Genomic DNA, 111,491 nt, shown 5'->3' on the forward strand with positions numbered 1-111,491 from the left:
CGCCGCGGGCTGGAGGCGGAGGGCTTCGCCGTCGACGTCGCAGCAACCGGCCCGGACGGGCTCTGGCTGGCGCGCGAGCAGCAGTATGCCGTCATCCTGCTCGACATCATGCTTCCCGGCATGAGCGGCTATCGGGTGTGCGAGACGCTGCGGGCGGAGCAGAACTGGACCCCGGTGCTGATGCTCACCGCCAAGGACGGCGAGTGGGACCAGGTCGAGGCCCTCGACACCGGCGCCGACGACTACCTGAGCAAGCCGTTCAGCTTCGCCGTGCTCGTCGCACGGGTGCGCGCGCTGATCCGCCGCGGCGCGGTGGACAGGCCGCGCGTGCTCGAGGCGGGCGACGTGCGCCTGGACCCCTCGACGCGGCAGGTCTGGCGGGGCGAGGCGGCCGTCTCCCTGACGGCGCGCGAGTTCGCCGTGCTGGAGCTGTTGATGCAGCGACCTGGCGACGTGTTCTCGAAGAAGCAGATCCTCGAGGGCGTCTGGGACTTCGACTTCGACGGCGACCCGAACATCGTCGAGGTGTACGTGCGGCACCTGCGCAACAAGCTCGACCGCCCGTTCGGCCGCGACGGCATCCAGACCCTGCGCGGGGCCGGCTACCGCATGGCAGTCGACGGTGGCTGAGCGGCGGGCCCGCGCACTCTCGCTCCGTGCGCGCATCACGCTCGGGGCCGCCCTGGCCGTGGCCGCCGGGCTGGTGCTCGGCGCGCTCGGCTTCTACTTCGCACTCAGCGCCTCGCTCACCGAGAACCTCCGGGCCGCCGCCCTGCAGGACGCCACCGCGATCGCGGCGCAGATCGACGCCCTCGGCCTCACCGACGACGACAACAGCGGCCGCGGCGGCGGCGATGACGACGACGCGCAGAACGCGCCAGAGCACCTCGATGCGCTGTTGGACTTCGGCGACGATCGTTTCGTGCAGATCTTCGCGGATGACGGCAGTCTGCTGGCATCCGAACCCGACTCGATCCCGGCCGATGTGCAGTTCGTCAGCGCACAGGCCGAGGCCGACGAGCACGTGCGGGTCGTCGCGGGGCGCAGCACCGCGCAGCTCTCGGAGACGCTGGCGACCGTCGGGCTGCTGCTCGCGGTCAGCGTGCCGCTGCTCGTCGCGCTGGTGGCGCTGGTGACCTGGCTCGTCGTGGGTCGGGCCCTCGCGCCGGTGGAACGCATGCGACGGGAGCTGGACGCCGTGACGGCCGCCGACCTCGGCCGCCGGGTCGACGAGCCGCCGGGCAACGACGAGATCGGCCGGCTCGCACACACCATGAACGGCATGCTCGACCGGCTGGAGGCCGCCCAGCGGGCGCAGCGCCGGTTCATCTCGGACGCCTCGCATGAGTTGAAGTCGCCGCTGGCGTCGCTCCGCCAGTATGCGGAGGTGGCGCGCGCCCACCCGGAGCGCATCGGTCAGGCCGAGCTCAGCGACGCCGTGCTCGACGAGGGCGGCCGGCTGGAGCACCTGGTGCAGGGCATGCTCGTGCTGGCCCGCACCGACGAGGGCGCGCTGCCGCTCACGCTCGGCGAGGTCGACCTGGACGATGTCGTGCTCGCCGAGGCGAAGCGCCTGCGCGAGCTCGGCCGGGTCACTGTCGACACTCGCCGAGTCGGGCCGGCGCGCCTGCGCGGGGATGCGGGGCTGCTGCGCCAGCTCGTGCGCAACCTCGCCGACAACGCCGCCCGGCACGCCCGCGGCGCCGTCGCGTTCGAGCTGGGCGAGGCGCCGCGCGGGCCGGCGGGTGCCGGTGCCGGGACCGGTGCCGGTGCTGCCGGGCCCGGCGTGCTGCTGGTCGTGCGCGATGACGGGGACGGCATCGCCCCGGCCGACCGCGAGCGGGTGTTCGAGCGGTTCCTGCGACTGGATGACGCGCGCAGCCGGGCCGGCGGCGGCAGCGGGTTGGGCCTGGCGATCGTCGCCGAGATCGTGCGCGCACACGGCGGCACCGTGGCGGTGCGCGGCGCGGAGCCGGAAGGTGCCGGGCGGGGCGCCGTCGGGACGGGCGCGGTCTTCGAGGTGTGGCTGCCGCAGCGCGCCTGAACGCACGTTCAGCCGACTTCAGCCTGGCTTCAGCACCCCGGGCGCACTCTGGACCCACACCTCGCGACGAGGACAGTGTGAATGTCAGGAGTCAGACCATGAAGAAGCGCATTGCCATCATCAGCACGCTGGGAGCGGCCGGTGTCCTCGCCCTGGGCGGGGCCGGAATCGCCATCGCTGCCGCCTCGTCCGGCGAGCCGGGCTCCTCGTTCGGAGCCGTCGTGGCGGCATCCGACGGCGGCAGCAGCGCCACGCCGTCGCCGGTGCCGAGCACGAGCGGCACGCCGTTCCTGGACGACGACGGGGACGGGGACGACCACGGTGGGCACGGAGACCACGACGGCGACGACCGGGACGACCACAGCGGCCGCGGCCACGACGGTGACCACCAGGACGACGATGCCCTCGTCTCCGATGCCGACCGGGCCGCGGCCAGCGCGGCCGCCCTCGCCGCCACCGGCGGCGGGACCGTCACCGATGTCGACGCCGACGACGACAGCACCCACGCCTGGGAGGTCGACGTCCGCCTCGACTCCGGCGCTGACCTCGAGGTGAAGCTCGACGCCAGCTTCACCGTGCTCAGCGTGCAGAACGACTAGCCGAGCGCCGGCTCGTGCCCCGATCCCTCGGTGGGGGCCGGGGCGCGTTCCACGCTGTGGTGCCGCCGCTCGGTGGCGAGCTCCTGCAGGTCTTCGAGCTGCAGCAGCTGCATCCGGGCGTGCCGCTCCTCGTCGTAGTTCTCGCCGAGGTCGACGGGCTCGTTCTGCGCGGCCAGGGTCGACACCACAACGTTGCCGACCTCGTCCCAGGCGGCCTTCTTGGCAGCCTCGACGACGCCGTCGACGTACTCGCGGTTCTCGCGCAGCTCGGTCAGGCGCTGCGCCAGACCCGAATAGGTCTCCTCGCGCAGCAGCAGGTTCTGCACGTCGCTGCGGCGGTAGTCGTGGTGCCCGCTGGCGAGGCCGGAGGTGCTCTTGGCCGCCAGCCGCGCCGCCCTGATCCGCTGCGCCTGCTCGCTGGCCTCCTCGGCGAGCTTCGCGAGGTTCTCCCGCACGACCTCGGCGTAACGCTCGGCGTCGAAGTCCCGGTCGCCGCGGAGGGCCCCGATGATCACCTGGTTCTTGGTCTCCATGCGGGTGGCGTACTCGGCCAGCAGCACGCCCTCGTCCACGGCGCGCTCACGGGTGATGCGTCGGGGCGCGGGCAGCTTGCTGGCGTCGAACTTCGCCATCTTTCTGCGCTTGCGCCGGAACCACATATTTCTCCTCAACGGATGCCGCGGCATCCCGCGGCCGTCAGCGGCCGCTCCCATGCTCAACAGTATCCGAGCGGCACAGGGCCCTCGGCCGGTTCGGCGGTTCGAGCGGTTCGAGCGGCGGACGCACATTGGCTCCCGGGCTTCCGGGGCTGTGTCGCGTGCGAGGTCTCGATACGCTCGTTCCTCGCTACTCGACCAGCGGGGGTGCCGCGGCATCCGGCCCGTCGCGGCCCCCGATCTGTCTCGCGGCCCTCGACATACCACGTGCCGCGAGACACACCGCGGGCCCCGAGAGGCATGCGCGCGCGGATGCCGGGGCCGGCCGATCACGCTGGCTCCCGGGCTTCGGGGGCTGCGCTGCTCCTCCGTCGCGGCGCGGCCCCCTCCAGCCGACGCGGGGAGGGGCCCGCGGCGGCGGCGGAGGCTACTCGCCGGCCTCGACCAGGTTGATGAAGGCGCTCAGCTCGGCCAGCCCGCTCGGCGTCACCGGCAGGTACTCGATCAGCTCCGGCGAGTAGAGCAGGTACGCCGCCCACTTCGCGCGGGAGATCGCCACGTTCAGGCGGTTCTTCATGATCAGGAAGCCCATGCCGCGGGGCACGTCCTCCGCCGAGGATGCCGCGAGCGACACGATCGCGATGGCCGCCTCCTGCCCCTGGAACTTGTCCACCGTGCCCACCCGCACGTCGCCGAGGCCCGCCGCGACGAGCGCCGCGTGCACGACCTGCAGTTGCGCGTTGTACGGGGTGACCACGATCACGTCGCGCGGCTCGAGCGGCCGCGACATCCGCTCGCCGTCTGCGGCCGGCGCCGCCTCGCTCCACGCGGCGCCGAGCGCCCCGCGCACCAGCTCGACGACGGCCGCCGCCTCCTCGACCGACTCGGTCGAGTTGCCGCTGTGCGCGACGGGCACCGAGCGCAGCCCCGGCGCGATGCCGTCGAGCAGCCGCTCGCCCGCCACCGGGTGTGCGCGCAGGGCGCCCTCGTAGCTGAGCGCCGAGACCGGCGCGGTGACGGCCGGGTGCATGCGCCGGCTCTCGGCCAGGAAGAAGCCGAACGCCGGCGGCAGCACGTCGTGCCCGGCGCTGACCCAGCCGAGCGCGGACTGGTCCACCGGCTCCGGGTGGGTGCCCTGGCTGACCTGCGGCAGCTGCTGTGGGTCGCCGAGCAGCAGCAGGTTCGTGGCGGCGACGCTGGCCGCGATCGTGGAGGCGAGCGAGAACTGCCCGGCCTCGTCAATCACGAGCAGGTCGAGCGAGCGCCGGGTGAAGCGGGCCGGGTTGGCGAAGTCCCAGGCGGTGCCGCCGATGACGAAGCCGGATGCCGCGTGGTCCAGCGCGAACAGCAGGTGCCCGTTCTTCTCCAGCTCGGTGTAGCCGGGCACGCGCGCGCCGGGTTCGGTGCCGCTCTTCGGCACCTTGCCGACCAGCGCCCGGTCGAGCCCGGCCCGGACGACGCCCTCGAGGAGGTTCTCGACGACGGCGTGCGACTGCGCGACGACGCCGATCTTGTAGCCGTGTTTCTCGACCAGCTCGGTGATCAGGTGCGCGCCGAGGTAGGTCTTGCCGGTGCCGGGCGGGCCCTGCACGGCGAGTGCCTGGTGGTCCAGCGCCAGCGTGGCGGCGATCACTCGCTCGAGCGCGGGTCCGGATGCCGGTTTCTCCCCCGAATGCCCTGCACCAGCCGCGCGTGGCGCCACCCGGCGCAGCAGGTCGACGACGGCGTCCCGCGGCCAGCCGGAGGAATCGGTGTCGCCGGCGCGGCCGGCATCCACGATGCCCTGCGCCCAGCCGGCGATCGCGTCCTTCTGCGCACCGGCGGGCGGCGGCGAGCTGGGGGTGAGCGCCACCGGCACGCGGTCGTAGGGCTCGGCATCCCGCGGCAGTGTCTCCAGCACGAGCACGCCGCCGTCGTCGTCGACGTCGAGCACCTGCACGCTCTTCGCGGCCCGCGCCCACGGGTTCGCCCGCTCGTCCGGCCAGGGCGCCGGGCTGTCGTAGAGCAGGAACGGCCCGGCCTGGTCGCCCTTCTTGATGGAGCTGCCGGGCGCGACGGCGCCGCGGATCCGCAGCCAGCGCCGGTCCACGCGCTGCTTGCCCTCGCGGTGCCAGTCACGTTCGACGGTGGCCGTCTCGACCACCATCACGTCGCGGGTGTCGGCCCAGTCGGCTATCGGGTTCTCCAGCCGGGCGAAGTGCTCCCACCAGAAGCTCTTCTGCTCGCGCTGGTGGTAGTCGAGTGCGGCGGCGGCGAACGCGGCCGCCGTCTGGTCGGCGCCGCGGGCCAGGTCGAGCGGGTCGCCGGCGCGCGCCAGCAGGGCCTCGCGGAGCGGCGACGGCGCAAGCTCGATCACGGCGTCGCGGTCGGCGTTGGCGGCGGCCGGCGTGATGCCGTGCTCGCGGGCCAGGCCGAGCAGCCAGTCGCGCAGCTCGAGCGTGGAGCGGCAGTCGTACTCGTTGTAGCTGGCGATCTCGTCGAGCTTCTGCGCCCCGGCCTCCGCGTCACCGGCATCCAGCAGCGCCATTGCCGTCGCGTACTCGGTGATCGAGTCGGCGGCATTGGTGACGCCGGCCTGATCGCGCTCCTCATCACCCATGTAGAGCGGCTCGAGCTTCTTGATCGAGTAGGAGCGGCTGCCGACGCGCAGCGCCGCCCGCACGATCGGGTACAGGTCGACGAGCACGTTGTCGCGCAGCAGCTGGTCGACCTCCTGCTCGCCGACGCCGTGCCGGGCGGCGAGGCTGAGCAGGTGGGTGCGCTCGTAGGCGGCGTAATGGTAGATGTGCATGCCCGGGTGGGCGGCCCGGCGCTCGGCGACGTAGGCGAGGAAGTCGATCAGCGCCTGGCGTTCCTCGGAGTGGTTGTGCGCCCAGAACGCCACGAAGCGGTGGTCGGGTTCGATCAGGCCGAACAGGTAGTCCAGCCCCCAGCGCGCGGGGGCGCCGTCGCCGCCACCCTGCTCGCTGTAGAGCGGGTCGCCCTCGAAGTCGAAGAAGATGTCGCCCGCATCCGGCACCGGCAGGGCCTCCAGGGCGGATGCCGCCACCACCTCGAACGGCGGAACACCCTGCGCGCCGGCGCCCGCCGCGGCCATCGCCTGCAGCTGCAGCCGGGCCTGCGCGCAGAGACCGGCCAGGGCGGCGTCGCCGATGCCGTCGATGCCGCGCCGCACGCCGTCGTCGGCAGGCGAGGGCTCGCCGAAGGCCGCCAGCTCGTCGATCGTGCGGATGCCGGCCGCCCGCAGTTTCAGCCGCTGGCTGCCGCGCAGGCCCGCCACGAGGAACACGTCGCGGTGCGCCTGGATCTCGGCCTCGCAGCTCTCGCACTGCCCGCAGGCGGCGTAGCGCTCGTCGCCCCACGCGACGATGCCGGTGTCGGCCCGCCGCTCGGCGATGATCCGCAACAGGTGGGCCCGGCGCCGCCGGTACACCGGCAGGATGTCGACGACCCGGTGCTCGCTGACGCTGCCGTCGCCGAGCAGCAACTGCACGGTGTCGGCGACGGGCACGCCGATCTTCTCGAGCTGTTCGACGTAGGCGGCCAGCTGCAGCAGCGCCGTCACCTTGGCCGAGCGGGCCAGCTTCGTGTCCTGCACGAGGTAGCGGCCGTCACTCTGGCGCACGATGAAGTCGGCGAAACCGATGAAGTCGCCGTCGAAGAAGGCGGCCTGGAAGACGACGGCGGCCCCGGAGGCGAAGGCCTCCGCGGTGGCGGCGAGCGCGGCATCCCGGGCCACGGCGTCGAAGGCGCTCGGCCGGTCGATCTCGATCACCCCGGTGCCGACGCCCGCGAAGGCACCGAACTGGGCGCGGTAGCGCTCCAGCACCGCTTCCTCGTGCGCATCGCCGAGCCTCCCGGCACGCTCCAGCATCGCATCGGCCTTCTGCGCGACCCGGTCGGCGCGGCCGAGCCGGGCGTCCAGGGCGCGGAGGAAGGCGAACTCGCACTTCGACGCCGTCGCCAGGTCGGAGGCGCTCGTCACCACGACGTCGTCAAGCAGAAACACCCAGACCTCCTCGCGCGTGGCCACTCGGCTCCGCTCCCTCCGAGGCTAGCCGCTGGCACCGACACGGCCGGACGGCGCGGCAGGAAGGGCCGGCCCGCCGCCAGGGCCTGGGCGTTCCCGAAGCGGCTAGTGCCCGAGCGCCTTGTCGATGCTCATCACGAGGATGACGCGGTCGGCGCTGTCGGCCGGCGGCTGCTGGGCGGCGTTGCCGTAGCGCTGCCCAAGGCGCACGTAGAAGGCGCCGCTCGGGTCGTCGATCACCGCGCTCAGGTGCCCGCGCAGCTCCACGTAGGTGTGCGGGTCGGCCGGGTCGATCACGGCCAGGCTCATCGACGGGTTGTGCTTGAGGTTGCGGAACTTGCCGCGCTTGTTCGTGTGCGTGAAGTGGATCTCGTCGCCGACGCGCTCGAACCACATCGGGTTCACCTGCACCGTGTTGTCCGGGCGGATCGTGCCGAGAGCGGCGTAGATCGGCTGTTCGAGCAGGTACTCCAGGTTCGCGGGAATCACAGTCATACTGCAGTGAACCACGGATGCCGGCATCCGCACGCCAGGCGGGCCCCGTGCCCGACCCTTGCCCTGAGCCGGGCCAGCCCGTATTCTTCGAGACGTTGGGCCGACCGTCGGAGGGGCGGGCGCCGCGTTCCCGCTGAGCGGAGCGGCAGGGCCCACGACACAGCCATCAAGGGGGATCCGCCGTGCAGCTCACCGCATCGTCGAAGCGTGCCGCGCTCTGTCTGGGCGTTGCCACGCTCGGCGTTCTCGGCCTGAGCGGGTGCGCCGGCGAGCCGGCCGCTCCCCCGGCCACCGTCTTCGTGACGGTGGCGCCAACCCCGCCGCCGACGCCCACCGCCACGCCGGAGCCCGAGGCGCCTCGGACGGAGCAGCCGGTCGACTCCGCCCCGCCGATCGTCGTGGAGATCGAGCCGAACGCCCCGGCGGCCCCCGTTGTGCCCGGACCAGCCGTGGACCTCGGGCTGGTCGACGGCGCGATGGGCCCGATCACGGCGGCCGGCGACGGCGCGCTCCTGACCTACACGGTCGTCAGCGGCGACGTCTTCTTCGACATCGCGCAGCGCTTCGACCTGCCGCAGCAGCAGCTGCTCAAGATGAACCCGTCGATCCCGTCGCTCGGCACCGAGATCTACATCGGCCAGGTCATCAACCTCGACTGGACCACCACCCGCTAGACCCCCACGCTGCGGAGGCGGCCCGGGTCCGGATGCGGCGGCGCGTCAGCCACGCCCCGGCGAGCAGCAGCATGCTGCCGAGCAGCAGCCACGGCGCGGAGTCGACGCCCGTCGATGCCAGGGCGCCGTCCGAGGTGCCGGCCGGGACGGCCGGCGGAACGACCGGGGGCGCGACCGACGGAACGACCGGCGGCACGACCGGTGGCATAACAGGCGGCACGACCGGCGGCACGACCGGGGTTGTGACCGGGGGTGTGACTGGCGGCGTGACCGGAGGTGTGACCGGCGGGACGACGGGCGGCTCCGCGACGGTGAAACGCACGATTGTGACAGCGCCCGTGGTCTGGCCGACGAAGGCCAGCAGGTATGTCCCCGGCGCCAAGCTCGGCAGCACCAGCCCGGCGCGGTTGATCGCACCGTCGGTCACCGGCAGCGTGCCGAGCGGCGTCTGCGGGTCATAGAGGAACACGTCCACGAAGCTGTCCGTCGCCTCGCCCCACGGCAACGGGGCGGTGTCCGCACCGCCACCTGGCAGCACCGGCCACCCGTTGTCTCCGGCCTCCCCCAACAAGTCGTCACCGTCGATCGCGGGCGCGGGGCCCTGCGGCAGCCGGGCGTTCACGAGCAGCGCGACCGCGGTCGAACTCGACGCGGCGAACCCCGTGTCGGCCGGCGTGAACGCGGCGCGCAGGCTGTGCGACCCGGCACCCAGCGCGCTCGTCGTCACCGAGAAGGTACCAGCGGCCAGGCGGAAGATCCCACCGGAGAGAGTGCCCCGCCCGAGAGAGGTGTCGCCGTCGAACAGCTCAATGCTGCCGCGCGCGGTGGCCGGGGTGACGGATGCCGTCACGGTCACGCTCGTGCCGGCGGCGACGGCCGCGGCATCCGGCAGCACCGACAGCGAGACGCTGGTGTGCGCCGCCCAGCGCGCGTGCAGGGTGGTCGGCGCGACGACCGCGTCGGCGAAGTCCCACGCGCTGCCGCCGCTGGGCGCGGTGAACCACCCGAGGAAGTCGTGCCCGGCCCACTCGGGATCCTGGGGGCGCAGCACGAGCGCACCATGGTCGAGCGTCTGCGCCGCAACATCGCTGCCGCCGGCGCTCTCGAAATCAACCGGGTAGCTGTTGATGCTCCAGTGCGCGGTCAGGTCCACGGGCCCGGTGACCAGCGTGCCGAAGCTCCACGCCGTGTCCGCGCCGGCCGCAAACCATCCGCCGAAGGTGTAGCCGGCACGCACCGGCTCGGCCGGCTCCACGATCGCCGTGCCGTGATGTGCGGAGCGGGTCTCGATGGCGCTGCCGTCACCCCGGTCCAGCGTCACCGCGTAGCTGTTGAGCGTCCAGTGCGCGGTCAGGTCCACGGGCCCGGTGACCAGCGTGCCGAAGCTCCACGCCGTGTCCGCGCCGGCCGCGAACCAGCCGCCGAAGGTGTAGCCCGCACGCACCGGCGCGGTCGGCTCCGCGATCGCCGTGCCGTGCGTCGCCGAACCAGAGTCGACAGCGCTGCCGTCACCGCGATCAAGGGTCACCGCGTAGCTGTTCGCCGTCCACCGTGCGGTGAGCGTGACCGGGCCCGTGACCGCGGTGCCGAAGTTCCAGGCCGTGTCGGAGCCCGCCGCGAACCACCCGTCGAATCGGTGTCCGCTGCGCAGTGGCGCATCGGGCTCCGCAATCCTCGTGCCGTGAGCGGCCGACGAGACGACGGCCGGACTGCCGGCGCCCCGGTCCATGGTCACCTGGTAGGTGTTCAGTGACCACCGGGCTGTGAGGGCCACGGGGCCGGTGATCGGCGTACTGAACTCCCACGCGGTGTCTTCGCCCGCCGCGAACCACCCGAGGAAGCCGTGCCCGGTGCGCGTCGGCGTCGCGGGCGCGGTGGCCCGTGTGCCACCATCGACCCGCTGTGTCTCGATGGGGCTGCCGTCACCTCGATCGAAGGAGACCGTGTGTTGTTCCACCGCATTCCACTGCGCGAACCAGGTGCCCGACGCGGTGGCGAGCGCTGTCGAAGCCTCAAGCCGCACGCCGGAGCCGGTGGCGGCCGACATCCAGCCGAGGAAGGCGTGACCGTCGCGCGTCGGCGCAGCTGGCACGCCCAGCAGGGCGTCGGCGAGCGTGGGTGCGTAGACCCGGACAGGGGCCGGGGTGGGCGTGCCGCCCTGCGCGTCGAAGCTGAGCGGGTAGTTGTTTCCCGTGACGGTGCCGCTGAGGGCGCCGAGAATCGTTCCGGCGTTGGCCAGAGACGCCCCAGTGGGGACGGTCAGCCTGCTGCCGCCCGCAACCACGAGAACACCCGCGTTCGTCAGCGAGCCGGTCAGCGAGTCGCCCGCGTATCGGATCGCCTGGGAATCGTCGTAGCCGGTCGCCCCGCCACTGACGGTCACCCGCGCGGCCGACCCGATCGTGATGGTGGCCGGCAGCCCCTGGGTGCACACTCCGGTGTCCCAGTTGTACCCCCCGGCGGTTCCGAGCCCTGGCGAGCATCCGCCCCGCCCCTGTGCGGTGACGATGCCGCCGTCGATCGTGATGACTGGTCCGGGCGCCGGCGCCGTGTCGGCCCCGAAGCCGGCCCAGCCGCTGCCGATTCCGGCGGAAGTATTGTCGGCTCCAGTCGCTCGCACGGTGCCACCGCGGATCGTCACCGGCGGCGTTGGTGATCCAACGCCGCCGCCGATGCCCGCGCCACCGGTCGTGCCCCCATAGGCTGTCACGTCGCCGTCGATGATGGTGATCGAGCCGTCCGGGCTCGCAGCGCCGATGTTTCCGGCACCGATGCCGCTGGCGCGCAGGCCGCCGAACGCGACGACGGTGCCGCCGGTGATCGTGATGACTCCGAGCGTTCCGCCCGGTCGGCCACCGATTCCCGCAGCTCCCCCTCCGCCGCGGGCATCCAGTATTCCCGGTCCCTCGATGGTCAGCGCGGCCCCCGCCGGCACCCCGATTCCGGGTTGGCCGTCCGTCGAGTATCTATCCCCTGCCCCTTCCACGGTGAGCACGTGCCCGCCGAGGTTGAGCGTGAGCGAGACGCCAACCGGTGCCACGAGCGCCGCGCCGCCCTGGGTGATGTCACCGCCGAGTCGCACCACGCCACCGGCGGCGAACGCCGCCTCCAGCTCTGCGAAGGTCGTGGGGTCCGCAGCGGCCGAGGCGGAGTCCACGGGGCCAGCGACCACACCGGCCAGCGCGAGCGCGGACACAAGCGTCGCGCTGAGCACACCGCGCAGAGCCCGGTGTGCGATTCTGCGCGCCCCGCTCGGGGTTGCTGGGCGGGCAGGCAGAGCGGCGGCGGCGGGGCCACGAGAATCCGACATCCTCCCACGCTGCCAGCCCAACCGGGCCGGGACTATGGGCCTAGGTCGCCACTTGGCTGTGGCGCGTCATCTCGCCCGGATGCCGCGGCTCAGACGAACCTGACCGCGGCCTGCAGCCGGGTGCGCACCTCGAACAGCTCGGTTCCGCCGATGCGGGCGGCCCCGGGCAGCCCGTCGCGCAGCACGCCGGGCAGGCGGGACTGCGTCACGAGCGCCGTCACGGCGCCGCGCGACTTGCCGAGGATCTCCAGCGAGCTGGGCGCCGCGTCATCCGGGACGACGATCAACAGCCCGGTGAACTTCACCTTGGCCGCCTTCGAGACCGACTTCGCCCGCACCGCCAGATCGTGCATGGGCTGTTCACCGTTCAACGCCTCGCCAATCAGCTCGCCGCGCTTGATGCGCACCTCGCCGCCCCAGTCCTCGCTCTGCAGGGCGAAGAGACCGGTCGGGCCGAGCACGACGTGGTCGAGCTTCGGCGGCAGGGCGGGGCCGGCGGCGCTCGTGGCGATGTCGTGCCAGACCGAGAAGCCGATGCCGAGGGTTGCCACCTGGCGCGCGGTCACCTCTTCGGCGAGCGCGTTGGCCAGCAGATGGCGGATGTCGCGGGGCGCCGAGCGCACCAGCGCCGGGTCGTACGGGTCGCTCAGGGTGCGACCGCGGCCGACCCACTCGCGCATGAGCACGAGGTAGCGCTCCCGGCTCCAGCCGCCGGGGTGCCCGTGCGAGCGGGCCGTCGGCCGGGAGTCGCGGCGAGGGCCGGCGGCCTGCGCCGTCCAGGTGTGGCTCGGGGTGGACCCGGCGCCCGGGCCGCCCCGGTCGTAGCGGGCGCGCGCCTCACTGGTGCCGACCAGCACCCAGGCGCGCTGCACGGCGTCGAAGCGCACCGGGTCGCCCCCGGTGTCCGGGTGGGTGGCCCGCAGCATCCGCCGGTAGGCCTTGCGCAGCTCCTCCTCGTTGACGTTCGAGGCGACGCCCAAAACTTCGTAGGGTGACGCGGAGAGGGGGCTGTCCTGCATGGATCACTTTCGGGCGAGATCAGAATGGTCACACTGAGACTAGCGGCCTCCGCCGAGAGCACGATCAGCGGGCGTCGAAGCCGCTTGCGCGCCCGCCCGGTGCGGCCTACCGTGGCGACAGACGGGCATACGCCGCGAGCAATCGCGCTGCGCCCGTGCTGCTCTCACCGAAGGAGGCAGACATGTCCCCACTCCTCATCATCATCGTGGTGATCGCCGTGCTCATGCTTTTCGCCGGCAGCCTCATCGACGCGATCGGCTGGATGTTCTGGCTCGGGGTCGTGCTCCTCGTGGCCGTGTGGCTCGACTGGCTGCTGCGTGCCCGGGCCGCGCGACGCGACAACCACCGCTGAGCCGAGCACAGGGGGCGGGCGGATGCCGCGGCTCAGGCCTCGGGCGGCAGCAGGATGCCGTCATCCAGCAGCCGGCGCGCGCCGCCCAGCAGCTCGGCGCGCAGCTCGGCCTCGTCCACCTCGAGCAGCTGGGCGAGGGCGCCGGCGATCGCCCCGACGCTGAGGCTGCCGTCCGAAGCGCCGACGAGGGCCGCCAGCGCTGTTCCCGGCGAGATGGTGCGGGCGAAGCCGCCGCCCTGGCGCAGCAGCAGCTCGCTCGGGTCTTCGTTGCCCGGCCAGTAGTGGCGCTCCTCGGTCACGTCGCCGGAGACGGTGAGGCACGCCTCGGCGAACTCAGCGTCGCTCTGGGCGGCGTGCCAGTCGTGGGCGGCGAGGCAGTTGCCGAGGTGCACTCCGAGGCCCCACTCGTTGTCGCCGAGCGGGGTGTGCAGGCGCTCGAGGCGGGCCAGCGTCGGGGTTTCGTCGGACAGGCGCAGCAGCACGTAGCCGAAGCCGACCTGGGTCACGCCGCGGCCGGCGAAGTCGTCGAGCCACGCGCCGAACAGCTGGTCGAACTCGGGGGTGCCGGAGCGGGTGCCGCCGTCGCGGATCCAGGTCTCCGCGTACCGGGTCGCCGACTGCACCTCGCGCTCCACGATCCAGTAGTCCAGCGCGGGCTCCAGCCAGCCCTGCAACCGGTCGAAGGCATCCGGGACCGCCGCCGTGTACTCCCAGTTGCCGAGCATCTGCAGCACGCCGCCCGGGGCGAGGTGCGCCGCGGCATCCCGCATCACCGTCTCGACGAGGGCGTCGCCGACCATGCCGCCGTCGCGGTACTCGTAGCTCGGCACGCCGTCGACCCGCGGCGTGATGACGAACGGCGGGTTGCTGATGATGTGGTCGAACCGCTCGCCGGCGACGGGCTCGAACAGGCTGCCCAGCCGGAACTCGACCCCGTCGATCTCGTTGAGCGCGGCGTTGAACGCGGCCAGCTCGAGGGCGCGCTGCGAAATGTCGGTGGCGACGACGCGGCCGGCGTGCCGGGCGGCGTGCATGGCCTGGATGCCGCAGCCGGTGCCGAGGTCGAGCGCCGAGTCGACGGCGTTCTGCAGCATCAGAGCCGAGAGCGTGCGGGAGGCCCCGCCGACGCCGAGCACGTGGTCCTCGCCGAGGGGGCCGCCGCGGGCGAGCTCGCCGAGGTCGGAGGTGATCCACCAGGAGGCGTGGCCGCGGCTGTCGGTGAACTCGTAGGGGCGCAGCTCGAGCAGGGCGCGCAGCGAGCGTTCCGGGGCGATGAGCACAGCGGATGCCGGCCAGAGCAGGCCGAGCGCGATGGCGCCGTCCGCGCCGAGCTGCGGCAGCGCCGCCTGCACCTCGCTCTCCGGCACGCTGCCGCCGAGCAGGAACAGCTCGGCGAGTGTGGCGAGGGTGCTCGGCTCCCCGTTCCGGGCGCGGAGCGCGGCGAGCGCGCGCAGCGCGGGGAGGCGTTCGTTGCGACGGAGCGCGTCGGCGGCATCCGGGCCCCACAGCCCGTCGAGGGCGGCCTGCGTAAAGTGTGCCGCCGACAGGTCGGCCCGGAGCCGAGCGATCGCGGGGAGGTCCAGTCGGACGGCTGGGCCCGCGGCGGGTGCGGAGTCGGCGGGCGGGTTCAGTTCAACGGCCATGCCTCAATTCAACTGCATGCGCGCTGCACCGGCACACCGGGCACCGGTCAGGCCGACGCGCCGACGAGGTAGTCCCGCAGCACCGCGGCGTGGTTCACGAGCGGGTCGCGCGCCCCGTAGACGAGGGTGAGCGTCGGGTTCGCCGTGGCCAGGCGGCGCAGCTCGGCGACGGCGGCGACCGCCGCCGGCGCGCTCTCGAGCTCCGCCCGGTAGCGGGCAGCGAACTCGTCCAGCCTGGCCGGGTCGTGCCCCCACCAGGTGCGCAGGGCGGGGCTCGGCGCGGCATCCTTCAGCCAGAGGTCGAGGGCGGCGCGCTCCCGGCTCACCCCGCGCGGCCAGAGCCGATCCACCAGCACCCGGAACCCGTCGCCGGGCTCGGCATCCGCGTAGGCGCGCTTGATCTGAACAGCCATAGTTCATGCTCGCAGCTTGCGGGCGGAAAGCAAGACGCGCCGGGATTTCGCAGTCGGCATCCGGATTCGTCTGCTGGAATGTGTGCATCGTGAGGGTGCGCGTTGCGGAGGGCATCCTGATGAACAAAGGATTGGTGTGAACACACGCACGGCCGAGTACCCGCGGCCTCATCACTTCCTGCTCCACCTGAGCGACACCCACCTGCTCGCCGCCGACGGCAAGCTCTACGACCGGGTCGACAGCACCGCCCTGCTGCGGCGGCTCTTCGACGAGGTCGAAGCGTCGGGCGGGCGGCCGGAGGCGATCGTCTTCACCGGCGACCTCGCCGACAAGGGCCAGCCGGACGCCTACCGGCGACTGCGCGAGATCGTCGAACCGGTCGCCGCGCGGCTCGGCGCCCGCGTCATCTGGGTGATGGGCAACCACGACGACCGCGGGGCGTTCCGCCGCGAGCTGCTCGGCGAGGACCCGTCGACGATGCCGGTCGACGCCGTGCATGACCTGAACGGGCTGCGGCTGATCACCCTCGACTCCACCGTGCCCGGCCACCACTTCGGCGCGGTCACCACCGCCCAGCTGGACTGGCTCGCCCGGGAGCTGGCCATGCCGGCGCCGCACGGCACCATCCTGGCGATGCACCACCCGCCGATCCCGAGCGTGCTCGACCTCGCCGTCGCGGTCGAGCTGCGCGAGCAGGCCCCACTGGCCGCGGTGCTCCGCGGCAGCGATGTGCGCAGCATCATCGCCGGGCACCTGCACTACTCCTCGACGGCGACCTTCGCCGGGATCCCGGTGTCTGTGGCGTCCGCCACGTGCTACACCCAAGACCTCAACGTGCCGGTCGGCGGCACCCGCGGGCGCGACGGCGCTCAGGCGTACAACCTCGTGCATGTCTACCCCGAGACCGTGCTGCACTCGGTGGTGCCGGTCGGCGTCTCCGCGCCGCTCAGTGCCGCACCGCTGAGTTACGTCGACGCGGCTGAGACGGCGCGCCTGCTGGCGGCCGACGGCATCCGCATCGCCCCGTCGACGGTGCCCGGGCCGCCGACGAGACCGACCACCGTCCTGGCCTAGGGCGGGCGCGCGGTCAGGGCTGGGCGGATGCCGCGCCGGCCTCGGCGTCCGTGTCGGCCGGGCGCTCCGCGTCCCGCTCCCATGGCGCGGGAAACGGGAAGTACTTCTCCAGAAACTCGGTCACGGCGGCCGTGCGTGTCTCGTTGGAGATCTCGGGCTTGCTGCCGTCGTTCAGGCAGAACATGTCCTGGTCGCGGCGTTTGACGAGTTTGTCCATAGCGGGCAGCGCCGAGCGCAGCGTCGTCTCGATGTACTTGACCCGCGCGAGGGTCTGGGTGACGGCGTGCCCCGTCATCAGCGCGTAGTAGTGGTAGAACGAGTTCGTCACGGAGATGTCGGTGGCCGAGCGGAACTGGCTGGCCGCGGTGCGGGCGAAGTCCTCGGCGAATTCCCGCTCCATGGTCTCGAGCACATCGGTGCGCAGTGGCGCGGCACAGTGCTCGAGGTGGCGGGTCGTCACCTTGCCGAAGCGCTGCTTGAGCAGCCGGCGGTTCACACGGGCTGCGTTCTCGAACCCGCTGCGGCTCGGGTTGCTCTCGCCGAGCCCGATCCGGGTGCCGGCCTCGACGAACTTCGTCACGCCGCCGGGCGAGAAGAACAGCTCAGGGCTGAGCGGGCGCCCGAAGAACATGTCGTCGTTGGAGTAGAGGAAGTGCTTCGCGATGCCCGGGATGTGGTGCAGTTGCGACTCGACCGCGTGCGAGTTGTGGGTGGGCAGGGCGTCCGGGTTCTGGAAGAACTCCTCGCTGCGCACCACGGTGACCCGCGGGTGCTCGCCGAGCCAGGCCGGCACCGGGGAGTCGGTGGCGATGAAGATGCGGCGCACCCACGGGGCGAAGAGGTAGACGCTGCGCAGGGCGTACTTCAGCTCGTCGATCTGCCGGAAGCGCGCGTCGGAGTCGTCGCCGTCACCGACGACGTAGCCGGCCATGCGCGCCGCCCGCGCCCGCTGGAACGCGGCGTCGCTGCCGTCCACCCAGGAGAAGACCATGTCGATGTCGAAGCTGACATCGCTGGCCAGCTCGGCGAACATGTGCTCGAGGGTGCGCCAGCGGCGCCCGTAGAGCTCGACGGTGTCTTCGACCGCCTCATGCCGGGGCATGCGCGCGCGCATCAGGGCGTTCTCGCGCGGCGCGACGATCTCGTCGTCGCCGAAGCGCCAGAGCTCCAGCTGGAAAGCGGTCTCCGGCCCGTACCGCAGACGGCCAATCGGTTCGACGCGGGGGCGGTAGAGGCGGAAGACCGCGGCCTTGCGCGCCGGGGACAGCACACCGTCGGCGAGCAGCACGGAGGGTTTGCCCGGCCGGTCGAGCGTCGCGGAGTAGAAGGGCTCGTCGCGAAACGCCTCGGCGAGCGCACGGCTCAGCGCCCTGCGCTGGCGGCGGTCCACGGCGATCACCGGCCGGTCGTTGTCGCCGCGCACGAGCAGGAAGTCGATCCCGGCGTCGATGAGCGCCGCCCGCACCGCGAGGAGGTCGTCGACCATCGACTCCTGCGGCGTGAAATGCCCGGAGGTGAGGGTGTACTCGCCGCGGCGCAGCACGAGGTCGGTGCGGGCGAAGCGCGGCGGCGTGCCACCCCCGAGGGGCACGGTCGGCTCAGTCTGACGGCGCAGGACCGGTTCGGGTTCTGCGCTCAGAAAGCCGTGCCGTTCACGTTCGGGGGCGAGGGCCCTGGCGTCGTCGCTGCGGGCGAAGGCCGCCGGCTTGCTCTGGTCGCCCAGCGGGTGGAGTGTTTCGGTGTCACGCGGGCGGTCTGTCATCGAAGCGGCCCCTCTGCACATCGGCCAGAGCATGCGCGCCTCTGCCACGCGGCGCGTGCGGCGACCCAAGATGGCTGATCACAGACTAGCCTGCGGGCCCACAGGGCTCGCCGATGCGCGCATCCGGCGGCTACCGGCTCCAGCCAATCTCGGGCACGTGCTGCGCCGAGTAGCGCGGGTGCGGGATGACGGTGAGCGGCTCGGTCGGCGGCCCGAAGTCGGGAAGCGGCGGCACGGCGGGTTCCGGCTTGGCCTCGGCGCGCAGGCGTGCAGTGCGTGCGGGCCGTGCTGCGGCGGCATCCGCCCGACGGCGGGCGACGCGATGCTCGATGGCGGCGCCGCGCTCGTTCAGTGCGCGGACAATGGACTCGAACTCGTCGTACATGTGGGGGCTCCAGAGGGGGAAGATGGCTACCGACACACACTCCTCCCCCTGGCATCCGCACAGATCAGGGCAGCACCCCGAGCGCGCTGCGGGAGAGCACTGAAGCCCGCCTGCGTGCAGCAACGGCTCCGCGAACCGCGCTCAGGCGTGCAGCAGTCGCAGCCGCCGCTCAGCCTCCGGCTCCAGCGCCGCCCGGGTGTGCTCGCCGAGCCCGAGGCCCGTTGCGCGCTCCAGGTCGGCCCGCGTGTCGACGTCGGCGCGCACGGTGGACTCCGGGCCGAGCGCCAGCGCCTCGTGCCCCGCCTGCACGTGGCGGGCGAACGAACCGCTGCCGAAGGCGGGCTCCAGCCGGGCGCCGGGGCGCGCGGTCAGGAGCGTGGTGCCGGTGCCGTCGTGGTCGGCGACGACCGCCTGCTGGTGCCGGCCGGCGGCGACGAGGGCGCCCGCCAGCTCGGTGGGGCGGAGGGCCGGCAGGTCGCCGAGCATCACGGCGAGGCCGCGGCCGCCGTGCTCGCCCCTGGCGGCGCGGAGACCGAGCCGGATCGAGGGGTTCAGGCCCTGCACGGCTCCCTGCCGCACGATGCGCAGGGTCGTGTCTTCCGGGCGCACGAGCGGCCGCAGCGCCGCCTCCAGCGTGTCGTCATCGGTGACCACGAGCACCGAGGAGACGCCTCCGGTGCGGGATGCCGCGACGATGGTGTCCAGGGCGATGGCCCTGGCCAGCTCCGGCGTGCCGTCGGCGAGTCGGCTCTTGGCGGTGTCCGAGCGGCGCACCGGGATGACCAGCGACCAGTGCAGCGCACCGAGGTCACGTTCGAGACCCATGGCTCCTCCTCCGCGACGGCAGCTCGTCCACAACAGCTTCTGGTTCCACGGTAGCGGCAATATCGTCGGCCCGGCCCGGGCGGCCGCCACGAACAGAGGCACCCGCGAGATCGTGGGTGCCTCTGTGCGCGCCGGCGTTGTGCGCCGGAACGCGGCCGCTACGGCGTCGCCGGCGCCTCGGGTTCTCCGAGGCTCAGCATCAGCCGGTTGGCCCAGCTGAAGAACGCGGATCCGTGGATGACGTCCGCGATCTCGAGCGGGTCGAGTCCCTGTGCGCGCAGCTCGGCGATGTGTCCGGCGGTCAGCGCGACCGGGGTGCTGGCGAGGGCGACGGAGGCGTCGACGATGGCCCGCCAGCGCGGGTCGAGCGCGGCTTCCGTGCCCTCGTCGAGCAGGCGCTGCACGTCGTCGCTGCGCTTGGAGTGATGGCTCGCGAAGCGCGAGTGCACGCTGGCGCAGAAGATGCAGCCGTTGTGCCTGCTCGTGGCCGTGGCGGCGAGCTCGCGCTCGGCCCGCGGCAGGCCCTCCTTGGTGTTGTAGAAGATGTCCTTGTCGGTGCGGGTACGGGCGCCGAGGATCTCAGGGTCGCGGGCCAGCAGCGCGAAGTAGGGCGACTTGGCGCGCGAGGCGTCGACGAGGCCCGTCCAGTGCCGCTCCTCGAACTCGGATTCCGGCAGCGGTTCCAGCCACGGCACCCAGCCGAGCTCGGCCTGTGTGAAGGCGACGGGGCGGTCGAGGTCCGCGTGTTCGATCACGGCCTCGGGCGCGACGGCTGCGGGTGTGGACGAGGTGGTCATGACAGGAGCTCCAATCCGGCGACAACGCGAATCTGAAAGGTGAGGAAGGCGACGAGCTGGGAGAGCGTGACGATGTCACTCGTGCTCCACCCGGCGTCGAGCAGCGCCTGCAGCGCGGCGGGGCTGGCCTCGCGCGGGCGGAAGACGAGCAGGTGGGCGTGGTCGAGGGCTGCGGACAGGCGCACGCCGAGCACGTCCCGACGCTCGGGGGCGACGCGGTAGCGGAGCCCCTCGCTGTCCTCGACGCTCAGCGGGCCGGCCGGGTAGGCGCCGTAGGGGCCGCTGGTGCGGGCCGCGGCGATCTCGGTGGCGACGGCCTGCGGCAGCGCGCGCGCCGACTCGTCGGCGACCGGGGCGGCGGCCGCGCTGAGCAGCTGCTCGGCGTAGTACCGCTCCGTCGGGGCCGAGGCGTGCAGCCCCGCGACGAAGGCGGCGACCGCGAGGCGCTCGACGGCGCTCACCGTGCCGGGGTGCTCAGGGGTGAACAGCGCGTCATAGCTGGCCTGCGCATTGGCGCGGGTGACGGGGCGGCGGGCGCGCAGCTCGTCGATGGCCGAACCCGGGGTGACCCCGAGCAGCTCATCAATCACGTCGGGCGGGGTGATGGTGGTCATGCGTGTGCTCCTGTTCTGGTGTGTGCGGCGGATTCGCCAGCGAGTGATTCGAGCGAACGGTGCCCGATGCCGAGCGCGGGCGCGACCTGGGTGGCGATGAGCTCGATCGAGCGCAGCACCAGCTCGTGCGGCGGGTCGACGGAGTGCACCTGGAAGACGACGTCGCTGACGCGGTCGAGGCTGCGGTCGGCCGCGAGCGATTCGATCACGTCGTCGACGGTGCCGATGTGCGTGTCGAGGCCGGCGATCAGATCTTCGAGGGAGTCGCCCTCGATCTGCTGGCCGCCGGCGCGGAAGCCGGCTGCCGCCCGCCGCAGGTTCGGCTCGGCGATGCGCAGCGCCTCTGCGCGGTCGTCGGCGACGAAGAGCGTGCGGGAGGCCATGATGCGCGGCGTCGCCCCGGCCGGGAGGGCCTCGTAGTAGGCGTCGACGATGGGGCGTTGGATGTCGTCCAGGCTCGCGCGGGGAGACCCGGGCGGCCGCGGCTGGGTGCGGGAGAGCATCAGGCCGTCCCCCGCTGCGGCGGCCCGGCTGCCGCCGGCCACCGAGAACGTCGCCTGCCAGAGTTTGCCGCCGAGCTGCGGTGCCGCCGGGTAGAGCCGGTTCTCACGGCCGGCGGCGAAAGCCGCGGCGAGCGCTGCGGCATCCGCCGAGGCGCCCGCCCCGAGCGGGAGGCCGGCGAAGGCGTCGCGCAGCACGGCGAGGTGGTCGGCGAAGATCGCGCCGCGGTCCTCGCTGCGCTTGCCGAAGGCGGCGAAGGAGGAGGCGGTGCCGCCCGACCCGACACCGAGTTCGAGCCGCCCGCCGGCGAGCAGGTCGAGCACGGCCGCATCCTCGGCGACCCGCACCGGGTCCTCCAGCGGCAGCGTCACGATGCCGGTGCCGAGCCGGATCGTCGAGGTCTGCGCGGCCACATGGGAGAGGAACACGAGCGGCGCGGGAAGTCCGCCCTCGCTGGCGCTGAAGTGGTGTTGGGCGACCCAGGCCGAGTCGAAGCCGAACCGCTCGGCGGTGCGGATCTGCTCGGTCGCGAGTCGGTAGCGCTCCCCCGGTGTCGCCTCGTCGAGCAGGCGGGTGAAGAATCCGAGGCCGCGTCGGGCCGGCGGTGCTGAAGCGATGTCGCTCATGCTGAGAACTCCTTGACTGATGGCACTGCTGCGAGCAGTTGTTGGGTGTATTCGTGTTGTGGGTTGCCGAAGATCTGGGTGGCGCTGCCGGTCTCGACGGCCCGGCCGCGGCTCATCACCGACACCGTGTCCGAGATCTGCCTGACGACGGCGAGGTCGTGCGAGATGAAGAGGTAGCTGAGGCCGAGCTCGGCCTGCAGGCTCTCCAGCAGCCGCAGGATCTGCGCCTGCACCGTGACGTCGAGGGCGGAGACGGCCTCGTCGAGCACGAGGATCTCTGGGTTCACCGCGAGCGCCCTGGCGATGGCGACCCGCTGGCGCTGGCCGCCGCTCAGCTCCCGGGCCCTCCGGCCGAGCACGGTGCTCGGCAGGGCGACGAGGTCGATGAGCTCGGCCGCCCGGATGCCGCGGCCGCGGCGGTCGGCCAGCCCGAAGTTGCGCAGCGGCTCTGCGACGATCTGCTCGATGCTCTGCCGCGGGTCGAGCGAGCCGAACGGGTTCTGGTAGACGAGCTGGATGCGCCGGCGCAGCTGCCTGCGCCGCTCTCCGCGGAACTTCGCGACGTGCTCGCCGTCGATGATGATGCATCCGGATGTCGGCTCGGCCAGCCCCACGACGGCGCGGGCGGTCGTGGTCTTGCCCGATCCGGACTCCCCCACGATGGCGTGCGTCGTGCCGCGGCGCAGCCGGAACGAGACGCCGTCGACGGCGCGGAAGGCCTGGGCGCCGCGCCCGAACTCGGTCACGAGGTCTTCAACCTCGACGGCGTAGTCCACCTCGGGCGCCGCCGAGGCGTCGCGCAGGAACAGCGGGGCCTGCTGGGGGCGCGGTGTGGCGCGCGCCGGGGCGAGGTGGAAGGAGGGGGCGTCGGCGAAGAGGCGCTTGGTGTACTCGCTCTCTGGCTGGGCGATCACCGCGCGGGTCTCGCCCTGCTCCTGGATGCGGCCGTGCTGCAGCACGACGATGCGCTCTGCGCGCTCGGCGGCGACGCCGAGGTCGTGGGTGACGAAGAGGATCGCGGTGCCGAACTCGGCGCGGAGCTCGTCGAGCAGGTCGAGGATCGTCTTCTGCACGGTGACGTCGAGGGCGCTCGTCGCCTCGTCGGCGATGATCAGCTCCGGCTGCAGCGCGATCGCGATGGCGATGAGCACGCGCTGCCGCATTCCGCCGGAGAGCTCGTGCGGGTACTGCGCGGCCCGGCGCTCCGGCTCGGGCAGGCCCACCCGGGTGAGCAGCTCCAGCACGCGGGCGCGCTGAGCGGCCTTGTCACCGCGCTTGTGGATCTGCAGCACCTCGGCGATCTGGGCCCCGATCGTGCGCACCGGGTTGAGCGAGCTGGACGGGTCCTGCGGGATCAGGCCGATGCGGGCGCCGCGCACGCTCTCCAGCCGCTTCTCGCTCCAGTCGGCGATGTCGACGCCGTTCAACACGATGCGGCCGCTGTCGCGGTGGGCGTTCTCGGCGAGGAGGCCGATGACGGCCTGGGCGGTCGTGGTCTTGCCTGAGCCCGATTCGCCGACGAGGGCGACGACCTCGCCCGGCCGCACGGTGAAGCTGACGTCGTGCACGACCCGGCTCAGGCCGACGGCGGTGCGGTACGAGACGTTGAGCCCCTCGACGGCGAGAACGGGGACCTCCGCTGCGCTCCGGTCGCTCGGTCCAGCGTGGGTTTCCGCGATCGCTGCGGCATCCTGCTGCGTCATTTCTTCTTCTCCCCACGAAGCGAGTGGCTGATGCGGTTGGCGGCGAGCACGACGACCACGACGACGAGGCCGGGGAAGGTCGTGAGCCACCACGAGGTGGCGATGTAGTTGCGGCCGTCGGCGACGAGCAGCCCCCACTCCGGCGTGGGCGGCGGTGCGCCGTAGCCGAGGAAGCCGAGGGTGGAGATCGCGAGGATGGCGACGCCGAACTGCAGGGCGGCCAACGAGACGACCGCGCCGAGCGAGTTCGGCAGCACGTGCCGCCAGAGCACGGCCAGGAAGCGCCCGCCGCTGCCGAACGCGGCCTCGACGTAGTCGCTGCGGCGCACCCGCACCACCTCGCTGCGGGAGAGCCGGGCGAAGGCCGCGACGCTGCCGATTCCGACGGCGATGGCGGCGTTGATGGTGCCGAAGCCGAGCAGGATGATGATGCTCAGGGCGAGGAGCAGGCCGGGGATGGAGAGCAGCACGTCGACGATGCGCATGAGGATCGCGTCGAGCACCCCGCCGGTGGAGCCGGCGATCACGCCGATGGCCGTGCCGAGCACCAGCCCGACGCCGACCGCGACGAGCGCGCCGGTGAGCGATTGGATCGCGCCGTAGATCACGCGCGCCAAGAGGTCGCGGCCGAGCTGGTCGGTGCCGAAGAGGTGCGCGAGGCTCGGCGCCTGCAGCTTGTCGGCCGGGACGCCGACGAGCGGGTCGTGGCCGGTGAACAGCCAGGGCGCGATCGCCCAGGCCAGCACGAGGCCGAGCACCAGCCAGGCCAGCAGCAGGCTGGGGCGGATGGCGCGGAGGCGGCGCCACACCCCGTTGGTCGAGTAGGCCGCCTGCGGCCGTATCGAGACCTCGTGGGCGGATGCCGGGGCCGCAGTGTCGGCCAGCGAGGTCTCGATACGCTCGTTCCTCGGTACTCGACCAACGTGGGCGGCTGTCTGCTCGGTGTCGATGCTCATGCTGCTGCCCCTTCCAGGACGGGCGTGGCCGCGGGGGCCGTGCGGGCGGTGCCGCGCGAGAGGCGGCGCAGCCGCGGGTCGAGCACCGGGTAGAGCAGGTCAACGGCGAGGTTGGTGAGCACGAAGGCCAGGGCGGAGAGCACGACGATCGCCTGCAACACCGGGGTGTCCTGCGCCGAGACGGCCTGCTCGGTGAGGCGGCCGATGCCGGTGCGGCCGAACACCGTCTCGGTCACGACCGCCCCGCCGATCAGCTCGCCGAGGAGCACGCCGGCGATCGTCACGGTGGGGAGGATCGCGTTCTTGGCGACGTTGTTCCAGAGCACCCGGCGCCGACTGGCGCCCTTGGCCCGCACGACGCTGACGAACGGGGCCAGCTCGACCTCGTCGATCGAGCGCACCAGGATCTGGGCGAGCGGGGCGCTGATCGGCACCGCCAGCGTGAGCACCGGCAGGATCAGCCCCTGCACGGGGTCGGCCCCGATCACCGGCACCAGTTTGAGCTGGAAGGAGAACACCTGGATCAGCACGATGCCGAGCCAGAACACGGGAACGGAGACGAAGAGGCCGGGCAGGCTGCGGAGGAAGCCGCGCAACCAGGCGAAGCGGGTGAGGGAGGAGAGGAAGGCGAGGCTCACGGCGATGAGCACGGCCAGCAGGAACGCCGACAGCGCGAGCGTGATGGTCTGCGGTGCGGCCTCGGCCAGCATCTGCGTGACCGGCGTGCCGTTCTGGATCGAGTAGCCGAAGTCGCCGGCGAGGAACCCGCTGAGGGTGTGCCAGAACTGCTGCGGCAGCGGGATGTCGACGCCGTAGCTCTCGCGCAGGGCGGCGATCTGCTCGGCCGAGAGCCCGAGCTCCGGGTTCTCGAACTTGATCATGAGCGCGTCGCCGGGCAGCGCCTGCAGCAGCACGAAGGTGGCGGCGAAGGCCACGAACAGCACCACGGCGGCCTGGCCGATGCGGGCGAGCACGTGCTTCATGGGGTGCCTTCCTGGTGAGTGGTGTGAGGAGGGTGTGGGTGGAGGGGGAGGTTCCGGATGCCGCGGCCCGCGGCATCCGGAACCCGAGGTGCTACTTGTTCAGCCAGACGTCGTAGAAGATCGGACGCCCGACGGACTCGAACTCGACGCCCTCGACATAGTCGGCCGCGCCGTAGACCTGCGGCTCCTCGAACAGCGGGATCACGTAGGCCTGCTCGGCCAGGTAGTCCTGCACGGCCGCGTCGGCCTCGAGCCGCTTGGCGGGGTCCGGCTCGCTCGCGACGGCCTCGAGCAGTGCGTCGAGGGTGGTGTCGTTGGAGAGCAGCACGTTGCGGTTCTTCGTGTGGAACTGGCTCTTGATCACGTCGGGATCGGCGCGGCCGACCATCGAGTGGTAGAGCGGCGTCTTCAGCGGGTCCTTGATGTCCTCGGCGTAGCTGCCGGCGTCGGCGGCCTTGACGTTGAGTTCGACGCCGATCGCCTTGAGCTGCTGGCTGACCAGTTCGAGCGTCTGCTTGGACAGCGGCTGCGGCTTGGCCTCGTAGACGTCGAGGGAGAGGCGCGTGCCGTCCTTCTCGCGGATGCCGTCGGCGCCCACGCTCCAGCCGGCCTTATCGAGCAGGGTGGCGGCCTTCTTCGGGTCGAAGGTCAGGTGCTCCGACTCGTCCTTGTAGCCCAGCGCGGTGGAGCTGAGCGAGGACGTGGCGACAGGGTAGTTCGCGGTGAAGAGCGTGTCGACGACCTCCTGCGCGTTGACGCCGGCCACGAGCGCCTGACGCACCTTGATGTCGCTGAGCAGCGGGTTCGTGAAACGGAGGCTGAGCGAGTTGTTCACGCCGCGGGTCTGCGGAGCGTACAGCTCGAAGCCGGCGGACTCGACCGCGGCCTCGTCAAAGGCCTGCACGTAGCGGATGTAGTCGGCCTGTCCAGAGGTGAGCCCGCCGATGCGCACGCTGTCCTCCGGCGTGACGATCAGGTGGATGGCGTCGAGGTAGGCACGGCCCTGGTGCTTGAGCGACGGCGGAGCCCAGTCGTAGTCCTCGCGCGCCGTGAAGGTGAGCTCGGTGCCGAGCTTCTCCTCGCTGACCACGAACGGCCCGGCGCCGATGATGGCCGCCGCGTTGCCCGCGCCGAACTTCTCCAGCGGCAGGTCGAGCGTGGCCGGCGAGAGGAGGCCGGAGTTGATCGTGGACGTCGCCTGCAGGAACCCGGGGGCGGGGGCGGAGAAGTGGAACTTCACGGTGGCGGCATCGACGACCTCGCTGCTGGCGTAGTTGTTGATCGCCTCGGAGATGGTGAGGGCGAGCTCCTTGTCGCCGAGGCCGTAGACGTCGAAGTTCTTCGCGACGGCGGCGGCGTCGACGGGGGTGCCGTCGGAGAAGGTCACGCCGTCACGCAGGGTGAAGGTGTACTCGGTGGCGTCGGCGTTCACCTCCCAGGAGTCGGCGATCCACGGCTCGATCTCAAGCGATTCCGGGTTCTGGTAGGTCAGTCGCGCCGCGATGTTGTTGACGACGCCGCCGTTCGGGTAGAACCCGGCCTGCGGCGGGTAGAGGTTCGTGAAGGCCTGGTGCTCGAGGTAGGTGAGCGTGCCGCCGGTGACGGGCGCCGCGGGGTCGGCGTTGCCGCCTGCTTCCGGGGCCGCCGTTCCGGCGCAAGCGGCCAGCAGGGCTGCGGTTGCGAGTGCGGCGGTCGCCGCGGCAAGCGTGCGGGTGATTCGTGACATCCGTGAAGCCTTTCGCTGTGGTGGGTGTGCGTGGGTGAGTTGATGTTGTCAACTCACCGGCGCGAGCGCGAGCGATTGTGTCGCCGTGCGTTACACCGCGTCACCTGCGGTAATTTGCTTGTGCTCCGGGGGTTCTCCTGCCTACGTGCGCGCAGAGCGCGTGATCCGACACGCCGTGAAACTCCGCGGGCCGGCCAGGGAATACCACGGCCCTCCGTGCGCGTTGCCCTGTATGGCCCCGCATCGGGCGGGCTCATCGAAGGGCTCCATGACGCGCGACGCTTTCCCTGCTGCACCCGGCGACTCAGAGAGCCTCGAGCCGAAGGGCCTCGAGCCGGATGCCGGCGGGCAGCCGTGGCTGAGCGAGGCCGAGCGGCGCGCGCTCCGCAAGCGCACCCCCGACTCCGCGATCGTCTTCGCCCTCGCCTTCACCGGCATCGTGGTCTCGTTCATGATGACGCTGGTCACGCCGCTGCTGCCCGAGCTCCCGCACCTCCTGCATGTGTCCACCCCCGACGCGATGTGGGTCGTCACCGCCACCCTGCTCTCTGCCGCGATCATCACCCCGATCGGCGGCAGCCTGGGCGACCTCTACGGCAAGCGCCGCATCCTGCTCATCCTGCTCGCCGCCGTCGTGCTCGGCTCGGTGATCGCCGCGTTCTCGTCCACCCTCATCCCGCTCGTCATCGGCCGGGTGCTGCAGGGGGCCGGGCTCGGAGCGATCCCACTCGGTATCAGCATCCTGCGCGATGTGCTGCACCGCGACCGGCTCGGCAAGGCGGTCGCCCTGGTGAGCGCCACCCTCGGCATCGGCGGCGCCGTCGGCCTGCCGGTCTCCGCCGTCATCGCGCAGTACCTGGACTGGCACATGCTGTTCTGGCTGTCCGGCGTGCTCGCCGCGGCGGGCTTCGTGCTGGTCTACACCCTCGTGCCGGTCAGCACGCTGCGCACCGGCGGCCGCTTCGACGCCCCGGGCGCGATCGGCCTGGCCCTCGCCCTCTCCGGCATCCTGCTGGCCGTCACCAAGGGCAACGAGTGGGGCTGGCTGAGCCCGCTCACGCTCGGCTTCGGCACCGCCGGTGTGGCGATCCTGGCGGTCTGGGTGCTCTACCAGCTGCGCACGCGGCATCCGCTGATCGACATCCGCGTCGCGACCCGGCGCACCGTGCTCCTGACCAACCTGACCTCGGTGATGGTCGGCTTCGCGTTCTTCTCCAGCGCCGTCGCGTTGCCGATGCTGCTCGAGACGCCGACCGGCACCGGTGTCGGCCTCGGCCAGTCGATGCTGGTGGCCAGCCTCTGCCTGATGCCGAGCGGCCTGGTGATGTGGGCGATGTCCGGCACCGCGGCCCGGCTGACGGCCGCGCGCGGGGCCCGGGTCAGCCTGCTGCTCGGCATCACCATCATCGCCGTCGCCTACGCGCTGGCCCTGCTGTTGATGACCGAGGTGTGGCACACGCTGCTGGTGGCGACGGCCGTCGGCTTCGGCGTCGGCTTCGCCTACGCGGCGATGCCGACGCTCATCATGGGAGCCGTGCCCTCTTCGGAGACGGCCGCCTCGAACGGCCTCAACTCGGTGATGCGCACCCTCGGATCGACCGCGGCGAGCGCCGTGATCGGGCTGGTGCTCGCGACGAACCTCGTCACGGTGGGCGATCTGACCACGCCCAGCACCCTGGGCTTCCAGTTGAGCTTCGCCATCTCGGCCGCCGCGGGCGTGCTCGGCATCGTGCTGACGCTGTTCATCCCTCGACGCCAGGCGCAGTACGGGGCGGCCGCGCTGCCCGAGTAGGCCGGCGCCTGCCTACAGTGGAAGACATGGACAGCGGACAGATGGATCTCGGCAGCACGCTTCAGCTCAACGACGGCGCACGCATCCCCCGGCTCGGGGTGGGCACATACAAGGTTCCGGATGCCGACACCCCCGCCGTGGTGGAGGCCGCGCTGGCCGCCGGCTACCGGCACATCGACACCGCCGCGCTGTACGGCAACGAGGTCGGCGTCGGCCGCGGCATCCGCTCGGCCCTGCACGGCCAGCCGGGGCTGGAGCGCGCCGACCTCTTCGTCACCACCAAGGTGTGGAACACCGAGCACGGCTTCGACAGCACGCTGCGCGCCTTCGACGCCAGCCTGGACGCCCTCGGCCTGGACCACGTCGAGCTGTACCTCATCCACTGGCCGGCCCCGGCGCAGAATCTCTACGTCGAGACCTGGCGCGCGCTGGTGCGGCTGCGGGAGGAGGGCCGGGCCCGCTCGATCGGGGTCTCAAACTTCCACCGCCAGCACCTCGAGCGCATCATCGACGATAGCGGGGTGGTGCCGGCGGTGAACCAGATCGAGCTGCAGCCGTGGCTCGCGCAGGCGGAGCTGCGCGCCCTGCACGCCGAGCTCGGCATCGTGACCGAGGCGTGGTCGCCGCTGGCCAGGGGCCGCGCGGTCACCGATCCGGTGCTGGCCGAGATCGGGCTGCGGCACGGCAAGAGCGCCGCCCAGGTGACCATCCGCTGGCAGCTGCAGCTCGGCAACGTGGTGATCCCGAAGTCTCTGAGCGCCGCCCGGCTGCGGGCCAACGCCGATGTCTTCGACTTCGAGCTGGATGCCGCGGAGGTCGCCGCGATCGCGGCGCTCGACTCCGGCGAGCGCTCGGGCAGCGACCCCGAGCTGGTCGACTAGGAACGGCCGACCGGCCCGGGCTCGCTGCCGCCTGCCGGCGAGACGTTGGCTATTTGCTGGCTAGTTGCTGGCTACCAGCGCGGGTGGATCGCGGCGCGCAGGCGGTTGTCGTAGAGCGCGCGCACGCCGGCGAAGAACTCGTCGCCGAGCGGCGGCAGCGAGCCGGCCGCGGCGTTGGCGACGGCCTGCTGCGGCGAGCGGGCACCGGGGATGACGCTGCTGACGCCGGGCTGCTGGGCGACCCAGGCCAGGGCCACCTCGGCCACGGGAACGCCGGGCGCTGCCGCCTCGGCGAGGGCGGCGAACTCCTGCGCCGCCGCCAGGCCCGTCTCGTAGTCCACACCGGAGAAGGTCTCGCCCACGTCGAATTGGCTGCCGTCCCGGTTGAAGTTGCGGTGGTCGTCGGCCGCGAAGCGGGTCTCCGCGGTGTATTTGCCGGTGAGCAGCCCGGAGGCCAGCGGCACCCGGGCGATGATGCCGACGCCGGCATCCGCCGCGGCCCTGAGCACCTCGTCTAGGGGCTTCAGCCGGAACGCGTTCAGGATGATCTGGATCGTGGCGACGTTCGGGCGGGCGATGGCGGCCAGGGCCTGCGCGCTCTCCTCGACACTCAGGCCGTAGGCGGTGATCGCGCCCTCGGCGACGAGGGTGTCGAGCGCGTCGTAGACCTCGTCGCTCGTGACGACGCTCGTCGGCGGGCAGTGCAGCTGCACCAGGTCGAGGGTGTCGACGCCGAGGTTCTGGCGCGAGCGGTCGGTCCACTCGCGGAAGTTGGCGAGCACGTAGTTCTCGCGCAGTTGCTCGGCCCGGCGACCCATCTTGGTCGCGACGGTGATGTCGTGGCCGGGGCGCTCGCGCAGGAATGCGCCGATCACGCTCTCGCTGCGGCCGTCGCCGTAGACGTCGGCCGTGTCGAAGAAGGTGACGCCGGCCTCGACGGATGCCGCGAGCACCGCTGTCGCATCCTCGACGCTGACGTCCCCCCAGTCGGCACCCAGCTGCCAGGTTCCGAGTCCGATCACTGACACCGTGCGGCCGGTGCGGCCAAGCGTACGTTGCTCCATGGCCCCATCCTAGGGCGAGAGCTCCGGGGGCAAGTTGGGCTCGACGCCGGCCGGCAGGTCGGCGTTCAGCACTCCGGCGACGACCCGCGCGAGGCGCCGGCGGATGATGTGCGCGTTCGCCTCCACCCGGTGCATGGTGACCCCGCGCATCCGCCCGACGATCTCCAGACCGCCGCGCGGGATGAACTGGTCAAGCGCCCCGTAGACGACGTCGATCGGGGCGGCGACGCGGGACAGGTCCGAGATCACCGTCTGGTTCTCGATGCAGTTCTGCATCGACTTCACGAACGGCTCCCACTGGTCCTCGCGCAGCTCGAAGACGCCCTTGATCGGCAGCAGCTTCGCGATGATGCGCGCGTTGGCGAGCGTGAACTCCTTGTTCGTGCGCAGGTAGTCGTAGGCGCGCAGGTAGAGGTCGTTCTCGAGCTTCGCGCGCTTGTCGCCGAGGTTGGTCGGCGGCAGGTAGACCGGGGGCGAGATGAGCACGAGATGTGCAACGAGCTGCGGGTGCTCCGCGGCGAAGCGGGCGCTGATCAGCGAGCCGAGCGAGTGGCCCACGATGATGAGCGGGCCGCGCAGCGACTGCGCCTTGATCGTCGCGTGCAGCGCCGCCACGTGCTCGTCGAGCGTGTACTCGGCGCCCTCCGGCGCCGGCGAGCGGCCGAAGCCGAGGATGTCGATCGAGACACAGCGGAAGTTCGGCTCGAGCAGCGGCACCAGGTGCAGGAAGGTGACGGACGACGAGGCGATGCCGTGCACGAGCACGACCGTCGGGCCCTCCCCGACGTCGGAGGCGATGTGCAGCACGGGCGTCGCCGGGCGGCGCCGGCGCCCGAGGCCGCCGAGTCGTGCGCGGAGCGTCGACATCCAGGTCATGTGCTCATTATGTCTGCCGCGGGTGACGGCGGGAGTGCTGGCGCGGATGCCGGCGCGTTCCGTCGCCGTGACCAAGCCGTGACTGAGCCGAGACACGAACGTGATCGGAGCGGCCTCGGCGGCCCGTTTGGCTCGCTTAGGGTGGGGGAATGAAGCGCGCCCTGACCATCCCCGCCCTGGCTCTCGCGGCCCTGTTGCTGGTCGGGTGTTCCGCCGGGATGGGCGAGGGCGCGTCATCCGGCAGCAGCGTCGTGATGCGCGATGCGGGCCCGGAGATGGCCCCCTTCTCGTTGGAGGGCGGTACCGCGGACGGCGCGGTGGGTGCCCCGAGCGCGGTCGCGGACCGCTCCGTCATCACGACCGGCAACGTCTCGATCACGGCCGCCGACCCGATCGGGGCCGCCGACGGCGCGATCAAGCTCGTGGCCGGCGCGGGAGGCCGCGTCGACAGTCGCAGCGAGCAGCCGGCCACCGAGACGCAGCGGGCCAGCGCCAGCCTCACCATCCGCGTGCCGGCGGATCAGCTCGACGTCGTGCTCGACAAGATCAAGCAGCTCGGCACCGTCAACTCGGTGTCGCTGAACGCCTCCGATGTCACGCAGCAGAAGCAGGACGTCGAGGCGCGCATCACCGCGCTGCAGACCTCCGTCGACCGCCTGCTGGAGCTGATGAGCACATCGGCGACCACGGCCGACCTGATCGCGATCGAGTCTGCGCTCTCCAGCCGGCAGGCCGAGCTCGACTCGCTCACCATGCAGCTCGACTACCTGGACGACCAGATCGACTACTCCACGCTCTACGTGGACTTCGCGTCGGAGGGCACCGTCAACCCCGGCAACCCCGACAACTTCTGGAGCGGCCTCCTCGCCGGCTGGAACAGCCTCGTCGCCTTCCTCGGCGGCTTCGTCGTCGTGCTCGGCGTCGCCCTGCCCTGGCTGGTGCTCCTCGCCGTGATCGGAGCCGTCGTGTGGGCGATCGTTGCCTCCGTGCGCCGCCGGCGCCACCCCGCCCCTGCCGCCGCGGGCGCCCCCGGCACCGCCCCCGTGCCCGAAGAGGACGTGCAGCAGTAGCGCTCCCCCGTCGGCGTTCTCCCGTTGTCTCTCCCCCGTCGGCTCGAGGGAGCGCTAGCGACCGAAGCCACCACCCACGCGCGCCAGCTGCGCCAGTTGGTCGGCCACAGCGCCACATAAGCAGGCGCGGACCCCACCGAAGTGGCGCAGTGACCGAAGCCCGCACCCCGCACGGTTGCGACGGGCTCAGCTCGAGGGAGCCCGCCAGGCGCGAGGGCCCGGGCATAGGCTGGAGCTGTGACCGCCGCAGAGAACAGCACGAGCCCCCGCACCGTCCTGAGCGATGAACTGCTCGAGCGCATCCACGGGCGCGCAGAGGGCTACGACCGCGACAACGCCTTCTTCACCGAGGACTTCGACGAGCTGGTCGCCGCCGGCTACCTGCGCGCGCTCGTGCCGACGCGCTTCGGCGGGCTCGGCCTGAGCCTGCAGGACGTCGCCCGCGAACAGGTTCGGTTGGGCGCCGCCGCCCCCGCCACCGCCCTCGCCGTGAACATGCACCTGGTCTGGACGGGCGTCGCCAAGGCCCTGCACGAGCGCGGCGACGACGCGCTCGACTTCCTGTTGGAGGAGGCCGGCCGCGGCGAGCACGGGTCTGGCGAAATCTTCGGCTTCGGCATCAGCGAGGCCGGCAACGACCTCATGCTGTTCGGCTCCCGCAGCGTCGCCGCGCCGCAGCCCGACGGTGGCTACCGCTTCACCGGCACCAAGGTCTTCACCAGCCTCTCCCCCGCGTACACGCGCCTCGGCACCATGGGCCTCGACACCGAGTCGGCCGACGCCCCGAAGATCGTCTACGGCTTCGTCGACCGCGACGACCCGGGCCTCAGCCGCAAGGACGACTGGAACACGCTCGGCATGCGCGCCAGCCAGAGCCAGACCACCGTGCTCGACGCCGCTTACGCCCGCCCCGAGCGCGTCGTGCGGCGCCTCGACCCCGGCCCCAACGCCGACCCGCTGATCTTCGCGATCTTCGCCAACTTCGAGATCCTGCTCGCCGCCGTCTACACGGGCGTCGGCAAGCGCGCGCTCGAGCTCGCCGTGGCATCCGCGCACCGCCGCACCTCGATGAAGAATGACGGACGCAGCCTCGCCCAGGACCCCGACATCCGCTGGCGCATCGCGGATGCCGCCATCGCCCAGGACGCGATCTACCCGCAGCTGGATGCCATCGCGGCCGCCGTCGACGGGCAGGCCGACCTCGGCGCCCAGTGGTTCCCGCAGCTGGTCGGCATCAAGGTGCGCGCCACCGAGACGGCCAGGGAGGTCGTCGACCAGGCGATCCGGGTCTCCGGCGGCGGCAGCTACTTCGCCGGCAACGAGCTCGGCCGGCTCTACCGCGACGTGCTCGCCGGCATCTTCCACCCCTCCGACGCGGAATCCGCCCACAACACGGTCGCCACCGCCTGGCTGGGCCCGCTCGAGAGCTAGGGCGTATTCGCGCCGCGCGCGCCACATCGCTCCGGGCGGATCTACACTTGCACCGTGGGTGTACGCATAGAAAAAGTGGAGCTGCCGGGGATCGGCGTCCGACACGACTTGGTGACCGAGAGCAGCCGGCGGGTCAGCGTCATCTCCTACCGCGACGGGCACCGCGACCTGGCGCTGTTCGACGTCTCCGACCCGGATGCCTGCCGCGACAGCATCCCGCTGACGGATGACGAGGCGGCCGCCCTGGCCGACGTGCTCGGCACCTCGGTCATGCTCAGCCGGCTGACCAGCCTGAGCGACGCCACCGTGGGCCTGTTCACCGAGCAGCTCGAGCTGCCCACCGACTCCCCCTACCTCAACCGCCCGCTTGGCGACACCAAGACCCGCACCCGCACCCGGGTGTCGATCGTCGCCATCGTGCGTGACAAAGAACTTCTGCCCTCGCCCACCCCCGACGAGGTCTTGCGCCCCGGCGACGTGATCGTCGCAGTCGGCACCCGCGGTGGCCTGGACGCGCTCAGCCGCCTGATCTCCAACGGACCCGACTAAGGGCTGCTGCTGTGCATGAGAACACGCTGATCCTCATCGAGGTTGGCGCGCTGCTCCTCGGCATGAGCCTGCTCGGTCGGCTGGCGCTGCGTGTGGGCATCTCGCCGATCCCGCTCTACCTGATCGCCGGGCTCGCCTTCGGCAACGGCGGCCTGCTCGCGCTGGAGGCCAGCACCGAGTTCTTCGAGATCGGCTCGGAGATCGGCGTCATCCTGCTGCTCGCCCTGCTCGGGCTGGAGTACACGGCATCCGAGCTCTTCACCAACCTCAAACACTCCCGCATGGCCGGTCTGCTCGACGCCGTGCTGAACGCGCTGCCCGGCGCCGCCTTCGCCCTGCTCCTCGGCTGGGGCCCGGCCGCCGCCGTCGCCCTCGCCGGGATCACCTGGGTCTCCTCCTCCGGCGTCATCGCCAAGGTGCTGCGCGACCTCGGACGCCTCGCCAACCGCGAGACGCCCGTCGTGCTCGCCGTCCTCGTGATCGAGGACCTGGCCATGGCCTTCTACCTGCCCGTGCTCTCCGCCCTCGTCATCGGCGTCAGCCTGATGCAGGGCGCCGTCACGGTGGCGATCGCCGTCGCCGTCGTCTGCCTCATCCTCTACATCGCCCTGCGGCACGGGCACATCGTCTCGCGCATCTTCACCCCCGAGCACGCCGAACCGCTGCTGCTCGGCGTGCTCGGCCTCACCATGCTCGTCGCCGGCCTCGCCGCCCAGGTGAACGTGTCGGCGGCCGTCGGCGCCTTCCTCGTCGGCATCGCGCTCTCCGGCCAGGTCGCGCACAACGCCAGCCAGGTGCTCACCCCGCTGCGCGACCTGTTCGCGGCCGTGTTCTTCGTGTTCTTCGGCCTGGCGACGGATGCCACCAAGCTGCCGGTCGTGATCCTGCCCGCCCTGATCCTCGCCGCCTTGACCATGGCCACCAAGGTGCTGACCGGCTACCTCGCCGCCCGGCGCGCCGGTGTTGCGGTGCCCGGCCGGTGGCGAGCCGGCCTCGCGCTTACCCCGCGCGGCGAGTTCTCCATCGTCATCGCCGGCCTCGCCGTGAGCGCCGGCATCGAGCCGGAGCTCGCCCCGCTGGCGACCGCCTACGTGCTGATCACCGTCATCGCCGGGCCCTTCCTCATGCGCATTCCGGACACCCGCTGGTTCAAGCAGGCGACACGCCCCCGTGGGGAGCCGCAGGCGCGTCCGATCGCCGGCGCGTAGTCGCGTAATCTGCGAGTATGTCCGTTCCCACACGCACCTCTGGCCTGTCCGCCACCGACGCGGCCGAGTACACCCGCGGGGTGTTAGACATTGCGATGCGTCTGGCTGAGGTCATGTTCGGCAACGGCGCCGGAGCGGAGGACGTCGTCTCGGCCCTGTTGGCGATCACCCGCGCCTACGGGGTGCGCAACGTCGACGCGGATGTCACCTACTCAGTGATCGAGGTGACCTACGAGAACCCGGCAACGCACGAGACCATCACCCGCACCCGCAATGTGCGCTATCGCACGCTCGACTACCACACGCTCTCCCGGGCGTCCGCGTTGATCGGCGAGCTGGTCGAGCGTCCCATCGAGGTCGCCGATGCCCGTCGTGAGATCGCACGCATCGTCAGCGCTCCCGGCCTCTACCCCAAGATGTTGCGCCGCTTCGGCTGGAGCCTGGTCGGCGCCGGCGCCGCCTTCCTGATCGGCGGCAACTGGGTGGTGGCCGTCGCCGCCCTGCTCGCCACGATGCTCATCGACTACCTCACTACCGCGCTGGCGAACCGGCGCGTGCCGATCTTCTTCCAGACCCTCGTCGGCGGCGCCATCGGGCCGCTCGTGGCCGCGCTCGTGCACCTGATCGATCCGTCGTCGAATTCCTCCCTCGTCGTCGTCGCCACCATCATCATGCTGCTGGCCGGGGTCACGACGTTCGGAGCCGTGCACGACGCCCTCTCCGGGTTCTACGTCACCGGCACCGCCCGCTTCGTGGAGGCCACGATCATTACCGGCGGCCTCGTCGCCGGCGTCGCGGCGTCCTCGCTCACCTTGGCCCGCTTCGGCCTGGTGCTGGAGATCAACCCGGCGAGCTCGCCGACCCTCGGCACGCTGCCCGTGCAGCTGGCGTCATCCGTGCTCATCGTGATCGGCTTCGCCTTCGCGGTGCAGGTGCCCAAGCGCGCCCTCTGGGCGGCCTGCCTGCTGGGCGCGGCGGCCGAGTTGTTCTACGTGCTGGCCATTGGGGCAGAGACCGGCTCCGTGTTCGGCTCGGCGCTGGCCGCCATCGGCGTCGGCCTGCTCGCCGCCGCCGTCTCGCGCCTGGTGCGGGTGCCGCCGCTGGTGATCGTGGTCACCGCGCTGGTGCCGCTCGTGCCCGGGCTGCTGCTGTTCTCGGGCCTGCTGCAGCTCTCGGAGGGCTCGATGGACGGCCTGCTCTCGATGCTGGCCGCGGCGGCCGTCGCCGTCGCCCTGGCCGCCGGCGCCATCCTCGGCCAGTACCTGGTGCAGGCCGTCTGGGGCCCGGCCCGCGCCCTGCCGCGCCGCTTCGTCGGACCGTTGATGGCCCTGCCGGTGAAGCTGAACCGCACCGCCCGCACCCGCACCAAGAAGTTCTAGGCCGCGCAGCCTGAGCGCCACCTTCACGTCGGCTGCGAAACATTGCCGCCGGGCTTGTGGCCCCCAATCGGGGGTGGCAGACTGCGGGCATGGCAATGAAATCGCTTGGTGCGTTCAGCGGCTTCGCGGTGCGAGACGTCGCAGCCGCGCGCAGCTTCTACGCGGACACGCTCGGCCTGCCGGTCGCTGACGACCGCGGCGGGCTGCGTCTGGATTTGCCCGGCGATTCCGGCAGCGTCTTCGTCTACGAGAAGGCCGACCACGAGCCGGCCGTCTTCACGATCCTCAACTTCGCCGTCGGCGACATCGACACCGCGGTCGACGACCTCGAAGCCTCCGGCGTCTCCATGCTGCACTACGACGGGTTCCAGCAAGACGAGCGCGGCGTGGCCAGAGATCCACAGGGCCCCGCCATCGCCTGGTTCACCGACCCGTCCGGAAACATCCTCGCCGTGCTCCAACCGGACTAGCGAGGATGGCGCGGCCCCGGCCGCGCCTGGGTCGCCGGGTGCACACCCTTCGGGTGGATGTGTACCCGGTTTTCTCATGTGTGGGGCCGGGCGGGCGTCGGCGCGCCAGAATGGGGAGATGACACTTCCCCGGCCTGAGCACACCGACGACGACGCGCTGACCGACTCCTTGAGCGGCTCGGACACGATCGTGAGCTACCCGCGCGGCGACACCGCGAACACCGGCGTGGTGCTGCACGTCGCCGAACTGGCCCCGGATGCCGCGGGCACGCCCCGCTGGGCGGTGCTGCTGGACACGAGCAGCTGCCACCCCGTCGACGCCGGCTGGCCCGACCAGGGCGCCGACCGCGCGGTGCTCCAACTCGCCGGCGGCGAGCGCCCGATCGTCGACTGCGTCGTCGCCGCCACCGACGGCACCGCATTGCACCTCGGCAGCGACATCCCGGTGCGGAAGGGCACCCCGGGCTGGGCGTTCCTCGTCGCCCACATCGTCGACGACGCGAGCGGCATCGCCGAAGGCGACCGCGTCGAGCTCGTCGTTGACGCCGACTACCGGAGGGCCCTCTCGCTCGGGCACAGCGGATGCCACCTCGCCGCCCTCGCGCTGAACCGCGCCCTGGCCGGCCGCTGGTCCAAGGAGACCCGCACCGACGGGCTCGGCCAGCCCGACTTCGACGCCTCCGCCATCGACAGCTCCCGCATCGGCGAGTTCGGCTCGGTCGACACGTACCGCCTGAACAAGTCGCTCCGCCGCAAGGGTTTCGACACCGAGGGTCTGACCGGAGAGCTGCCGGCGCTCGAGGCGGCCATCAATGCCACCCTGGCCGAGTGGGTGGCCGGCGACGCCCCGATCCGCATCGACGCGGACGGGCCCCGGCTCACCGACCGGCGCTCCTGGGTGTGCGAACTGCCGGAGGGCACCGTGAGCATCCCCTGCGGCGGCACCCACGCGCACTCCCTGGCCGAACTCGGCGAGACCCGGGTGGCGCTCAGCCTCGACGAGGCAGACGGCACGCCCGTGCTCACCATGACAACCGCCGTCGGCGGGCGCTGAGAACGCGGCACGCGATGAGCACCAGGGCCAGCGTTCCCGTGAACGTCCCCGAGCCGCCGCTCGGCCACATCCCGGGTGCGCTGAGCGCGGCCGCCGCCCAGCCGCAGCGCATCTCGACCGGCTCGCTACCGGACCCCGGCCTGGTGCGCCGGCTGCTCGACGAGGCGCACCGCCGCTTCGCCCCCGTGCAGGACGGCGCCGTCGCCAACTACATCCCCGCGCTGGCCGCCGCCGACCCCGACCGCTTCGGGCTGGCCATCGTCAGTGCGACGGGCGAGCGCTATGCGGTCGGCGATGCGCGGCATCCGTTCACGATTCAGAGCGTGTCGAAGCCGTTCGTGTTCGCCCTGGTCGCCAACGCGCTCGGCCACGAAGAGGTCAAGCAGCTGCTCGGCGTGAACAACTCCGGGCTGCCGTTCGACTCGGTCATCGCCGTGGAGCTGAACCCGGGCCGCACCGCGAACCCGATGGTCAATGCCGGGGCCATCGCCACGACCAGCCTGGTGCCGGGGGCGGATGCCGCCGCGAAGTGGGAGTTCGTGCGGGCCGGCCTCTCCCGCTTCGCCGGCCGCGAGCTGGCGATGGACGATGAGGTGTACGAGTCGGAGTCGCGCACCAACGACCGCAACGAGGGCATCGCGCGGCTGCTGAAGGGCTACGGCCGGATCTACAGCGACCCGCTGGAGGCCACCGATGTGTACACGCGGCAGTGCTCGCTGCTGGTGACCACCGAGGATCTCGCCGTGATGAGCGCGACGCTCGCAGACGGCGGCGTCAACCCGATCACCCGGGAGCGAGTCATCGACGCCGACTCCTGCAAGCGCACCCTCGCCGTGCTGGCGACGGCCGGCATGTACGAGCGCAGCGGCGAGTGGCTCTACGAAGTCGGCCTGCCCGCCAAGAGCGGGGTCGGCGGCGGCATCATCACGGTAATCCCCGGCAAGGGCGGCCTGGCCAGCTATTCCCCGCTGCTGGATGACGCGGGCAACAGCGTGCGCGGCACGCTGGCGACCGCGTTCCTCTCGACGACGCTCGGCCTGAACGTGTTCGCGTCGGCCCCGCTGCCGTTCCCGGAGCCCACCCCCTAGCTGTACTGCCCAGCAAGGTTGGTTAACCGGCTGATGGGTGGTTTGCTCCCGATGGCCGTGTGGGGCCTGTGGTGATTGTATTCGTGGAGCCAGGCCGGGAGGGCGTTCCGGCGGGCTGACTCGGACGCGTAGAACCGTGAGAATGCCCAGCCGTCGGCGAGGGTGCGGTGGAAGCGTTCGATCTTCCCGTTGGTCTGTGGCCGGTAGGGGCGGGTCTTCTTGGGTGTGATGTTCAACTCGGTGCAGGTGTCGCGCCAGAGGTGGGACTTGTAGGCAGAGCCGTTGTCGGAGAGGACCCGTTCGACCGTGATGCCTCGGGCGGCGAACCAGGACACGGCCCGGCGGAGCACACCCACGGCGGTGACCGCTTGCTCGTCGTCGTGGATCTCGGCGTAGGCGACGCGGGAGTGGTCGTCGATGACGGTGTGCACGAACGCCGTCCCGACCAGCGGCTGCCGGCGCTTGCTCCGGCCCGCGCCAACGGTCGCGGCCCGGTTCTTGCCGCCCTGCTGCTTGCCCAGGTAACGCCAGCCGCCGCCATCGGGGATGTTGCCGAGCTTCTTCACGTCGACGTGGATCATCGCCCCCGGCTTGTCGTGCTCGTAGCGCCGCACGACTTCCCCGGTGCGCTTGTCGACGTGACTCAACCGGTTCAGCCGGCACCGGGTCAACACGGCGTGCACGGTCGACGCGGGCATGCCCACTTTCGCGCCGATCGCGACCGGCCCCAAACGCTTCTTCCACCGCAGATGCACGATCTTCCGCACCAGCCGCTGCGGGGTCCTGTTCGGGTTCCGGTGCGGCCGGGAGGAGCGGTCCTGCATGCCGTCCTCACCCATCGCCGCGTAACGTTCAGCCCACCGCTTGGCGGTCGGCCAGGAGCAGTTGAACTGTCTCGCGGCCTGCGAGATCGGCCAACGGTCGTCCACGATCAGGCGCGCCATGCGCAGCCTTTGGCGTGGAGTCAGCGCAGCGTTAGCGTGGGACATGAGGGCCTCCTGGTCTCGCAGAACTGGTTTCTAAGCAGCTCCACTCTGCAGCAGGAGGTCCTCACTCATTCCCGAAGGACTACAGCGAGTCGTCACACCGATTCAACCAACGTCCCTGGGCAGTACACCTAGCCCGCGCTTCCCCTCCCCGTCTCCCTTCCCCTCCCGTTGGCTCGAGGGAGCGCCAGCGACCGAAGCCAACACCGCGAAACCGGCGCCTTCCGGTCCCCCGCTGGTCGAGTAGCGAGGAACGAGCGTATCGAGACCTCGTGCACGGCCCGGTATCCGGTTGTGTCAGGGTCTCGATACGGCCCTAGCGGGCCTACTCGACCAGCGGAGAAGGGGGCGTGCTCCCTCCCGTTGGCTCGAGGGAGCGCCAGCGACCGAAGCCAACACCGTCGGGACCGCGGTATCCGCGGATCCGCTCAGGGCTTCGGGCGCTGCGCTGCTCCTTCGTCGCGGCGCGGCGCCCTCTAGCCGACGTGGGGAGAGGCGCGGCGCCCTCTAGCCGCCGTGGGGAGAAGCGGGCGGGGCGTCCTCCCGTTGGCTCGAGGGAGCGCCAGCGACCGAAGCCAACACCGTGCCGGCCTGCGGCGCCGCCAGCCGCAGCCGGGCGTTCACGGCCTGCACGGCCGCCTCGTCCAGCTTCACGACGCGGCGGTCGTAGCTGAGCACCCCGTTCGTCTCGTCCTCCACATCGCTGAGCTGCGTGTAGACGGTCGCCGCCAGCCCCTCCTCCAGCGCCGGGATCAGCTCGCGCTCGTGCAGCCTGACGAAGGCGGCTGTCAGCGCCGCGGCGTCTCTGAAGCGCTTGTAGCCGAACTCGCGCGCACTGGCGCTGTGCCCGGGCAGCCGTTGGCTGTAGCCGCCGTACTCGGAGACAACGACGGCCCGCGCGGCCGTCTCTGGCTGCCGCCGCGGCATCCGGAACCGGCGGAAGTACACGTGCAGGCTGGTCAGGTCGCCGCCGCCCTGGTCGTGCCAGCCGCTGGCGTGGTCGATGCTGCGGCTGGGGTCGAGGGCGCGCAGCTCGGCCGCCGCCGCGAGCGCGTCGAACTGACCCCAGCCCTCGTTGAACGGCACCCAGACGGCGATGCTCGTGACCGAGCGCAGCAGCTCGACGGTGCCGCGCATCTCCTCCCGCCAGTGCGCGCGGCCGGGGGCATCCGTGCGGGCGAAGGCGGCGTAGCGGTTGTCGCGCAGCCGCAGCGGGGTGAGCACCGGCGCGGTGATGACCCACGGCTTGTAGCGGCCGCCGCCGTTCACCATGTCCTGCCAGACCAGCATGCCGAGGCGGTCGCAGTGGTAATACCAGCGCAGCGGCTCGATCTTGATGTGCTTGCGCAGCATGGTGAAGCCGAGGCGCTTGGCGGTGCGGATGTCGTGCACCATCGCCGCGTCGTCCGGCGGCGTGTACAGGCCATCGGGCCAGTAGCCCTGGTCCAGCAACCCGGCCTGGAAGTACGGCTGGCCGTTCAGCAGCAGCCGGGGCTGCCCGGAGGCGTCCGGCCCGACTCCGAAACTGCGCATGCCGAAGTAGCTGAGCACGGTGTCGGAGCCGAGGATCACCTCCACGTCGTAGAGGAACGGGTCTTCCGGCGACCAGAGCCGGGCGCCGGCCAGCTCGATGCGCGCCGGGGTGCCGGGCGCGGTGCGGGCGATCGCGAGGATCGCGTCGCCGTCGCGGACCGTGATGAAGGCGGCGGGCGGGGAGCCGGCGGCATCCGGCGCCATCATCGCGCGCACCGTGATCTCGACCGCGTCCAGGCTCGGCAGCGGCAGGATCTCCACGGCGGCGACCGCGACGGCCGGCACCAGTTCGAGCCAGACGGTCTGCCAGATGCCGGACTGCGCTGTGTACCAGATGCCGCCGCGGCGGAGCTTCTGCTTGCCGCGGGAGAACGCGCCGGTATCGCTCGGGTCGCTCACCCGCACCCGCAGCACGTTCGGGCCGGGGCGGACGACGTCGGTCACGTCCAGCTGGAACGGCAGGTAGCCGCCGGAGTGCGTGCCGACCTCGATGCCGTTCAGCCACACAGTGCAGTCCTGGTCGACGGCGCCGAAGTGCAGCAGCAGCCGGGCGCCGCCGTGCGGGCCGAGCTCGTCCGGCAGCTCGAAGTCGCGGCGGTAGTGCAGCCACTGCCCCGGCTGCAGCTGGCGCTCGACGCCGGAGAGGGCCGACTCGGGCGAGAACGGCACGATGATCTCCCCGTCGAGACGGGACGGCACGCCCTCGGTCGCGGTGATCGCGTAGCCCCAGCGCCCGTTCAGGCTGTGGAAGCTGTCGCGCACCAGCTGCGGCCGGGGGTATTCGGGCAGCGGGTTGTCGGGGTCCAGCGCCTCCCCCCACGGTGTCAGCAGCCGGCCGAGGGCGCGCGTGCGGCTCATCGCGCCCGCCCTCGCTCGAACTCCGGCTCCCGCGATCGCGTCCGCTCACGGCGCTGCAGCGCGAGTGCCGGCACCAGCACGAACAGGGTGACGATGGCGGCGGCGACGAAGATGCCGCCGGTCGGCACCTGCTTGGCCACGCCGAGCTCCTCGTACGTCTCGCCGGCCCCGCTGATGACGGCGGCCCCGATGAACGGGCCGATCAGCATCGGCACCAGGATGGCGAAGATCATCCGGAGCCCCTGCACGGAGCCGACCCGGTCCACGGGCGAGAAGTTGCGCACCGAGGCGCCGATCGCGGCGACCATGAGCATGAAGCCGCTCATCATGAACAGCCCGGCGACGATGACGAAGACGGTGTCGCGCGCGAGCGACATCAGCACGAGGCCGAGCACGTAGATCGCGGCGATCGGCAGGATCGAGCGCACCGTGCCGACCCGGTCGATCACCCGGCCGCCGAGCACGCTGACGACGGCGGCGCCGAGCAGCACGACGCCGAGCACGAGCGCGTACTCCTGGATCCGCAGGGTGCGCTGGATGTAGATGATCAGGTAGGGCAGGAACACCTGGGTGGAGATGCCGAACACGGCCCACGCGGCGAGGGCCAGGTAGAGCCGGGGGTTGGCCCGCACCACGGAGGGCCGCAGCCCGTGCGCGATCGAGCGGAACACCCGGTCGCTCTGCCTGGCCGGGTTCGGAACGTCCCGGATCAGGAACCAGGCCAGCACGCCGACGAGCATCGTGGCGACGCCGATGATGCCGAAGAACTCGCGCCACTGTCCGGCCCGGGTGAAGCCGTCCAGGGCGCCGAAGACGATCAGCATGCTGAGCAGCGGCAGCGCGGCGAGCACCGACTCCACCTTGGCCCGGTTGCCCACGCTGGTCACATCGGTGACCCAGGCGTTGAAGGCGGCGTCGTTGGCGCTGGAGCCGATGAAGCTCATGACGCAGTCGAGCAGGATGACGATGAGCACGGTCAGGGCCACGGCGTCGATCACGGGCACCAGCCGTCCGATGCCGTCGACAGAGACGAAGCCGAATGCGGCCGTCGAGAGCCCCCAGAGCAGGTAGCCGGCCACGATGAACAGGCGGCGCTTGCCGATCCTGTCGCTGATCGCCCCGACCAGCAGGGTGGCGAGGGTGGCGGCGATGGCGCTGGCCGCGACCATCGCCGCGAGCACGTTCGGGTCGTCGGTGATGGTGTCGTAGACGAACACGTTGAGGTACATGTTCTCGAGCGTCCAGGCGATCTGGCCGACCAGGCCCACGATGACGACGGCGAACCAGCGCCGGGCCCCGAGCGAGGCGGGCAGCGCGCGCACCGGCGCGGGGGCGACCTCAGACAGGGTCGTGTCGTCGGGGGTGGTCATCAGTGCGGGCTCCCATCGCGATCATCGTTGATCGCCCAGAACGGCGCCGGTCAGCCCCGGCGCTTGGAGCACTACTCTAGCGACCCGGCGCGCTCAGACCTCGCTGCTGCCCGGCGGAGGCAACTCGACGAGGGCGGGGACGGGGTCGGCGGCATCCGCCTGTGGCCAGAATGTGCGCAGCAGCGAGTCGGGCAGCTCGATCGTGCCGGCCCGGCGCGGGTCGATGTAGCGGTCGGTGTTCGTGCCGAGCGCCTTGACGTCGTCGTGCAGCCGCTCCATCGTGACGTCCAGCCGGCTCGCGGTGGCCGCGGCATCGCGCAGCTCGGCGAGCAGGCTCTCGGGAACGTCGCCGTCGTACTTGTAGTAGATCTTGTGCTCGAGGCTCGCCCAGAAATCCATCGCGATGGTGCGGATCTGCACCTCGACCTTGACCGGGTGCACCCGCTCGGAGAGGAAGACGGGCACCTCGACGAGCATGTGCAGGCTCTGGTAGCCGTTCTCCTTGGGCGCGGCGATGTAGTCGCGCACCTGCAGCACCGTGATGTCGTCCTGGGCGGCGATCATCTCGAAGACCCGGTAGGCGTCGGAGATGAAGCTGCAGGTGACGCGCACGCCGGCGATGTCGTGCACCTCGGCGGCAATCTGCTCGATCGTCGGCTCCAGGCCCTTGCGCACCGCCTTGGCCAGAATGCTCTCCGGGCTCTTCAGCCGCGAGCTGACGTGCTCGATCGGGCTGTAGTCGTTGCGGTGGCTGAACTCCTCGCGCAGGATGTTCAGCTTCGTCATGATCTCGTCGATCCCGAACTTGTACTCGAGCATCATGCCCTCGAACTGATGCCGAACGCGGTTGAGCTCCTCGAGTTCGGGGCTGAGCTGCACGGGGTCCTGGTGTCCTGACATGATGCTGCGATCCTCGCAGAGCCAGCTGGCCGCGCGCTTGGAGTACACCCCGGATTTCGGATGCCGCGCGCGCCGCGCTTGCGTCGCCTTTCTCCGGTGCTCAGTCCAGGCCGAACTCGCCCAGGTAGACCCAGCGGCCGCCCTCGCGCACGAATCTGCTGCTCTCGTGCTGGGAGCCACGGCCATCGGGGCCGCGGTAGTAGGCGATGAACTCGACGGCGCCCTCGGCGTCGAGCAGGCCGCCGCCGCTCGTGCCCTCGATGTCGAGGCGGTACCAGCGCAGATAGTCGTCGAGTTCGAGTGCGGCCGGGCGGGTGCTCGTGTGCCAGCTGCGCAACAGGTAGTCGGCGTCACCGACGGCGAAGGCCGAGAAGCGGGAGCGCATCAGGGCCTCGGCGGTCGCGGCATCCGCCTGCCCGCGGTGCAGCCGGCCGCAGCAGGCCCCATAGGTCTCGCCGCTCAGGCAGGGGCAGCGGTCGGCGTCGTCGATCGGCCCGGCGCTCATTCGGGCAGCCCGGTCGCGACGGCGTCGCCGAGCCAGGACTCGGCCACCCAGTCGGGCCCGTCGCTGTTCAGCACGACGACCCCGGTGTTGGTCAGCACCCGTTGGGAGACGAAGGCGGCGTCGAGGTTGCGCACCGAGTAGCCGGCCCAGGAGCGCAGCATCGCGCCGTGGCTGACCAGGGCGGCGCTCTCGACCCCGGATGCCGCGATCTCCGCGATCACCTCGTCGAAGCGCCCGAACGCCTCGTGGCCGTTCTCCCCGCCGCGAATCCGGGCGTCGAGCTCGCCCGCGGCCCAGGCCATGCAGGTCTCGATGTACTCCATCACGGAGCGCCGGTCGGTGAGCATCTCCAGCTCTCCGGCGGTGATCTCGCGGAGCCCGTCGCGCACGCCCAGCTCGACGGAGCGCAGGCGCGCCAGCGGCGCGGCTGTCTGCTGGGCCCGCAGCTGCGAGGAGGCGTAGACGGCGGCGATCGGCTCGGCGCCCAGCAGCTCCCCGATCGCGCTCGCCTGCTGCATCCCGAGCTCGGTCAGGGCGGGCCCCGGCACCGCGGTGTCCAGCGCGCCGATCACATTCGAGGGGGTCTGGCCGTGGCGGATCAGAAAGAGGCGCATGGCCTCGACTCTACGCGGCACGGCTGGCAGGCCCGGCGGGCACCGCGGCGCAGACCCCCCGATCAGGTTACTTCCCGTCAAATATTGGACTCTGTGCACGAAACGGGCGATAGGTTCGTAGTTCCGTGCTCTCCCTCGGCGCCGGCCGTCGGGGCAGCCGGCTTCCCGCCCTTCAAGCAACGAGGACACCATGACTGACACCCGCACATCCCTCGACCAGCCCCGCCAGGACGAGGGCTACTTCGGGCCCGACAGTGTCAGCTGGCGCCTCTTCGCCGACCCCTCCTCGAAGCTGGGCGGCGTCGCCGCCATCCTGCTGCAGGCTCTGAACCCGCACATGATGCGCCTGTTCGACGCCGTCAGCGTGATGGACGCCGACCCACAGGGCCGGTCAGAGCGCACCGCCCGCTACATCGACACCACCATCTTCGGCGACAAGGCGCACGCGGATGCCGCAGGCCTCTCGGTGCAGCGCATGCACGCGCACGCCCAGTGGACCGACCCGGTCACGGGCGAGACGCTGCGCGCCGACACCATGGAGTGGCTGGTCTGGACCCACAACACGGTGACGTGGGGCGTGCTGCGCGGCGCCGACGCCTTCGGGCCGGAGCTGAGCGTGGCCGAGCAGGACGCCTTCGTGAAGGAACAGCACATCGCCGCGCGCTTGGCCGGCATCGACCCGGACACCATCGCCTCCACCCGCGCCGAGCTCGACGCCTACATCGAGGAGCAGAAGACCTGGATGTCGCTCTGCCTGCCGGCCGCCGAGCTCTCCCGGGCGCTGCGCAAGCCGAGCTTCCGCGGCAACCCGATCAACGTCTGGACCGGCATCGTCATCCAGGACGGCATCCTCTCGCTGCTGCCCGACTGGGCGCTGCTCCTGTACGGCGTCGCCGGCCGCCCGATGAATCTGAAGAGCGCCGCCCGCACCAGCAAGGGCATGCTCGCCGCCGCACGGCGCAACACCAGCTACGAAGATGTCATCACCGGGTTCACGACCCGGGTCGACACGCACCCGTACCGCAAGGTGCGCACCCGCGCCTAGCCCGCAGCAGCCGGCCCTCACCACACCCCACCAGCACCAGCACCAGCACCAGCATCCGCACCCGCACCCGCATCAGAGAAGTGACAATGCCCTCCGCCACCACCGACCCCCTCGGTTTCCGCTCCCTCCTGACGGGGCTGCCGCTGGCGGCCTGGCGCCAACTGCGCTTCGGCGGTTGGCGGATGCTGCTGCTCTACGGCATCCTGCAGGGCATCGTCGCGCTGATCTGCGCGCCGATCCTGCGCTGGCTGTTCGGCGAGGCACTGGCGGCGGCCGGCCTGCACTCCGTCGACATGGCGACCATCGGCGGCCTGTTCGGCACGCCCCTCTCGCTCGGCCTGCTCGCGGCGATCCTCGCCTTCGCGCTCTGCGTCGTCTCCCTGCAGCTGATGGTGCTGGTCCTCTCCACCCGGCGGGTGCGCCTGGGCGAGGCCATCACGGTCCGCACGGTGGCCGGCGACACCGCGCGGGTGCTGAAGAAGCTGTTCAGGCCCGGCTCGCTGGCCCTGCTCTGGTACCTGTTCCTGGTGCTGCCGCTGGCTCAGTTCGGCTTCCTCTCCGTGCTCACCCATGCGATCGCTATCCCCTCCTTCGTGAGCGGCGAGCTGGTCAAGACGGTGCCGGGCATGATCGGCTACCTCGCCTTCCTCGTCGTCGCCGGCATCATCAACGTGCGCCTGGCGCTCACCATCCCGCTGTTCGCGCTCGGCAACGTCGGCGGCCTCCGTGCGATGCGGGTGAGCTGGCGGATGACGAAGCGGCCGGACCTGCCGCTGCAACTGGCCTTCCTGCTGGTGCTCGTCACCTCCGGGGTCGCCTTCGCCGGCCTCGTCGCGCTCAGCATGCTGCCGACGGCGCTCACCGACCTGGTGGCAGCGGACCTCTCCCCCGGTGTAGCCGCGGTCAGCCTGGCGCTGGCCCAGTTGGGCGGGCTGCTGCTGGTCGGGGCGTCGGTGGTCGGCTTCGCGGCTGTGCTGGTCGAGCTGCTCGCCCGTGCCCGCGGCCTGTTGCCCGCCGACGTCGAGCTGCTCGACCTCGGCAGCGTGCCGGCATCCGCGCTCGAGAAGAAGGGCTCGCCCGGGCGACGCCGGGCCGGCCTGGCCGCGCTCGGCTCGCTGCTGGTGGCCACCGTCGTGCTCAGCATGGTGAACGTCCCCATCATGACCGCGATGAGCCTGCATCCGCAGACGCTGGTGCTCGGCCACCGCGGGTTCAGCGGCGGCGGTGTCGAGAACACGATCTCGGGCCTGGACGCGGCCCGCGCTGCCAGGGCGGACCTCGTCGAGATGGACGTGATGCAGACCGCGGACGGAGGACTGGTCGCCATGCACGACGCCAACCTCTCCCGCCTGGCCGGCATGTCGGTGACCGTCGCCGAGCTCACCCTGGACGAGATCACCCAGATCACCGTGAGCGATCTGCAGGGCAACAGCGACACGATCCCGTCGTTCCGCGACTACGCCCTGCACGCCCAGCAGATCGGCATGCCGCTGCTGGTGGAGATCAAGCTGCACGGGCAGGAGAAGCCCGGCTTCGTGGAGGATGTCGTCGCCGAGCTGGAGTCGATCGACGCCCTCGAGGCCAACATCTACCACTCGCTCAGCAAGCCGAGCATCGAGCAGTTGAAGCGGCTGCGCCCCGGCCTCTACACCGGGTACACCATGGCATTCGCCGGGGTCGCGGCGCCCGACACCATCGCCGACTTCATCGTCGTCGAGGAGTGGTCGTACAACACCGAGCTGCGCGACTCGGCGACGGCGGCCGGCCTCGGCATGTACGTCTGGACGGTCAACGACGAGCTGCGGCAGCGGCAGATGCTCCGCGACGGCGTGCACGGCATCATCACCGACGCCCCCGACCTGGCCGTCGGCTCGCGCGACGGGATGCACCGCGAGAGCGGGCTGGCCGCGACGCTGTTCGACGCGCTGATGCGCTTCGTCGTGGTGGTGTAGCGCTGGATCAGGCGGCTTTCGGCGTGATGTTCACCATCCAGTCGACGCCGTAGCGGTCGGTGCACATGCCGAAGGCGGCGCCCCACGGCGACGTCTCCAGCGGCACCGTCATGCTGCCGCCGTCGACGAGCTTCTCCCAGTAGCCGCGCAGCACGGCCTCGTCGTCTCCGCTCAGTGAGATCGACGTGCCGTTCTTGAACTGCTCCGTCTGCATGTGCTTGGGGGTGTCGGACCCCATCAGCACGATGCCGTGATCTCCGTCGATCTGACCGTGCATGATCTTGTCGGCCTCATCCGGTTCGGCATTGTTCGGCATCTCGCCAAAGGTGGTGAGCGTGAGGGTGCCGCCGAACACCGAGTGGTAGTACTCCATCGCCTCGCGGGCGATATCGATGAAGCTGAGGTACGGGTTGAGCACAACGGACATGATCGGCCTTTCGTCGGGGTCCCCGAGCCGATTATCGCCCTGCCGCGCGCGGCGCGCTAGTGCCGCCGTTCAGAGTGCGGATGCCGCGCGCAGGCGTCCCGGCAGGAAGGGCAGCAGCGGCGGCGTGTAGACGAGCGCGGCCGGCGGGGTCTCGGCGAAGACGTGCACGGCCGTGCCGTAACGCCACAACCGGTTGAAGACGAAGACCTGCAGAACGGCGGATGCCCCCACGCGCTCGCCCGCGCTCGGCAGCTGCCAGGTGCCGACGCCCCACTGCGCCGGCTGGCCGCGCCCGGCGATGACGACGGTCGGCTTCGAGCGCCAGCTGAACAGCGGGCGCTTCAGCGTGAGCTGGAGGCGGTGGGCGGGTTCTGCGGGCATCGCCCCAGCCTAGGGCGCTCGGCCCCTGCCCCATCGCCTACGCTTGAACATCATGGTCAGCAGACGAGAAGCAGCGATCCGCCTCGACATCCCGTTCGAGATGGCGACGCGCAACGGCATCCCCTCGCGCCTCAGCGAGGAAGAGCTCGCCGAGATCGACGCGAACCCGCCCGCCTGGCTGGCGCAGTCCCGGGCCAACCGCACCGGCAAGAAGCCGGTCTGGGTCGAGCTGACGTGCGTCATCTGCGGTTTCAGCGAGCAGGCCCGCCCGAAGAAGTGGTGGCCGGAGTTCACCTACCTGAGCTGCGACGACCACGACATGCACGAGCTGCCCGAGCCCGCCGCGGGCCTCAGCCGCAGCGAGGTCTACGGCGTCGGCAGCCGCTTCATCGGCATCGTCGACGAGCGCCCCTAGCCCTCCCCGCCGCGCGGCAGGCCGGCGACCTCATCGATCGGGGCCCGCCGCACAGTGCGGCGGCCCGGATCTGTGCAGAAGCCCCCGCTCGACGTGCGAGCGGGGGCGTCTGCCGCGGCTAGTTCGCGCGGGAGCGGAAGCTCCGCAGACGCAGGCTGTTGCCGACCACGAACACGCTGGAGAACGCCATCGCGGCCCCGGCGAGCATCGGGTTGAGCAGGCCGAGCGCGGCCAGCGGGATCGCGGCCACGTTGTAGGCGAAGGCCCAGAACAGGTTCACCTTGATCGTGCCGAGCGTGCGGCGCGACAGCCGGATCGCGTCGGCCGCGCTGCGCAGGTCGCCGCGCACCAGGGTGAGGTCGGCGGCTTCGATCGCGGCATCCGTGCCCGTGCCCATCGCCAGGCCGAGGTCGGCCTGGGCGAGCGCTGCGGCGTCGTTCACGCCGTCGCCGACCATCGCCACCACGCGGCCCTCGGCCTGCAGCTGGGCGATCACGTCGACCTTGCCCTGCGGCAGCACCTCCGCGATGACCCGCTCGATTCCGACCACCGCGGCGATCTGCCGGGCGACGGCGTCGTTGTCTCCGGTCAGGAGGATGGGGGTGAGCCCCAGCCGCGTGAACTCGGCGATCGCCTCCGCGCTCGTCGGTTTGACGGCGTCCGCCACCATGAGGACTCCCCGCGCCGCCCCGTCCCAGGCGACGACGACGGCGGTCTGCCCGCGCTGCTCGGCGGCGGCCTTCGCGTCCGCGAGCTCCGCGCCCAGCGGGATCGCCCACTCGGCCAGCAGCGAGTCGCGGCCGACGAGCACGAGGTGCCCGTCGACGACGCCCTGCACGCCCTTGCCCTCGATGTTCGCGAAGGACTCCACGGCGGGCAGCGCGCCGGCCCGCTGTGTCGCACCGGCGGCGATGGCCTGGGCGATGGGGTGCTCCGAGGCGTCTTCGACGGCTCCGGCCAGACGCAGCAACTCCTCCTCGCGCGTGCCGTCGGCGACGGTCACCGCGAGCAGGGTCATCTTGCCGGTGGTGACGGTGCCCGTCTTGTCGAGCACGATGGTGTCGACGGTACGGGTCGATTCCAGCACCTCCGGGCCCTTGATCAGGATGCCGAGCTGGGCGCCGCGTCCGGTGCCGACGAGCAGCGCCGTCGGGGTGGCCAGGCCCAGCGCGCACGGGCAGGCGATGATGAGCACGGCCACGGCGGCCGTGAACGCGGCGGCGGCCGGGTAGCCGGCGCCGAGCCAGGCACCGAGCGTCGCCACGGCGATGCCGATGACGATCGGCACGAAGATGCCGGAGACGCGGTCAGCCAGGCGCTGCACCTCGGCCTTGCCCGACTGGGCGTCCTCGACGAGCTTCGCCATCTGCGCCAGCTGCGTGTCCGCACCGATGCGGGTGGCCCGGATGACGAGCCGGCCGCCGGCGTTGACGGTGGCGCCGACGACGCTGTCGCCGGGGGCGACCTCGACGGGCACCGACTCGCCGGTGAGCATGGAGGCGTCGATGGCGGAGCTGCCGTCGACGATCACGCCGTCGGTGGCGATCTTCTCGCCGGGGCGCACCACGAACTCGTCGCCGACGGCGAGGTCCTCGATCGCGATCTTCGACTCGACGCCGCCGCGCAGCACCGAGACCTCCTTCGCACCGAGCTCGAGCAGGGCGCGCATGGCGGCGCCGGCCTGGCGCTTGGAGCGCTTCTCGAAGTAGCGCCCGGCGAGCACGAACATCGTCACGCCGGCTGCCACCTCGAGGTAGATGTTGGCGGCGCCGTCGCTCGGCCCGACGGTGAGCTCGAAGGCGTGCGTCATGCCCGGCTCGCCGGCCGTGCCGAGGAACAGCGCGTAGACCGACCAGAGCAGCGCCGACAGGGTGCCGATCGAGATGAGGGTGTCCATGGTGGCCGCGCCGTGGCGCAGGTTCACCCAGGCGGCCTTGTGGAACGGCCAGGCCGCCCAGACGACGACGGGCGCGGCCAGCACGAGTGAGGCCCACTGCCAGTAGGTGAACTGCAGCGCCGGCACCATCGCGAGCAGGATCACCGGCACCGACAGCACGATGCTGCCGATGAGTCGCTGGCGGAGGCCGCGCAGCTCGGTGTCCTGGCCGGACTCGCCCTCGCCGGCGCCGCCCCGCACGGCGGCCTTCGCTGCTTTCACGGGCACCGCCGCCGTGTACCCGGTCTTCTCGACCTCGGCGATCAGCGCGGCGACGTCGAAGCCCTGCGGCGCGCTCACGCGGGCCTTCTCCGTGGCGTAGTTGACGCTCGCCGAGACGCCGTCCAGCTTGTTCAGCTTCTTCTCGATGCGCATGGCGCAGGAGGCGCAGGTCATGCCGCCGATCTCGAGCTCGACGCTCTCACTCAGTTGCACCGGCTGCTGTTCGGCGGTTGTCATGATGCCCTCCCGGATGCCGCAGGCTGCCCGATGCCCGCGCTGTGTGTCATGGTCGGCTGCTCGGTCGGGGCGCCGGCGCCCGCCGGGGCGAGCAGCTGGGCGGCGAGGAAGCTCGCGAAGAACAGGGCGACGAGCCCGGCCACATAGAGGCCGATCTTCAGCGGGGCGGTCATGCCTTCACCCGCGCGGCCGTGTAGCCGGCCTCCTCGACGGCGGCGAGGACGGCCGCGTCGTCGAGCGGCACGCTCGAGCGGACGAGGAGTCGGCCGGTGGCGGCGGAGACATCAATGGCCTCGACGTCGCTCAGCTGGTCCAACTCGCTCGCAATCGCGCGCTCACAGTGTGAGCAGGTCATTCCGGTTACCTGGTACTCGGTGTTCACTCTTCTGCACTCCTTTCGGGATACCCCCTAGGGGTATTCTCACCGACAAGGAACATCATACCCCGCACGGGTATTCCCGCGCGGCGCGAACGCCTAGCCGAGCGGCTTCCACCCCGTCGGGGTGGTGATGAGCACCCGCTTGCTCTCGGCCGCGCGGTCCTCGGCGAGCTCGACGAGCGCCTGGCCGACGTTGGCGAACGGCAGCGTGGGCAGCCCGGGCACCGAGCCGACCTTGCCGAGAGGCTTGACGGCCGCGGCGGTCAGCGGCGGCGCCTCCTTGAGGTTCACCGGGTAGGCGATGGTGTAGGTGATGCCGGATGCCGGCAGCGCGCGCTCCGCGAGCGCCTTGTCCTCGAACAGCGGCGCCGTGCCCAACCGATAGACGAGCCGGGCCAGGCCGGAGGCCTGCGCCAGCGTGTCCCCGGCGCCGAACGCCGACACCAGCACGAAGCGCGGCACGCCGGCCTGCTTCACGGCCGCGGTCATGCGCGGCAGCACGCGCTGCATGAAGTCGATCGGCTTGCGGGAGCCCATGCGGAAGGCCGGGCCGACGGCGCTGATCACGGCATCCGCGCCCGCGAATGCCTCGACCATCGCTGCCTCGTCCTCGACGCTGCCGACGACGACGCGCACGCCGAGCAGCGGCGGCACGGATTCTGGGCGGCGCGCGAATGCGACCACCTCATGGCCGGCTGCGACCGCCGCCAGCAGGGTGTGGCGGCCGATGTTTCCGGCGGCTCCGAGTACGACGATCTTCATATGGTGCTCTCCTTCTGGGATGATTCTGGTCAGTGGCCGACGGCGGCTGCGCCGGTGACGGCGGCGAGCGCCTGCAGGCAGAGGCGCGTGACGGCGTCGCGGTCGACGCCGCCAGCAGTGGAGGATGCGGCGGCGACCTGCTCGACGAAGCCGAGCCAGCCACCGATCGCGAGGCGCGCGAGCGGGGTGTCGTCAACCCCGAGGAACTCGACCACCCGCTCGAGCTGCACGGCGTGGTTGCTCGCGGCAATCTCGTGCACGACGGCCGGCGCGGAGGCGCGCGGTACGTAGAGCTCGCGCAGGCCGCCGCCGCTGGCCGCGAAGTGGTCGAGGTAGGCCCCGAGCGCGCGCTCCAGGTTCTCGCGCGGCGAGAGTACGGGGTCGGGGGCCGTCGCCGCCAGCAGCACCTCGGCCTCCCGCCGCAGCACGGCGTCCAGCAGCGCGTCCTTGCCCGGGAAGTAGTGGTAGACGAGCGCCCGGGTGACCCCGGCCTGCTCGGCGATGTCGCGCACGGACACGGCCTCGAAGCCGTCCCGACCGAAGTGCCGGGCGGCCACGCGCAGGATCTGCTCCCGCCGGCCGTCCGGGGTCAACCGCGCGGCATCCGCCTTGTTTGACATGTGTCAAACCTAAAACACTGTTTGACAGCCGTCAAATTGAGCGCGGATGCCGTGCGGCGCTACGGCCGCAGCGACGGCAGGGGCCCTCCCCCGCGGGCGTCGGCCCACAGGTCGACCCCGGCGTCGCCGGCGAAGCCGTCGATCTCGGCGAGCTCCTCCGCGCTGAAGTCGAGCCGGTCCAGCGCCGCGACGTTCTCCTCCAGTTGGGCGACCCGGCTGGCTCCGATGACGAGGCTCGTCACCCGCTCGTCGCGCAGCGCCCAGGCCAACGCCATCTGCGCGAGCGTCTGGCCCCGGCGCCGGGCGATGGCGTCCAGACCGCGGATCCGCGCGAGCGTCGGCTCGGCGAGCATGCCGGCGCCGATCGATCCGTCAGAGGAGGCACGGGAGCCCTCCGGTACCCCGCCGAGGTACTTGCCGGTGAGCAGGCCCTGGGCCAGCGCGGTGAACCCGATCACGCCGAAGCCCTCCTCGGCGGCGACGTCGAGCAGCCCCTCGGTCTCGACCCAGCGGTTCAGCATCGAGTAGGAGGGCTGGTGGATCAGCAGCGGGGTGCCGAGCTCGCGCAGCAGCTCGGCGAGCGCGCGGCTGGCATCCGCCCCATAGGAGGAGATGCCGACGTAGAGGGCCTTGCCAGAGCGCACGGCCCGGTCGAGCGCCGCCGCGGTCTCCTCGAGCGGCGTGCCCGGGTCGGGGCGGTGCGAGTAGAAGATGTCGACGTAGTCGACGCCGAGGCGGCCGAGCGACTGGTCGAGCGAGGAGAGCAGGTGCTTGCGGCTCGCCCCGACCCCGTACGGGCCGGGCCACATGTCCCAGCCGGCCTTGGTCGAGATGACGAGCTCGTCGCGGTGCGGGGCGAGGTCGCTGGCCAGCAGCCGGCCGAAGGCGGTCTCGGCCGCGCCGTAGGGCGGGCCGTAGTTGTTGGCGAGGTCGAAGTGGGTCATGCCGAGGTCGAAGGCGCGGCGCACGATGGCCCGCTGCGCGTCGAACGAGCGGTCCTCGCCGAAATTCTGCCAGAGGCCGAGCGAGAGCACGGGCAGCTTCAGCCCCGAGCGCCCGGTGCGGCGGTAGGTCATGCGGTCGTAGCGGTCTGCAGCGGCGAGGTACGGCATGCCTCCATGCTAGCCACCGCCCGCCGCAGCCCCTCGGATGCCGCGGCCCGACGTCACCGACCGCGCACCCGGTTCGGTAACGTTGAACCTCCACTGCAGCAGCGGCAGCACAGAAACGAGACAGCATGAGCACTCCCATTCGCATCGGCATCGCCGGCTACGGCAACCTGGGGCGCGGCGTCGAATCCGCCATCGCCCAGAACGCCGACCTCGAGCTGGTGGGCGTGTTCAGCCGCCGCGACCCGGCCACCGTGCAGACCCTCCGGCCGGAGACGGCCGTCTTCGCCCAGGACGAGCTGCCCGCCCGCACCGCCGACATCGACGTGCTGATCCTCTGCGGCGGCTCGAAGAACGACCTGCCTGAGCAGTCCCCCGAGCTGGCCGCCCTGTTCAACATCGTCGACAGCTTCGACACGCACGCCCGCATCCCGGAGCACTTCGCGGCGGTCGACGCCCCCGCCCGCGCCGCCGGCAAGACCGCGCTCATCTCGTCCGGCTGGGACCCGGGCATGTTCTCGATCAACCGGGTCTACGGCGAGGCGCTGCTGCCCGACGGCGACACCTACACGTTCTGGGGCCGCGGCCTGAGCCAGGGCCACTCCGACGCGATCCGCCGGGTGCCCGGCGTCGCCGGCGGCGTGCAGTACACGATCCCGAACGAGCAGGCCGTCGCCGCCGTGCGGAGCGGCGCCCGGCCCACCCTCAACACCCGCGAGAAGCACACCCGCGACTGCTTCGTGGTCCTGGCCGAGGGGGCGGATGCCGCGGCGGTGCGCGACGCGATCGTGACGATGCCGAACTACTTCGCCGAGTACGACACCACAGTCACCTTCATCAGCGCGGAGGAGCTCGCGCGCGACCACGCCGCGATGCCGCACGGCGGCTTCGTCATCCGCAGCGGCAACACCGGCGCGGGCAACTCGCAGGTGATCGAGTACAGCCTGAGCCTCGACAGCAACCCTGAGTTCACGGCGAGCGTGCTCGTCGCCTCGGCGCGTGCCGTGCACCGGCTGAACCAGCTCGGACAGGTCGGCGCCCACACCGTGTTCGACGTGGCCCCCGGTCTGTTCTCGCCGAAGTCGGCCGCCGAGCTGCGCGCCGAGCTGCTCTAGCCCCTTCGCGGCCCTCGTTGTGTCTCGCGGCCCCGGGCATACCGGGGGCCGCGAGACATTTCGAGGGCCGCGAGCGGTTTCGGCAGGCTCAGCCAGTGGGCACACTGTCCGTATGAGTTCAGCAGAGAAGCCAGCGGAGAAGTACGACGTCAAGCGCGCCCTGAAAGCGCTGTACGCGCCGAGAGCCCGCGACTTCTCGCGCATCGTCGTTCCGCCGCTGCAGTACCTGGCGGTCGACGGGCACGGCGACCCGAACACCGCTCCCGCCTACGCCGAGTCGATCGAGGCGCTGTACGGGGTCGCGTACACGCTGAAGTTCGCGAGCAAGAAGGCACTCGGCCGCGACTTCGTCGTGGCCCCGCTCGAGGGTCTGTGGCGCGCGGCGGATGCCACGGCGTTCACCCGCCGCGACAAGGCGGCGTGGGAGTGGACCATGCTGATTCATCAGCCCGACTGGGTCACCGCCGAGATGGTCGAGGCGGCGCGCTCCGAGGTGCTCGCGAAGAAGGGCCTCGCGGCGGCCGGTGCGCTGCGCCTGCTGCGGCTGGACGAGGGCGAGAGCGTCCAGATCCTGCACCTCGGCTCCTACGACGACGAGGCGCCCACCCTGGCGCGGCTGCACGACGAGTATCTGCCCGCGCACGGACTGGCCTTCAACGGCGACCACCACGAGATCTACCTGAGCGATGCCCGCCGCACGGAACCCGCCAAGCTGAAGACGATCCTGCGGCAGCCGGTTCGCCCGAACGCAGCAGAGTAACCCGGAAACGAAAAAGAGGCCGGCATCCGAAGATGCCGGCCTCGCGCGTGGACCCTAGGAGATTCGAACTCCTGACCTCCTCGATGCGAACGAGGCGCGCTACCAACTGCGCCAAGGGCCCGTGCGGTTTCCTACGATACCACCGCTCGGCACCCAGAAATGACACCGCCCGCCCGAGACGCGCCGGAGTGGCTCAATTGGTGATGGTCGGCTCCCCGCCGGAATCGTGCTCGCCGACGAAACGGTACGGCACCGGCTCCTCGGTCTCGTGCCCGAGCCGCCAGGTGCGGGTGATCTTGCCCTCCGGCTCGTCGTATTCCGTCACGATCTCCGGCTGGTAGGAGCCGTTCACGTACTCCAACTCCAGCTCGTCGCCATGGCCGATCATGCCCGGGCCGAACAACACGGCGGTGTAGGTCGTCTTCTCGCTCATCGCTCACCTCACATCACGGTTCCGGATGCCGCAGGCCGCCGCATCCGACTGACTCCAGACCATACGCCCCTCGGCCCACCCACGGCGAGGGTTCAGCGAACAATCGACCGTGCAGCGGGCGGCGCGGACTGTGCGGCGGGGTGTCAGCCGGCGGCGCGACGGCGGCGCAGCACCGCGTCGAGATCGCCCATGCCGGGCGCCGCGTCGTTGACCATGCCCATCGCGGCGAAACGGCTGGGGATGGCGGGAGCCGAGGGCGCAGCCGGTGCGGCCGGGCGGGCGAGGGCGGTGACCGTGGCGGCGGGTGCGGCCGTCTCGGCGTCGAGTGCCGCGGCCTTCTCGAGCAGGGCGGCGCGGGCGGCGGCGCGGCGCAGCTCGGCGGCCGCATCGACGGAGGCCCGGGCGGCCGCGGCGACGGATCCGCGCTCAAGGTAGGCGGGCTTCGGCAACGGTCGCGGGGTCCAGCTCTGCGGCGCGGAGGCGCGCGGGGCGAACTCGACGGGGGTGAAGCGGGCGGGCGCGGCCGGCGCAGCGGGCGTGGCGCGGGCGATCTTCGCGGCGACGCGGCCGGCCTTGGCCAGCGAGCCCAGCGTGAAGAAGGCGGCGACGCCGACGACGAGCCCACCGCTGAGCAGCATCGCGGGCCCGCCGACGGCGGCCACGATGGCGCCGGCGATCACGGCGACGAGCGAGGCCAGCAGGGCCAGCGCGGTGATGCCGCGCGCCCGGCGCAGGGTGCGCAGCCGAGCGCGGGCGATGAGAACGGGGTTGGCGGCGACGCGGGCGGCCTCTGCCCGCACCTTCTCGATGCGCAGGGCATCCTCGGCGCGGCGGGTCGTCGCGGCGGCGGCGGCCTCGGCCTTGACCAGCTCGCGGGCGGCGTTCTCACGCTCCCGCAGAATCTTGGATTGGGTGACGGCCGCCCTGGCGGTCGCCTCGACGGCGATCTGCTGCGGCGCCTCGGCGGTCTCGGCCAGCGCGCGCAGCGTCTGCTGCAGCCGCACGGCGTTGCGTTCGCTCGTCAGATACTGGCGGCGGTGCAGCCAGGTGGGCAGCAGGTAGGCAAGCCAGAGCACGGCGGCCGCGGCCACCAATACTCCCCCACCCAGCGCATCTGCACCCATAGTCTCTAAATTAGGGGGAATGGTGCATACCGCGCGACTAGCGTGGGGCGTGTCTTCAGGTTTTTCCCAGATTGCCCCCGTTCTGGGTGTTCGCCGGCCCCGTTCAGCTGCGCGCGCGGGGCAGCGGTTGAGCGGCACGCCGGGCATCCGCCTCCGGAATCGCCGCGGCATCCATCGGGACGAGCCCGTTCTTCCAGCGCTCCAGCACGCCCCAGCGCAGCTCCTCGCGCACGAGCGCGAAACAGAAGTGGTCGCGCCAGTCGCCGTCGATGTGGATGTAGCGCCGCCGCAGGCCCTCGTAGCGGAAGCCGAGTTTCTGCACCACCCGCAGGCTCGGGCCGTTCTCTGGCCGGATGCAGATCTCCATGCGGTGCAGGCCGAGCTGGCCGAAGCAGTAGTCGGTCGCCAGCGCGACCGCCATCGGCGTGATCCCCCGGCCGGCGAAAGACTCCGCCACCCAGTAGCCGAGCGTGGCAGAGCCGAGCGAGCCATAGCTGATCGAGGAGACGTTCAGCTGCCCGGCGAGCTGCCCATCGCATTCGATGACGAAGGGCAGGCCGTGGCCGCCCCGGGCATGCGCCAAGAGATTGCGGATGCCGGAGCGCATGTCGAAGGAGCCGACACCGCCCGGGCTGGTGGCCTCCCACTTGCTCAGCCAGCTGCGGTTGTCGAGCAGCAACTTCTCGAGTGCGCGCGCGTCACGCAGGCGGATCGGGCGCAGGGTGACTGCGCCCTCCCGCAGCGTGGGCAGCACCATTGGCTCAGGCCAGGTCGCCGACGAACTGCTTGAGCCAGACGCGCAACTCCGGGCCGAGGTCGTCGCGGTCGACGGCGAGCTGGACGATGGCCTTGATGTAGTCGAGGCGGTCGCCCGTGTCGTAGCGGCGGCCGCGGAACACGACGCCGTAGACGCCGCCGGTGTTCTCGGCATCCGCGGCCATCACCTCGAGGGCGTCGGTCAGCTGGATCTCGCCGCCCTTGCCGGGGGGCGTGTTCTCGAGCACCTCGAAGATCTCGGGCTTCAGCACGTAGCGGCCGATGATCGCGTAGTTCGACGGCGCTTCCTCGGCGCTCGGCTTCTCGACGAGGCCGGTGATGCGCACGACATCCGGGTTCTCGGTGAGCTCGATCGCCGCGGCACCGTACATGTGGATGTTCTCGGGCTCGACCTCGAGCAGGGCGACGATGGTGGCGTTGCGTGCCACCTGCTCGTCGAGCATGCGCTCGAGCAGCACATCACGGGCATCGATGATGTCATCGCCGAGCAGCACGGCGAACGGGGCGTTGCCGACGTGCATCTTGGCCCGCAGGACGGCGTGGCCGAGGCCGAGCGGGTCGCCCTGGCGCACGTAGTGCATGTCGGCCAGCTCGGTGGACTCCATCACCTTGGCCAGCCGGGTGGTGTCACCCTTCTTCTCGAGCGTCGCCTCGAGCTCGGTCATCCGGTCGAAGTGGTTCTCGAGCGCGTTCTTGTTGCGCCCCGTGATCATCAGAACGTCGTGCAGGCCCGCGTTCACGGCCTCCTCGACGACGTACTGGATGGCGGGCTTGTCGACGACGGGGAGCATCTCCTTCGGCATCGCCTTGGTCGCCGGCAGGAACCTGGTCCCCATTCCTGCGGCGGGGATGACGGCTTTCGTTGCGCGAACACTCATACCGGCAAGCGTACCCACTCCCCCACACGAGCGCGCGACCGCCCTCCGTTCAGGGGGCGGCGTGTCCCGTCTGGGCGTTCCTCCAGCCCGGTGCAGGCGCAGCGCCTAAGATGGGGCCATGTCCCCCGATCCCACGTTGGCCAAGCGCGCACTGCGCGCGGAGCTCCGCGAGCGGCGCCAGAACCTCTCGCAGCGCGAGCGCGACATTGCAACGGCCGGGCTGACCGCGAACCTCGAGGCCATCACCACCGACCTCTCCGCCCGGTCCATCTCCTGCTTCCTCTCCACTCCGATGGAGCCGAACACGCGCCCGTTCATCAACTGGGCCGAAGCGCAGGGCATCCGCGTGCTGTTCCCCATCTCGCGCGACGACGGCCTGCTCGATTGGACGGTCGGCGAGGAGAGCGTCGAGACCGAGGGCCTCTTCGGCATGCCGGAGGCTGTGGGTGAGCTGCTCGGGCCGATCGCGATCAACGATGTCGACCTGATCATCGTGCCGGCGGCATCCGTCGACAAGTCCGGCATGCGCATGGGCTGGGGACGCGGTTATTTCGACAAGACGCTCGGCTCGATGGAGAATTGTCCTCCGGTGTATGCGGTCATCTTCGACAGCGAGTTCGTTGACGAGGTGCCGCGCGAGCTGCACGACCAACCGGTCAACGGCGTCGTCACCCCCACCCGCATCGTCAGTTTCTAATCCTCTGCCGCACACGCGGCGCCACCCCGCATCCACACAGCACGGAGACTCAGTGCCCACCTATTCCTACCGTTGCACCGAGTGCGACAACGCCTTTGACATCCACCAGGCTTTCACCGACGACTCGCTGACGGTGTGCGAGGTGTGCAGCGGCAAGCTGCGCAAGGTGTTCAACAGCATCGGCGTCACCTTCAACGGCAGCGGCTTCTACCGCACAGACTCGCGTTCCGGCGGCAGCTCGCTGCCCGCGGCGCCTTCTTCGACGAACGCCGGCACGTCCGCACCGGCGGCGGCCGCGCCCTCGGCTAGCGTTTCCAGTGGGCCATCGGCGCCGAAGAGCGCCGCGCCCTCCAACTAAGCCTCGGCCACCGAAAAGGGGATCGGAACACATGCTCAAGGGATTCCGCGAATTCATCATGCGCGGCAACGTCATCGACCTGGCGGTTGCCGTGGTCATCGGCGCGGCGTTCACCGGCGTCGTCAACTCGATCGTCGCCAACCTGTTCACGCCGCTGATCGGGGCAATCTTCGACGCGGAGAGCCTCGATGAGGCGATGATCCTCCCGTTGCCCGGCGGCGGCGGCCTGAAGTTCGGTGCCGTTCTGGGCTCGATCATCACCTTCCTGATCGTTGCGGCTGTCGTCTACTTCGTCTTCGTGCTCCCCATCAACAAGATGAAGGAGATGCAGGAGGCCAAGCGCAAGGCGGGCGTCGAAGACGCCGCCGACGTTGCCGCCCCCGTCACCGAGCTTGACCTGCTCACCGAGATCCGCGACGCGCTCGTGGCCAGCGAGGACAAGCAGCTCCGCTAGCTCTCGCCACACGTACACGCGCGCCGACCGCCTTCTGGTGGTCGGCGCGCGTGCGTGTGCGGGCTACCAGTGCGGCGGTTTGTCGGCGCGCAGCCGGGCGTCGTTGGGGCCGGCTGCCGAGGGGCCGGATGCCGCGGCACCCGTGCCCGGCGCATCGAAGACGGTGTCGGCGTGCAGGATCGGCGACTCCGGGCTCGCGTCGGTTCCGGCCACGGGCGTCAACCGGGAGCGGCGGCTGGTTCCCGGAACCTTCTCCACCCACTGCCGGGGGCCGGCGTTCTTGTCATTCATCGCTTCCAGCCTACGCGCCCGCCGGACGGGGGTTCCGACAGGCTCGACCGGCGGGCCCACCCAGCGTGCGGGGCTAGCGGGCGGGCGTGAAGCCCAGCACGGCCGCGACGCGGGCCGCGACGGCGTCCGGGTCGCTGAACAGCTCGAAGCTGTGCACGCGCAGGTAGTGCCAGCCGAGCCGGCGCAGAACCTCGGGCTTCAGTCGCAGCGACTCGCGCAGGCTGGACGTGCCGATGGCGCCATCCGTCTCCACGACGAGCGCGCGCCCCTCGTGCGAGGCAGCCAGCGCCAGCTTGCCGCGGTGCCCCAGCTCGACCCGGATGCCCATCTTCTGCAGGCGCGCGGCGAGGTCCAGCAGCATCGGCTCGCTGTCGTCGGGCAGGTGCACCTCCGCCTCGCGGGCCTCCGTCTGGCTGAGCACCTGCGAGAGGGCGAGGATGCCGTGGCGCTGCCTGTCCTCGTCGATGTCCTCCGGGCGGAAGCAGGAGACGATGTCCATGGCGCGGCGGGCGCGGGTCATGCCGACGGCCAGCAGGCGGTCGCCGCCCGGCTCGCCGAGGGCCCCGAAGTTGGAGAGCAGGCGCCCGTGCGGGGTGCGGCCGTAGCCGATCGAGAAGATGACCCGGTCGCGGCTCTGCGCCACCGACTGCTCGAGGGTGAGCACGGTGAACGGCTCGGCACGGTCGCCGAGGATGAAGTCGCTGAGGTCGGTGCGCTTGGCAAAGGCGGCGAGCACCGACTGGTGCACCCGCACCGCGTGCCGGTTGCTGGCGGTGATCACCATGAGCGATTCCCGTGGCCGGTTCATGGCGTGGTCGAGCACCAGGGCGACGACCTCGGCGACCTCGGCGTCCACGCTCTCCACGGCGCCGGTGTCGGCATCCGGCATGCCGTGGCCGCCGCTGACGTAGTGCAGCGCCAGGCTGCCGTGCCCGAGGAAGCTGCCCGCCCAGGGCAGCGAGTCGATGCGGCCGCCGTAGAAGCGGCGGTTCACCAGCTCGGCGAGGTCCTCGCCGCCGGCGCGGTAGCTGCGGGTGAGGGTCAGCGTGGGCAGCAGCTCGCCGAGCCGGGCCAGCGCAGAGTCGGCGTGCAGCGCGTCGACGGCACTGCGGTTCTCCGGCGTCTGCTCCTCGGCTTGCACGGCCGGGGTCTGGTCGGCCAGCGCGGCCTCGCTGATGGCCGTCGCGAACGGCGCCGGCGACTGCGTCACCGGGTCGCCGAAGGCCACCAGCTGCTTGCCGCGGCGGATCGCGCCGAGGTTCTCGGCGAAGGTCGTCGCGCCGGCATCCACCAGCATCACGGTGTCGAAGGCGATGCGGTCGGTGATCTCGGCGACCTCGTAGGGCGAGGCGAGCCAGACCGGTGCCAGCACGCGGGAGAGGTGCGGTGCCGCGTCGTGCAGCGAGGCGGGCGTCGTGCGCTCGGTGCGCAGCAGCTGGCGCAGCGCGTCGGCCTCCTCCGGCCAGTCGACGACGCCGATCTTCCACGTCTCGGCCAGCAGCCAGGCCAGCTGGGCGCCGGACGCCCCGGCGTGCGCCTCGTCGACCAGGCGGAAGTCGGCCTCCAGCCTGTCCAGCACGTGCGTGTTCGCGTTCAGCAGCGCCTTGTCGTTGCCGAGCATCGACTCGAGCACGGACTGCCACCAGGCCAGCTCCAGCTCGGCGGCGACGGCGGCCTCCGGAACGTGGCGCTGGGAGAGGTCCATCAGCAGCGGGTCGAGGGCGAGCTCGCGCAGCTGCCCGAGGATCGCGGTGCGCTCCTGCAGGTTGGCGAGCACCTCGGACTCGGCGGCGAGCCCGCTGAGCGCGCTGGTCAGCTCGCCGATGGGGCGCGAGGCCAGCTGCCTGGCCGTGCCGGTCACGCCGAGGGGCGCGTCGAGCTTGGCCAGGTCCTCCGCCACCCGGGTGTACGCCACGTGCACATCGGCGATGCCGACGGGCACCTCGGGCGTCGACCCGGCGACCACGTAGCGCTGCCACAGCGTGCGCTGCTGCTGGATGCGCTTGAGCGAGTCGTTCATGTCTGTCACGTGCACGCCGGGGCGCAGGTACTCCTGGGCGAGCTTCTTCAGCCGGCGCCGGTTGGCGCCGGACATCTCTGGCGACTCCCGGCGGGGGGACGTCGCTGCGATGACCTCGCCGAGCGGGCGGTCGAACACGGCGGGCTGGAACTTGTCCAGGCTCTCGCGCATGTCGAGCAGCAGGCGCAGGTAGATGCCGAGCTCCGCCACCGACTCGAACGGGCGCAGCCGGGTCTGCGAGATGAGCGCGTTGGCGCGCTCCATCAGGCGGGGCAGCTCGACGCGGTCCAGCTGCTTGGCCAGCTCGTGCGTGGCCGTGGCCTCCACCGTCGAGCTGAACGAGGCGCCGTACCAGGGCGAGTCGCCCGGGCCGTAGCGGAACTCGCCGAGGGCGGCGGCCTTGATCAGGGCGTCGGCGGCCGCGGTACGGTCGTGTGCGAGCGCCTCCAGCGACACCCGGTCGAGGCGGGCGGTCGTCGACGGGGATGTCGGCAGCAGGGCGAGCCTGGCCAGCTCGCCGAGGGCGTCGAGCACCGAGACGCCGAGCGTCGGGTCCTTGCGGGTGAGTGCCCCGCGGTAGTCGAGCAGCACCTTGCGGAGGCGCACCAGGGCGTCGTCGACCTCGCCGACGCTCGGCTGGGCGGCCTTCTCGTTGCGGCCGATCGACTGGATGACGTCGCGGCGCAGCGTGCGGCGGGTGACGGCCAGGCCGTTCAGCCCGACCTGGCCGAGCCGGTGCGTGATGCCGTCCAGGGTGGAGCGGCGGGCGCTCACGACGAGCACGCGTTTGTGCTGGCCGACGAGCGCGCCGAGGGCGTTGACGATGGTCTGCGTTCCACCGGTGCCCGGCAGCGTCTTGACCACGAGCGAGTTGCCCGCCGCGATCTGGGCGACGACGTTCTCCTGCTCGGCGTCCGCGTCCAGCAGCAGGGTGTCCGTGGCCGGCGGGCGGGCGTCCTGGCTGGGCGGCTGCACCGGGGTGTAGGCGGCCTCGATGCCCTGGCGTGCGGCCGGGTTGCCCGCGATCGCGTCGATGACGGGGTGGTCGAGCACGGCGGCATCCGCCGACATGGTGCTGCCCACCTCGACGAAGGAGGACACGACGAGGCGCGGCATGACGTTGAACCAGGGCAGGTGCGAGGTGAGGCCGCGGAGCCTGTCGATCACGGGCTGCGGCTTGAAGGCGCCGTTGCTGAGGGCCAGCGCGACGAAGGCGTCGGCGTCGAGCGAGATCTGGAACTGCTCCTGCAGGGCGCGGGCCAGCGCCGGGTTCAGGTAGGGGGCCCCGGTGAGCTTCAGCTCGTAGTCGCGGCCGTAGCGGCGGATCGCGAGCGGGCGCAGCAGCACGGGGGCGAGGTACTCCTGGTCGCCGTAGCGCCACTGGGCGAGGCCGATGGCCAGGTGCACCGATTCGAGGCCGCGCATCGAGCGCAGCTCGATGCCGCGCTGGGTGATCACGCCGGCGGCGAGGCGGGCGTTGCGCAGGGCCAGCTCGTCGCGGATCAGGCTGGAGAGCATGGTGGTCTTGCCGGTGATGAACTGTGGCAGCCCGCCGGGGTGGGTTACGCTCAGCTCGATGCGGGTGCGGGTGTTGTCGTCGAAGTGCAGCAGCGGCGAGCGCCCGCCGAGGGCGGCCAGCTCGGTGCGCCAGCGTTCCCAGTCGTTCTCGGCGATGTTGCCGGCGACGAGGCTCGGATCTCCCAGGCTCACCGTGTGCGGCGACGCTGTGCGGGCAGGGCCGGGCGCGCTCCCGCCCTCCGTGCCGTCCAGCTCGGACAGGAAGTCTTCTTCGTCGTCGTTCTTCTTATCTACTCGCCACACACCGACACCCTATTTCCCGCGGGTGGCAAAGCCGTGCACGTGAGCGGAGTTTCGCTCAAAGACGTCTCCCGGTGAGCGTTCTCCCAGACTGCCCCTATACCCTTGGGGTATCCGAAGAGAAGGAGTTCAGTGAGCGAGAACACACCCGTCACCGTGATCGTCGGCGGCGTCGCCGGCGGCATGTCGGCCGCCACCAGACTGCGACGCCTCGACGAAGAGCGACAGATCATCGTCGTCGAGCGCGGCGAGCACGTCTCGTTCGCGAACTGCGGCCTGCCGTACCACGTCTCCGGCACCATCGCCTCGCGCGGCTCCCTGCTGCTGCAGACCCCGGCCGCGCTGGCCCAGCGCTTCCGCCTCGACGTGCGCGTGCAGACGGAGGCCGTCGCCATCGACCGCGCCGCCCGCACCATCACGCTGCGCGACGTCGCCACCGGCACGGAGACCAGCCAGCGCTTCGACACCCTCGTGCTCTCCCCCGGCGCGACCCCGAACACCCCGGCCGCTCTCGCCGGCGACGCCCGCGTGCACACGCTGCGCGACGTGGCGGACCTGGACCGCATCATGGAGAGCCTCGCCGCCACGGTCGAGGACGCCCCGCTGCAGAACGCCGTCGTGCTCGGCGGCGGCTACATCGGCGTCGAGCTGGCCGAGAACCTGGTCGCCCGCGGGCTGTCCGTCACGATCGTGCAGCGCGGGCCGCAGCTCCTCTCGCCGCTGGACGCCGAGATGGCCGCGCCCTTCGCCGACCACGTGCTCGAGTCCGGTGTGGCCCTGCGCCTCGGCGTCGAGGTCACCGGCGGCGACGCCGAGTCGCTGACCCTCAGCGACGGCAGCGTGCTGCCCGCCGACCTCGTGTTCTCCGCCATCGGCGTGCGCCCGGCGAGCGGCCTCGCCGCGGAGTCCGGCCTCGCACTCGGCCCACACGGCGGGATCCTGGTCGACGAGCTGCACCGCACCTCCGACCCGGCCATCTTCGCCGTCGGCGATGTGGCCGAGAAGACGGATGCCGCCACCGGCGAGCCCCGCCTGCTGCCACTCGCCGGCCTCGCCAACCGGCACGGCCGCGCCGTCGCCGACACCATCGCCGGCACGGCCACCCCGTCGCCGCGCGCGCTCGGCACCGCCATCGTCGGCTTCCGCGGGCTGACCGCCGCCAGCACCGGCTGGAACGAGCGTGAGCTGCGCGCCCAGGGCCGCTCGGTCCGGGTCATGCACAGCCACCCGCTCTCCCACGCCGGCTACTACCCCGGCGCCCAGATGCTCTCGATCAAGCTGATCGTCGACCCGGCCAGCGACCGCATCCTCGGCGCGCAGGCGGTGGGCCGCGACGGCGTCGACAAGCGCATCGACGTGATCGCGACCGCCATGAGCGCCGGCCTGAGCGCATCCGCCCTGGCCGACCTCGAGCTCGCCTACGCCCCGCAGTACGGCTCGGCCAAGGACCCGGTCAACCTGCTCGGCTACCTGAACCGCAACCGCGCGGCAGGCACCGACGCCACCCTGCAGTGGCACGAGCTGGAGGCGGCGCTGGACTCCGGCGCGTTCCTGCTCGACGTGCGGGCGCCCGGCCAGCTGGCCGAGGGCCTGATCCCCGGCGCCACCCACATCCCGGTGGAGCAGCTGCGCGAGCGCCACCACGAGCTCCCGGCCGGCCGCATCGTCGTGCACTGCCGGGTCGGCCAGGGCGCGCACACCGCCGCCCGGCTGCTGCGCAACCTCGGCCACGACGTCGTCAACCTCGACGGCGGCTACCTCACCTGGCGCGACGCCCAGCGCTCCCACGCGATCCGCGACAACTCCCCCGTTTCCACCCCGACCCCAGAAGGTGCCACACGATGATCGAAATCCAGCCGACCGAACTCGCCGCCATCGACGGCGCCATCATCCTCGACGTGCGCGAGGACCACGAGTTCGCCGAGGTGCGCGCGGCCACCGCCGTGAGCATCCCCATGAGCCAGTTCGTCGAGCGCTTCGACGAGGTGCCGGCCGACGAGACGCTCTACGTGATCTGCGCGGCGGGCGGGCGCAGCGCCCAGGTCGCACAGTACCTGGAGCAGCGCGGCTACGAGGCCGTCAACGTCGCAGGCGGAACCGGCGCCTGGGTCGCCGCAGGCCTGCCCACCCTGACCGGGGCCCCGGCATGATCGAGACGCCCGACGACGCCCAGCGTCGCATCCTCAACCGCCTGAAGCGGGCCCGCGGCCAGCTGAACGCCGTGATCGACTCGGTCGAGCAGGGCGCGGACTGCCGCACCGTCGTCAGCCAGCTCTCCGCCGTCACCGGCGCCCTCGACAAGGCCGGCTTCGCGATCATCTCGACCGCGATGCGCGACTGCGTCACCGCGGATGCCGCGGCATCCGCCCCGACCGATGCGGCCGACCCGGCCGCTCAGCCCCTCACCGTCGGCGAGCTCGAGAAGCTGTTCCTCACCCTCGCCTGATCCATACTGAAACAACGCTCACCCCTCAAGAAAGCGAGCCCATGGCTACCATCGACATCACCGAAGCGACCTTCGACCAGACCATCACCGAGAACGACATCGTGTTCGTCGACTTCTGGGCCGACTGGTGCGGCCCCTGCCGCAACTTCGCCCCGGTCTACACCGCGGCCTCGGAGAAGCACCCCGACGTGGTCTTCGCCAAGGTCGACACCGACGCCAACCAGGGCCTGGCTGCCGCCGCGAACATCACCTCGATCCCGACGCTGATGGCGTTCCGCGACAAGGTGCTGGTGTTCTCCCAGCCCGGCGCACTGCCCGCGAGCGCGTTCAACGAGCTCGTCGACGCCGTCAAGGGCATCGACATGGCCGCTGTGCACGCCGAGATCGCCAAGCAGGACGCGGCCGAGGCCGCACCCGCCGAGGCTGCACCTGCCGAGTAAAGCGGGCAGAATGGGGCGATGCGCCTGCCCTTGGTTGAACTGCACCTGCACCTCGAAGGAACCCTCGAGCCCGAACTGATCTTCGAGCTCGCGGAGCGCAACGGGGTGCAGCTGCCGTGGCGCTCGCTCGAGGAGCTGCGCGCGCAGTACGCGTTCAGCGACCTACAGTCGTTCCTCGACCTGTACTACGTGAACCTCGGCGTCCTGCGCACCCGCGCCGACTTCGCCACGCTGACCACGCGCTACCTGGAGCGGGCGGCGGCGGCCGGGGTGCGGCACGCCGAGGTGTTCTTCGACCCGCAGGCGCACACCATCCGCGGCGTCGCCCTGGACGACGCACTCGGCGGCGTGCAGGAGGCCCTGCAAGAGGGCGCGCGCACGCTCGGCGTCAGCAGCAAGCTGATCGTCACGTTCCTGCGCGACCGCCCCGCCGCCGAGGCGCTGGCGATCCTCCAGCAAATCCTTGCCGGGCCGGTGCCGATCGACGGCATCGGCCTCGACTCGGCCGAGCTCGGCTACCCGCCGGAGCTGTTCGCCGAGGTCTACGCACTCGGCCGGGCCGCGGGCCTCCGCCTCGTCGCGCACGCCGGAGAGGAGGGCCCGCCGGCCTACGTCTGGACGGCGCTGGACCTCCTCGGCGTCGAGCGCGTCGACCACGGCATCCGCAGCCTCGAAGACCCCGCCCTCGTGCAACGCCTTGTCGACGAGCGGATGCCGCTGACGGTCTGCCCGCTCTCCAATGTGCGGTTGCGCGTCGTCGACACGATCGCCGACCACCCGCTGCCCCGGATGCTGGAGCTCGGCCTCTTGGTCACCATCAACTCGGACGACCCCGCCTACTTCGGCGGCTACATCGACGACAACCTGGCGGCCCTGCAGGAGGCCTTCGACCTCAGCGCGGCCGAGCGCGCGCTGCTCGCCCGCAACGGCGTCGAGGCGTCCTTCCTCGACCCGGCCGGCAAGGCGGCCCTGTACGCCGACATCGACGCCTGGTTGGCCGCCCAGCCGTAACCGCCAGAGCCAGTTGCGCAGTGCCCGTCGCGCTCAGAGCCAGTTTCGCTTCTTGAACACCCAGTAGAGCCCGAAGCCCATCGCCGCCATCAGCCCCACGGCGAACGGGTAGCCCAGGGCCCAGTGCAGCTCCGGCATCACGTCGAAGTTCATGCCGTAGACGCTGGCGATGAGGGTCGGGGCGAAGAGGATCGCGGCCCAGCTGGAGATCTTCTTGACCTCCTCGCTCTGGGCGATGCTCGTCTCGGAGAGGTGGCGCATCTCCTCGTTCTGGCGCTGCCCGACCACCGTCAGGTGCACGGTCAGGGCGTCCTGCAGCAGCTGGCGGTAGGTGGCCACCCGGTCACCGATCGGGATGACGTGGTCGAGCACGTCGCGCAGGTGCCGCTGCAGCTCGAGGTCGACGTTGTACTTGTCGACGCCGCCCTGCAATGCCTCGATCATCGCGCGCAGCGGGGCGATTCCGCGTTGGAACTCGATCACCTCGCGGGAGAGCCCGAAGATGCGCCGGGAGACGTCGATGGACTCGCTGAACAGCTCGTCCTCGATCTCGTCGATGTCGTTCTCCAGGCCGGCCACGACCGGGCCGTACTCGTCGACCACCTGGTCGAGCACGGCGTAGAGCACGGCCTCCGGCCCGAAGCGCAGCAGCTCGGGCGCGCCCTCGAGGCGGCGCCGCACGGCGGCCAGGTCCGGTGACTCCGCGTGCCTGATCGTGATGACGAAGTCTGGCCCGACGAACATGTGCAGCTCGCCGAACTCGACCTCCTCCTCGGCGTCGAGGTAGCGGGCCGGGCGCAGCACCACGAACAGGCAGTCGCCGTAGCGCTCGAGCTTGGCCCGTTGGTGCCCGTTCAGCGCGTCGGCGACGGCCAGGTGGTGCAGCCCGAACTCGGCGGCGACGGCGTGAATCTCCTCCGTCGTCGGGCGGTACAGCCCGATCCAGGCGAAGCCGCCGGACTCGCGCATGTCCTCGAAGGTCTCGTCGAGGCTCTCCGGGGTCTTCACCCTCATGCCGTCGCGGTAGATGCCGTTGTCAACCAATGCCATGGCGTGTTCCTTCCGAGGCGGAGGGAGCGCGCGTCGGGGCGTTCGCCGAACGGAGAGCGGATGCCGCCAGCCCCCAGACTATCGGCGCTACTCGCCGGGGAACGCCTTCGAGCAGGTGCTCTGCGCGCCCGTCTGGCCGGTGAGCCCCGGCACGACGGGCGCCCCGGTCGCGGCCGGGTCGGTGGGGTTCGCGGTCGCGCTGGGGTCGGCGGGCGCGCTCGGCTCGGCGGTCGGCGTCTCCCCGCCTCCCTGCAGCTCGACACCGTTGCCCACGGAATCCGGGGCCAGGCTGAACGCCTGGTCGTTCGCGATCATCGACATAAGCTCGTCGGCCAGGGGTTGCTCCGGCTGCACCTTGCCCGAGAAGTCGGTGGAGTCGACGACGGGGAACTGCACGAAGACGACGTTGTCGAGCGGGATGTCCTTGAGACTCAGCGCCAGCGCGATCATCGCGGCCGGCTCGGCCAGCGAGGTCGAGAACGTCATGTGGTCGGCGGCGACACGGGCCAGGCTGTAGAGCTTGGCCGGGTTGTTGAGCGTGGAATCCGAGCGCACCGTGCGCAGCAGCGAGGCCATGAAGGACTGCTGGTTCGAGATGCGCGAGAGGTCGCTGCGGTCGCCGATCGAGTAGCGCGTGCGCAGGAACGCCAGCGCCGTGGCACCGGAGATGACGCTCTCGCCGGCGGGCAGGTCGAGGTTCGCCCCCGGGTCCACGAGCGGCGCCGCCAGGCAGACGGGCACCCCGCCGACGGCGTCGCTCAGGGCGATCACGCCATTGAACGACACGAGGCCCGCGTAGCCGATGTCGATGCCGGTGACGCTCGAGACGGTGTTGACGATGCACGCCAGGCCGCCGCGCTCGTAGGCGTCGTTGAGCGGCTCTGCCGACGTCTCGCCGAAGGTCTCCCCGGTGTCGGGGTTCGTGCACTCCGGCTGCGGGATCACCAGGTCTCGCGGCAGGGTCAGCGCCACCGCGTTCTGGTGGTCGGCCGACACGTGCAACAGGATGTTCACGTCGTTGAGGGTGGCGTCGCGCACGCCGAAGGCGTCGCCCTGGTTGGCGTCGTTGTCCGTGCCGACGATGAGCATGTTGAAGCCGCCCTCGATGGCGCCGATCCCCGGCGGCGGGGGCGGCGGCGTCGAGCCGGGGAGCGAGATGTCGACGGCGTTCGACTTCACCTGGTTGAGCGTGTCGAAGACCGCGTAGGCCCCGACGGCAGCGGAGGCGATGAGCAGAATGGCGAGCGCGCTGGCCGTGAACTTCACCAGCTCCCGGCCGGGGCTCTGGGGGCGCTGACGGCCGTGTCGGACGGGTCTCCCCGGCGCGGCTTGCGCCACGTCGTCACCGACCGTCTCACTCACCGCTGGTTCCCTCCGCCATGCCCCGCTGCATCCGTTAAACATGACAATACAGTTCTCGTCCCCCGTTGCGGCTGTAGATCTGCCGGTCGCTCAGGTGTCGGCAGGGGGAGGATCGCCTAGGGTCGGTTCTAGGCACTTCCCGGTGCGATCAGCCCGATAGAACGGATCCCCCATGACTTCTCCCCGTGTTGCGCTCAGCGCAGCGGAACTCGACTCCCTCAGCGCCGACGTCCTCGTGCTCGGCGCCGTCTCGGGCTCCGACGGCCCCGTGCTGCTCGGCGACGCGCCCGCCGTCGAAGAGATCACCGCCCAGTTCGCCACCTTCGGCTTCGGCGGCAAGGCCGACGAGCTGCTCCGCCTGCCCACGGAGGACCCGTCGTTCGGCAGCGTGGCCATCATCGGGCTGGGCGCGGATGCCGGCACCGACGCGGTGCGGAACGCGGCCGCCTCCGCCGTGCGCCAGCTGGCCGGCGCCGAGTCGCTCGTGCTCGACCTCGGCATCAACAGCGTCGCCGACACCGTCGCCGCGTTCGAGGGCGCGACGCTCGGCGCCTACGCGTTCAACGCGTTCCGTGGCAAGACGAAGGACGCCCAGAAGCCGACCGCGGCCTCCGTCACCATCCTCAGCCCGACCGCGGTGCCCGCCGAGGCGCTGGAGCGGGTCGACGTGCTGGCGGATGCCGTCAACTTCGTGAAGGACCTGACGAACACCCCCGGCGCCGAGCTGTTCCCGGCCTCCTTCGCCGCGGCCGCCGAGCGCGCAGCAGAGGGCCTGCCGGTCACCGTCGAGGTGTGGGACGAGGCTCGGCTCTCCGAGGAGGGCTGCGGCGGCATCCTCGGCGTCGGCCAGGGCTCCTCCCGCCTGCCGCGCCTGGTCAAGGTGAGCTACAACCCGGCCGGGGCGGCGAAGCACCTCGCCTTCGTCGGCAAGGGCATCACCTTCGACACCGGCGGAAACTCGATGAAGCCGGCCGACTTCATGCTCACCATGCACCACGACATGGCCGGCGCCGCCACCGTGCTCGCGGCGACCATCGCCGCCGCCCGGCTGCAGCTGAACGTGCGCGTCACCGCCTGGCTGTGCATCGCCGAGAACCTCGTTTCCAGCACCTCCATCCGCCCGAACGACGTGCTGACCATGCGCGACGGCACCACCGTCGAGGTGCTGAACACCGATGCAGAGGGGCGTCTGGTCATGGCCGACGGCCTGGCGCTGGCCAGCGAGGAGTACCCGGACGCGATCATCGACGTCGCCACCCTCACCGGAGCGGTGATCGTGGCGCTCGGCCGCCGCACCGCCGCGGTGATGGGCGAGACCGGCCTCGTCACCAGCGTCGTCGAGGCGGGCCAGACCGCCGGAGAGGCGCACTGGCCGATGCCGCTGCCCGGCGAGCTGCGCGGCCTGCTCGACTCCCGCTTCGCCGACCTGGCCAACCTCAACCCCTCCGTGCGCGATGGCGGATCACTGCTCGCCGGCGTGTTCCTGCGTGAGTTCGTGGGCAAGACCGCCGACGGCTCCGGCACCATCCCCTGGGCGCACCTGGACATCGCCGGCACCGGCACCAACAACGGGGCGGCCTACGGCGTCACCAGCACCGGCGGCACCGGCGCCTCGGTCCGCACGCTGGTCACCGTGCTGGAGGACTTCGCCGGCTAGCCGGCACCGGCCGCCGACGGTGTTGCCGCGCTACTCGCGCGGCAGCACCGTCAGCACCCGCCGGATGTGGTCGCGGAACTCGGTCATGAAGTTGGCGAGGAACACCGAGGTGCTCTCGATCAGCACCTCGCCGCTCTCGGCGAACATCTCCGGCGTGTAGTGGATGTACGCCTCGGGCGCAGTCATCTGGCGGGCGTTGACGAAGCTGAGCACCCCGCGCAGACTCTGCTGCGCGACCGCCGTGCCGATGGAGCCGATGGAGGCGCCGATCACCGCGGCCGGGATGTGGTCGAAGGAGTTCTGCCCCCACGGCCGGGATGCCCAGTCGATCGCGTTCTTCAGGCCGCCCGGGATGGAGCGGTTGTACTCCGGGGTGATGAAGAGCACGGCATCCGAACGGCCGATCGCGTCTTTCAGCGCCCGCGCCTCCGGCGGGAAGTCGGCGTCGTAGTCGGCGCTGTACAGCGGCAGCCCGCCGATCGGGATCTCCGTCAGCTCCAGGTCTTTCGGCGCGAGCGCCACCAGCGCCTTCGACAGCGTCCGGTTGATAGACGTTGAGGAGAGGCTCCCCACGAAATAGCCAACCTTGTATGTGCTCATGGTTACTCCTTCGGCGCCTCAGGGGGCGCGACACGGGGTCATCGTACGCTCGGCGCCTCCGTGCGGCCACAGATCGGGCGGCCACGAAATAGGGAGAAAATACCGATGCCCCCGCCTCGACCTCCCCGCAATGCTTGACGGTTGATGGCTTCGCGGCCGGGCCCTCGCCCGGTGCGCGCGGGATGGTGAGCCGTGCTGAGTGCGACGTTCAAGGGGATGCCGGCCGTGCAGCCCGCTCGGGTTGACTCCCGGGCTTCGGGCGCTGCGCTGCTCCTTCGTCGCGGCGCGGCCCCCTCCAGCCGACGTGGAGAGAGGCGCGGCCCCCTCCAGCCGACGTGCACCTCCCCGTTGGCTCGAGGGAGCGCCAGCGGATCCGGCGCAGGGGCCTCAGGCGGGCCAGACCTCCTGGGTGTCGTGGGTGACGCGCGCCAGGTTCTCCGGGATCGGCTCGACGCCGAGGCCCGGGCCCTGCGGCACGTCGATGTGGCCATCGCGCAGCACGAACGGCTCGGTGATGTCCTCCCTGTAGAACCGGTCGGAGGCCGAGATGTCGCCGGGCAGCGAGAAGCCGTCGAGGGCGGCGAGGGCGGCGTTCGCCGCCCGGCCCAGGCCGGTCTCCAGCATGCCGCCGCACCACACGGCCACGCCGTGTGCGCGGGAGAGGTCGTGGATGCGCTTGGCCTCGAGGTAGCCGCCGACCCGGCCCGGCTTGATGTTGATGACGGATGCCGCGCCGAGCGTGATGGCGTCTGCCGCATCCTTGGCCGACTCGATCGACTCGTCCAGGCAGATCGGGGTCGACATGGCCGTGGCGAGCTTCGCGTGCTGCACCAGGTCGTCCTCGGCGAGCGGCTGCTCGATCAACAGCAGGCCGTAGTCGTCGAGGCGGCGCAGGTGCTGGGCGTCCGCGAGCGTGTATGCCGCGTTCGCGTCGACCTGCAGCAGCACCTCATCGCCGAACTGCTGGCGCACGGCGGCGACGGGCGCCAGGTCCCAGCCGGGCTGGATCTTCAGCTTGATGCGCACGTAGCCCTCGTCGAGGTAGCCGCCGACGGCGCCCAGCAGGGCGTCCACGGAGGGCTGGATGCCGACAGAGACGCCGGCGGGCACCCGGGTGCGGGTGGCGCCGAAGTAGCGGGCAAACGACTCCCCGCGGGCGCGCAGCTCCGCGTCGAGCACGGCCATCTCGATCGCGGCCTTCGCCATCCGGTGTCCGACGACCTTCTCGAGCAGCGCGCCGACGGTCTCGGCGGTGACCTCGCGGCCCTCCGCCTGCACCCGGGCGAGCATGGGCAGCAGGTAGAGCTGGATCATGCGCTTGGCGCCATCGATGTACTCGGGCGAGTAGAGCGGCTCGCCGAGTGCGACGCACTCGCCCCAGCCGACGACGTCGACCCGGCCGTTCGGCGTCGGCACGCTGCCGGCGACGCGCAGCACCAGAGTGTTGCGCTCGGTCTGGGTGCTGAACGAGGTGGTGAACGGGGAGACGAGCGGGAGCCTGAGCTCGCGCAGTTCGACGGATTCGATGAGCATGGGTTACCTCCGGGTGAAAACGTAGTGGTGTGCGGGATCGAATCCGGCGGGGAGCCAGTCCGGCGATCCGAAGAGCGGTTCGAGGGCGCCGCGCAGCGCGCCGCGCCAGGCGCGGGCCGTCGAGGGAGCCTCCAGCCGCATCCGTTCGATGTCGGCGGGGATCTGCACCACGACCGTGTCGGCGTTGGTCGCGCTGGAGTCGTAGACCGGCCGGCCGTCGGCGTTGGCGAGCAGCAGCGCTCCGGCGCCGTCCGTGCTGACCGGGGCTGGCCGCTCCGCCGGGTCGAGCGCCCACTCCACGAGCAGCCGGTCGCTCTCATCCCCCGCGTTGATGCCGTCGGACATGGTGCCGTAGCAGTTGGCGATGTAGCCGCTCAGCGTGGCGCCCAGCGAGTTGAGGTTGAAGTGCGCGTTGCGGGCGATCAGCGGGTCGTAGGTCCAGCGGATGGTGCCGATTCCGCGTTCCAGGCACCACTCCCGCTGGTGCTGCTTGAGCCGCCGGCCGATCCCGCCGCCGGCGATGTCGGAGCGCACCCCGGCGATGTGCGAGTGCAGCGCGGAGCCGGCCGGCTCGGCGAAGAAGCCGACGCAGCCGCCCACGATGCGGTCCCCGGCGAAGGCGCCGGACACGTAGTTACCGCTGTGCTTCAACGCGATGAGCATCGACAGGTCGAACATGGTGTGTCCCGGCTGCGTTCCCCAGATACTGTCGAAGACCGCCACGAGCTCGGTGAGCTCCTCGACCGTCGTGAGTGACCGCACCTCGGTGATGACGAGCGCGTCAGCGTGACCCGGCATGGTTGCCTCCCCCCAGCACAGACTGTACAAGCGCGGCGACAAGCGCCGTGCGCGGGGCGAAACCGGCCACCACGGCATGCTCGTTCTCGGCGTGGGCGCCGCCGCCCCAGACGCCGATGCCATCGAGCGTCGGCACTCCCAGACCCGCGGTGAAGTTGCCATCGGATGCCCCGCCGACGGCGATGCCCCGCAGCTCCGGCAGTCCGAGCACGGTCGCGAGCCGGTGCGCCTCCGCGAAGAGCGCGGCAGAGGCGCCGGCCTCCAGCGGCAGGCGGTTGATGCCGCCCTCGACGCGCAGGGCGGAGCCGGGCACGGCGGGTGCGATGGCGCGGATGGCCGCGTCGAGGCGTTCCTGGGCCGCCGCCGAGTGCGAGCGCACGTCGACGGAGACGGATGCCGCGGCGGGCACGGTGTTCGTGGTGGTGCCGATCGCGGCGCGCGTGGGCACGACGCTGAGGCCCGGCTCGCTGCCGTGCAGCGCGGCGATCGCGATGATGGCGTGGGCGAGCGCGACGCCGGCGTTGACCCCCTTCTCCGGCTCCAGGCCGGCATGGGCGGCGCGCCCCTCCGCCTCGACCCGGTACAGCGAGACGCCCTTGCGCTCCACCTTCAGCTCGCCGGCATCGCCGCCGGCCTCCAGCACCAGGGTGGCCAGGGCTCCGGCCGCCGTCTGCTCGATGAGTTCGCGCGAGCTCGGCGAGCCGAGCTCCTCGTCGCCGGTGATCAGCAGGGTCACTCCGTCGAGGGCGGCATCCCCGCCCCGCTCGCGGAGCAGGCCGAGGGCGTGGATGGCCACGGCCAGCCCGCCCTTCATGTCCACGGCCCCCGGGCCGCGCAGCACGCCGTCGGTGACGGCGGCCGGGATGCGCGCCAGCGTGCCGAGCGGCCAGACGGTGTCGTGGTGGCCAAGCAACAGCAGGCGGGTCTCCGCGCCCCAGCGGGCCAGCACGTGCGTGCTGCCGCCGAGGACGATCTGTTCGGCGCGGGCGCCGAGCCGCTCGGCGAGGAGGGCGGTGACGGCATCCGCGCTGCGCGCGACGGCGACATGGTCGGCCGACGGCGATTCCACCTCGATGAGGGCGATCGCGTCGGCCAGGATCTGCTCCAGCCGGTTCTCGGCGGATGCGAGCAGCTCAGTCATTCGACACCACAGCATCCGATACCTCGGGGAATGCGCGGCTGCCGAAGTGCAGCAGGCGCCCGCCCTCGTGCTCGACCAGCCAGACCCGGGTCCATCCGGGGCGACCGGCCGCCCCGGCGGCGAGGTGGCCGCCTGCGCCCGGGTGCACGGTGAACTCGGTCGTTCCGGCCATCTCCTCGCGGCCGGACGGGTTCCCGCCGTCGACGCGGGTGGCCACCAGCGCGCCATCGGTGACGGCCAGCGTGATCTCGGCCGACGCGTCACGGTAGCGCCCGGCGAGGGCTGCGGCGGTCTCGGCGTCGACGGGCTCGAGTGAGCTCGCGGCGAACGGCGCCGTCATCCGGGCCCCGGCGATGCTCTGGGCGATCTCGGCGAACAGCTCGTCGCTGGCCGCGGTCATGAGCCCGCCGTTGGTGAGCAGCACGAAGGCCACCCCCTTCGACGCAATCGCCCGGGCAAACGCCTGCTGGCCGATGGTGCCGCCGTCGTGGCCGTGCACGCGCACGCCGTTCCAGTCGTACTGCAGCCAGGACAGCCCCATGATCTCGGCGACGCCCTCGGAGTCGGAGACCTGCTGGTCTTCGAGCATCAGCCGGTGGCCGGCGGTGCTGAGCAGCCGGGGTTCGGCCGACATCGAGTCGGCCAGGAACGCGAGGACGTCATCGACCTGGGCGCTGATCAGCCCGGCGGGCCGGGCCGAGGGCACGATGCTGGTCTGCGTGACGGGAGTGGCGCTGCCGCTGCGGGCATCGCCGCCGTGGCCAAGCGCGTGGCGGAACAACATGGTGTCCTCCTGCAGCATCGTCGTCGCGCCCAGGCCCAACGGCTGGAGGATGCGCTCGGTCACCACCTCGTGCCAGTAGGCGCCGCGCAGCACCTCGATGATGCGGCCGAGCACGACGAACCCGGTGTTGCAGTACGACCAGTTGACGCCCGGTGCGAAGTGCGAGGTGACCTCGCCGAGCGAGTCGACGAAGAGCTCGACGCAGTCGTGGCCGCGGCCGGTGTCCGTGAAGATGTCGCCGTCGATGCCGCTGGTGTGGGTGAGCAGCTGGCGCGGGGTCACGGTGGCGGAGGCGTGCGCGTCTGCGACGGTGAATCCGGGCAGTACCGCGCGCACGGGGGCGTCGAGGTCGAGCAGCCCCTCCTCGACGAGCTGCATGATGAGCGTGCCGGTGTAGACCTTGGTGATCGAGCCGATCTGGAACAGCGTGTCATCCGTGACGGGAACACCGGTGGCCGTGCTGGTGAGCCCGGCAGACACGACGGTGGTCTCCGTTCCGGAGCGGGTGGTGGTGAGGATGCCGAGGGCGGCACCGGGAATGCCGTACTTCTCGATCACGGTCTCCAGACGGGTCTGCCAGTAGTCCCGCTCGACGGTGGCCGCGGCGGGCGTCGGCGACAGGTGCCGCTCGAACCAGTCGACCAGGCGGCGGCTGTAGTCGACCCGGTGCGACGGGGGCCCGACCAGCACGAAGGCGTGCGAGCCGCCCGGGTAGAGCACGAGCTCCGACTCGACGCCGGCGAGCAGCAGCCCACCGTGCCACTGCTCGGCCTGGAGCGCGGGGCAGAGCAGGTCGGCCGCGCCGTGCAGGATGAGGGTCGGCGCGGTGACCTGATCGACCCGGTCGAGCGGCGACAGCGCGCGCGCCCGGCCGCTGCCGCGACGGAACTCGAGGTGGTCCAGCAGCACGCCGTCATCCGAGGCCCCGGTGAGGTGGGCGAGGTCGGCCACCAGCCCGCCGGCGACGGCCACCGCGAAGCGGTCGGTGAACGCGGTCAGCGCGCAGGTCATGAAGCCGCCGTAGCTGTAGCCCGTGACGAGCAACTGGGCCGGGTCGGCGACGCCGTCGGCGACGAGGGCATCGATCGGCTCGAGCAGGTCGGGCAGGTCGGCCTCGCCCCAGGCATCCTGCACGCCGTTGAAGAAGGCCTGGCCGTAGCCGTCGCTGCCGCGCGGGTTCAGCATGAGCACGGTGTAACCGCGGGCGACGAGCTCCGCGTGGTGCGGCTGCATGATCGAGGGGGTTCCCGTCCACGCGTTGTGCGGTCCGCCGTGCACGTCCAGCACGAGCGGTCCGGCCTGCGTGAGGGACGGGTCGCGCAGGGTCCAGCCCTGCACGCGGGAGCCGTCGGAGATGTCGAACCAGCGCTCCTCGGCGACCGGCACGGCGACGCCGGCCAGGGGCGCGCCGAAGGAGGTGAGCGCCACCGGCTCGCCTCCGGCGATGGGCACCTCGACGATCTCGCCGAAGCTGCTCTCCGTGGCCAGCACCGCGCGGACAGAGCCCTGCGACGCGGCGAAGCCGGACACCACGCGCTGCGCGCCGCCCAGGATCTTTCGTGCCGGGCCGCCGGCGATGGGCACGGCGTGCAGCTCGGTGGAGCCGCCCTCGCGCAGGCAGAACAGCACCTCGCCGTCGGCGGTCAGCGTCGGGCGGCCGCCCGGGTAGGCCATGCCGCCCGGCATGACGTTGCGGTCGAGCGCCGCCGTGAGGCTGACATCGGCGAGGGCCGGGTCCAGGTGCAGCACGATGAGCTCGGCGTTGCGGATGCCGGGGGCCTCCGCCCCGACGGCCAGCACAGCGTCGCCGGCCGGTGCCCAGAGAAGCGGCGCGTGCACGGCACGCGAGCGGCCGACCGGCAGCGCCGCGGCGGTGCGATCGGTCAGGTCGATGACGAGGACGCGGGTCTCCAGGGTGCGATCCGCGTCGGCGTCGATCCCGGCGCTGAAGGCCAGCTTCCTGCCGTCCGGTGAGTAGGCGGCCTCCGAGGCGTCCCAGTCGCCATCGCTCAGACGGGTCAGGGCGCCGGAGGCCAGGTCGAGCTCGAACAGGTGGGCGCGGGCCGATCCCCGGGCGCCGACGCCGTCGACCTTGTGGCGGAGGCCGCGGGAGACGAGGGCGGCAGCGGATCCCCGGGACACGGTCGCGGAGAACGCGACCCGGGTGCCGTCCGGCGAGACGACGGGGACGCCGGCGCCCTGCGGCAGCCGGGCCGCGGTGGTCAGGGGGCGAACAGCGCCGCCGTCGGCGTTGATGGCGTGCAGCTGCGCGGTCCCGCTCGCGTCCGGGCGCAGGAACAGCACGTCGCCGGTGGCGGAGTTCCACACCGGGTTGCTGTCGTTCGGCCCCTCGGTGAGGGCGCGGGCGGCGCCGTCTGCGCCGATCAGCCAGAGCGAGCTGGTGTTGCTGTCGCTGGCGCGATCGTTCGCCTGGCGCGCGAAAACGGTGCGGCCGGCGGCATCCGTGGCCAGGCCGGCCGGGATGACGACGTCCAGGTAGTCCTCGATCGTCGCCGGTCGCGGGGCGGCCTGCTGTGCGGGCAAGATCTGGTCATTCATCGGAACATCGGCTCCCCGAGTTGTGGAATCGCGGCCATGAGCTCGCGCGTGTACTGGTGTTGTGGGTTGTCGATGACGTCGAGCACGGGGCCCGACTCGACGAGTTCGCCGTGCCGCATGACCGCGACGTGGTCGCAGACGTAGCGCACCACGGCGAGGTTGTGGCTGACGAAGAGCATGGTGAAGCCGAGCTCCCGCTGCAGCTCGAGCAGCAGGTTGAGCACGGCGCCCTGCACCGAGACGTCCAGCGCCGAGGTGATCTCGTCGGCGAGCAGCACGCTCGGCCCGGCGGCGAGGGCGCGGGCGATCGCGACCCGCTGGCGCTGGCCGCCGGAGAGCACGGACGGGTAGCTGTCGGCGCGGTCGGCGCCGAGGCTGACGGCGTGCAGCAGCCGCTCGACTTCCCGCGTGCGCGCCGCGCGGCCGCGCCGCGCGCTGCGATCGCGGCGTTCTGCGGCGCGCAGGGCCTCGCCGATCGACTCGCCGATCGTCATCCGCGGGTCGAGGCAGGAGGACGGGTCCTGGAAGATCATCTGGATGCGGCGGCGGAGCCTGGCCGTCTCCCCCCTGGCGCCCACGACGTCGACGCCGTCGACCAGGATCCGCCCGGAGCTGGCCTCGACGAGGCCGACGGCGGCACGCGCCAGGGTGGACTTGCCCGAGCCCGATTCGCCGACGAGCCCCATGATGCTGCCCTGCGGGATCGTCAGCGAGACTCCCTTGACCGCGTGGAAACGGCTCGCGCCGGCGCCGAAGTGCACGTGGACGTCGTCAAACTCGATGGCGCTCATCGCACTGCCTCCAGCGGGCCGGCCGCGAAGGTGGACCGCAGCTGCTCGTCGATCGTGGCGAGGGGCACCCCGCGCGGGCTCGTCATGGTCGGAACGGCGGCGAGCAGGGCTCGCGTGTACGGGTGGCTCGCGTTGCCGGCGACCAGCTCGCTCGTCTCGATGTCCTCGACGATGTGCCCCTCATACATGACCAGGATGCGCGTGCAGACGCTCGTGATCACGGCCATGTCGTGCGAGATGAGCAGCAGCGCGGCGCCCGTCTCCGCCCGCACATCGCCCAAGAGCGCGAGCACATCGCGTTGCACCGTCACGTCGAGCGCGGTGGTCGGCTCGTCGGCGATGATCAGCGCGGGCGCCCCCATCAGCCCCATGGCGATCATGGCGCGCTGGCGCATGCCGCCGGAGAACTCGTGCGGCAGTTGGCCGGCACGGCGCGCCGGGTCCGGGATGCGCACCTCGCCGAGCCGGGCGACGGCCTTGTCGTGCGCGGCGCCCTTGGAGAGGCCCTCGTGCAGCCAGCCGATCTCGGCGATCTGCGCGCCGACCCTGAGCGCCGGGTTCAGCGAGGACATCGGGTCTTGGAACACCATGGCCATGCGCGTGCCGAGCAGCTTCGCGAGCCGGCGCGGCGACAGCTCGGCCGGCCGCACTCCGTCGCGGATGATCGGCACGCCGTCGAACTCGACGAGTGCCGCGTCGCTCGAGACCGGGTACTGGGTCAGCTGGGCGACGGCGAGGCAGCTGAGCGACTTGCCGGAGCCCGACTCGCCGACGATTCCGACGGCCTCGCCGCGGCGCACCTCGAAGCTGATGCCGTCGACGGCCCGCTTCCAGGCGGAACCGGCCGGAACGGTGACCGCGAGGTCGCGCACACGCAGCACGACGTCGTCGTGGTTCGAATCTGCGGCGGGCTCTGTCGCGGTGGCCCGGGTGCGGGCGGACGACAGCTTCGGCATCCGCCGCCCGGTGCCGCGGTGCACGCCGGTGCCGCGGGCGATCGCCTCCCCGGTCACGGTGAACACCAGTCCGGCCAGCACGACGGCGATGCCGGGCGCCAGCGCCGTGGCCGGGTTCACGAAGATCTTCGAGAGGCCCTCGTTGAGCATGCGGCCCCAGTCGAACTCGGGCGGCTGGATGCCGAGGCCGAGGAACGACAGGCCGGCGAACGCGATCAGGCCGCCGCCCAGCGAGAGGCTCGCGTTCACGATCAGCGGCTCGCGGATGTTGGGCAGGATGTGGCGGAACAGCAGCCCGGCCTTGGAAACGCCCAGGATGCGCGCGGCGTCGATGAACTCGCGCCCGCTGACCGAGGAGGTCAGCGTGTGGGTGAGCCTGGCGTAGGCGGGGGCGATCGCGACCCCGACCGCGAGCACGGCGCTGAGCGAGCCCTGGCCGAGCACGATCAGCAGGAAGATCGCCAGCAGCAGGGCGGGGAAGGCGAGGGCGAAGTTCAGCAGCGCGACGAGGATGCGCCCGGCCCAGCGCGGCATCAGCGCGGGGATCGAGCCGAGGATCACGCCCAGGCTGACCCCGATCGCGACGGCGCCGACGGCCATCAGCACCGAGAGCCGGGTGGCGACCAGGGTGCGGGCGAAGACGTCGCGGCCGGCGGCATCCGTGCCGAAGATGTGCTCGGCGCTCGGGCCCTTCGACAGGTTCAGCGGGTCGGACACCGCGGCGGCCTCGCCCCAGATCATGGGCGCGAACAGTGCGAGGCCGAACAACAGCACGAGACCGATCGCGGCGAGGATGCCGAGCGGTGAACGCAGTGTTCCGATGATCCAGTGGCTGCGCACGGGCTTCTGGTTCACGTCACACCTCCTTGATGGTGGAGCGGGGGTCGACGAGTGCGAGCACGATGTCGACGATGAGGTTGACGAGCAGCACCATGCCGCCGTAGACGACGACGAGGGTCTGCGCGAGTGGGTAGTCCTTGCCGGTGATCGAGGAGACCAGCGTCTGGCCGAGACCCGGCCACGCGAAGATGCTCTCGACGAGCACCGTGCCGGCGATGAGGGAACCGAGCATGAGGCCGGCCATGGTCAACGTGGGCGTGAGCAGGTTCGGCAGGGCGTGCCGCAGGTAGAGCAGGGCGGTCGGCATCCGCTTGGCGCGGGCCGTGCGAATGTAGTCGGCGTCGAGCACGCCGAGCGCCTCCGCCCGGACGATGCGCGACAGCGAGGCGATGCCACCGAGGGCCAGCGCGGCGACGGGCAGGATGTAGCTCTCCGGGCCGGTGCGCCCGGCGACGGGAAGCACGGGGACCGTGACGGCGAACAGGTAGACGAGGCCGACGCCGAACAGGAACTCGGGGATGACCGCGAAGATGCCGGATGTCGCGGTGTAGCCGATCTCGACCCCCCGGCGCCGCCCGCCACGGGTGAGCGCGGCGAAGGCGATGCCGATCGGAACGGCGAGGAGCAGCACGACCACGATCGTCAACAGGGCGAGCTCCAGCGTCGCCGGCAGCCGGTCAGCGATGACCTGCACCACGGGAATGTGCAGCTTGATGGAATCACCGGGGTTGCCGGTGAGGAGGCCGCCGATGAACCGGGTGTACTGCTCCCAGAGCGGCAGGTCGAGTCCGAGGTGCGCCCGCATCGCCTCGACGACCTCGACGGACGCGTTCAGGCCGACCGCCATGCGCACGGGGTCGCCGGGGATCAGCTGCAGCATGAGGAACGCCGCGGTCACGAGCCCCCAGAGAGAGAGAGCGAAGACGCCGAGGCGACGCGCCAGAAACGACGGCCAGCCGCCGCGCGCGAACCAGGAGGTTCGCGCGCGGACGGCCGGCGTTACAGCGGGAGCAGCGGTCATCGTGTTACTTGAGCAGGCGCAGCGCCGAACCGACGATCTGCGACCCGAAGGCGAGCTCGGCGTTCTGCAGGTAGGTCTTCTTCACCGTGTCGGCGAACGGCACGACCGAGGTCTCTGCGAACAGGGCCTTCTCGGCGTCCGCCCACGCCGAGCACGCCTCGGCGCCGACCAGGCCGGATGCCGTGGCAACGGCCGCGTCGTACTCGGCGTTCTCGATGCCGGAGAAGTTCAGGCCGTCGGCCGGGACCGGGCCGGAGAAAAACGGGACGACCATGCTCGGCAGGTTCACGTAGACCGGCTCCCAGGCGACATCCCAGCCGGTGTTGTCGGTGCCGGAGAGCAGCACCTCGACGGTCTTGTTCGAGTCGCCGCTGGTCAGGGTGACGTCGATGCCGAGCGCGGTCCAGGCCTGCTGGGTGAGGTCGGCGGCGGCGTCGTAGGTGTCGCCCATGGAGTCGTAGAAGAAGTTCAGGGCCAGCGGCGTGCCGTTCTTGGCACGGGTGCCGTCGGCGCCGAGCTTCCAGCCGGCGGCGTCGAGCGCGGCACCCGCGGCATCCGCGTCGAAGCTCGGCAGGTTGCCGGTCACGGTGTCGTCGACGCAGGCGCGCGGGTTGGTGGAGACGAGGCTGGTCGAGCGGTGGCCGCGGCCGCCGGTGATGACGCTGGTGAGGTCGTCGAGGTTCAGGCCCTGCACGAGCGCGGCGCGGACGGCCGGGTCGGACGTCGGGTTCGCCTCGTTGTGGTTGAAGAACATCTGACCGGCGATCGCACCGCGCTCGGCGGCGTTCAGCCCGGCGGCGTCGAGGCGGTCCTGGTCCGCGCCGGTGACGAGGGCGGCGTTGAGCTCGCCGGAGAGCAGCTGGTTGGCTGCGGTGCTCTCGTTGGTGACGATGGACACGACGACGGTGGCCGGAACGCCGGGCGTCTCGGAGGTGGTGTCGTCCGGGCCCCAGGAGTATCCGTCGCGGCGCTCGAAGGTGTAGTGGTCGTTGGCGACGGCCTCGGTGACGGCGAACATCCCGGAGCCCGCGGAGCTGGCGTCGATGGACTTCGGGTCGGCGAGGGCGGCGTCGCACAGGATCGGCAGCCGCGCCAGGTTCAGCAGCAGGAACGGTGAGGCGGCAGGGGTCGAGACCGTGACGGTCGCGCCGTCCACAGCGGCGGCGGCATCGACGGGCACGTACACGCCGCGCAGCGCCGAGCCGTTCGCCTCGTCGGTCACGAAGGAGATGTTGTCGGCGACCGTCTGCGCGGTGAGGGCGCTGCCATCGCTGCAGGTCACGCCGTCGCGGATGGTGAAACTGGCGGAGGTCGTCGTCTCCTCCCAGCTCTCGGCCAGCCAGGGGCCGATCTCGCTGGTCTTGTCATCGACGTTGACGAGGAAGTCGTAGCTGAGCATCGCGAGCTGGTGCGTGGGCGAGCCGGCCGTCATCAGCGGGTTCAGCGAGCCGGGGTCGGCGTTCAGCGACCAGGCGAAGGTGCCGTCGACGACGGGGGCCTGCGAGCCGGACGTGTTCGCGCCCGTGCCGGCGCTGCAGCCGGTGATCGCGAGGGTCACGCCCGCCGCGATGGCGAGGGGTGCGAGGAGCCGTTTCGTCATGTTGCCTCCATCGACGGATGGACCGTCTGTGTTCAGGGTGGGGTGATTGCGCTGGTGCTCACTCCATCGTGTCGGAGCCGGAACAGCGAAGCATCGTCGAGTCCGACGAATCGAGACAGAGATCCTGTCCGATCCGACAAGTGGGCTATCTGCTGCCGGGGGCGGTCGCCGCGAACAGGCGCAGCTGCAGCATCAGGCTGAACCGCATCTCCGGGTCGTCGAGGTCGATCGCGGCGATCTCGCTCAGCCGGCGCAGGCGGTAGCGGAAGGTGTTCGGATGCAGGCCGAGGCGGCCCGCCGCAGCGCCGACGTCGCCGAACGCGTCGAGCCAGGCTTCCAGCGTCTCGACGAGGGAGCCACCGCTGCCGGCATCGTGCTCGCGCAGCACCGCGAGGGGCCCGGTGACCGATTCGCGCTCGGCCGAGAGCGAGTCGGAGAGGCGCAGCAGCAGTGACTCGACCTGCACCTCCTCCGCGTCGGCGACCAGGCGGCGGCGCGGGCCGCCCGTCGACCAGAGCAGAACACGCAGGGCGCGGTCCGCCCCGGCGCGGGCACGCTGCAGGCCGGTCACATCGGCCACGGGCGCGCCGAGCCCGATCACCACGGACGGGCCGCGCCGGTAGCGCTCGGCGAAGGTCGTGGCGATCCGCCGCGCATACTCGGGGCCCGGGTGGCCCTGCGCATGCGGGAGCACCGCGTACACCGTGCCCGCGATCGGGGCGGCGACCGAGAGGGCGTGGATCTGGTGCAGGTACATGCCGAGCGAGTCGGCCAGGCGCTGCACGGCGTCCTCCTGCGCGATCGAGCTGGTCGCGGTGTCGGTGAGGCCGACGGCGAGCACCGATGTCGGCGCGGAGCCGTAGCCGAGCCGTTCGGCCGCCTCCTTCGCGCGCACCCCGCCCTCGAGCAGGTCGAGCACCTCGCTCACCCGCAGCCGCCTGGCCGCGTCGCTGCCCGCGCGCTGCCGGAAGAGGGTGATGGAGGCGACGGCCGCGGCCTCGACGAGCGCCGCCGACTGCATCTCGCTGGGCGGCTCGTCGACGATGGCCCAGATCGAGCCGAGCAGCTCGCGCCCTGCCCGGATGCGCACGGCCACGCGCGGTCGCACCCCCGGCCCGATCGAGGGCAGGAACACGGGTTGCGCCGACCGCTCAATCTGCCGGAACACGCCGGAGCTGGTGAGGATCTTCTCGTAGTTCGACGGCACCTGGTGCCCGAGCACGCTCTGCTTGCGCGCGTCATCACCCCTGGCCTGGTCGGCAGAGAAGGCGAGGATGCGGTTCGACGGGTTCTCGATGGTGACCGGCCCGCCGACCACCGCGGCGATGGAGTTCGCGAGGTCGAAGAGATCGGAGTCGGCCGCCGCGGCATCCGCTTCGAGCCCATACCGCGCCGGCTCCGGGGCGTCGACGAAGTAGGAGGCGAGTTGAATCCAGTCGGTGCCGGCCGGCGCACCGAGCAGGGCGACGCCGGTCGACTCGGCGAGCTGCTGGACCAGCGGGTCAAGACTCACCGGCTCGCGCACGACGAGTGCCAACGCGCCCGCGGCGGCGCACTCCAGAAGCGCGTCAGCGAGCTGCTCGGCGGTCTGCACGCCCACCCCCAACACGAGGTCGCCCTCCGCGAGCGCCAGCGCGCCGGGTTCGAGCAGCCGCACTCCCCCGAACTCGCGGGCGTCGAGAGCGACCCCCGGCAGTACGTGGGACAGGTCGAGCCGAGTGATGAGGTCGATCGCCGAGACCCGACGGGCCCCCAGATGGGCGGTCACGAGATGCCGGCGGCCAGCGGCTGTTGGCGGTCGATCGGCATGGGTTCAATCCTATGTCGGGGAATCACCCGGTCTATGTGATGCCCCGCTTGAAGGCGCGGCGCAGGCTTCAAGAGACGGGCAGCGAGACGTGTGGAGGCGTAATCATGGAGCGTGGCGATTTTGCAACTGAGCCGCCGGAGACGCAACCGCTAGACCTCGCCGAGCTCTTCGAACATCGCGCGAAAGCCGCCGATTCGAGCGTCACCCTGGGCCTCGACGCGGGCACAGACGAGGGCTAGCCGATGCGGCGGCCCGTTCGGGTTCGGTAGCCACGGTGTCCTCCCACGGAGCGGCGCAGGGCATCATGCCGGCGCGGTGGACTCTGGTGCCGCTCGCACTGGCCCAGTTCATCTGCTCATTCGCGGGTTCGAACATGAACGTGATGCTCAACGATATGAGCCGCGACCTCGACACGACCGTGCAGGGCATTCAGGTCTCGATCACGCTGTTCCTGCTGGTGATGGCCGCGCTGATGATTCCCTTCGGCAAGCTCACCGTGCAGCTCGGACGGAAGACCTGCTTCGTGCTCGGCCTCTCCGTCTACGGGCTCGGCGCCCTGCTCAGCGCGCTGTCGCCGGGGCTCGGGGTGCTCATCCTCGGCAACTCGATTCTGGAGGGGGCGGGCACGGCCCTGCTCATCCCCCCGGTCTACATCCTGGTCACCTTGTACTGGACGGGGCTGGCGGACCGGGTGCGCGCCTTCGGCGTGGTCAGTGCCGCCGGCGGGATCGGCGCGGCCACCGGGCCGCTGATCGGCGGCTGGATCACCGCCGCGCTCAGCTGGCGGGCGGCCTTCCTCTTTCAAGCCCTCGTGATCGTGCTGATCCTCTTCCTCGCGATGCGCCTGAAAGACCCGCTCCCGAAGGAGCCCGGCCGCCCCTTCGACGTCACCGGAGCGGTGCTCTCCGCGCTCGGCCTGATCATCTTCGTGCTCGGCATCCTGGCCGCCGACAACAACCTCCTCTGGTCGGTCGGCCTGATGCTGATCGGCGCCGCGGTGATCGTCGTCTTCTTCCGCTGGGTGCGCAGGCTGGAACGGCGGGGGCGCGAGCCGCTGCTCTCCACCGCGCTGTTCCGCAACCGGGTCTCCAACCTGGCCCTCGTGACACAGAACTTCCAATGGCTGCTGCTGATGGGCACCTCGATGCTCGTCGCCAGCCATCTGCAGGTGGTGCGTCAGTACGACGCGATCGAGACCGGCGTCATCTTCAGCGCCGCCACCCTCGGCATCCTCGTGTCCTCGCTGTCCGCGTCCTGGCTGGTCCGGCACTTCTCGCAGCGCGCGCTGATCATCTCGGGCTTCCTGGTCACGGGCGTCGGCCTCCTCCTTTTGCTCCTCGTCGGCGCCGTCCCGGGCGCCTGGCCGTTCGCGCCGGGCCTGCTGGCGATCGGGTTGGGCCTCGGCGCGACGCTCACCCCGAGCGTCAACATCGTCCAGTCCGCCTTCCCGGAGGAGACGCAGGGCGAGATCTCCGGGCTCTCGCGGAGCGTCTCCAACCTCGGTTCCAGCTTCGGCACCGCGATCGTCGGCACGCTCCTCGCGCTCACCGCGGTGGGGCCGGCCGACGGCTACCTGGTGGCGATGATTCCGCTACTCGCGGTCGCGCTCGGCGGCGCCGTCGTCGCCGGGTTCCTGCCCGGGCGCTCGAAATCCCCCTCGAACACAGGAGCATCAGCATGAACCGCTACCCCTCGATCGCCGATCACGGTCTGATCGGCGATCTGCAGACGACCGCACTGATCGCAACAGACGGCACGATCGACTGGTTCTGCAGCCCGCGCTTCGACTCGCCGAGCATCTTCGCATCGCTGCTGGACCACAGTCGCGGCGGCCACTTCAGCGCACACCCGCACGACGCCGTCTTCGAGACGAAGCAGCTCTACATTCCCGACACCGCGGTGCTCGTCACCCGGTTCCTCACCGAGAACGGCGTCGGCGAGCTGATCGACTTCATGCCCGTCAGCTCCGAGGCGCCCAGCACCCGGCACCGCCTCTTCCGGGTGCTGCGCTGTGTGCGCGGCGCCATGGACTTCGACGTCGAAATCGCACCCCGTTTCGACTACGGCAGGCAGCAGCACGAGCTGAAGGTCGCCGATCACGGCGTGACGTACACGGCCGGCAACACCCGGATGTCACTCAGCCTCATCCGCGAGCCGGATGACGAACGGCTGGCGCGCTGGCAGGAGACGAGCGACGGCGACCTGCACTTCTCGCTGAGCCTGGTGGAGGGACACATGCGCGGGGTGGTGCTGGAGACCGGCAGCGAGGCACCCCCGCAAGACGTGCCGGTCGCGACGGCCCAGCGGCTTTTCGATGACACCGTGTCGTACTGGCAGGACTGGATCAGCCGGTCCACGTACACGGGCCGCTGGCGCGAGGAGATCGACCGCTCGGCGATCACCCTCAAGCTGCTCACCTACTCCCCCTCCGGCGGGCTCGTGGCCGCGCCGTCCGCTGGCCTGCCGGAGCAGCTCGGCGGCGAGCGCAATTGGGACTACCGCTACACCTGGGTGCGGGATGCCTCCTTCTCCATCAACACCCTGGTGCGGCTGGGCTTCCTCGATGAGGCGGCGGCGTTCGGGCGCTGGCTGCGCGACCGCGTGGTGGAGCCGCTGGACAGCGATACCGGCCCGCTGAACATCATGTACCGGATCGACGGCGACCCGGACCTGCTCGAGGAGATCATCGAGGGCTGGGAGGGGTACCGCGGCTCGTATCCGGCCCGCATCGGCAATGGGGCGGCCGAGCAGCTGCAACTCGACATCTACGGGGAGGCGATGGATGCCATCTGGAACGCGCACCTCGCCGGGATCGAGTTCGGCCAGGCGGGGTGGCAGGCCATCTGCGATCTGCTGGACTGGCTGGCCGACAACTGGGACCAACCGGAGGAGGGCATCTGGGAGACCCGCGGAGGGCGCAAGAACTTCACCTACGGGCGGCTGATGTGCTGGGTGGCCTTCGACCGCGCCATCCGGCTCGCCGCCGCGTACGGCAGACCGGCGCCCGTCGCACGCTGGACAGTGGAGCGCGACGCGATCTACACCCAGATCATGGAGAAGGGGTGGGACCCGACGCGGCGAGCGTTCGTGCAGCAGTACGGCGAGCCCGTGCTCGACGCATCGCTGTTGAAGATGCCCCAACTGGGCTTCATCGCGCCGCGCGACCCGATGTGGCTGGACACGCTGGCGGCCATGGAGACGGAACTCGTGTCAGACAGCCTCGTCTATCGCTACGACCCGAGCGCCTCCCCCGACGGCCTGCGCGGCTCGGAGGGCACGTTCTCGCTCTGCACCTTCCTCTATGTCGACGCACTCGCCCGCAGCGGCCAGCTCGCCAAGGCCCGCATCACCTTTGAGAAGATGCTGAGCTACGCGAACCACCTCGGCCTGTACTCGGAGGAGATCGCGCTGACCGGCGAGCAGATCGGCAACTTCCCGCAGGCGTTCACGCACTTGGCGCTCATCGACGCCGCCATCACCCTGAACGACCGCCTCGATGAGGCGGCGGCTCGGGGCCGGCACTGACCCGACGCCGGACGCCGAGCGCACCGTGCGCGGCGAGAGACTGCCGATGCGGGCACGGGCTCTTTCGCGCGATCGGCATGATGCGGTGCGGCGCGTTCGCGGATGCAATGGGCTTCCGGCGACGCTGCCGCTCGCCGGACACCCACTGCAGAAGGTTGGAATTCTCATGACTGACAACACCGACGACGCCCCCGTCCTCGACTTGCTCGCCCGCATGACCGCAGACTCCGTGGAGTCCTCCAGCCTGGACCCGCGGTCCCTGTTCATGGTTCGAGTCGCCGCGCTGGTCGCGATCGGGGCCTCGCCGGTGTCGTACGCGCTGAACCTTGAGGTCGGCGAGGAGATGGGGTTGAGCGTGGAGGACATCCGCGGGGTGCTCACCGCCATCGCCCCCATCGTCGGCACGGCGCGGGTCGCTGCGGCGACCGGCAACATCGTCACAGCCCTCGCCGCCGAACTCGAGCTGCTCGACCTCGAGGTCGCCCTGCTCGACGACGAGGAGTAGCTTTCGCCATGCCGAGCGCCAGCGGAGCGGGCTTGCCCGGTTGCGGGGCGCCCGCATGAGCGATCAGCTCACCGTCATCCTGGGCGGCATCTTCCTCGCGCTGGATCTCGCGATTCGCATCGCGGCGCTCATCATCGTTCCGCGCGGGCGCAAACCGACGGCCGCGATGGCCTGGCTGCTGGCAATCTTCCTCATCCCGTACGTCGGCATCATCCTGTTCCTGCTCATCGGCAACGCCCGCCTGCCGAAGAAGCGGCGTGAGAGGCAGGCCGAGCTCAATCGGATGATCACGGCCCGGGCCAGCCAACTTGACCTCGCCGGGGACCGGTCGAGTTGGCCGGACTGGTTTGCCTCGCTCACCCACCAGAACCAGGAGCTGGGGGCGCTGCCCGCCGTCGGCGGCAATACGGCGCTTCTCATCGACGACTACCGCGGGGGCATCGACGCGATGGCCGCCGAGATCGACGCCGCGGCCCGCTTCGTGCACGTCGAGTTCTACATCGTGTCGTTCGACAACACGACCCGGGGATTCTTCGCGGCGATGGAGCGGGCCGTGCAGCGGGGCGTGAGCGTGCGCCTGCTCGCCGACTATGTCGCCTCCCGGCGCACCGCAGGCCAGGAGGAGACCTTCGCCGAGCTGACCCGCATCGGCGTGCAGTGGAGCTGGATGCTGCCGGTGCGGCCGCTGAAGGGCGAGTACTCGCGCCCCGACCTGCGCAACCACCGCAAGCTCGTCGTCGTGGACGGGCTGGTCGGGTTCGTCGGCTCGCAGAACCTCATCGACCGCAGCTACAACTCGAAGAAGAACATCGAGCGCGGACTGCAATGGCAGGAGCTGATGAGCCGGGTGACCGGCCCGATCGTCAGCGCCGTCAACGTGGTCTTCCTCTCCGACTGGTACGTGGAGACCGGCGAGCTGCTCGGCGACGAGGAGCTCGTGCCCGCCACCGCGGTGGCCGCCGACAACTCGCCCGATGCCCTCGTCTGCCAGATCGTGCCGAGCGGGCCCGGCTACGAGGATGAGAACAACCTGCGCCAGTTCCTCACCCTCGTCACCTCCGCCCAGCGGAAGGTGATCATCACCAGCCCCTACTTCGTCCCGGACGAGGCCATGATGTACGCGATCACCTCGGCCTGCGCGCGCGGCCTGGACGTGCAGCTGTTCGTCTCCGAGATCGGCGACCAGGGTTCCGTCTGGCACGCGCAGCGCTCGTACTACGACAGCCTGTTGCGAGCCGGTGTGCAGATCTGGCTCTACCCGGCCCCGTTCATCCTGCACTCCAAGCACCTGTCGATCGACGAGGACGTCGCCGTGATCGGCTCGAGCAACATGGACATCCGCTCCTTCGCCCTGAATGCGGAGGTGACAATGCTGGTGCGGGGCGAGGCCTTCGTCGCTCAGATGCGGGCGGTGGAGCAGCGCTACCGGGATGCCGGCCGGCGGCTCACTCGCGAGGAATGGCAGAAGGAGCCGGCATCCGCGACGTTCCTGGACGGCGTCGCCCGCCTGACCTCGGCGCTGCAATAGCGCCAAGCGGAGCAGCGGCGCCCCATTGGAGCGACTCGCACCCCACCCGACGGGCTGTCAGTACCGGTTCAGCGAGGACGAGACCTGCTGAGCTTCACGAAGCTCCATGTCATGTTTCCGCAGCGCCGAGAGCACCGCCCCACGGATGATCGCCCACAGAGTCAACAACGTGAGGATCACGACGAGGAGCCACCAGGCAACGCTCGCAATCATCATCGGTCAGAAACTTGAATCCCCCATGCTCACAAGATAGCCCGGCCTGTGGAGGGAACCGACCCCCAGAACAGGAGCAGTATCCGAAGGCACATCTTCGAGCGCGCTCTGCGACGCCGAAGCGCGCGGCCGCGCACCATACTCGGTTGAATCAGCTGGTGCCCCTGGAGGGACTCGAACCCCCAACCCTTTCCTTAGGACGGAACTGCTCTTCCATTGAGCTACAGAGGCTGACCCAGAGAGTTTACCGGTTTCTCGATGACGAGATCGGCACCCGCGGGGGCCCGGTGTGGCGGGCGCCCGCCGCCAACGGTTCGCGCATGCACTCGCCACGTCGGCGTGAAGCATTTTGCGACCGAGGCCCGAGCTGGCCTGCGGGCACAGAGCGTTCGCGAGTTTAGAAGGGCGGGGTGTCGGCGAAGCGAGCGGGCGGTTCGGGCGCGGATGATGATTCGGAATCCGGTGGCCCTGTATGGGGCGGTGCATGTTGGATGCGGGACGGTGTGGTCATGTACTCGCGGCCGCCCGGCGAGTTCCACTTCAGGTTCCCGCCGCCGGTCTGCTCGACCCGCCACCTGGAGTTGTGCTTGAGCCGGTGGTGCTTCTTGCACAGCACGGCCAGGTTCTCCTCGACGGTCAGCCCGCCGCTCTCCCAGGCCCGGGTGTGGTCGGTCTCCGAGCGCTCCGCCTTGCGGGTGCAGCCGGGGAACCGGCACGTCTCGTCCCGGTAGAGGATCCAGCGGCGCATCGAGGCGCTCAGCCGGTACTGGGTGGGGTCGAGCTGCAGCGGGGTGCCGTCGACCGGGTCGGTGAGGATGCGGTGCAATGTCGGCGCCTGCGCGACGAGCCGGCGGGCCGTGTCGGCGTCGATCGGGCCGTAGCCGTGCAGCTCGGCCGGCTCCTCGGAGGTGCCGATGAGCGTGTCGATGCCGATGGTGATCTTCGGGACGGCGACGAACACCTCGGGGCGGGCGAAAGCCAGTGTCGGGATGTGGCTGCTCTCGCCGTCGGACGAGCCAGCGGGGAGGCCGAGCAGCAGCTCGGCGGCGATGTCCGCCTCGAGCTGGGCGTGCGTGCCCGCGCCGAGGATGCCGTCGGTCAGTTCGCCTGTGGCCTCGTCCGCTGCCACCACGTCTGCCCCCAGCTCGCCGGCCTCGGCGGCCTCCTTCTGCGCCTCCGTGGCGAGGTCGCCCACCCGGGTGCTGATCGCCAGCGCCTTCTCCGCCTCCAAATACAGGTGCAGCCACGCCATCCCGTCGGCGTCCGGCTCGAACACCAGCCGCCGGTCGCCCCGGGACTTGGATGCCCGAGCTTCGAGGGCGTCGGGGTGCAGCCGGTCGCGGATCCGGGCAACCGCCTTGTGGAATGCGGAGACGTTCATGGTGCGGGCTTTGACCAGGGATTCCCGCTCGAAGCGGGCGTGCAGAGTGGGCGGCAGGAAGACGGCCGCGGCGAGGATCTCGCGGGCGTGCCGCTGGGTGATGGTGCCGGCTGAGAGCTCGGCCAGCGTGTTGGCGAAGGGGCCGCAGAGCTGCGCGGCCTCATAGATCAGGCCGACCATGGTCCGCTCGTGCACGCGCAGGATCAGGGCGAGCTCGGCGGTGATGCTGCGCCTCGCGAACTGCTCGTCCAGGGACTGGCGGCCGCCGAGCGGGTCGGCGATCGCCACCGCCCGGCGCACGGCGGAATCGATCCGCCGGTAGCGTTCCGCCTGCAGCGCACACTCCGCGGAAGCACCCAAGGACAGCTCGGCCAGGTCCGCATCCAGCACCGGATCGAACCCGGATGCGGGGGCCTGCGGCGGCTGCGTTTCCATGACTGAAGCGTCTCACCGACCTCTGACACTGCGAGGCGAAAACAGGCCCGAATCGGGGCAAATGTGGACAACTTCGGCCGTCGTTACCTGATTGTGACCTTGCGGTGCGGCCGGCGCGGGCGAGTGTTGCGGGTGGGCTCCGGGGCTTCGCTCGTTCCTCGCTCAGCCGACGTGGGGAGGGACGTTCGGTCGACGTGGGGAGGAGAGTTCGGTCGACGTGGGGAGGGGTGTTCAGCCGACGTGGGGATGAACGAGGAACGTGGAGAACGGGGCCCGGGGGCGGGTTGGCGAGGCCGGGTCACCGGGTCTCGATACGGCGCTGGCGCGCCTACTCGACCAGCGGAGGTGGGCGCGGCATCCGGGCAAGCGAAGCGGCGATGTTGGCTTCGGTCGCAAGCTCCCTCGAGCCAACGGGTGCGGTCGCACGCTCCCTCGAGCCAACGCTGCGGTCGCACGCTCGCTCGAGCCAACGGGTGCGTTCCGGGGTTACGGCGGCGGGTAGAGGAAGAGGTCGACTTCGCCGATCGGCACTGTGCGCCGGTGGTACGAGTGATCGTTGCCCCAGTTGTACTCCTCGAGCACGACGGTGCCGTCACCGGGCACCGACTGCACGTAGGCGACGTGGTTGGCGGTGAACCACGCGACGGCGCCCGTGATGGGCTCGTAGCTGGTGGTCCAGCCGTTGCTGTTCCACGCGTTGGCCCAGTTGTAGGCGTTGCCGCCGCTCGGGGTCAGCGTCGACCACACCCATTTGAACGGCCCGGTCGCACCGGCATCGCGGTTCAGCCGCCAGGCGACGAAGTCCACACACTCGCGGTAGTAGTAGTTCATGGGCGAGAGGCCGCCGCCCTGGTCGTCGGTCGCCTCCCACGGCCACGGGTAGTCGTCACCTTCTTGGCGCACGCCCGGGGTGGTGTTCGCGCCGGCCCGCACCCGGGCGCTGGCAGCCTCGGCCGCGGCCAGCTCGGCCGCCTGCCGCTCCGCCTCCGCGGTGAGGCGCTGGATCTCTTCCGCGCTCACGGCGGTGAAGCCATCGCTGGTGACGCTGACCTCGGGCGAGAAGCTGGTGATCTTCACGCTCTGGGCGCCGGCCGTGCTCGCCTCGCGGGCGCTGCTCGCCCCGAAGCCCAGCCCGCCGTCTGCGCCGAGGGCATAAGCCGGCAGCGCCGCGGTCAGGAACAACCCGGGCACGACGGCAAAAGTCACGAGCGAGCGCATGGCGCCGCGACGGGCCTGCTGCGGGCGGCGCGGCGCGCTGAGCGCCCGACGAAGTGGGGCGGATGCCGCGGCGGCCCGCTGCACGGAGTCGCGCACCGCGCGGCTGAGCTTCGGGTCCGCACGCGGAACCACGGGGGCGGCGACTTCCGGAGCGGCATCTACGGACTCGACCAGCACGGGTTCGGCCCCACTGGGGGCAGACGCCGAGGCGGATTCTGCGGCGGCCTCGATCGCCCACTGCTCGCGCATCGCACGTCTGCTGGGCAGGGCGGCATCCGTGCTCGGCTCACCGTTGAGTCGGCTTGATGCGGGTTCCGTCACGCGTGGTCCTTTGCGGCACGCGAACCGCGACGGCGGGGCGCCGTATTGCGGTGCTGCTGTGCGTCGTGCTGGGGGCTTCGTACAAGTGGAGCCCGGAGGACTCCAACCTCGCCCACATTACGGGAGCGTAACGGCCTTGTCACCCTTTATCTGGGCAACTCTCACCCGCCTGTTGAGGGTTTGCGGGCCCGTGCCTACTCGTAGGCGCGGCTCACTTCCTCGTCGATCTCCTTGTCGTCGACGGCGAGATCCTTCACGGTCACCCTGGTTGCGTGCGTCAGCAGTTTCTGCACCCGGTCACTCTCCGCCGGGTCGAGGACCAGCACGATCCCGGCGCTCCCGGCATCCAGCGTCTCGCTGATCGCCTCGAGGTCCTTCGACGGCGTCTTGCGCGCGATGTGCCCGGCGATGGCGCCGACCCCGGCGCCGGATCCCCCGGCCACCAGGAGCGCCCCGCCCAGCGCGACGGCCGGGAACAGGGCTACGGCGAGGCCGCCGGCCAGCCCGATGCCGAGCCCCTTCCGCACGCCATGGTGCTTGTGGCCGTCGTCGCGCTTCGGGATGGTGAGCTTGCCCTCCATGTCGCGGTTGATGACCGCAGCGTCGAAGGAGCCGTGCTTGTCGGCCTCGGTGAAGTACTCGTGGATCTTGTCGAAGTCGGCCACGGCCTCCTCCTCGCTCGCGTACTGCGCCGCAATCGCGATGTACGTCTGGTCGGCCATGTCAAAGCTCCCGTCGTCCCCGGCCGGCGACGCGCGGAGGGCTCGCCGACCGCCAGTGTGAGTGGTCGTTGAGGCGACTCTAGGGTGGCCGCCCCGCGTCGCCATCACGCACATTGGATGACGCTTGCTACGCGGCAGGCTCCAGGAACTCGTCCCATTCGGGCAGCGTCCGCTCGGCAACGCGCAGCCGCCAGCCGCCCTCCCTGGGCACGTAGGGCGCGAAGCGCAACTGCCACCCCATTTCGACGGGAGTCCTGTCGCTCTTGACGTTGTTGCAGCGCAGGCAGCAGGCCACCAGGTTCTCCCAGGTGTCACGCCCGCCGCGCGAGCGCGGCAGCACGTGGTCGATGGTGCTCGCCGAGCTGCCGCAGTACGCGCAGCGGTGCTCGTCCCGCCGCAGCACCCCGCGCCGGCTCACCGGCACCATCCGCCCGCGCGGGAGGCGCACGTAGCGGGTCAACAGGATCACCGACGGCCGATCCCACACTCCGGACGTCGCCCACACCGGGTGCCCCGTATCGATCTGCAGCACACGCGCCTTGTCGTTCATCACGAGCGCGAGCGCCCGCTTGAAGCTCACAACGGCGAGCGGTTCGTAGCCGGCATTCAATACGAGCGTATGCATGGTCTCCCTCTCGAAGCAGGCTGCACGGCTTGCAGCCATTCGACTCTCCGACGGCGGGAATACCAGAGCGAGCGTTCAAACAGAAAAGGACACCGTCATGATGACGGTGTCCTTCGATCCACGGCTAGGGCCGGGGCAAGTTTGACTGCTGTGCCTCAGGGCGAATAGGCGCTGGGCATCCGTGGTGTGGATGTTCCGTGCCCTGTCCATCGGCTCTCCGAGATTCCTCAACATGTCAGGGCTTCAGGCTAAACCACTTTTTCCGCAATGAGGCCCCGCAGCACGCCGCATTCTCCACTCGCCACCCAGAGTTCACCCGAGGGGCATGACAAAGGGGCGAGCGGATGCCGCCGACATCCACTCGCCGCTCCCCATCAGAGAGCCCTGACGGGCCTCGGCTAAATGCCGATGCGCACGATGTAGTAGTCGCTCGTCCAGATCGGCTGCACCCGCACCGAGGCGCCCTCGTACGGCGCGTGCAGGATGTTGCCGTTGCCGGCGTAGAAGCCGTCGTGGCCCTCCATGATGACGAGGTCGCCGGGCTGGGCGTCGTCGATCGAGATGCGGGTTCCCGCCGCGCCCTGGCCGTTCGAGGAGTGCGGCAGCGAGATGCCGAACTGCGCGAAGACGTACATGACGAAGCCGGAGCAGTCGAAGCCGGCCGGGGTCGCGCCGCCGTAGACGTAGGGAACGCCCTGGTACTGCGAGGCCACACTGTAGACGGAGCCCAGGTCGTAGCTCGGGTAGGCCGGGTTCGCGAGGAAGTCACCGACCGACGGGCCGGAGTACGACGCGGCATACGAGGTCATCTGTGCGGCAACCTCTGCAGCACGCTCGGACGCGGCCTGGGCCGCCGCGGCGGCCTCAATGTCGGCCTCGCTGACAGCGTCATAGCCGTCGGCGGACACGGTGATCTTGGCGGCCTGCTTGTCGACCTTCACGTCCTGCGCCTCGGCCTGCTTGAGCGCGGTGGCAGCGGATGCCGCGAACTGCTGGTCATCCGCGCCGGGCGCGAACGCGTAGGCGGGCAGCGCGATCGTGCCGATCATCCCAAAGGAGAGAGTGATGACGACTGCGTTGCGCAGGCCCTTGCTGCGGGGCTTGGAGCGCATCGCCTCCGGGGGCATGACCGCCCGGTTTGCGGCTGCAGTGCCGGCCGCGGGGACCACTGCACTGCCTGGTGAAGATCTTCTGACTCCTCGGGGGGAGCGCTTAGAACCTAATAGAGCCAAAGTTACCTCCGGCGCCCCAGCAGCACTAGGTAGCTGCCCCGTCCAATGCGCTTACGCGTATTGTTTTCGATTGCAGAGACGGGTCTGGGGGACGTCTGCTCTCGAGTCCATCGACCGGCTTCTGGTCAGTGGGACTGAACCGAGGTTACCCGGTGACTGCCGCAAAGTCACATCCCGGAGGCGCATTTCTAACAAGTAGATAACGCTTGTCCCGGTGAATACCGCGCGGTTACTGGGATTGCGCGGTCACAAAAATGTGGATCGCAACCTCGTTCGGCAGCTCCAGTCCGTCGTCGAAACCGTCCACCTTCACCGACACATAGGAGCCGGCGGCCGAGAATGTGCCCGTCGCACCGGGCATGACGCCCGACTGCTTGAGCTGCAGCAGCAGCTCCGGGTCGAACTGCACGGGCTCGCCGAGGCGGCGGAGCACGGCCTGAACCGGCTCCGGGTTGCGGCTGACCAGGTCGACGATGCTCTCGACATCCGTCATGAATGGGGCCGCGGGCGGCTGGCCGAGCTCTTCGAGCCCGGGAATCGGGGTGCCGTAGGGCGATTCGGTGGGGAATTTGAGGATCTCGAGAAGCTTGCGCTCGACCTGCTCGCTCATCACGTGCTCCCAGCGGCAGGCCTCGTCGTGCACGAGTTCCCACTCGAGGCCGATGACCTCAGAGAGCAGCACCTCGGCGAGGCGGTGCTTGCGCATCACGTGCACGGCCTTGCTCCGGCCGGCCTCCGTCAGCTCAAGGTGTCGGTCGCCAGAGACGACGACGAGTCCGTCACGCTCCATACGGGCGATGGTCTGCGACACGGTGGGACCGGAGTGGCCGAGCCGCTCCGAGATGCGCGCACGCAGAGGAACGATGTTCTCCTCTTCCAGATCAAGGATCGTTCGGAGGTACATCTCCGTGGTGTCGATGAGATCCGTCATTCGCGCCTCCCCGTTTTTAACTCACGCAGGCGTGCGCGACAAGAAGACGCGCACGCAGGTAACAAGACTACCCGCCCGGCAGGGCACACCTAGACTTGTTGCATGCCGCAGATCACGATTCCCGCTTCCCTCCTGCCCGCTGATGGTCGATTTGGATGCGGGCCGTCCAAGGTTCGACGCGAACAGCTCGACTACCTGGCCGGCGCCGGGGCCTCCATCCTCGGAACGTCGCACCGCCAGGCACCGGTCAAGGACATGGTCGGCCGGGTGCGCTCTGGCCTCAGCGAGCTGTTCCGCGCACCGGAGGGCTACGAGGTCGTTCTCGGCAACGGCGGCTCGACCGCGTTCTGGGATGCGGCATCCTTCGGCCTCATCGAGCGCCGCAGCCAGAACCTGAGCTTCGGCGAGTTCGGCTCGAAGTTCGCCACCGCAGCCGGCGCCCCGTGGCTCGAGGCCCCGGATGTGCGCAAGGCCGAGGCCGGAAGCATCGCCAGCGCCGAGGCCGTCGAGGGCGTCGACGTCTACGCCTGGCCGCACAACGAGACCTCGACCGGCGCCGCGGCCCCGGTCAAGCGCGTCGCCGGCGACGCGGGCGCGCTCACCGTGATCGACGCGACCAGCGCAGCGGGCGGCATCGACTTCGAGCTCTCCGAGACGGACGTCTACTACTTCGCACCGCAGAAGAACTTCGCCTCAGACGGCGGCCTTTGGTTCGCGCTGTTCTCCCCTGCGGCGATCGAGCGGGTCGAGCGCCTGGCCGCATCCGACCGCTACATCCCCGAGTTCCTCAGCCTGAAGAACGCCGTCGACAACTCGCGCCTCAACCAGACGCTGAACACCCCGGCGCTCTCCACCCTGCTGCTGCTCGAGAACCAGGTCGACTGGATCAACGGGAACGGCGGCCTGAGCTGGGCCGGCGCACGCACCTCGGAGTCATCCGGCGTGCTCTACGACTGGGCCGAGAGTGTCGACTATGCGACGCCGTTCGTGACGGATGCCGCGCACCGCTCCCCCGTGGTCGTCACCATCGACTTCGACGACTCGATCGACGCCGCGGCCGTGGCCAAGGCGCTGCGCGCCAACGGCATCGTCGACACCGAGCCGTACCGCAAGCTCGGCCGCAACCAGCTGCGCGTCGCGACGTTCACCGCCATCGAGCCCGACGACGTCCGTGCGCTCGTCGCCTCGATCGAGTACGTGGTCGGCCAGCTGCGCTAGCCCATCGAGCGGGCCGCACCAACTTGACGGGCCCGGCCCGCTCGCCACACACTGGCAGTGATGCGATTCTGGTTGAAAGACAGCGAGCGTCGGCCAGATCCGGCGCCGGCACGGGCCGATGCGCGCAAAGCCGTGCTCGCCGGAACAGGCCTTTGGCTGATCGCACTCGTGCTGTGCCTGGTCTTCCTGCCGCAGCTGGATGCCGCCGGCTTCGCCTGGTGGCTCGGCTGCGCCGGGTTCGGGGTCGCCCTGGGCGTCATCGGGCTCGTCGTCGTACAGCAGCGCCGGCGCTAGCCGGCATCGCCCCTCGGCTCAACAAAAAGTGTCCCAAGACTCTCGTCTTGGGACACTTTTTTGTGATTCGCCTACGCGGAGCGCGGGAGGACGCTACTTCTCCGAGTCGGACCGATCGTCGTCATCTTCGTCATCGTCGTCGTCGTCGTCGTCCGACTCATCGTCGTCGTCGTCGTCATCCGACTCGTCATCGTCGTCATCGTCGTCGTCGTCATCCGACTCGTCATCGTCGTCGTCGTCATCGTCATCCGACTCGTCATCTTCGGCGTCATCCGACTCATCGTCGTCATCGTCCGTGGCCGGGACGTCGAGGTGATCGATGTCCAGGCCGTCGATGTCGCCGGCGTGCCGCTGCTGCTGCAGATCGTCGGCGTAGTCGTCGTCGAAGCCGTCGTCGGTGTCGTCGTCGCCCTCGGCGTCGTCGCCGAACTCGCCATCGAGCTCGTCGCCCTCGTCGTCGGATTCGGCCTGCTCGTCGTCGTGCGACAGCTGCGCCGCCTGGTAGTCGGCCAGACGCTCAGACCACGGCACCCACTCGGGAGCGAGCAGCGCGTGCTCACCGGGCATGAGCTCGGACTCGAGAACGGTCGGCTTCGTCTCGTCGCCGATGCGCGAGAGCGTCACGGTCCAGTGCCAGCCCGGGTACCCCGCGAGGCGGCACTCGAACAGCAGGGAGAGCACGTGGTCTTCTTCGGCGACGTGGCCGATGACACGGCCGATCGTCGCCGGCGCGGTGAAGTCGAGCAGTGCGGCGCGGGCCATGTCGACGGCCGCGAGCAGCACGTCGTCGGCCACCGGTGCCGGGCGTTCTGCTGCGGGCTCGGCGTCAGGCTCGGCGTCGGGCTCGACGGCAGGCTCGACATCGAGCTCCGCGGTCAGCTCATCGCTCGTCGCAACGGCCTGCTCTTCGGCCTGCTCTGCGGCATCCGTCTCGCTGTGCATGTCGCCCACGCTATGCGTCGAGTTCGTCGGCAACACGGCGCAGCATGGCCGCCGTGGTGGTCGCCTTGTGACCCTCGGGGTACTTGCCGCGACGCAGCTCGGAACCGATGCCGTCGAGCCACTTGATGAGGTCTTCGACGAGCACGGCCATGTCGTCGGCCTTCCGGCGCGAGGCCTTGGCCAGGCTCACGGGGGCATCGAGCACGCGCACCGAGAGCGCCTGCGCGCCCTTCTTGCCGTCGGCGATGCCGAATTCCAGGCGCGTGCCCGGCTTGACAGAGACGCCAGCGGGCAGTGCCGAGGCGTGCAAGAAGACTTCTTGGCCGTCATCTGAGCTGATGAAGCCGAAGCCCTTCTCGTCGTCGTAGAACTTGACCTTGCCGGTAGGCATATTGAACCTCACTGAGTGAAAACGCGGGCACACCGAATCGCGGCGTCGTCCAGCTCTTAGCTTATTGGGTTGCGACGCCTCCTGCCCCGTATCCTAGAGATTGTGAGCCCGCAGACACCCGAACCATCTCAGCGCCTCGAGCGCGTATTCGCCTATATGGTCGCCGCTGTCGTCGGGGCCTCAATACTCGCCTTCATCGCCGTGATGATCGGCACAGCAGCCGGGGCCGGAGCCGATGACGGTTTCAGCCAGGGCGTCTGGCCGTTCGTGTTCATGTTCCCGCTCATCGGCCTGCCGATCGGTTTTGTCCTGATCATCGCCCTCATGGTGGTCTCCAGCCTTCGCCGCAGCCGTGCGGCTCGAGAGAACAAACGGTAGCGACCATGCTCTCCCTCGCCGCACGACTTCGCGCACTCACCGATGAGCAGTTGGCGGCGAGCCTCGCCCTGCGCGAGTTCCCCGTCGCGGGGGTGCGTGACTACTTCGACCTCGCCGAGGCCCTGCTCGCCCCCGAGTCGGTCCACGCCGCCCTGGCCACGCTCGATCGCACCAGGCTGGCCGTGCTGGCGGTGGCGGGCGATCTCATCGCCGAGGCCACCCCGGCGACGGATGTCGCCTCGAGCGCCGACACCGCCGGTGGCCTCCTGGTCGCCGCGGATGCCGCGGCATCCGCCTCGGCCATCGCCGACCGGCTCTCCGAACTTGGCCACAGCGCCGTCGACGCCGCGGAGGTGCGCGCGCGGGCCGAACGCCTGCACGAACTGCTGCTCGGCACGTTGAGCGAGAGCGCCGACGGCGAGGTGCAGTTCGCGCCGTTCGCCGCGGTCAGCGAGCAGTTGCGCGCCTGGCCCGCGTCCGGGCTGCCCAGCACCGCCGAGCTCGCCTCCCCGACACCGGCCAACGCCGACGACTCCCTCGTCGCCGCGGCCAGCAAGCCGAGCGCCGAGACCGCTCGCGACCGGCTCGCCGCCGAGCACGCATTCAGCTCCACCGCGGTCGTCGCCGAGCTCGTCGCCGCGCTCATCCTGGACCCGGCCCGTGAGCTGGCCCGTGGCGGGCTGTCACTGCCCGACGCCAAGCGCCTCGCCCTGGCGGCGGGGATCGCCTTCGAAGAGGTCCCGCGCTTTCTCGGACTCGCGGAGCGCGCGGCGCTGGTCGAGCGGGAGGGCGCCCTCTGGCAGCACAGCGACGCCGGCGAGGCCTGGTTGCACGGCAACGCCGCACAACGCTGGCGCACCCTGGCCGAGGCGTGGCTGGGCGGGCTCGCCACCGATGTGCGTGCCCTGCTGGCGGAGCGCGCGCACGGCCCGTGGGGCGACTCGTTGCAGACCGCGGTGAGCTGGATCTTCCCCGCCGCCGGCGACACTCTGCAGCAGCGCATCGATGACCGCACCGCCGAGGCGGAGCTGCTCGGCATCACCGCCGACGGCGAGCCGAGCGCGGCCGGCAGCGCCCTGCTCGAGCAGGACGGCGCCGCCGCCGAGCTGGTCGTGGCCGACCTGCTGCCGCCCGAGGTGTCCACCGTGTACCTGCAGCAAGACCTGACGGCGGTGGCGCCCGGCCCCCTGACGCCGAGCGTCGACGCGCGCCTGCGCACCATGGCCGAGGTCGAGAGCCGCGAGCTGGCCTCGAGCTACCGGGTCACCGCGTCATCCATCAACCGCGCCCTGGCCGCCGGCGAGACGGCCGAGAGCATCCTCTCCTTCCTCGCCTCGATCTCGCTCACCGGGATTCCGCAGCCGCTGGACTACCTCGTCACCGAGTCGGCCGCGCGCTACGGCCGGCTGCGGGTGGGCCCGGCCGACGACGAGCTGTTCCAGAGCGCGATCCGCTCCGAGGACGTCGCGCTGATTCACACGGTGGCCGTCGACCAGGCGCTCTCGGCCTTCGGGCTGCAGCAGGGCGGGCCGCACCGGCTGCTCAGCCGCTTCGCGCCCGAGCAGCTGTTCTGGGCCCTCAGCGACGCCCGCTACCCGGTCGCGCTCGAGGACGCCGGCGGCGACGTCGTGCACCTCACCCGGCGCCGGCCGCCGCGCGCCGAGGTTCCGGACCCCGTCGACCCCCTGCCCGGGCTGATCGCGGCGCTGCGCGACTCCGACGCCGACACCGCGCCGACCGGCCAGGCCTGGCTGGCCCGGCAGATCGACCTGGCTATCCGCTCCAAGCACGCCCTCGTGGTGAGTGTGCGGATGCCGGGCGGCGAGGTCTCCGACTACCTTCTCGAACCGGCCAGCGTCGCCAACGGACGCCTCCGCGCCCGCGACCGGCGGGCCGACATCGAGCGCACCCTGCCCCTGTCCAGCATCGCCGCCATCACCACCGCCTGAGCGCGGCAGCCACGCACACTCAGCCGGGCCGCGTAGACTCGGCGGTTATGTCGGATGGCCCCCTGATCGTTCAAAGCGACCGCACAGTTCTGCTCGAAGTCGCGCACCCCCTCGCCGAAGACGCCCGGCACGACCTGGCGGTGTTCGCCGAGCTGGAGCGCGCGCCCGAACACATCCACAGCTACCGGATCACCCGACTCGGCCTGTGGAACGCCCGCGCCGCCGGCCACGACGCCGAGGACATGCTCGCCACGCTCGAGCGGTACTCGAAGTTCCCCGTTCCGCAGACGGTCTCGATCGACATCGTGGAGACGGTCGGCCGCTACGGCCGCCTCGTCATCGAGCGCAACGCCGACGGCGAGCTGGTGCTGCGCTCCTCGGATGTCGCCGTGCTCACCGAGGTCGCGAACGCGAAGAAGATCGCGCCGCTCCTGATCGGCCACCCGAGCCCGGACACGTTCAACATCGAACCGTGGGCGCGCGGCGCCCTCAAGCAGGAGCTGGTCAAGCTCGGCTGGCCCGCGGAGGACCTCGCCGGCTACACGCCGGGCACGCCGCATCCGATCGACCTGGCCGAGGACGGCTGGGCGCTGCGCGACTACCAGCAGAAGGCCGTCGACAATTTCTTCGCCGGCGGCTCCGGCGTCGTCGTGCTGCCCTGCGGCGCGGGCAAGACGCTGGTCGGCGCCGGCGCCATGGCCACCGCCAAGACGAACACCCTGATCCTGGTCACCAACACCGTCAGCGCACGGCAGTGGCGCGACGAGCTGTTGCGGCGCACCTCGCTCACCCCCGAGGAGATCGGCGAGTACTCCGGGCAGGTGAAGGAGGTCAAGCCGGTCACCATCGCGACCTACCAGATTCTCACCGCCAAGCGGAAGGGCGAGTACGCCCACCTCGCGCTGCTCGACGCCATGGACTGGGGCCTCGTGGTCTACGACGAGGTGCACCTGCTGCCGGCCCCGGTGTTCAAGCTGACCGCCGAGTTGCAGGCCCGCCGCCGGCTCGGCCTGACGGCGACGCTGGTGCGCGAGGACGGCCGCGAGAGCGATGTGTTCTCGCTGATCGGCCCGAAGCGCTTCGACGCCCCGTGGAAGGAGATCGAGGCCCAGGGCTTCATCTCCCCCGCCAACTGCTTCGAGGTGCGCATCGACCTGCCGCAGCACGAGCGGCTGAGCTATGCGGCGGCGGCGGATGACGAGCGGTACCGCCTGGCCTCGACGGCCCCGGCCAAGCTCGGCGTCGTCAAGCAGCTGGTCGCCAGGCACCCCGGCGAGCGCATCCTCGTGATCGGCCAGTACCTCGACCAGATCGACGAGCTCTCCGACGCCCTCCGGGCGCCGAAGATCACCGGGGCGACCCCGGTCGACGAGCGCGAGCAGCTGTTCCAGGCGTTCCGCGAGGGATCGATCGAGGTGCTCGTGGTCTCCAAGGTCGCCAACTTCTCGGTGGACCTGCCCGAGGCGACGGTGGCCATCCAGGTGTCCGGCTCGTTCGGCTCCCGGCAGGAGGAGGCCCAGCGCCTCGGCCGCCTGCTGCGACCGAAGGAGTCCGGCCTGACCGCGAGCTTCTACTCGCTGGTCGCGCGCGACACCGTCGACCAGGACTTCGCGCAGAACCGTCAGCGCTTCCTCGCCGAGCAGGGCTACAGCTACACGATCCTCGACGCGCACGCACTGGACGCAGCGGAGACCGACGCCGCATAGCGGACGCGGCCGCCGCTAGCCGGCGCGCTCGTAGCGCAGCAGCAGCAGGTCGTCGGCGGGGTAGGCGTGCAGCAGCCGCATCCGCCGTGGGGCCTCGACCACGCCCCGGGCGATGCGCCCGGCCTCCCCGCCGAGCAACAGCGGGCTGAGGCTCAGGCAGAGCTCGTCGACGACGTCCGCGGCGATGAGTTCGCCGAAGAGGTGCGGCCCGCCCTCGCAGAGGATCTGCGGCATCCCCCGCTCCGCCAGGGCTTGCACGAGCAGCTCCGGCTCGACCGAGACCTCGCCGCAGTCGATCACCTCGGCGACCTCGGCGAGCGCCCGCCGCCGCTCGGCCGGGGCCGCCGCGTGGGTCAGCACCAGCGGGCGCACCACGGCCTCGGCGAAGAAAGGATGCTCCGGCGGCAGGTCGAGCGACGACGACACGACGGCAAGCGGCGGCTGCTCGCTCAGCCAGTTCTCCTCCCGCCAGGTGATGGCCTCCGCGGGGAGCTGCATGCCGCCGTACCCCTCTGTCCTCACCGTGCCGGCTCCAACCACGATGACGTCGGCGAGGGTGCGCAGCACCGTCATCGCCGCCCGGTCTGCCGCATTGCCGAGTCCGCCGCTTCGCCCCCGCGAGTCGCCGCCCCATCCAAGCTCGCCACGAAGTTCACTCGCAGGCGCGGTGCCATCCGCTCCGGCAGTGCGTAGGCCTCGAAGAGCTGTCGGCTCGACGGCCCGGTCACGTTTCCTCAATCATGAACATTGAACTCCCCCAAGTTGTGCTTCAGATGGTGTGGCGCCCGTAGGCCCAGTATGGCCTCAGTCATCCGCACGGAGGCGACACTTTGGGTAACGTTATGCATCCGCACGATGCGGGCGCCGGCCAGGATGCAGGCGACCATCGCGGCGAGGGAGCCCTCCACCCGCTCCTCCCGCTGCGCGTTGATGCTCTCGCCGATGAAATCCTTGTTCGAGACGGCGACGAGAACCGGGTGTCCGAGCGCCGTCAGCTCGCCGAGCCGCCGGGTGATCTCCAGGCTCTGCAGCGTGTTCTTGTTCAGGTCGTGGCCCGGGTCGATGACGATGCGCTCCTCCGGCACCCCCAGAGAGATCGCCAGGTCGACGCGTCGCAACAGGAAGTCGGCGACCTCGGTCATCACGTCGTCGTAGTGCGGGCGCGGGTACTGCGTGCGCGGGCTGGCCAGGCTGTGCGTGATCACCAGGGTGGCGTCGCTGTCGGCGACCACCTCGGCCAGCTCCGGGTGGTGCAGGCCCGTCGTGTCGTTGACCACCGTCGCCCCGGCCGCGATTCCGCGCCGGGCGACCTCCGGCTGGAACGTGTCGACGGAGATCACGCAGTCGGATGCCGCGCGGAGCGCCTGCACGACGGGCAGCACGCGTGCGCACTCCTCCTCGACGGGCAGCTCCGGCCCGGGCGAGAACGGCACCCCGCCGATGTCGACCCAGTCGGCGCCGGCTGCCACCGCCGCCAGGGCGGCCTGCACGGCGCTCTCCAGCGCGAAGGTCGCGCCCCGGTCGTAGAAGGAGTCCGGGGTGCGGTTCACCACCGCCATCACGGCCACCTGGCGCGAGAAGTCGAAACGCCGGTCGCCGATCTGCCGCAGCGGATGCCGCAGCGTCGGCTGCGGGAAGCCCGAGCCCGCCGGTGGGGCGGGGCGGACCCCCGGGAGGCTCACGCCGTGACCCCGGCGCCGCCGGGCACCCCGGACAGCAGCGAATCGAGCGGCACGGCGGGGTCGGCCAGCCGGGCGGCGTCCACCTGCACCTCGTCGCGGATCAGCGCCTGAACGGTCTCGTTCACGTCCCACACGTTGACGTTCATGCCGGCAACCACCCGGTCCTCCCGCAGCCAGAAGGCCAGGAACTCCCGCTTCTCGAGGTCGCCGCGCAGCACCAGCTCAGCCCCATTCATCAATATGCCGTAGCCGGAATACTCCATGCCGAGGTCGAACTGGTCGGTGTAGAAGTACGGGATCTTCATGTACTCGACCCGCCTGCCCGCCATCGATCCGCCTGCGGCGAGGCCGGCGTCTCTGGCCGTGGCCCAGTGCTCGACCCGCAGCGAGCGCGCGATCACGGGGTGGAACACGTTCGCAACGTCGCCGGCCGCGTACACGTCGGGGTGTGAGCTGCGGAAGCCCTCGTCGACGACGATGCCGTTCTCCACGGTGAGGCCTGCTGTCTCGGCGAGCTCGGCGTTCGGCAGGGAGCCGATCCCGACAACCACGACATCTGCAGGGATCAGCTCGCCGTCCTCCATCCGCACCCCGGTGGCCACCCCGTCGCTGCCCTCGATAGCAACCACCGAGCTGGAGTTGCGGAGGTCGACGCCGTTGGCCCGGTGCAGCGCATCGAACACCATCCCGATCTCCGGCCCGATCGCGTACTGCAGCGGCACGGCTTCCCGCCCGAGCACCGTGACGTCGTTGCCGTAGCCGCGGGCGGCGGACGCCGTCTCCAGGCCGATCCAGCCCGAGCCGATGATCACGACCCGTCGGCCGCCGGGCGCGAGTGCCGCGGCGAGCGCCTCTGACTCGCCGACTGT

103 protein-coding genes and 2 tRNA genes (2 of these 105 running past the window's edge) are annotated in these 111,491 nt (G+C 71.0%); 40 read left to right on the plus strand and 65 right to left on the minus strand.

Translation table 11 applies throughout. The features are described 5' to 3' along the window. The 3 genes from BLT62_RS14820 to BLT62_RS14830 form a co-directional block, all read left to right on the plus strand. Positions 1 to 630: the 3' portion of a response regulator transcription factor gene (locus BLT62_RS14820; RefSeq protein ID WP_083364754.1), read on the plus strand. 48 nt of this gene lie to the left of the window's left edge; 630 of the gene's 678 nt are visible here — the last part of the coding sequence; its start codon lies off the left edge, out of view; the stop codon is at positions 628 to 630. Then, positions 623 to 2,044: an ATP-binding protein gene (locus tag BLT62_RS14825; protein WP_083364755.1), complete on the plus strand. Its 1,422-nt coding sequence runs from the start codon at positions 623 to 625 to the stop codon at positions 2,042 to 2,044. Before BLT62_RS14820 ends, BLT62_RS14825 begins: the two co-directional genes overlap by 8 nt. A gap of 98 nt (positions 2,045 to 2,142) precedes the next feature. Then, positions 2,143 to 2,643: a PepSY domain-containing protein gene (locus tag BLT62_RS14830; RefSeq protein WP_083364756.1), complete on the plus strand. Its 501-nt coding sequence runs from the start codon at positions 2,143 to 2,145 to the stop codon at positions 2,641 to 2,643. Here the strand turns inward: BLT62_RS14830 and BLT62_RS14835 are convergent. The 3 genes from BLT62_RS14835 to BLT62_RS14845 all read right to left on the minus strand — a co-directional run bounded on the left by BLT62_RS14835 (position 2,640) and on the right by BLT62_RS14845 (position 7,824). Beyond that, positions 2,640 to 3,275, minus strand: a complete 636-nt coding sequence (locus BLT62_RS14835) for a hypothetical protein (protein WP_083364757.1) — start codon at positions 3,273 to 3,275, stop codon at positions 2,640 to 2,642. The genes BLT62_RS14830 and BLT62_RS14835 overlap by 4 nt on opposite strands. Before the next feature lie 451 nt (positions 3,276 to 3,726). Continuing rightward, entirely contained in the window at positions 3,727 to 7,308 is a 3,582-nt protein-coding gene (locus tag BLT62_RS14840) for a TM0106 family RecB-like putative nuclease (RefSeq protein ID WP_083365510.1), read from the minus strand. Positions 7,309 to 7,434: 126 nt separating this feature from the next. Then, a complete protein-coding gene (locus BLT62_RS14845) occupies positions 7,435 to 7,824 on the minus strand; it encodes a PPOX class F420-dependent oxidoreductase (RefSeq protein WP_083364758.1) in 390 nt (129 codons plus the stop codon). A gap of 182 nt (positions 7,825 to 8,006) precedes the next feature. Here BLT62_RS14845 and BLT62_RS14850 point away from each other — a divergent pair, with 182 nt between their 5' ends. Further along, positions 8,007 to 8,498: a LysM peptidoglycan-binding domain-containing protein gene (locus BLT62_RS14850; RefSeq protein WP_083364759.1), complete on the plus strand. Its 492-nt coding sequence runs from the start codon at positions 8,007 to 8,009 to the stop codon at positions 8,496 to 8,498. Here the strand turns inward: BLT62_RS14850 and BLT62_RS14855 are convergent. Further along, positions 8,470 to 11,655: an InlB B-repeat-containing protein gene (locus BLT62_RS14855; protein WP_172829727.1), complete on the minus strand. Its 3,186-nt coding sequence runs from the start codon at positions 11,653 to 11,655 to the stop codon at positions 8,470 to 8,472. The two genes, BLT62_RS14850 and BLT62_RS14855, sit on opposite strands and share 29 nt — an antisense overlap. A 242-nt stretch (positions 11,656 to 11,897) precedes the next feature. Next, complete coding sequence (locus BLT62_RS14860) at positions 11,898 to 12,827, minus strand: J domain-containing protein (RefSeq protein ID WP_083364761.1); 930 nt, start codon at positions 12,825 to 12,827, stop codon at positions 11,898 to 11,900. A 182-nt stretch (positions 12,828 to 13,009) separates the two neighbouring features. Between BLT62_RS14860 and BLT62_RS17750 the strand changes: the two genes are divergently transcribed. Then, the gene (locus tag BLT62_RS17750) at positions 13,010 to 13,180 is read left to right on the plus strand and encodes a hypothetical protein (RefSeq protein ID WP_156786378.1); all 171 of its coding nucleotides are present in this window, start codon (positions 13,010 to 13,012) and stop codon (positions 13,178 to 13,180) included. Between the two features lie 32 nt (positions 13,181 to 13,212). On the opposite strand, the gene BLT62_RS14865 is transcribed toward BLT62_RS17750, so the two are convergent. Together BLT62_RS14865 and BLT62_RS14870 are read right to left on the minus strand one after the other, a co-directional pair. Then, on the minus strand, positions 13,213 to 14,823 hold the full coding sequence (locus BLT62_RS14865; RefSeq protein ID WP_083364762.1) for a DUF7059 domain-containing protein: 1,611 nt from the start codon (positions 14,821 to 14,823) through the stop codon (positions 13,213 to 13,215). Between the two features lie 47 nt (positions 14,824 to 14,870). Continuing rightward, positions 14,871 to 15,236, minus strand: coding sequence for a DUF488 domain-containing protein (locus BLT62_RS14870; protein ID WP_083364763.1), 366 nt, complete (start codon positions 15,234 to 15,236; stop codon positions 14,871 to 14,873). Between the two features lie 136 nt (positions 15,237 to 15,372). On the opposite strand from BLT62_RS14870, the gene BLT62_RS14875 reads away from it, so the two are divergent. Continuing rightward, positions 15,373 to 16,311: a phosphodiesterase gene (locus BLT62_RS14875; protein ID WP_083364764.1), complete on the plus strand. Its 939-nt coding sequence runs from the start codon at positions 15,373 to 15,375 to the stop codon at positions 16,309 to 16,311. Positions 16,312 to 16,324: 13 nt separating this feature from the next. Here BLT62_RS14875 and BLT62_RS14880 read toward each other — a convergent pair whose 3' ends face one another. The 10 genes from BLT62_RS14880 to BLT62_RS14925 all read right to left on the minus strand — a co-directional run bounded on the left by BLT62_RS14880 (position 16,325) and on the right by BLT62_RS14925 (position 27,189). Next, positions 16,325 to 18,073 carry a stealth conserved region 3 domain-containing protein gene (locus tag BLT62_RS14880; RefSeq protein WP_083364765.1) on the minus strand — a complete coding sequence of 583 codons (1,749 nt, stop codon included), beginning with the start codon at positions 18,071 to 18,073 and terminating at the stop codon, positions 16,325 to 16,327. 130 nt (positions 18,074 to 18,203) lie between these two features. Continuing rightward, complete coding sequence (locus BLT62_RS14885) at positions 18,204 to 18,494, minus strand: hypothetical protein (RefSeq protein WP_156786379.1); 291 nt, start codon at positions 18,492 to 18,494, stop codon at positions 18,204 to 18,206. 105 nt (positions 18,495 to 18,599) lie between these two features. After that, on the minus strand, positions 18,600 to 19,283 hold the full coding sequence (gene cofC / locus BLT62_RS14890) for a 2-phospho-L-lactate guanylyltransferase (RefSeq protein ID WP_083364767.1): 684 nt from the start codon (positions 19,281 to 19,283) through the stop codon (positions 18,600 to 18,602). 158 nt (positions 19,284 to 19,441) lie between these two features. Next, the gene (locus BLT62_RS14895; RefSeq protein WP_083364768.1) at positions 19,442 to 20,080 is read right to left on the minus strand and encodes an alkylhydroperoxidase domain protein; all 639 of its coding nucleotides are present in this window, start codon (positions 20,078 to 20,080) and stop codon (positions 19,442 to 19,444) included. Continuing rightward, on the minus strand, positions 20,077 to 20,694 hold the full coding sequence (locus BLT62_RS14900) for a CMD domain protein (protein ID WP_083364769.1): 618 nt from the start codon (positions 20,692 to 20,694) through the stop codon (positions 20,077 to 20,079). Before BLT62_RS14900 ends, BLT62_RS14895 begins: the two co-directional genes overlap by 4 nt. Beyond that, entirely contained in the window at positions 20,691 to 21,821 is a 1,131-nt protein-coding gene (locus tag BLT62_RS14905; protein WP_083364770.1) for a putative FMN-dependent luciferase-like monooxygenase, read from the minus strand. Before BLT62_RS14905 ends, BLT62_RS14900 begins: the two co-directional genes overlap by 4 nt. Next, the gene (locus BLT62_RS14910) at positions 21,818 to 23,524 is read right to left on the minus strand and encodes a dipeptide ABC transporter ATP-binding protein (RefSeq protein ID WP_083364771.1); all 1,707 of its coding nucleotides are present in this window, start codon (positions 23,522 to 23,524) and stop codon (positions 21,818 to 21,820) included. The genes BLT62_RS14905 and BLT62_RS14910 overlap by 4 nt, the downstream gene beginning before the upstream one ends. After that, the gene (locus BLT62_RS14915; RefSeq protein WP_083364772.1) at positions 23,521 to 24,480 is read right to left on the minus strand and encodes an ABC transporter permease; all 960 of its coding nucleotides are present in this window, start codon (positions 24,478 to 24,480) and stop codon (positions 23,521 to 23,523) included. Before BLT62_RS14915 ends, BLT62_RS14910 begins: the two co-directional genes overlap by 4 nt. Then, on the minus strand, positions 24,477 to 25,463 hold the full coding sequence (locus tag BLT62_RS14920; protein WP_083364773.1) for an ABC transporter permease: 987 nt from the start codon (positions 25,461 to 25,463) through the stop codon (positions 24,477 to 24,479). The genes BLT62_RS14915 and BLT62_RS14920 overlap by 4 nt, the downstream gene beginning before the upstream one ends. Positions 25,464 to 25,554: 91 nt before the next feature. Beyond that, positions 25,555 to 27,189: a TIGR04028 family ABC transporter substrate-binding protein gene (locus BLT62_RS14925; protein WP_083364774.1), complete on the minus strand. Its 1,635-nt coding sequence runs from the start codon at positions 27,187 to 27,189 to the stop codon at positions 25,555 to 25,557. 268 nt (positions 27,190 to 27,457) lie between these two features. Here BLT62_RS14925 and BLT62_RS14930 point away from each other — a divergent pair, with 268 nt between their 5' ends. Then, the gene (locus BLT62_RS14930) at positions 27,458 to 28,981 is read left to right on the plus strand and encodes an MFS transporter (protein ID WP_083364775.1); all 1,524 of its coding nucleotides are present in this window, start codon (positions 27,458 to 27,460) and stop codon (positions 28,979 to 28,981) included. A gap of 26 nt (positions 28,982 to 29,007) precedes the next feature. After that, positions 29,008 to 29,862 carry an aldo/keto reductase gene (locus tag BLT62_RS14935; protein ID WP_156786380.1) on the plus strand — a complete coding sequence of 285 codons (855 nt, stop codon included), beginning with the start codon at positions 29,008 to 29,010 and terminating at the stop codon, positions 29,860 to 29,862. Positions 29,863 to 29,933: 71 nt separating this feature from the next. Here BLT62_RS14935 and BLT62_RS14940 read toward each other — a convergent pair whose 3' ends face one another. Together BLT62_RS14940 and BLT62_RS14945 are read right to left on the minus strand one after the other, a co-directional pair. Further along, a complete protein-coding gene (locus tag BLT62_RS14940) occupies positions 29,934 to 30,926 on the minus strand; it encodes an aldo/keto reductase (protein ID WP_083364776.1) in 993 nt (330 codons plus the stop codon). Positions 30,927 to 30,935: 9 nt separating this feature from the next. Continuing rightward, positions 30,936 to 31,802 carry an alpha/beta fold hydrolase gene (locus BLT62_RS14945; RefSeq protein ID WP_083364777.1) on the minus strand — a complete coding sequence of 289 codons (867 nt, stop codon included), beginning with the start codon at positions 31,800 to 31,802 and terminating at the stop codon, positions 30,936 to 30,938. 149 nt (positions 31,803 to 31,951) lie between these two features. Here BLT62_RS14945 and BLT62_RS14950 point away from each other — a divergent pair, with 149 nt between their 5' ends. From BLT62_RS14950 to glsA, 8 genes are all read left to right on the plus strand, one after another. Next, on the plus strand, positions 31,952 to 32,872 hold the full coding sequence (locus BLT62_RS14950; RefSeq protein ID WP_083364778.1) for a DUF4349 domain-containing protein: 921 nt from the start codon (positions 31,952 to 31,954) through the stop codon (positions 32,870 to 32,872). Between the two features lie 237 nt (positions 32,873 to 33,109). Then, entirely contained in the window at positions 33,110 to 34,303 is a 1,194-nt protein-coding gene (locus BLT62_RS14955) for an acyl-CoA dehydrogenase family protein (RefSeq protein WP_083364779.1), read from the plus strand. Between the two features lie 111 nt (positions 34,304 to 34,414). Beyond that, positions 34,415 to 34,852, plus strand: a complete 438-nt coding sequence (locus tag BLT62_RS14960) for a cation:proton antiporter regulatory subunit (protein ID WP_231919245.1) — start codon at positions 34,415 to 34,417, stop codon at positions 34,850 to 34,852. Positions 34,853 to 34,863: 11 nt separating this feature from the next. Continuing rightward, a complete protein-coding gene (locus tag BLT62_RS14965; RefSeq protein ID WP_083364781.1) occupies positions 34,864 to 36,060 on the plus strand; it encodes a cation:proton antiporter in 1,197 nt (398 codons plus the stop codon). Between the two features lie 17 nt (positions 36,061 to 36,077). After that, entirely contained in the window at positions 36,078 to 37,439 is a 1,362-nt protein-coding gene (locus BLT62_RS14970; protein WP_083364782.1) for a threonine/serine exporter family protein, read from the plus strand. Between the two features lie 89 nt (positions 37,440 to 37,528). Beyond that, positions 37,529 to 37,909 (plus strand): VOC family protein, encoded by a 381-nt coding sequence (locus tag BLT62_RS14975; protein WP_231919246.1) that lies wholly within the window; start codon positions 37,529 to 37,531, stop codon positions 37,907 to 37,909. Positions 37,910 to 38,027: 118 nt separating this feature from the next. Further along, positions 38,028 to 38,963, plus strand: a complete 936-nt coding sequence (locus BLT62_RS14980) for an alanyl-tRNA editing protein (protein WP_083364783.1) — start codon at positions 38,028 to 38,030, stop codon at positions 38,961 to 38,963. 14 nt (positions 38,964 to 38,977) lie between these two features. Next, positions 38,978 to 40,051, plus strand: coding sequence for a glutaminase A (gene glsA / locus BLT62_RS14985; protein ID WP_083364784.1), 1,074 nt, complete (start codon positions 38,978 to 38,980; stop codon positions 40,049 to 40,051). Here glsA and BLT62_RS14990 read toward each other — a convergent pair. From BLT62_RS14990 to BLT62_RS15015, 6 genes are all read right to left on the minus strand, one after another. Further along, positions 40,048 to 41,040 (minus strand): IS481 family transposase, encoded by a 993-nt coding sequence (locus BLT62_RS14990; protein ID WP_083364581.1) that lies wholly within the window; start codon positions 41,038 to 41,040, stop codon positions 40,048 to 40,050. The two genes, glsA and BLT62_RS14990, sit on opposite strands and share 4 nt — an antisense overlap. Positions 41,041 to 41,544: 504 nt before the next feature. Next, positions 41,545 to 43,428 carry a glycoside hydrolase family 2 protein gene (locus tag BLT62_RS14995; protein ID WP_083364785.1) on the minus strand — a complete coding sequence of 628 codons (1,884 nt, stop codon included), beginning with the start codon at positions 43,426 to 43,428 and terminating at the stop codon, positions 41,545 to 41,547. Then, the gene (locus BLT62_RS15000; RefSeq protein ID WP_083364786.1) at positions 43,425 to 44,798 is read right to left on the minus strand and encodes an MFS transporter; all 1,374 of its coding nucleotides are present in this window, start codon (positions 44,796 to 44,798) and stop codon (positions 43,425 to 43,427) included. Before BLT62_RS15000 ends, BLT62_RS14995 begins: the two co-directional genes overlap by 4 nt. A 93-nt stretch (positions 44,799 to 44,891) precedes the next feature. Next, positions 44,892 to 45,698, minus strand: a complete 807-nt coding sequence (locus tag BLT62_RS15005; RefSeq protein ID WP_083365513.1) for a GTP pyrophosphokinase — start codon at positions 45,696 to 45,698, stop codon at positions 44,892 to 44,894. Positions 45,699 to 45,798: 100 nt separating this feature from the next. Next, positions 45,799 to 46,203, minus strand: a complete 405-nt coding sequence (locus BLT62_RS15010) for a YchJ family protein (protein ID WP_083364787.1) — start codon at positions 46,201 to 46,203, stop codon at positions 45,799 to 45,801. Next, a complete protein-coding gene (locus tag BLT62_RS15015) occupies positions 46,200 to 46,817 on the minus strand; it encodes a histidine phosphatase family protein (protein ID WP_083364788.1) in 618 nt (205 codons plus the stop codon). Before BLT62_RS15015 ends, BLT62_RS15010 begins: the two co-directional genes overlap by 4 nt. Before the next feature lie 190 nt (positions 46,818 to 47,007). On the opposite strand from BLT62_RS15015, the gene BLT62_RS15020 reads away from it, so the two are divergent. Beyond that, the gene (locus tag BLT62_RS15020) at positions 47,008 to 47,862 is read left to right on the plus strand and encodes an oxygenase MpaB family protein (RefSeq protein ID WP_083364789.1); all 855 of its coding nucleotides are present in this window, start codon (positions 47,008 to 47,010) and stop codon (positions 47,860 to 47,862) included. An 86-nt stretch (positions 47,863 to 47,948) separates the two neighbouring features. Then, on the plus strand, positions 47,949 to 49,814 hold the full coding sequence (locus BLT62_RS15025; RefSeq protein ID WP_083364790.1) for a glycerophosphoryl diester phosphodiesterase membrane domain-containing protein: 1,866 nt from the start codon (positions 47,949 to 47,951) through the stop codon (positions 49,812 to 49,814). A 7-nt stretch (positions 49,815 to 49,821) separates the two neighbouring features. On the opposite strand, the gene BLT62_RS15030 is transcribed toward BLT62_RS15025, so the two are convergent. After that, positions 49,822 to 50,241 carry a VOC family protein gene (locus BLT62_RS15030; protein ID WP_083364791.1) on the minus strand — a complete coding sequence of 140 codons (420 nt, stop codon included), beginning with the start codon at positions 50,239 to 50,241 and terminating at the stop codon, positions 49,822 to 49,824. A gap of 69 nt (positions 50,242 to 50,310) precedes the next feature. Next, positions 50,311 to 50,622, minus strand: coding sequence for a hypothetical protein (locus tag BLT62_RS15035; RefSeq protein WP_083364792.1), 312 nt, complete (start codon positions 50,620 to 50,622; stop codon positions 50,311 to 50,313). Positions 50,623 to 50,674: 52 nt separating this feature from the next. Here BLT62_RS15035 and BLT62_RS15040 point away from each other — a divergent pair, with 52 nt between their 5' ends. Then, a complete protein-coding gene (locus BLT62_RS15040; RefSeq protein ID WP_083365514.1) occupies positions 50,675 to 51,037 on the plus strand; it encodes a hypothetical protein in 363 nt (120 codons plus the stop codon). A gap of 118 nt (positions 51,038 to 51,155) precedes the next feature. Here the strand turns inward: BLT62_RS15040 and BLT62_RS15045 are convergent, their stop codons facing one another. The 6 genes from BLT62_RS15045 to mgrA form a co-directional block, all read right to left on the minus strand. Further along, the gene (locus tag BLT62_RS15045) at positions 51,156 to 53,432 is read right to left on the minus strand and encodes a heavy metal translocating P-type ATPase (RefSeq protein ID WP_083364793.1); all 2,277 of its coding nucleotides are present in this window, start codon (positions 53,430 to 53,432) and stop codon (positions 51,156 to 51,158) included. Beyond that, the gene (locus tag BLT62_RS17755) at positions 53,429 to 53,605 is read right to left on the minus strand and encodes a hypothetical protein (protein WP_156786381.1); all 177 of its coding nucleotides are present in this window, start codon (positions 53,603 to 53,605) and stop codon (positions 53,429 to 53,431) included. The genes BLT62_RS15045 and BLT62_RS17755 overlap by 4 nt, the downstream gene beginning before the upstream one ends. Continuing rightward, positions 53,602 to 53,814 (minus strand): heavy-metal-associated domain-containing protein, encoded by a 213-nt coding sequence (locus BLT62_RS15050; RefSeq protein ID WP_269457786.1) that lies wholly within the window; start codon positions 53,812 to 53,814, stop codon positions 53,602 to 53,604. The genes BLT62_RS17755 and BLT62_RS15050 overlap by 4 nt, the downstream gene beginning before the upstream one ends. 93 nt (positions 53,815 to 53,907) lie before the next feature. Beyond that, a complete protein-coding gene (locus tag BLT62_RS15055; protein ID WP_083364794.1) occupies positions 53,908 to 54,573 on the minus strand; it encodes an NAD(P)-dependent oxidoreductase in 666 nt (221 codons plus the stop codon). A 29-nt stretch (positions 54,574 to 54,602) separates the two neighbouring features. Further along, positions 54,603 to 55,193, minus strand: a complete 591-nt coding sequence (locus BLT62_RS15060; protein WP_083364795.1) for a TetR/AcrR family transcriptional regulator — start codon at positions 55,191 to 55,193, stop codon at positions 54,603 to 54,605. A gap of 59 nt (positions 55,194 to 55,252) precedes the next feature. Beyond that, positions 55,253 to 56,305, minus strand: a complete 1,053-nt coding sequence (gene mgrA / locus BLT62_RS15065; RefSeq protein WP_083364796.1) for an L-glyceraldehyde 3-phosphate reductase — start codon at positions 56,303 to 56,305, stop codon at positions 55,253 to 55,255. Positions 56,306 to 56,430: 125 nt separating this feature from the next. Between mgrA and BLT62_RS15070 the strand changes: the two genes are divergently transcribed. Both BLT62_RS15070 and BLT62_RS15075 read left to right on the plus strand, forming a co-directional pair. After that, positions 56,431 to 57,417, plus strand: a complete 987-nt coding sequence (locus BLT62_RS15070) for a diaminopimelate dehydrogenase (protein ID WP_083364797.1) — start codon at positions 56,431 to 56,433, stop codon at positions 57,415 to 57,417. Positions 57,418 to 57,529: 112 nt separating this feature from the next. Further along, on the plus strand, positions 57,530 to 58,177 hold the full coding sequence (locus BLT62_RS15075; RefSeq protein ID WP_083364798.1) for a GyrI-like domain-containing protein: 648 nt from the start codon (positions 57,530 to 57,532) through the stop codon (positions 58,175 to 58,177). 48 nt (positions 58,178 to 58,225) lie between these two features. Here the strand turns inward: BLT62_RS15075 and BLT62_RS15080 are convergent. The 5 genes from BLT62_RS15080 to galU form a co-directional block, all read right to left on the minus strand. Beyond that, positions 58,226 to 58,298 (minus strand) — tRNA-Ala (locus BLT62_RS15080). A 72-nt stretch (positions 58,299 to 58,370) separates the two neighbouring features. Then, positions 58,371 to 58,610, minus strand: a complete 240-nt coding sequence (locus tag BLT62_RS15085; RefSeq protein WP_083364799.1) for a hypothetical protein — start codon at positions 58,608 to 58,610, stop codon at positions 58,371 to 58,373. Between the two features lie 143 nt (positions 58,611 to 58,753). After that, complete coding sequence (locus tag BLT62_RS15090) at positions 58,754 to 59,734, minus strand: hypothetical protein (RefSeq protein ID WP_083364800.1); 981 nt, start codon at positions 59,732 to 59,734, stop codon at positions 58,754 to 58,756. Positions 59,735 to 59,837: 103 nt separating this feature from the next. Then, positions 59,838 to 60,491 carry a GNAT family N-acetyltransferase gene (locus BLT62_RS15095; protein WP_083364801.1) on the minus strand — a complete coding sequence of 218 codons (654 nt, stop codon included), beginning with the start codon at positions 60,489 to 60,491 and terminating at the stop codon, positions 59,838 to 59,840. 4 nt (positions 60,492 to 60,495) lie between these two features. After that, positions 60,496 to 61,389, minus strand: coding sequence for a UTP--glucose-1-phosphate uridylyltransferase GalU (gene galU / locus BLT62_RS15100; protein ID WP_083364802.1), 894 nt, complete (start codon positions 61,387 to 61,389; stop codon positions 60,496 to 60,498). 118 nt (positions 61,390 to 61,507) lie between these two features. On the opposite strand from galU, the gene BLT62_RS15105 reads away from it, so the two are divergent. The 3 genes from BLT62_RS15105 to mscL are packed head-to-tail and all read left to right on the plus strand — an operon-like array spanning position 61,508 to position 62,898. Further along, positions 61,508 to 62,086, plus strand: coding sequence for a 5-formyltetrahydrofolate cyclo-ligase (locus BLT62_RS15105; RefSeq protein WP_083364803.1), 579 nt, complete (start codon positions 61,508 to 61,510; stop codon positions 62,084 to 62,086). 52 nt (positions 62,087 to 62,138) lie between these two features. Continuing rightward, the gene (locus BLT62_RS15110) at positions 62,139 to 62,444 is read left to right on the plus strand and encodes an FmdB family zinc ribbon protein (RefSeq protein WP_083364804.1); all 306 of its coding nucleotides are present in this window, start codon (positions 62,139 to 62,141) and stop codon (positions 62,442 to 62,444) included. Positions 62,445 to 62,475: 31 nt separating this feature from the next. Further along, the gene (gene mscL / locus BLT62_RS15115; RefSeq protein WP_083364805.1) at positions 62,476 to 62,898 is read left to right on the plus strand and encodes a large conductance mechanosensitive channel protein MscL; all 423 of its coding nucleotides are present in this window, start codon (positions 62,476 to 62,478) and stop codon (positions 62,896 to 62,898) included. Between the two features lie 63 nt (positions 62,899 to 62,961). Here the strand turns inward: mscL and BLT62_RS15120 are convergent, their stop codons facing one another. Both BLT62_RS15120 and BLT62_RS15125 read right to left on the minus strand, forming a co-directional pair. Then, a complete protein-coding gene (locus BLT62_RS15120; protein ID WP_083364806.1) occupies positions 62,962 to 63,189 on the minus strand; it encodes a hypothetical protein in 228 nt (75 codons plus the stop codon). 73 nt (positions 63,190 to 63,262) lie between these two features. Continuing rightward, positions 63,263 to 66,988 (minus strand): AAA family ATPase, encoded by a 3,726-nt coding sequence (locus BLT62_RS15125; RefSeq protein ID WP_231919448.1) that lies wholly within the window; start codon positions 66,986 to 66,988, stop codon positions 63,263 to 63,265. Between the two features lie 171 nt (positions 66,989 to 67,159). Here BLT62_RS15125 and BLT62_RS15130 point away from each other — a divergent pair, with 171 nt between their 5' ends. Genes BLT62_RS15130 through BLT62_RS15150 form a run of 5 tightly spaced genes read left to right on the plus strand, consistent with a single transcriptional unit; the run spans position 67,160 to position 70,924 of the window. Continuing rightward, positions 67,160 to 68,872: an FAD-dependent oxidoreductase gene (locus BLT62_RS15130; protein ID WP_172829728.1), complete on the plus strand. Its 1,713-nt coding sequence runs from the start codon at positions 67,160 to 67,162 to the stop codon at positions 68,870 to 68,872. Further along, positions 68,869 to 69,177: a rhodanese-like domain-containing protein gene (locus BLT62_RS15135; protein ID WP_083364808.1), complete on the plus strand. Its 309-nt coding sequence runs from the start codon at positions 68,869 to 68,871 to the stop codon at positions 69,175 to 69,177. The genes BLT62_RS15130 and BLT62_RS15135 overlap by 4 nt, the downstream gene beginning before the upstream one ends. Further along, entirely contained in the window at positions 69,174 to 69,473 is a 300-nt protein-coding gene (locus BLT62_RS15140) for a metal-sensitive transcriptional regulator (RefSeq protein ID WP_083364809.1), read from the plus strand. Before BLT62_RS15135 ends, BLT62_RS15140 begins: the two co-directional genes overlap by 4 nt. A gap of 41 nt (positions 69,474 to 69,514) precedes the next feature. Further along, a complete protein-coding gene (gene trxA, locus BLT62_RS15145) occupies positions 69,515 to 69,913 on the plus strand; it encodes a thioredoxin (protein WP_083364810.1) in 399 nt (132 codons plus the stop codon). Positions 69,914 to 69,931: 18 nt separating this feature from the next. Then, a complete protein-coding gene (locus tag BLT62_RS15150) occupies positions 69,932 to 70,924 on the plus strand; it encodes an adenosine deaminase (protein ID WP_083364811.1) in 993 nt (330 codons plus the stop codon). Positions 70,925 to 70,957: 33 nt separating this feature from the next. Here the strand turns inward: BLT62_RS15150 and BLT62_RS15155 are convergent, their stop codons facing one another. Together BLT62_RS15155 and BLT62_RS15160 are read right to left on the minus strand one after the other, a co-directional pair. Beyond that, the gene (locus BLT62_RS15155; protein WP_083364812.1) at positions 70,958 to 71,974 is read right to left on the minus strand and encodes a magnesium and cobalt transport protein CorA; all 1,017 of its coding nucleotides are present in this window, start codon (positions 71,972 to 71,974) and stop codon (positions 70,958 to 70,960) included. An 87-nt stretch (positions 71,975 to 72,061) separates the two neighbouring features. Then, complete coding sequence (locus BLT62_RS15160) at positions 72,062 to 73,336, minus strand: LCP family protein (protein WP_231919247.1); 1,275 nt, start codon at positions 73,334 to 73,336, stop codon at positions 72,062 to 72,064. A gap of 172 nt (positions 73,337 to 73,508) precedes the next feature. Between BLT62_RS15160 and BLT62_RS15165 the strand changes: the two genes are divergently transcribed. After that, positions 73,509 to 74,993, plus strand: a complete 1,485-nt coding sequence (locus BLT62_RS15165; RefSeq protein WP_083364814.1) for a leucyl aminopeptidase — start codon at positions 73,509 to 73,511, stop codon at positions 74,991 to 74,993. A gap of 30 nt (positions 74,994 to 75,023) precedes the next feature. Here BLT62_RS15165 and BLT62_RS15170 read toward each other — a convergent pair whose 3' ends face one another. The 10 genes from BLT62_RS15170 to BLT62_RS15215 all read right to left on the minus strand — a co-directional run bounded on the left by BLT62_RS15170 (position 75,024) and on the right by BLT62_RS15215 (position 89,384). Then, positions 75,024 to 75,593, minus strand: coding sequence for an NADPH-dependent FMN reductase (locus BLT62_RS15170; protein WP_083364815.1), 570 nt, complete (start codon positions 75,591 to 75,593; stop codon positions 75,024 to 75,026). 387 nt (positions 75,594 to 75,980) lie between these two features. Next, the gene (gene menC / locus BLT62_RS15175; protein ID WP_083364816.1) at positions 75,981 to 77,126 is read right to left on the minus strand and encodes an o-succinylbenzoate synthase; all 1,146 of its coding nucleotides are present in this window, start codon (positions 77,124 to 77,126) and stop codon (positions 75,981 to 75,983) included. 3 nt (positions 77,127 to 77,129) lie between these two features. Further along, on the minus strand, positions 77,130 to 77,924 hold the full coding sequence (locus tag BLT62_RS15180) for a GNAT family N-acetyltransferase (RefSeq protein WP_083364817.1): 795 nt from the start codon (positions 77,922 to 77,924) through the stop codon (positions 77,130 to 77,132). After that, complete coding sequence (locus tag BLT62_RS15185) at positions 77,908 to 79,065, minus strand: M20/M25/M40 family metallo-hydrolase (RefSeq protein WP_156786382.1); 1,158 nt, start codon at positions 79,063 to 79,065, stop codon at positions 77,908 to 77,910. Before BLT62_RS15185 ends, BLT62_RS15180 begins: the two co-directional genes overlap by 17 nt. Continuing rightward, positions 79,058 to 82,408, minus strand: coding sequence for a serine hydrolase (locus BLT62_RS15190; protein ID WP_083364818.1), 3,351 nt, complete (start codon positions 82,406 to 82,408; stop codon positions 79,058 to 79,060). The genes BLT62_RS15185 and BLT62_RS15190 overlap by 8 nt, the downstream gene beginning before the upstream one ends. Then, on the minus strand, positions 82,405 to 83,199 hold the full coding sequence (locus BLT62_RS15195) for an ABC transporter ATP-binding protein (protein ID WP_083364819.1): 795 nt from the start codon (positions 83,197 to 83,199) through the stop codon (positions 82,405 to 82,407). Before BLT62_RS15195 ends, BLT62_RS15190 begins: the two co-directional genes overlap by 4 nt. Beyond that, entirely contained in the window at positions 83,196 to 85,010 is a 1,815-nt protein-coding gene (locus BLT62_RS15200; protein ID WP_197675144.1) for a dipeptide/oligopeptide/nickel ABC transporter permease/ATP-binding protein, read from the minus strand. The genes BLT62_RS15195 and BLT62_RS15200 overlap by 4 nt, the downstream gene beginning before the upstream one ends. Before the next feature lies 1 nt (position 85,011). Then, the gene (locus tag BLT62_RS15205; protein ID WP_083364820.1) at positions 85,012 to 86,016 is read right to left on the minus strand and encodes an ABC transporter permease; all 1,005 of its coding nucleotides are present in this window, start codon (positions 86,014 to 86,016) and stop codon (positions 85,012 to 85,014) included. 4 nt (positions 86,017 to 86,020) lie between these two features. Continuing rightward, positions 86,021 to 87,616: an ABC transporter substrate-binding protein gene (locus BLT62_RS15210; RefSeq protein ID WP_083364821.1), complete on the minus strand. Its 1,596-nt coding sequence runs from the start codon at positions 87,614 to 87,616 to the stop codon at positions 86,021 to 86,023. Between the two features lie 145 nt (positions 87,617 to 87,761). Beyond that, positions 87,762 to 89,384, minus strand: a complete 1,623-nt coding sequence (locus BLT62_RS15215; RefSeq protein WP_197675145.1) for a PucR family transcriptional regulator — start codon at positions 89,382 to 89,384, stop codon at positions 87,762 to 87,764. Positions 89,385 to 89,530: 146 nt separating this feature from the next. Here BLT62_RS15215 and BLT62_RS18360 point away from each other — a divergent pair, with 146 nt between their 5' ends. From BLT62_RS18360 to cls, 5 genes are all read left to right on the plus strand, one after another. Further along, positions 89,531 to 89,665, plus strand: a complete 135-nt coding sequence (locus BLT62_RS18360) for a hypothetical protein (protein ID WP_269457787.1) — start codon at positions 89,531 to 89,533, stop codon at positions 89,663 to 89,665. 65 nt (positions 89,666 to 89,730) lie between these two features. After that, the gene (locus BLT62_RS15225; protein ID WP_083364823.1) at positions 89,731 to 91,107 is read left to right on the plus strand and encodes an MFS transporter; all 1,377 of its coding nucleotides are present in this window, start codon (positions 89,731 to 89,733) and stop codon (positions 91,105 to 91,107) included. Beyond that, positions 91,104 to 92,951, plus strand: coding sequence for a glycoside hydrolase family 15 protein (locus BLT62_RS15230; protein WP_083364824.1), 1,848 nt, complete (start codon positions 91,104 to 91,106; stop codon positions 92,949 to 92,951). Before BLT62_RS15225 ends, BLT62_RS15230 begins: the two co-directional genes overlap by 4 nt. Before the next feature lie 166 nt (positions 92,952 to 93,117). After that, positions 93,118 to 93,456 (plus strand): carboxymuconolactone decarboxylase family protein, encoded by a 339-nt coding sequence (locus BLT62_RS15235; RefSeq protein ID WP_083364825.1) that lies wholly within the window; start codon positions 93,118 to 93,120, stop codon positions 93,454 to 93,456. A gap of 55 nt (positions 93,457 to 93,511) precedes the next feature. Further along, positions 93,512 to 94,984, plus strand: coding sequence for a cardiolipin synthase (cls, locus tag BLT62_RS15240; RefSeq protein WP_083364826.1), 1,473 nt, complete (start codon positions 93,512 to 93,514; stop codon positions 94,982 to 94,984). Between the two features lie 57 nt (positions 94,985 to 95,041). On the opposite strand, the gene BLT62_RS17760 is transcribed toward cls, so the two are convergent. The 8 genes from BLT62_RS17760 to BLT62_RS15275 all read right to left on the minus strand — a co-directional run bounded on the left by BLT62_RS17760 (position 95,042) and on the right by BLT62_RS15275 (position 102,062). Next, on the minus strand, positions 95,042 to 95,200 hold the full coding sequence (locus BLT62_RS17760) for a hypothetical protein (RefSeq protein ID WP_156786383.1): 159 nt from the start codon (positions 95,198 to 95,200) through the stop codon (positions 95,042 to 95,044). A 153-nt stretch (positions 95,201 to 95,353) separates the two neighbouring features. After that, positions 95,354 to 95,428: transfer RNA gene (locus BLT62_RS15245), tRNA-Arg, on the minus strand. A gap of 166 nt (positions 95,429 to 95,594) precedes the next feature. Beyond that, entirely contained in the window at positions 95,595 to 97,013 is a 1,419-nt protein-coding gene (locus tag BLT62_RS15250) for an HNH endonuclease signature motif containing protein (protein ID WP_083364827.1), read from the minus strand. A gap of 486 nt (positions 97,014 to 97,499) precedes the next feature. Next, positions 97,500 to 98,552, minus strand: coding sequence for a CHAP domain-containing protein (locus BLT62_RS15255; RefSeq protein WP_156786384.1), 1,053 nt, complete (start codon positions 98,550 to 98,552; stop codon positions 97,500 to 97,502). A 194-nt stretch (positions 98,553 to 98,746) separates the two neighbouring features. Then, positions 98,747 to 99,274, minus strand: coding sequence for a DUF1269 domain-containing protein (locus tag BLT62_RS15260; protein WP_083364829.1), 528 nt, complete (start codon positions 99,272 to 99,274; stop codon positions 98,747 to 98,749). Positions 99,275 to 99,401: 127 nt separating this feature from the next. Then, the gene (locus BLT62_RS15265) at positions 99,402 to 99,899 is read right to left on the minus strand and encodes an HNH endonuclease (RefSeq protein WP_083365520.1); all 498 of its coding nucleotides are present in this window, start codon (positions 99,897 to 99,899) and stop codon (positions 99,402 to 99,404) included. Positions 99,900 to 100,297: 398 nt separating this feature from the next. Then, entirely contained in the window at positions 100,298 to 101,026 is a 729-nt protein-coding gene (locus BLT62_RS15270) for a C40 family peptidase (RefSeq protein WP_083365521.1), read from the minus strand. Between the two features lie 334 nt (positions 101,027 to 101,360). After that, positions 101,361 to 102,062: a metal-dependent transcriptional regulator gene (locus tag BLT62_RS15275; protein WP_083364830.1), complete on the minus strand. Its 702-nt coding sequence runs from the start codon at positions 102,060 to 102,062 to the stop codon at positions 101,361 to 101,363. Between the two features lie 102 nt (positions 102,063 to 102,164). Here BLT62_RS15275 and serC point away from each other — a divergent pair, with 102 nt between their 5' ends. Continuing rightward, positions 102,165 to 103,280, plus strand: coding sequence for a phosphoserine transaminase (gene serC / locus BLT62_RS15280; RefSeq protein ID WP_083364831.1), 1,116 nt, complete (start codon positions 102,165 to 102,167; stop codon positions 103,278 to 103,280). Between the two features lie 60 nt (positions 103,281 to 103,340). Continuing rightward, positions 103,341 to 103,574, plus strand: a complete 234-nt coding sequence (locus tag BLT62_RS15285; protein WP_083364832.1) for a DUF2530 domain-containing protein — start codon at positions 103,341 to 103,343, stop codon at positions 103,572 to 103,574. Positions 103,575 to 103,667: 93 nt separating this feature from the next. Here BLT62_RS15285 and BLT62_RS15290 read toward each other — a convergent pair whose 3' ends face one another. Beyond that, complete coding sequence (locus tag BLT62_RS15290) at positions 103,668 to 104,516, minus strand: DUF3027 domain-containing protein (RefSeq protein WP_083365522.1); 849 nt, start codon at positions 104,514 to 104,516, stop codon at positions 103,668 to 103,670. A gap of 10 nt (positions 104,517 to 104,526) precedes the next feature. Beyond that, a complete protein-coding gene (locus tag BLT62_RS15295; RefSeq protein WP_083364833.1) occupies positions 104,527 to 104,907 on the minus strand; it encodes a cold-shock protein in 381 nt (126 codons plus the stop codon). Positions 104,908 to 105,063: 156 nt separating this feature from the next. Between BLT62_RS15295 and BLT62_RS15300 the strand changes: the two genes are divergently transcribed. Genes BLT62_RS15300 through BLT62_RS15310 form a run of 3 tightly spaced genes read left to right on the plus strand, consistent with a single transcriptional unit; the run spans position 105,064 to position 108,940 of the window. After that, on the plus strand, positions 105,064 to 105,285 hold the full coding sequence (locus BLT62_RS15300) for a hypothetical protein (RefSeq protein WP_231919249.1): 222 nt from the start codon (positions 105,064 to 105,066) through the stop codon (positions 105,283 to 105,285). Between the two features lie 5 nt (positions 105,286 to 105,290). After that, entirely contained in the window at positions 105,291 to 107,234 is a 1,944-nt protein-coding gene (locus BLT62_RS15305) for a helicase-associated domain-containing protein (protein ID WP_083364834.1), read from the plus strand. A gap of 47 nt (positions 107,235 to 107,281) precedes the next feature. Then, positions 107,282 to 108,940 carry a DNA repair helicase XPB gene (locus BLT62_RS15310; protein WP_083364835.1) on the plus strand — a complete coding sequence of 553 codons (1,659 nt, stop codon included), beginning with the start codon at positions 107,282 to 107,284 and terminating at the stop codon, positions 108,938 to 108,940. A gap of 15 nt (positions 108,941 to 108,955) precedes the next feature. Here the strand turns inward: BLT62_RS15310 and BLT62_RS15315 are convergent, their stop codons facing one another. The 3 genes from BLT62_RS15315 to BLT62_RS15325 form a co-directional block, all read right to left on the minus strand. Beyond that, on the minus strand, positions 108,956 to 109,513 hold the full coding sequence (locus tag BLT62_RS15315) for a dihydrofolate reductase family protein (protein WP_156786385.1): 558 nt from the start codon (positions 109,511 to 109,513) through the stop codon (positions 108,956 to 108,958). A gap of 161 nt (positions 109,514 to 109,674) precedes the next feature. Then, positions 109,675 to 110,622 carry a dihydropteroate synthase gene (folP, locus tag BLT62_RS15320; protein WP_083364836.1) on the minus strand — a complete coding sequence of 316 codons (948 nt, stop codon included), beginning with the start codon at positions 110,620 to 110,622 and terminating at the stop codon, positions 109,675 to 109,677. Then, positions 110,619 to 111,491, minus strand: partial view of an NAD(P)/FAD-dependent oxidoreductase gene (locus BLT62_RS15325; RefSeq protein ID WP_231919250.1) — the 3' portion only. It continues 408 nt past the right edge of the window; 873 of the gene's 1,281 nt are visible here — the last part of the coding sequence; its start codon lies beyond the right edge, outside the window; it ends in the stop codon at positions 110,619 to 110,621. The genes folP and BLT62_RS15325 overlap by 4 nt, the downstream gene beginning before the upstream one ends.

The organism is Microterricola viridarii, from assembly GCF_900104895.1.
GTDB lineage: Bacteria > Actinomycetota > Actinomycetes > Actinomycetales > Microbacteriaceae > Microterricola > Microterricola viridarii.

What these genes read in the sequence shown, in the direction of transcription:
- BLT62_RS14995 (WP_083364785.1), bottom strand. Translation starts at nt 43,428, where the DNA reads ATGAGCCGCACGCGCGCCCTCGGCCGGCTGCTGACACCGTGGGGGGAG.
- BLT62_RS15285 (WP_083364832.1), top strand. Translation starts at nt 103,341, where the DNA reads ATGCGATTCTGGTTGAAAGACAGCGAGCGTCGGCCAGATCCGGCGCCG.
- BLT62_RS15225 (WP_083364823.1), top strand. Translation starts at nt 89,731, where the DNA reads ATGCCGGCGCGGTGGACTCTGGTGCCGCTCGCACTGGCCCAGTTCATC.
- BLT62_RS15205 (WP_083364820.1), bottom strand. Translation starts at nt 86,016, where the DNA reads ATGACCGCTGCTCCCGCTGTAACGCCGGCCGTCCGCGCGCGAACCTCC.
- BLT62_RS14895 (WP_083364768.1), bottom strand. Translation starts at nt 20,080, where the DNA reads ATGACCACCTCGTCCACACCCGCAGCCGTCGCGCCCGAGGCCGTGATC.
- BLT62_RS18360 (WP_269457787.1), top strand. Translation starts at nt 89,531, where the DNA reads ATGGAGCGTGGCGATTTTGCAACTGAGCCGCCGGAGACGCAACCGCTA.
- BLT62_RS15265 (WP_083365520.1), bottom strand. Translation starts at nt 99,899, where the DNA reads ATGCATACGCTCGTATTGAATGCCGGCTACGAACCGCTCGCCGTTGTG.
- BLT62_RS15040 (WP_083365514.1), top strand. Translation starts at nt 50,675, where the DNA reads ATGGTCAGCAGACGAGAAGCAGCGATCCGCCTCGACATCCCGTTCGAG.
- BLT62_RS15020 (WP_083364789.1), top strand. Translation starts at nt 47,008, where the DNA reads ATGACTGACACCCGCACATCCCTCGACCAGCCCCGCCAGGACGAGGGC.
- BLT62_RS17760 (WP_156786383.1), bottom strand. Translation starts at nt 95,200, where the DNA reads ATGATGATTGCGAGCGTTGCCTGGTGGCTCCTCGTCGTGATCCTCACG.
- BLT62_RS15075 (WP_083364798.1), top strand. Translation starts at nt 57,530, where the DNA reads ATGAGTTCAGCAGAGAAGCCAGCGGAGAAGTACGACGTCAAGCGCGCC.
- BLT62_RS15035 (WP_083364792.1), bottom strand. Translation starts at nt 50,622, where the DNA reads ATGCCCGCAGAACCCGCCCACCGCCTCCAGCTCACGCTGAAGCGCCCG.
- BLT62_RS15195 (WP_083364819.1), bottom strand. Translation starts at nt 83,199, where the DNA reads ATGAGCGCCATCGAGTTTGACGACGTCCACGTGCACTTCGGCGCCGGC.
- BLT62_RS15270 (WP_083365521.1), bottom strand. Translation starts at nt 101,026, where the DNA reads ATGCCCCCGGAGGCGATGCGCTCCAAGCCCCGCAGCAAGGGCCTGCGC.
- BLT62_RS15150 (WP_083364811.1), top strand. Translation starts at nt 69,932, where the DNA reads ATGCGCCTGCCCTTGGTTGAACTGCACCTGCACCTCGAAGGAACCCTC.
- BLT62_RS14970 (WP_083364782.1), top strand. Translation starts at nt 36,078, where the DNA reads ATGTCCGTTCCCACACGCACCTCTGGCCTGTCCGCCACCGACGCGGCC.
- BLT62_RS15105 (WP_083364803.1), top strand. Translation starts at nt 61,508, where the DNA reads ATGTCCCCCGATCCCACGTTGGCCAAGCGCGCACTGCGCGCGGAGCTC.
- BLT62_RS14905 (WP_083364770.1), bottom strand. Translation starts at nt 21,821, where the DNA reads ATGAGCGACATCGCTTCAGCACCGCCGGCCCGACGCGGCCTCGGATTC.
- cofC (WP_083364767.1), bottom strand. Translation starts at nt 19,283, where the DNA reads ATGGGTCTCGAACGTGACCTCGGTGCGCTGCACTGGTCGCTGGTCATC.
- BLT62_RS15180 (WP_083364817.1), bottom strand. Translation starts at nt 77,924, where the DNA reads ATGCCGGGTCACGCTGACGCGCTCGTCATCACCGAGGTGCGGTCACTC.
- galU (WP_083364802.1), bottom strand. Translation starts at nt 61,389, where the DNA reads ATGAGTGTTCGCGCAACGAAAGCCGTCATCCCCGCCGCAGGAATGGGG.
- BLT62_RS14860 (WP_083364761.1), bottom strand. Translation starts at nt 12,827, where the DNA reads ATGCAGGACAGCCCCCTCTCCGCGTCACCCTACGAAGTTTTGGGCGTC.
- BLT62_RS15290 (WP_083365522.1), bottom strand. Translation starts at nt 104,516, where the DNA reads ATGCACAGCGAGACGGATGCCGCAGAGCAGGCCGAAGAGCAGGCCGTT.
- BLT62_RS15135 (WP_083364808.1), top strand. Translation starts at nt 68,869, where the DNA reads ATGATCGAAATCCAGCCGACCGAACTCGCCGCCATCGACGGCGCCATC.
- BLT62_RS15060 (WP_083364795.1), bottom strand. Translation starts at nt 55,193, where the DNA reads ATGTCAAACAAGGCGGATGCCGCGCGGTTGACCCCGGACGGCCGGCGG.
- BLT62_RS15070 (WP_083364797.1), top strand. Translation starts at nt 56,431, where the DNA reads ATGAGCACTCCCATTCGCATCGGCATCGCCGGCTACGGCAACCTGGGG.
- BLT62_RS17750 (WP_156786378.1), top strand. Translation starts at nt 13,010, where the DNA reads ATGTCCCCACTCCTCATCATCATCGTGGTGATCGCCGTGCTCATGCTT.
- BLT62_RS15260 (WP_083364829.1), bottom strand. Translation starts at nt 99,274, where the DNA reads ATGGCCGACCAGACGTACATCGCGATTGCGGCGCAGTACGCGAGCGAG.
- BLT62_RS15170 (WP_083364815.1), bottom strand. Translation starts at nt 75,593, where the DNA reads ATGAGCACATACAAGGTTGGCTATTTCGTGGGGAGCCTCTCCTCAACG.
- BLT62_RS15235 (WP_083364825.1), top strand. Translation starts at nt 93,118, where the DNA reads ATGACTGACAACACCGACGACGCCCCCGTCCTCGACTTGCTCGCCCGC.
- BLT62_RS14950 (WP_083364778.1), top strand. Translation starts at nt 31,952, where the DNA reads ATGAAGCGCGCCCTGACCATCCCCGCCCTGGCTCTCGCGGCCCTGTTG.
- BLT62_RS15000 (WP_083364786.1), bottom strand. Translation starts at nt 44,798, where the DNA reads ATGACCACCCCCGACGACACGACCCTGTCTGAGGTCGCCCCCGCGCCG.
- BLT62_RS14980 (WP_083364783.1), top strand. Translation starts at nt 38,028, where the DNA reads ATGACACTTCCCCGGCCTGAGCACACCGACGACGACGCGCTGACCGAC.
- BLT62_RS14915 (WP_083364772.1), bottom strand. Translation starts at nt 24,480, where the DNA reads ATGAGCATCGACACCGAGCAGACAGCCGCCCACGTTGGTCGAGTACCG.
- BLT62_RS14935 (WP_156786380.1), top strand. Translation starts at nt 29,008, where the DNA reads ATGGACAGCGGACAGATGGATCTCGGCAGCACGCTTCAGCTCAACGAC.
- BLT62_RS15015 (WP_083364788.1), bottom strand. Translation starts at nt 46,817, where the DNA reads ATGCGCCTCTTTCTGATCCGCCACGGCCAGACCCCCTCGAATGTGATC.
- BLT62_RS15155 (WP_083364812.1), bottom strand. Translation starts at nt 71,974, where the DNA reads ATGGCATTGGTTGACAACGGCATCTACCGCGACGGCATGAGGGTGAAG.
- cls (WP_083364826.1), top strand. Translation starts at nt 93,512, where the DNA reads ATGAGCGATCAGCTCACCGTCATCCTGGGCGGCATCTTCCTCGCGCTG.
- BLT62_RS15140 (WP_083364809.1), top strand. Translation starts at nt 69,174, where the DNA reads ATGATCGAGACGCCCGACGACGCCCAGCGTCGCATCCTCAACCGCCTG.
- BLT62_RS15275 (WP_083364830.1), bottom strand. Translation starts at nt 102,062, where the DNA reads ATGACGGATCTCATCGACACCACGGAGATGTACCTCCGAACGATCCTT.
- BLT62_RS15025 (WP_083364790.1), top strand. Translation starts at nt 47,949, where the DNA reads ATGCCCTCCGCCACCACCGACCCCCTCGGTTTCCGCTCCCTCCTGACG.
- BLT62_RS15055 (WP_083364794.1), bottom strand. Translation starts at nt 54,573, where the DNA reads ATGAAGATCGTCGTACTCGGAGCCGCCGGAAACATCGGCCGCCACACC.
- glsA (WP_083364784.1), top strand. Translation starts at nt 38,978, where the DNA reads ATGAGCACCAGGGCCAGCGTTCCCGTGAACGTCCCCGAGCCGCCGCTC.
- BLT62_RS15090 (WP_083364800.1), bottom strand. Translation starts at nt 59,734, where the DNA reads ATGGGTGCAGATGCGCTGGGTGGGGGAGTATTGGTGGCCGCGGCCGCC.
- BLT62_RS15030 (WP_083364791.1), bottom strand. Translation starts at nt 50,241, where the DNA reads ATGTCCGTTGTGCTCAACCCGTACCTCAGCTTCATCGATATCGCCCGC.
- BLT62_RS15045 (WP_083364793.1), bottom strand. Translation starts at nt 53,432, where the DNA reads ATGACAACCGCCGAACAGCAGCCGGTGCAACTGAGTGAGAGCGTCGAG.
- BLT62_RS15300 (WP_231919249.1), top strand. Translation starts at nt 105,064, where the DNA reads ATGGTCGCCGCTGTCGTCGGGGCCTCAATACTCGCCTTCATCGCCGTG.
- BLT62_RS14945 (WP_083364777.1), bottom strand. Translation starts at nt 31,802, where the DNA reads ATGACCTGGATGTCGACGCTCCGCGCACGACTCGGCGGCCTCGGGCGC.
- BLT62_RS15250 (WP_083364827.1), bottom strand. Translation starts at nt 97,013, where the DNA reads ATGGAAACGCAGCCGCCGCAGGCCCCCGCATCCGGGTTCGATCCGGTG.
- BLT62_RS15210 (WP_083364821.1), bottom strand. Translation starts at nt 87,616, where the DNA reads ATGACGAAACGGCTCCTCGCACCCCTCGCCATCGCGGCGGGCGTGACC.
- BLT62_RS14835 (WP_083364757.1), bottom strand. Translation starts at nt 3,275, where the DNA reads ATGGCGAAGTTCGACGCCAGCAAGCTGCCCGCGCCCCGACGCATCACC.
- BLT62_RS15120 (WP_083364806.1), bottom strand. Translation starts at nt 63,189, where the DNA reads ATGAATGACAAGAACGCCGGCCCCCGGCAGTGGGTGGAGAAGGTTCCG.
- BLT62_RS15010 (WP_083364787.1), bottom strand. Translation starts at nt 46,203, where the DNA reads ATGAGCGCCGGGCCGATCGACGACGCCGACCGCTGCCCCTGCCTGAGC.
- BLT62_RS15095 (WP_083364801.1), bottom strand. Translation starts at nt 60,491, where the DNA reads ATGGTGCTGCCCACGCTGCGGGAGGGCGCAGTCACCCTGCGCCCGATC.
- BLT62_RS17755 (WP_156786381.1), bottom strand. Translation starts at nt 53,605, where the DNA reads ATGACCGCCCCGCTGAAGATCGGCCTCTATGTGGCCGGGCTCGTCGCC.
- BLT62_RS14920 (WP_083364773.1), bottom strand. Translation starts at nt 25,463, where the DNA reads ATGAAGCACGTGCTCGCCCGCATCGGCCAGGCCGCCGTGGTGCTGTTC.
- BLT62_RS14940 (WP_083364776.1), bottom strand. Translation starts at nt 30,926, where the DNA reads ATGGAGCAACGTACGCTTGGCCGCACCGGCCGCACGGTGTCAGTGATC.
- BLT62_RS14910 (WP_083364771.1), bottom strand. Translation starts at nt 23,524, where the DNA reads ATGACGCAGCAGGATGCCGCAGCGATCGCGGAAACCCACGCTGGACCG.
- BLT62_RS14990 (WP_083364581.1), bottom strand. Translation starts at nt 41,040, where the DNA reads ATGTCCCACGCTAACGCTGCGCTGACTCCACGCCAAAGGCTGCGCATG.
- BLT62_RS14880 (WP_083364765.1), bottom strand. Translation starts at nt 18,073, where the DNA reads ATGACAGACCGCCCGCGTGACACCGAAACACTCCACCCGCTGGGCGAC.
- BLT62_RS15085 (WP_083364799.1), bottom strand. Translation starts at nt 58,610, where the DNA reads ATGAGCGAGAAGACGACCTACACCGCCGTGTTGTTCGGCCCGGGCATG.
- BLT62_RS14865 (WP_083364762.1), bottom strand. Translation starts at nt 14,823, where the DNA reads ATGGCCGTTGAACTGAACCCGCCCGCCGACTCCGCACCCGCCGCGGGC.
- BLT62_RS14975 (WP_231919246.1), top strand. Translation starts at nt 37,529, where the DNA reads ATGGCAATGAAATCGCTTGGTGCGTTCAGCGGCTTCGCGGTGCGAGAC.
- BLT62_RS15305 (WP_083364834.1), top strand. Translation starts at nt 105,291, where the DNA reads ATGCTCTCCCTCGCCGCACGACTTCGCGCACTCACCGATGAGCAGTTG.
- trxA (WP_083364810.1), top strand. Translation starts at nt 69,515, where the DNA reads ATGGCTACCATCGACATCACCGAAGCGACCTTCGACCAGACCATCACC.
- BLT62_RS14930 (WP_083364775.1), top strand. Translation starts at nt 27,458, where the DNA reads ATGACGCGCGACGCTTTCCCTGCTGCACCCGGCGACTCAGAGAGCCTC.
- serC (WP_083364831.1), top strand. Translation starts at nt 102,165, where the DNA reads ATGCCGCAGATCACGATTCCCGCTTCCCTCCTGCCCGCTGATGGTCGA.
- BLT62_RS14845 (WP_083364758.1), bottom strand. Translation starts at nt 7,824, where the DNA reads ATGACTGTGATTCCCGCGAACCTGGAGTACCTGCTCGAACAGCCGATC.
- BLT62_RS14870 (WP_083364763.1), bottom strand. Translation starts at nt 15,236, where the DNA reads ATGGCTGTTCAGATCAAGCGCGCCTACGCGGATGCCGAGCCCGGCGAC.
- BLT62_RS14900 (WP_083364769.1), bottom strand. Translation starts at nt 20,694, where the DNA reads ATGACCACCATCACCCCGCCCGACGTGATTGATGAGCTGCTCGGGGTC.
- mscL (WP_083364805.1), top strand. Translation starts at nt 62,476, where the DNA reads ATGCTCAAGGGATTCCGCGAATTCATCATGCGCGGCAACGTCATCGAC.
- BLT62_RS14925 (WP_083364774.1), bottom strand. Translation starts at nt 27,189, where the DNA reads ATGTCACGAATCACCCGCACGCTTGCCGCGGCGACCGCCGCACTCGCA.
- mgrA (WP_083364796.1), bottom strand. Translation starts at nt 56,305, where the DNA reads ATGCCGTACCTCGCCGCTGCAGACCGCTACGACCGCATGACCTACCGC.
- BLT62_RS15310 (WP_083364835.1), top strand. Translation starts at nt 107,282, where the DNA reads ATGTCGGATGGCCCCCTGATCGTTCAAAGCGACCGCACAGTTCTGCTC.
- BLT62_RS15185 (WP_156786382.1), bottom strand. Translation starts at nt 79,065, where the DNA reads ATGACTGAGCTGCTCGCATCCGCCGAGAACCGGCTGGAGCAGATCCTG.
- BLT62_RS15005 (WP_083365513.1), bottom strand. Translation starts at nt 45,698, where the DNA reads ATGTCAGGACACCAGGACCCCGTGCAGCTCAGCCCCGAACTCGAGGAG.
- BLT62_RS15165 (WP_083364814.1), top strand. Translation starts at nt 73,509, where the DNA reads ATGACTTCTCCCCGTGTTGCGCTCAGCGCAGCGGAACTCGACTCCCTC.
- BLT62_RS14830 (WP_083364756.1), top strand. Translation starts at nt 2,143, where the DNA reads ATGAAGAAGCGCATTGCCATCATCAGCACGCTGGGAGCGGCCGGTGTC.
- BLT62_RS15230 (WP_083364824.1), top strand. Translation starts at nt 91,104, where the DNA reads ATGAACCGCTACCCCTCGATCGCCGATCACGGTCTGATCGGCGATCTG.
- BLT62_RS15190 (WP_083364818.1), bottom strand. Translation starts at nt 82,408, where the DNA reads ATGAATGACCAGATCTTGCCCGCACAGCAGGCCGCCCCGCGACCGGCG.
- BLT62_RS15315 (WP_156786385.1), bottom strand. Translation starts at nt 109,513, where the DNA reads ATGACGGTGCTGCGCACCCTCGCCGACGTCATCGTGGTTGGAGCCGGC.
- BLT62_RS15295 (WP_083364833.1), bottom strand. Translation starts at nt 104,907, where the DNA reads ATGCCTACCGGCAAGGTCAAGTTCTACGACGACGAGAAGGGCTTCGGC.
- menC (WP_083364816.1), bottom strand. Translation starts at nt 77,126, where the DNA reads ATGCTCATCGAATCCGTCGAACTGCGCGAGCTCAGGCTCCCGCTCGTC.